This window comes from Pleomorphomonas oryzae DSM 16300 (assembly GCF_000422965.1).
In the GTDB taxonomy this organism is placed as follows: domain Bacteria; phylum Pseudomonadota; class Alphaproteobacteria; order Rhizobiales; family Pleomorphomonadaceae; genus Pleomorphomonas; species Pleomorphomonas oryzae.
Window position 1 is genome coordinate 1 of record NZ_AUHB01000010.1, and the last position, 113,046, is coordinate 113,046.

A 113,046-nucleotide genomic window follows, 5' to 3' on the forward strand; every position below is an offset into this window, starting at 1 on the left:
TGACGTCGGCCGCAAGGTCCGGCTGGCGCGCCAGCTTGAAACGGGTATCCCATTGTCGTCGTCGGGCGGCCAGGCGGTGCGCCCGTTCGCCATCGTAGGGGCCGGACCACTGTTTGGTCGGCTTGGCGTTGCGCCTGAGCTCGCGGCTGATCGTCGATGCTGATCGTTCAAGCCGCGCCGCTATGCTTCGCACCGATAGCCCTTCCCGGTGGAGAAGCTCTACCGTCACCCGCTCTCGCAACGAGAGCTGAGAGTAATGTTGTCCCATCGCAGCAACACCTTAGCAGGTGTTGCACTTCACTCGTGAGTCCAAGCAGGACCTCAGGACGAGAGGGTGAGGAGGGCTGTATCAGGCTCCCCTCCCCTGCTTGGAGCGCGATATCGGCCGCTCGCTTCATTCTGCCGAGGTCCACCTTGAATTCGCTCGCGAATTCAAGCGGCTCTTGTAGGGATGACAGCTTGATCGGAAGCGATGCCGCCAGGCTGCTGACAGGAAAGTGTCACTGCCTCTGCATGATGGGCGACGCACCGATCAACACAGCCGCGTCGCTTCGCTCGCTCGCACCACAAGGGTTTGCTGCCGGCGTCTCATGTCCGCCCCGCCAGGGCGTCGCGTCTTTTTTAAATGATATCAACATCTAGGAGCATTGCCTTGACCCCGATCCTGCTCGTTCCCGGCCTGGTGTGCACGGCCGAGGTTTTTGCTCCGCAAGCCGCCGCCCTGTGGCCTTACGGCCCCGTCACCATCGCATCGACGCTGGAAGGCGGCTCGATCCATGACATCGCTGCTGCCATTCTGGCCGATGCGCCGCCTCGTTTCGCCCTCGCCGGGATTTCGATGGGCGGCTACATCTCCTTTGAAATCCTGCGACAGGCCCCCGAGCGCGTCCTCAAGCTGGCGTTGCTGGATACCTCGGCGCGTCCCGATGCGCCCGAGCAGACCGCGGCGCGACGCGCCGCCGTGGAGCGGGCGCGAAACGGCGAATTCGCTGCGCTTCTCGAAGAGTTCGCAATGTCATTCATGCATCCGTCGCACCGCGCCGATGCCAGACTGCTGGACATCAACCTTCGGATGGGCCTGACGGTCGGCGTCGATGGCTTCATTCGCCAGACCGAAGCGATCATCAGCCGCATCGATTCCCGACCGTCCCTTCCTGCCATCGCCGTGCCGACGCTGGTTCTGGTGGGGGACGCCGACCCGTTCACCCCCGTTGAACTCTCTCGCGAGATCGTCGCCGGCATACCCCAGGCCAGGCTGGCTGTGATCGATGAATGTGGACACGGGTCCACCCTCGAACAGCCGGAGGCGGTCAATCGGCAGCTCGTAGACTGGATCAGCGCTCCCTGACGACCGCCACCGCGCCGTCGAGTGAGCCGGGCAAGGGAGTCGTCTACTTCGTTATGCTAGGACACGCTGTAGCTTTATCCTGCTAATCTCAGATTGCAGCCGCAGGCGAGACTCGGACATTGGGGGCAATGTCGGGCTGGCGCATGCGGCACGACAGTCTCAACAGGGGATGACGTATGCGGTTTCTCAAAAGCTTCATGATGATCGCAGTACTCGGCCTGTTGGCGGTGCCGTCGGTCTCGCACGCCAAGTCGATGGAAAGTCTGGTTCAGGACGGCTTCAAGGTCAGCAAGCTGACGAGAGGAAAGTCAGGATTGGCGGGATGGTATCTCACCAAGGAAGATCAGAAGTACTTCTGCCCGATACGGGTGGCCCTCGTGTATGTCGACAGCAAAAAAATGATTGGCCTATCCACTCAGGGAAGCCAGATCATCCTGGACCGAGCGACATTCGACGCCCACATCGGCGGTCCGGATCCGACTATTCCGTACTGGAAGGATGTTGTGGTCGGAAACGTAAAGCCGCAACACGTGAATCCTTGCCTGCCATCGAAGTAGATGACCATTCCGGCGCATGACGTCGGCTTTGCAGGACTATAGAGCTCGGTATTGGCAGCCTATATCCGTCGCTCGCTTCGTCCTGCCCGAGGTCTCGCCTGTCCGAGGTCTCGCCTGCGCGAGGATGACGGCTTGATATCGGACTCGAATAGCTCAGGGGTTTGCTATGCCACTTTACCATCACGCATACGATTACGCGCCTAGGTACTATTTCAGCTTCGCCCTCCTGGACAGGGAGGGACGCGATGTTTCCAAATCCTTCGCTTTTTGGCTTGACCAGAACATGCGCAAGGGTATGCAGGCCCCTATTCCCGCCGAAGTTCGTCCATTGGTCGCACGCCAGAAAAATGCGACAAAAGTCAAATACGATATTCTATTTGGAACATATGTCCCCCTGGTTTCGCAGGGCTTCAAGGATCTTGTAGAGGAGTTCGCGCCGGGAGAGAATTATTTCTATAATTTAGAGATGTTTGTAAAATCCGGACTAAAGCCGGAAAAGACATATTACATAATGCAGTTGAGAACGATACTTGACACAATCATCGTCGATAAATCGAGTATTACTGTTAACGTAGATAAATTTGGATTAAAAAGCTACACACCCCTCGGTGTTGGAGATTACCGAACGCTCCGAGAGAAGGACGTACGCAGTAGCAAAATATGGGTAGAAAAAATGTTCCCAGAGCATATTTTCATGTCCGATGATTTCTACAAAGAATTTTCAAGGCGTGGACTGTCCGGCTTCAGACATCTGTACAAAGCCGACCTGGAATGATCGCGCGCCGTGGCGGCAGGCACAGGAATAGGCTGGGGAGCCGTCCTGGCGGTTCGCCCTGAGAGATTGGCCTTGCCCCCCTCACACCCCCCTCGTGCTCTCCGTCATGAAATCGACAAACGTCCGCACCTTGGCGGAGAGGTATTTGCGGCTGGGGTAGACGGCGTGCAGCGTCGTCTTGAGGCTGACGGCGTCGGGCAGCACCGGTTCGAGGCGCCCGGTTTGGATGTCGGCGGCCACCATCCAGGTCGGCAGCAGCACCATGCCCATGCCGGCCAGCGCCGAAAGGTGCAGCACGGTTTCGTTGTCACTCAGCATCACCGTGCGGAAGGTCACCTTGTGCGCCCCGTCCGCCCCTTTCAGCAGCACGCTGTCGCCGAGGTTGACGCCGCTGTAGCGCAACAGGGCGTGGCCGCCGAGCGCCGTTACCTCCGTGGGTCGGCCGGTGCGCGCCAAATACTCCGGCGAGGCCACCAGACGGAACTCGATATCCATGATCGGCCGGGCGATCAGGCCGGGGTCGAGGCGGTCGGGCGCGGTGGCGCGCAGCGCCAGGTCGAAGCCCTCGTCGACCAGGTTGACAAGGCGGCCGGAGAGATCGAGGTCGAGGCAGACGTTGGGATAGCGGCGATTGTAGTCGGCCATCCGCTCGACGAAAAACGCGCTGGCGATCCACACCGGGGCGCTGAGCTTCAGGGTGCCGCGCGGCGCCAGCGTGGCGTTGCCGATGGCCGCCTCCACCTCGTCGAGACCTTCCAGCATCTGCCGGGTCTGGTTGAAATAGAGCGTGCCCGCCTCGGTGAGGCTGACGCGGCGGCTGGTGCGGTTGAGCAGCCGGCTGCCGAGGCGACTTTCGAGCTGCGACACATGCTTGCTGGCCATGGCCGGCGACAGGCCGAGCCGGTCGGCGGCGGCGGTGAAGCTCTTGAGTTCGGCGACGGCGCAGAACACCCGGAGGCCGGCAAGCGTATCCATCGATCATCAACCTGATCATCAACACTGGGGAAATGGTTCTTCAATAATCGGCAGATTGATCCTCATCCGGGCAAAGATCAATGTCGACAGACGAGACGGCGACAGGCCGTTCGGCATCCCGAGGACGATTTCCCATGGCAGCGTCCCGACTTCCCACCTATTTCGTCAGCCACGGCGGCGGCCCGTGGCCCTATATGACCGGCGAGTTCCGCAGCAACTTCGACCAGCTGGAAAGCTCGCTCGTCGACATGCGCCGTGAGCTGGCGGAGAAGCCCAAGGCCATCCTCGTGGTCTCCGGCCACTGGGAAGAGCGCGGCTTTGCCATCTCCTCGGGCGTCAAGCCGGGCATGGTCTACGATTACTACGGCTTTCCCGACTATCTCTATCACATCGCCTATAACGCGCCCGGCTCGCCAGAGCTGGCCACCCGCGTGCGGCATTTGCTCGGCGCCGCCGGCATCGGCGCCGCGCTGGATCCGACGCGCGGCTACGACCACGGCACCTTCTCCATCCTGAAGCCGCTCTATCCCGACGAGGACGTGCCGGTGGTGCAGCTGTCGCTCGATGCCAGCTACGACCCGGAGCTGCACCTCTCAGCCGGCCGGGCGCTCGCCCGCTTGCGCGACGAGGGCGTGCTGATCGTCGGCAGCGGCCTCAGCTATCACAACCTCGCGGCCATGCGCGGCACCGGCGGCCACGAGCCGTCGCGCCGCTTCGACGCCTGGCTCCAGGAAACGCTGGTCGATGCCACGGGCGAGGCGCGCAGCCACCGGCTCATCGACTGGGAACGGGCGCCGGCCGCCCGCGCCGCCCATCCGCGCGAAGATCACCTGATCCCGCTGATGGTGGTGGTGGGCGCCGCCGAGAACGAGCCGGGGGCCGTCACCTACCACCAGGACGATTTCTTCGGCGGGCTCACCGCCTCAAGCTTCCGGTTCGGCGAAGTCGCCGCCGTGCCCAAACCGTCGACCGCTGACACCCTGAACGCCTGACCCCCCAAACGCCTGACCCTAGGAGATTGATCATGATCGACACCACCGTCTGGGCCCCGCGTGGGCTTGCCGTATTGCGCATCGTCACCGCGCTGCTGTTCCTCGAGCATGCAACCCAGAAATTCTTCAGCTTTCCAACGGGCATGGGTGGCCCGCTGCCGACGCTGATCATGGTGGCCGGCGCCATCGAGCTGATCTCCTCGCTGCTGATCATCGCCGGCTTCTACACCCGCATCGCCGCCTTCATCGCCTCCGGCGAAATGGCCGTCGCCTATTTCATGGCCCACTTCCCGCAGAGCTTCTGGCCGGCCGTCAACAAGGGCGAGGCCGCCATCCTCTTCTGCTTCATCTTCCTCTACATCGCGCTGGCCGGCGCCGGTGCCTGGGCCGTGGACAACTCCCGCCGCACGGCCGCCTTCGTCTGACGGCAACCACCCCGGCAAACAACAAGGGCGCCGCCACCATGGCCGCGCCCTTTTCTTTTGGGAACAAGCGAGCCCGGATAGAGGCTTCCTCACCGCCCAAACGGCTTGATCATCTCCTCGCTGCGCTCCCACAGCTCTTTTGCCACTGTGCCATTGGCGTCCTTGAAGGCCACCTTCATCGGCTTGCTTTTCGAGTAGACCTCGCCCTGTTTCCAGTCCCTCCCCGGCGTGCCCTCGATGAGGCTCACCAGCCGGCGGGCGCTGGTTTCCGGGCTGATGGTGCCGAGAAAGCGCAGCGGCGAATGATAGAACCAGCGCATGAAGAACGTGGTGTCCTCGGCAAAATTCGACCGCACGAAGCCCGGATGGAACGCCACGGCCGAGATGCCATCGGCGCGATGCCGCCGGTCGAGCTCGCGGGTGAACAGGATGTTTTCGAGCTTGCTGCGGCCATAGGCGGCCGTCGGCGAATAGCCATGCTCGTTGTTGAGGTCTTTGACGTCGAAAGTCCGGCCCCAGACGTTGGCCGCCATGCTCGACGTCTGGATCACCTTGGCGCGGCTCGAAATCAGCTTGTCCATCAATAGCTTGGTCAGCAGGAACCCGGCGAGATGGTTCACCTGGAAGGTCGCCTCGAAACCGTCCTCGGTGATCTGGCGCGGCCCCATGATGACGCCGGCATTGTTGGCCAGCACGTCGATCTGCTCGTAGGCGGAGAGCTCCTCGGCAAGCCGCCGGACGTCACCGAGCTTGGCGTAGTCGGCGAGATAGAACGGCGCCTTCAGCTCCTTGGCCAGCGCTTCCGTCTTGGCCTTGGAGCGGCCGACCAGCACCACGTGGTGCCCCTTTTCTTTCAGCTGCCGGGCGGCGGCGGCGCCGATGCCATCGCTGGCGCCGGTGATGACGATGGTTTGCATGGCTGTCTCCCTCTGCCGACCGCCACTCTACGCCACCGCGCCGCCAATAGGTCCGCACTCTTTGGTGGAGTGCGCGCCGCCGCCTATCGCCGATAAAGGATCATGCCGGCGTGGTGCAGCACGCCGTCGATGAAGTCGCCATCGGCGGTGAAGCCGGTGTCGTCCCAATAGTCGATGTGATCGGCGGTGACCTCGTAGCGGCCCTCGTAGGCCCGTTCGCGAGACCCACGCGCCTCGACATAGCGCCCGCTCGGCAGCAGTTTGTGCCGGATATGGCCGTCCGCCGTCACCCAGAGGCCGACGTAGGGATGGGTGGTGCTCATTTGCCGTCCGCCTTCCGCTGGTAGTAGTGCGCGATTGCCTCCGGCTTGACGACCCAGGCGTAGTTCAGCTCCTGGCGGATCTTCCAGGCGCCATCGCTGCACACCCAACCGAGCTGCGAGCGACCGTCGAAGGCCAGCACCTCGCCGTCGAGGCGGGTGAGCTCGCCGACAAAGCCGATCGTCGTCGAGGCGACCTTGTCACTGACAATCTGGTCGTGCCCCTCGGTCAGCGCGTGCCGAACCGAGCGTGCCTTGTTCTGCAGGTCCTGCCAGTTGGCACCATAGACGGCGGCGTCATCGAATAGCTGCGTCTTGCCCGGTGCGAAGTTGTCGAAGAAAACGCCGCGCGGCGCGGTCAGGTCGTAGTAGCGCTGCATCTTCTGGGCGAAGACGAAGGCCGGATCGCCCTCCTTGCGTTCCCACCCCTCCAGGATCCAGGACTTGTGCAGCGCCAGCGGCGCAGCGTCGCCATCCCTCGCGCAGGTCTGGGCGGCGGCCGGCCCGGCCAAGGCAAGCACGCTCACGGCGAATAGCAGGGTTTTCATCTCGGTCATCCTTTCGTGTCGAGTGACAGGCGAAAGATGGACGGGAACCGTTGTCGCGTGTAGCTATCGATTGCTTGACTGGTTGATTAGCGGAATTTGACAATGTCGTTCGACTACAACCTCCTCCCACTCTTCCTCGCTGTCGCCGAAGAGGCCAATTTCCGCGCCGCCGCCGATCGTCTGGGCGTCACCCGCTCCGCTGTCAGCCAGGGCATGCGCCGGCTGGAGGATGGGTTCGGGGCCACATTGGTCACCCGAACCACCCGTGCCGTGCGCCTGACCGAGGCGGGCGAGCGGCTCCATGCGGCGCTCAATCGGCCGATGTCGGATATCGCCGAGGCGCTCGAAGGCGTCGGCGGCGATCCGTCGCCCCGCGGACGGCTGAGGATCGCCGTCACGTCCATCGCCGAGCCGTTTCTCTCCGGCCCGCTGGTGGCGAGCTTCGCGGCGGCCCATCCGCACGTCACCGTCGACATCACCGTCACCGACGAGGAATTCGACATCGTGGCGGCCGGCTTCGACGCCGGCGTCCGGCTGGGCGAGGTCATCGAGCAGGACATGATCGCCGTGCCGGTCGGCGGCCCGGTGCGCGAGGCCGTCGTCGCCTCCCCGGCCTATGTCGCCGCCCATGGCGCGCCGGAGCACCCCCGCGACCTGACGCGCCACCACTGCATCGGCTGGCGGCGTTCACCCGGCATCGCGCCGCATCGCTGGGAGTTCGAGGAGAACGGCATCCCCTTCAACGTCGCCGTCGAGCCGCAAATCACCACCAACGATCTGCGCTTCATGCTGCGGAGCGCACTCGCCGGCGCCGGCATCACCTTCGCCACCGAGGAAACGTTCCGTCCCCACATCGACAGCGGCGCCCTCGTCTCGCTGCTCGAAGACTACCTGCCGCCCTTCCCCGGTTTCTATCTCTATTTCCCCAACCGGCGAAACATGCCCCCGAAACTCAGGGCACTCATCGACCACGTGAAAGCCAGCCTGGAGCTTTTTCAGTGAAGCGGATTTCACCGGAATTGCGCAAATATGGGGGTTACACTGTCATCATCGACGGTACCGTCCCCATCCGTCGCAGCCTCGTTGTGCGCTGCGCCCCGCTTCGCTATTAAGATGCAGAGGCATCCACGCGAGAATGCCTGACGAGCCGCCAGTCCGGCACCAGCCGATCCTGATATCCGAGCGCTTTCTTGTGGGGATCCATCATGGATGAAAGCCTTCGACCCGCCTTTACAGCCGAGGACGTTCTGGCTCACCCCCGGTTTGCCGAGGCGCGCGCCGCCTACATGCAGGAAATTCTCGGCATGCACGAGAAGAGGACGTCCCTCAATCGCCTGCTGATGGACGAGGGGCGCGCCTACGTCTTCTTCACCGTCATCACCATGAATGCCGGCTACCGGCCGGACGATCGGGCGAGCTGGCCTACGGTCCAGCGTCTCAAGGACGCGATGGAGGAAAACGGCATTGCCAGCGGGCGCCGGGTGCACGACATCGTGCAGCGCCTCGTGGAGACCGGCTACGTGCATCTGTTCTCCGCGCCGACCGACAAGCGGACGACGCTTCTCGAGCCGACGGAGAAGATGCTGGTCCACGACCAGCAGGCGCTCCTCGCCTACTATCGCCCGCTCGACGTGCTCTTCCCCGACCCCGGCTACCCCGAGCCGATGCGGCGCGACCCGGCGTTTCAGCGCGTCGCCCGGCAGATCGGCTTCGGGTTCATCAAATACTCGCAAGCCTTCATCATGGCCAATCCCACCATCGCGCTGTTCCTGCCCCGCGAGGCCGGCTTCATGATCCTGACCAAGCTGATGGCGCTCAGCCTTGAACGGGACGACGATGCGCGCCTCGACATTTCGCTGACCGAGATCGGCGACAGTTTCGGCGTGTCGCGCACCCATGTGCGCAAGCTGCTGAGCGAAGCCGAGCGACAGGGCCTCGCCCGCCTTGAGGACGGGCGCGTCGCCCTGACGGAAGCCGCCCAGGCCGGCTTCGACCGGTTTGTAGCCGATACCAGCGTCGGCAACGACCTGGTCTACCGGATGGCCATGCAGCAGTTGCGGCTAGCCGCCGTGGCCTGAGCCAAGGGCCCACAGCTCCCGCCTGCGTTGAAACGGCTCGCCCCCGTTGCGGCCCTGCGCGCCGCCACCGCACGCGGCGACGTCCACGAAAATTGCATGCAAAAAGTTCCGGGCGGCGCTCAGAAATGCGCTGGCGGCCCCCTGATGGCTATGGCTTATATCCGCTGCATCAGACTTTTTACTGATGGTCATTTGCAGGTTCCAGACATGCTCTTCGGCCCGCCAAACGGCATGGGTGCCGCGCTCCGCTCCCCGGCCCTGCCGGCACAACTCACGCGCTACTTGGCCGCCCTCCTGCTGGCCAGCACGGCGATCCCCGCCGAGGCGCTGGCCGGCGCCATCCTGCCCACCGGCGGCACGGTAGTGACCGGCTCGGCGAGCATCGACACCGGGCCGTCCAGCGTGACGGTCAATCAGAGCTCGGCCACCGGCATCATCAACTGGAACAGCTTCTCCATCGGCGCCGGCAATTCCGTCCAGTTCAACAACGGCTCCGGCTCGACCCTTTCCCGCGTCACCGGCAACGTGACATCTGAGATCGACGGGGCCCTCTCGGCCACCGGCACCCTCTATCTCGTAAACCCGGCGGGCGTGGTCGTCGGGTCCTCAGGATCGGTCCTCACAGGCGGATCCTTCATCGCCTCGGCCCACGATATTTCCAATGACCAGTACCTTAATGCCGGGGCGATCGAATTTTCCGGAACCTCCACCGCGGCGGTGATCAACGCCGGCACCATCGCGTCGGCCAACGGCGACGTCGCGCTGATTGCCAGCAAGGTCGAGAATTCCGGCAGCATTTCCGCGCCCAATGGCACGGCGGCGCTGGTCGCCGGCTACGACGTCTTGATGAGCGACGCCGCCGGCGAAAACGGCAAGTTCTCGGTCAAGGTCGGCGGCGGCGGCACGTCGGTCGTCAACACCGGAACGATCAAGGCGGCCGAGATCGAAATGCGCGCCAACGGCGGCAACGTCTACGCGCTCGCCGGCAATACCGACGCGGTGGTCAAGGCCACCGGCGTGACGACATCGGGCGGCCGCATCTTCCTCACCGCCGGCAGCGGTGGCACGGTGAAGAGCACCGCCCACCTCGTCGCCCGCAAGCACTCGGCAAAGCCCGCCGCGCGCCCGGCCGACCTCGACGGCGGCGCCATCACCGTCACCGGCGGCACCGTGGATCTCGCCGGCACCGTGGACGCCTCGGCGGAAGGCCAGGGCACCAAGGGCGGCATCCTCTCGGCCATTGCCACCGGCCACGGCAGCTATGCCGGCGATCTTCTGGCCACCGGCGGCATCGGCGGCGACATCGAGACCTCCGGCGCGACGGTCTCCATTGCCGACGGCATCCACGTCGACACACTCGCCAGCGGCGGCATTGCCGGCAACTGGCTGATCGACCCCTACAACGTGACGATATCCAACGGCGCCGCCAGCGGCTCCGGCTATACCGCCACCACCGACGACACGGTGATCAACGCCGCCACGCTGGCCAACGCCCTCGCCTCGACCGGCGTCACCATATCGACCGGCGCCGGCGGCGGTCAGGCCGGCAACATCACCGTCGCCGCCGCCCTCAGCTGGGGCGCGGCCACCACGCTGACGCTCACCGCGGCCGGCGACATTGCCATCAACGCCGCCATCACCGCGCCATTGGGCGGCCTGACGCTCAACGCCGGCACCGAGACGGCCATACCCGCCAGCACGATTCCGGCCGATGGCAAGATCACGCTATTCTCGGGCGGCACGATCACCGACAGCGCCGCGCTCGATGTCGGCACCTTCACGCTCAACGTCGGCAACTGGGTGCAGAACGGCGCCAGCCTGCCCGCCTTCCACGCGAGCAATTTCGTCCTGCCGGGCCAGACCGGTACGCTGTCCGGCGGCGTCTTGACCGTCTACGGCGGATCGTTCCTGCGCGCCGCCGGTGGCGATGGATCGACCTCCACCCCCTACGTCATCACCGACATCTACGGGCTTCAGGGCCTCAACAGTCTGCGCCCCTATGCCTATGCGCTGGGCAACGACATCGATGCCTCGGGCACCGCCGGTTGGAACAACGGCGCGGGCTTCCTGCCGATCGGCAGCAGCAACGGCATTTTCAAGTTCAACGGATCGCTGGACGGACGAGGCCACAGCATCACCGCCCTCACCATCAACAGGCCGGGAATGAGCAGCGTCGGCCTGTTCGGCTATGCCTACCCGCTCAGCGCCAGCCCGACCGTCACCATCGAGAACCTGTCCCTTCTCAATGCCTCGATCAAGGGAAACAACGAGGTCGGCGCACTGGTGGGCCATGGGGCCGGGGTGATCACCAACGTTCGCGCGACGGGGACCGTCGAGGGCGGTAGCGATGTCGGCGGCCTGTTCGGCTATCTGGAAGCCACGCCCGTCACCAACGCATCCGCCGACGTCACCGTCCACGGCACCAACAATACCGGCGGCCTACTCGGCGAGGGATATATCAACACCATCACCGCCTCGCATGCGACGGGCAATGTCAGCGGCGACGTCCGGGCCGGCGGCCTCATCGGAACGACCTATCAGGACAATGTCTACAACGTCTACGCCACTGGAAATGTCAGCGGCAGCAGTGATGTCGGCGGGCTGATCGGCTCCAATGCCTACAACAATCTGCACGATGTCTACGCCACCGGCGCGGTATCGGGCGACACCGAGGTCGGCGGTCTGATCGGCACCAATGCGGGCGCCAGCGTCAGCTATGCCTATGCGCTGGGCTCCGTCACGGGCTCGGGCGATGTCGGCGGCCTGGTCGGGCGAAACACCCTCTCGGGCGGCAACATCACCAACAGCTACGCCACCGGCCGAGTCATCGGCACGACCAACGTCGGCGGCCTGGTCGGCAACGACGATTATCAGGTCAGCGTCTCCAACTCCTATTGGGACACGATCACCACCGGCCAAAGCGTCGGCTGCGGCCTGGTTGGCGCGACGAGCAGCTGCTCGGCAACGGGCCTGACCACCGATCAGTTCAACACCGCCTCCAACTTCTCCGGCTGGACCTTCGGCACCACGCCGGGCGGCAGCGGCTGGGTGATCGTCGATGCCGAGGGAACGCTGAACAATGCGGCGGCCCTGGCCTACAGCAGCGTCTATCCCGAAGGCGGCAACGGCCTCACCCGGCCTTTCCTGCTGTCGGAATGGTCCAGCACCATCACCAACATGCATCAGCTGGAGCTGATGGCGCTCGACCTTTCGGCCCACTACACCCTGGCGAGCGACATCGACGCAGCTAGCGAGCTTTCGTCCGGCCCCTCGGGCATGTGGCGCGTCGCCAGCAATGCCACCGCGCAGGGCTACGGCTTCGTGTCGATCGGCGATATCTATTGGCAGACCTTGACCGGCACGCTCGACGGCGCCGGACATACGATCTCCAATCTCTCCATCTACAATAACGATCCCAGTATATACGCGGGATATGTTGGCCTTTTCTCGGTGGTCGGCAGCGGCGGCCTCGTCGAAAACCTCGGTCTCCAAGGCGGCTCGGTCTATTCTCGAGGGGGCCCTGTCGGCGCTCTCGTCGGCGGCAACGCCGGCACGATCCGCAACAGTCACGCGTCGACAAGCGTCGACGGCGGCGCGGAAGTCGGCGGACTGGTCGGAGATAACGGTGGGGCCATCGAGCAATCCTATGCGACGGGCGATGTTCACGTCCGCTCTTCGGCTGGCGGCGGATTGGCGGGCGTATCCACTGGGACGATCACCCAGTCCTATGCCACCGGCGCCGTCTCCGGCGGCAACGGCGTGAGCTCGCTGGGCGGCCTCGTCGGATCGGTCTTCAACGGCGGCAGTGTTGCCCAATCCTATGCCAGCGGCGCGGTCACTGGCGGCAGCGGCTCGTCCGGGATCGGCGGCCTCCTCGGCTATCTGGACGGTTCGATCACCGACACCTACAGCGTCGGCGCGGTGACGGTCGGCTCCGGCAGCCAGGCCTACGGGGGTCTTGTCGGCCTGCTCTATGCCGGCGGCATCACCGACAGCTATTTCGCCCAGGAATCCGGCCTCAACGCGGGACTTCACGGCATTGGCCGGCTCCAGTCGACGTATGCCCCCTCCGACATCGGCGTGACAGGTGAAACCATCTCGGCGCTGAAGGATGCCTCGACCTATGCTCCGAGCTGGGACTTCTCGCTCGGCGGCGTCTGGGGCGTCAATGCCTACACCTCCTCGGGGCTCGTCAACGGCGGATTGCCCTTCTTCCAGTGGGAGCATCCGATCGTTGCGTCGATCACCGCCAACGACCAGACGACCATCTACAACGGCACGGCGACCGGCGACGGCTTCTCTCAAACCGGCTACAGCGTGGCCTATGCCAACGGCTATTCCAGCGCCGACAATCTGCTCACGAATGTGACGCTCACCATATCCGGCGGCAACGTCAACGCCGGCACGACGAACGCCATCGACATCTCGGCAACGCCGACGGGGTCCTATGCCGTCATGCTGGCGGGCGGCACGGAAAGCATCGCCGCGCGCAGCGTCACCGTCACCGCCGACAACCTGACGCGCGCCGTCGGCCAGCCCAATCCGGCGCTGACCTACACGGCGAGCGGCCTCATCAACGGCGACACCCTGACCGGCGGCCTCATCACCGCGGCGCTGCCGTCCTCGTCGCCCGGCCAATACGCCATCACCGAGGGAACGCTGGCCGCGTCCGCCAATTACGCCCTGAGCTTCCTGCCCGGTACGCTGACGGTCGAAGGCTCGTTCTTCACCGATGCGCCTCGTCAGCCCAACTCCTATGCCGCCGCCCAGGGCCGTGCCACGCCGGCTCTCGGACCGCCGCTGAGCTTCGTCTCTGGCACTCCGGCAGATGGCTTTTCCTGGCAGACGCTCGTCAACCGGCCGACGGGATCGGTGACGCCCGACGGCGACAGCGGCGCGTCCTCGGGCACGCCCGAGGGCTTCGCGCTGACCTTCGCCCCCGGCACCTTCGAGGTGACCAGCTTCTCGATGGCCTCCAATTCATCCGGCAGCTCCGAGGACCAGACGACCAGTCCTTCGTGCGTGGTCGGCGTGGCCGGCGGCGGGCTCGGCAACGTGCCCTACCCATGCAATTGACCGGCGGACAATGGACAGTCAGGGATTCTGAAGATGGGGCGTAGGACAGGGCGGGGATGGTCGGTCGCTTGCGGCTTCGGGGTGTTGGCGCTCATGGCGGCCAGCGCTGAGGCGCAGAGCGTGCTGGAGCGCCATCCTGTGGCGGCACCGCCAACGAACGCCGCGCCGATCACCATCGACGCCTCGACCTACGGCTCCAACGACACGACGCCCTACGGCGTCAACCTCGCCGGCGTCTCGCTGATCGGCGAGCATGACGCGGTGGCAACGCGGCCGGCGAACGGCATCTCGGTGTCCCTGGCGCCGGTGACGGCGGGCAAGGACGCCCTCCGGCCGGCGCTGGAGCAGGCGTTGAGGCCCTTCCTCGGCAAGCCGCTTTCGGCCCATGCGATCGCCGCACTGCAGGCGGCGGTGGCCGGCGTCTACCGGTCCTTCGGCCTGCCTTTCGTGTCGGTCACCGCGCCGCCGCAGGAGATCACCTCCGGCGTGGTGCAGCTCAGGGTCGTCGCCTTCCAGCTCGGTCGCTCCACCGTCTCGGGTGCCGGCGCCGACGAGGCCGCCATCATGGCCGGCGTCCGGGCGAAACCCAACGAAACGATCGATGCGCGAGAGCTCAGCGAGGACCTCGACTGGCTGAACCGCACGCCCTACCGCCACGTCGGCGCCGTGTTCTCCCCCGGCGAGGCCACCGCGCTCACCAACCTCTCCCTCGGCGTCACCGAACAGAAGCCATGGTCGCTCACCGCCGGCTGGTCGAACAGCGGCTCGTCGGCAACGGGACTGCAACGCTATTCGCTCGGCGCCGGCCTGTTCCTGCCATCGCTGAACGGCACCACCCTGTCGGTGCTGGTCACCGGCGGCACCAACTTCTGGTCCGATCCCAGCCGTATCGTGCTCGATGGCGGCGACTATCCCGACTATCTCAGCGAGGCGGCGCGCATCGTCATCCCGACCTTCGCCCGGCAGCAGATCGAAATCACCCCGGACGTGGTGGCCACCCGCCAGAGCCTCGACGCCAACCTCTCGGTGGAGAACCTCACCTGGGAGGTGCCGGTCTACTACCGCTCGGCTGTCTCCAACATCCTGCCCGGCCACTACTGGGGCGACATCTACGGCGGCGTCGAGCTGAAAGGCCTGCAGCGCGATGTCTATTACGACGGCGTCAAGGCCGCCGCCGGCACCGCCGGGCTGATGCAGTTCGCCATCGGCTGGTCCAACACCATCGCCGATCCCCTCGGCCAGACCGCGCTCGATCTCAGGCTGGAACTCAACCCCGGATCGACCGTCTCCGACTCCGATAACGCGGCATGGTCGAGCTATTCCAACGGCCGCGTCACCGACACCTCCTATGTCTACGGCGTCGTCAACCTGACGCGGCGCACCGACCTGCCCAAGGGCTTTGCCTGGATCGGCGGCATCACCGGGCTGATCGCCGATACGCCGCTGCCCGATACCGAGCAGCTGGCGCTCGGCGGCTCGGCGGGCTCGCGAGGCTACGGCTTTTCCAATGTCGCCGTCGACCGTGGCCTGATCTTCCGCAACGAGCTGCGACTGCCAACCCAGAACCCGCCGCTCCCGGGGCTCGCCCTCGGCCTGTCGCCCTATCTGTTCGCCGATGCCGCCTGGGGCGAAAACCTGTCGACCAAGGCATCGAACAAGCTGGTCTCGCTCGGTGTCGGGCTCGACGCGGCGGTCGGCGACCACCTCACCGCCAGCGTCACCGCCGGCCGGGCGATGACCGATGCCGGCAGCGTCGAGGCCGGCGACTGGACGGTGCTCGGCACCGTCAACGTCAGGTTCTGATCCCTTCCGGCCACCCGCACACCATGCCAAGGATGACGTCCATGCAAGGTCGAATGTTCCGCCGCCTTCCCGCCGTCCTTCTTGCCTCGGCGAGCCTTGCGGGCATCGCTCCGGTTCATGCGGCCAGCACCGACGCCCCGCAGTCGACCACCGCGCAATACCGCGACTGGCAGCTCCACTGCGTCGCCGTCAAGGACGACAGCAAGACCTGCGAGGTCGCCGGCGTGGCCCCCACGCCCGATGGCAAGAACGTCGCCGCACGGGTGGTCGTCGGCCGCCCCGATCCGGACAAGCCGGCCCAGATCGTCATCCAGCTGCCGCCCGGCGTCTGGCTGCCGGATGGCGCCAGTCTCACCGTTCCCGGCGGCAAGGCGCCTGTCAGGGCCGAATTCAAGCAGTGCCTTCAGGTCTGCTTCGCCCAGGCTGACATCGACGACGCCACCATCGCCGCCATGAAAGCCGCCGACAAGCCGGCGACGCTCTCCGTCGTCGACGCGCAACGACGGCCCGTGACGCTGCCGATCTCCCTCAACGGCTTCAAGGCCGCCGAAGAGGCGATGAGCGGCAAGTGAAAAAGCGGTGCTCGCTAGAGCAATTTCAGCAAAAGTGGGAACCGGTTTTGCGTCCGAAATTGCGGTGAAACAAGGAGATAGAGCCCTTCGCCGCCCCGATCAAATGCCTGTCACGCCACCCGCCCCATTTCGAGGAACCACCCAAGGCGCGTCCCATCTCCCTCGTTGCATCCGGCTTCCATGGGTGCCCCATAGCAGCCTCGCGCTTTATCCTGCCCGAGGTCCCCGCCTGCGCGGGGAAGACAGGAAATTATATATAACAAAGACATAGATGATCGGCGGCGCCTCTATCAAGCTGTCTTCCCCGCGCAGGCGGGGACCTCAGGAAGGTGGGGCGAGCCGCTGATATAGCATTCCGAAGACGTAGGGCTCCTAGGCCTGAACGGAAATTCGCTGGGGCGAGGCAGATGGCGACGGCTTCGAGAACCGGAGCGGAGCGGGCTTCAAGCAACGCCAGCAAAAGTGCCCAGCGGTTTTGCGTCCGGCGTTGCGCCCTAGGAAACCACCCGTGAGCACCGGAAGCGCAGAAAACTAGGCCAAAGCATCGTTCGGAAAAGTGGGAACCGGTTTTCCGAGAAAACGATGCACCAGGAAAGAGGAGAGCAGCGTTCGTGAAAACGAGCGCTGCTCTCCGCCGCCCCAGTAGAGTTTCCGTTTAGGCCGCCCGCACAGTTGCCAGGAACCGGCCCACCTCCTGCCTGAGCCGCGACGATTGCTGGTTGAGCTCGGAGGCCGAGGCTAGCACCTGGGTCGAGGCGGCCGAACTCTCGGACGCCGCCTTGGTGACGCCGACGATGTTCGACGACACTTCGCTGGTGCCGGCCGAGGCCTGCTGGACGTTGCGGGCGATCTCGTTGGTCGAAACGCCCTGCTCTTCCACCGCCGAGGCGATGGCCATGGCGATGTCGTTCATCTGGCGGATGGTGCCGGTGACGGTGCCGATGGCCGCCGCCGATTCCTGGGTCGAGCTCTGGATGTCCTCGATCTGCCGGGCGATTTCGCTCGTCGCCTTGGCGGTCTGATCGGCGAGGTTCTTCACCTCGGCGGCCACCACGGCGAAGCCCTTGCCGGCATCGCCCGCCCGCGCCGCTTCGATGGTGGCATTGAGCGCCAGAAGGTTGGTCTGGCCGGCGATGTTGGTGATCAGGCCGATGATGTCGCCGATCTTCTGCGCCGCTTCCGACAGACGGCCCATCTTGTTGGCCACGGCATCGGCTTCATGGGCCGCCTCGCTGGAAATGCGCGCCGAATGCTGCACGCGCTGGCTGATCTCGCCCACCGACGCCGCCAGCTCCTCGGCGGCCGAGGCGACCGTCTGCACGTTGGAGGAGGCCTGCTCGGCCGCCGCCGCCACCGCCGTCGACTGGTGCGTCGTTTCCTCCGCCGTCGCCGACATGGTCTCGGCCGCGCCCTGCAGCTGATGCGAGGCGCTGGACACCGCGCCCACCACGCCGCCGACCGCCGCCTCGAAATCGTCGGCCATCTTGGCCATGACGGCCCGCCGCTCGGTCTCGGCGATCGCCTTCTGCGCCGCCACATCCTGTTCGAGCTGGCGATTGTGGATGAGCTTGTCCTTGAAGAAGCTCACCGCCTCGGACATGGCGCCGATCTCGTCGCCGCGCCCGGCGCCGGGAATCTCCACCGTGAGGTCGTTGTCGGCAAGGCTCGCCATCGCCTGCGTCATGGCGTTGAGCGGCCGCACCACATGCCTGCGGACGACCAGCAGGCTCAGCACCGACAGGGCGATCGCCAGCACCATCAGCGCCGCGTAACCGAGGAACAGTTCGTTCTCACGGCTCGCCACCGCTTCGGCCCGATCGAGCGCCACGGCAATCACCGCGCTGGCGACATTGGCCACCTTGCTGAGCGCGCCGGTCACCTGGCCCTTGAAGGTGTCGAAGGTCATCGCGCTCTTGTCGCCGGCCGACAGCTCGTCGATCGTCTTGAGATAGGCGTCGTTGAACGATCCGGCGAAATAGGCGTCGTCGGCCGCGCTCACGGCGCTGTCGAAGGCCGGCCCGAGGTTCTGCGTTTTGGCCAGCTCCTTCATGGTGGCCCAGTTGATCTCGGCCTGCGCCCGCCCGGCGATGATGGCGCGCACGCTGTCCGTCGTCAGCTGCTTGCCGGCCGACAGCGCGCCCTGCGTCAGAATGGCCGGCGTGCCGGACACCGAGCGGGCCGTCCAGGCCATCTGCTTGGTGAGCAGCAGCTCGCCGCTCTCGGCATCGAGCCGGCGGATCTCGGCGTCGAGCTGTTTGGAAGCGCTTTCAAAGACCGTCAAAATGCCGGCCGACGTCTTGAGATAGTTCTTGAGGAAGTCGGCGTCCCGCTCCGCCGGCGCCTTGGCGAGGTTGGCGTCCGCCGTGGCGCGCAGAGATTTCAGCAGGTCGTAGCTCGAGGCGATGGCACCGGCCGTCGGCTTCCAGGCCGCGAAATCGTCGAGGCTTTCGGCCGAGATCTTCGCCATGTTGGTATCGACGATGTCGCGATAGCCGGCAACGCCCTTCATCAGCGTGGCGGCCTTGTCGGGGTCGATGTGCATGCTGGTGTCGGTATCGCCGCGCTCATAGCGCAGCGACTGCAGCACGTTGAACACATACTCGTCCATCTTGGTCAGCGCGGTGACGGACTTCGCGGTCTGCAATGATGAATAGCTGCCGAGCATCAGCTTGGCCGTGACGCCAATCACCGCCACGCAGATCAGAACGGTGAAAAAGCCCAGCACAGTCCCCAGCGAGAACCGGCTCAAAATCCTGCCCATTTTCAAGCCCCTTTTATTAATGTGAACTATGGTTAGGATTCAAAATTGAATAGTTTCTTAAATAAAAACCGGAGCCGGTAGGCGATCTATTCAAGCTCACGCATGAATGATCGCACACAATTTTTTGGCGAACCGCAGAAACAACCCTTCATGGTATAGCAAATACCAGCCCGGCAACCGGAAGCGGCGCAGATTACACTATCGGACCGATTAGTTCTTCTTGATGTAGAACGGTCCATGATCCAGCAACATCGATCCTCTCGACGGTAATGCCGGCCATTGTTCAATCAGACGAACAACTCAATTGGCATCGTTGCGAGTGTTGATGATCGCCATAACCCGCCAATCTCGTCACGAAATCCAATCGATGCCATCAGCCACCGCCGCTGGAATGGTCCGATATTGAAAATTTTTCTGGGAAACATTATCGATAAATTTAACTAGTGAACCTCGGTTACGCGCAATCCACTGCGGCCGCCGGTGAACGGTGAGCGGCCCGGGTGCGCAGCCCTCCCCTGCCATCATCGCCTTAACTCATACGAAAGTAGCGATGGAGCGAGACGGCATCGATACCGCTAACGCCGTCCCTTCACTTCGACAGCCCCATGTCGATCAGCTCCAGCAGCCGCGTCGGTGGGCGCGGCGACCAGCAAGCTTCACACCGTAGTCTTCATCAATGACGACACGTCACAAGGCCGGCCTTGCCTCCTCCAGTAACCAGTCGGCGAAAGCCCGCAGCGGCCCGTCGCTCAGTCGTACCGGCTCCGGAAGAACGAGGCAGAACGTCTTGGAAACCGACCTTCCCTCCGGCCATGGCGCGACCAGCCGGCCGCTGGCCAGCTCTGCCTCGACATAAAGGCGCGGCACCAGCGCGACGCCGAGGCCGGCCAGCGCCGCCTCGATCAGCATGGCGTGGAGATCGTAGCGCGGGCCGATCGCCGGGTTGCTCAGCGTGACGCCGCTCTCCTCGGCATAGAGCCGCCAGGCCTCCGGGTTCTGGCGGCGATGGAGACGCGGCAGCGCATCGAGCGCCGTCGCCGCGTCCCGTCCCTCCATCAGCGACGGATGACAGACCGGCACCAGCACTTCGTGCAGCAGGCGGTAGGTGCGCATGCCCGCCCAGGCCGGATGCTCGAAGTGGATGGCCGCATCGAAACCGCTGCCGGCGAGAACGAAAGGCTCCATCTGCTCGGCAAGATGCACGGTGACGTTCGGATGCCGCTCCCTGAACCGGCCCAGACGAGGGATCAGCCAGCGCGTGGCGAAGGTCGGCAGGATGGCGATATCGAGGCTCGCGCCGTCCGCCGGCTGGCCCATCAGGTAGTTGCTGTCGCGCTCCAGCCGGTCGAGCGTCTCGCGAACCTGCACCGCGTATCGCTCGCCATTTGGCAGCAGCCGCACGCGATTGCCCACCCGTTCGAAAAGCGTGACGCCGAGGAAGGCTTCGAGACGGCCGATCTGGCGGCTGATCGCCCCCTCGGTCAGCGCCAGTTCGTCCGCCGCATGGGTGAAGCTGCCATGGCGGGCTGCCGCTTCGAACGCCATCAGCGCGGAATGGCTCGGGATCCTGCGGCGCATCGGCCTCTCCTCGATCAATGACATTCAGTCACTGAAGCATGAGGCAATATCGATGTTCTGGCCAGCAGAGCGCGACTAGCTTGATCAAAGATCAACACAGGCAGGACGGCAGCATGCCCCGGCCGGAGGAGGATCAAGTGATTTACACGGTGGAATGCAGCTTCGCCGATCCCGGCAGCGAAGCGGAGTGGAACGACTTCTACAGCCAGGGAAAGCTGCCGGCGCTGATCTCGGTCGGCGGCTTTCACACCTCGCAACGCTTCAAGGCGCTGAGCTCCGGTTGCCCGGTCTATCTCGCCCTGCACTCGATCGACGGTCTCGACGTGCTGACCGGCGAGGAGTACCGCCAGAAGGGCGGCGGCAACTTTGCCCGCTGGCAGCAGCACATCACCGACTGGCACCGCAACCTCTATGACGGTCTCGACCGGGCGCCGGACGTGGGCCCCGACGAGCTTCTGCTGATCAGCTCTGTCGGAGCCCAGGCGCTGGCCGAGCTGGGCCTCGCCCCATCCCATCTGCTGGCGACCGCGCTGGAGAAATCTCCCGCCCAGCGCTGGCTCGCCAAGGTGGCCCGTACCCAGTTGCCGCCCGCTAAACGCCTGCCGCGCGGCATTGATGTCTATGAAGCGATGACGGCGCAACTGAACCGCGCCGCCGCGCGACCGGCTCGATAGGATCGCCATGCCCAACGTCACGATCTTCATTGCGGCGGAAGAGATGCCACCCGATGCGCGCCTTTCTGAGCTGACCGACCGATGCGCCGACCTGTGCATCGGCGTTCTCCAGGCAACGCCGGAAAATGTGCACGTCATCACCGTTCCCGTCCGCCATGGGCGCGGCCATCCTGTGTTCGCCTCCATCAGCTATCGACTGACGGGGTCGCGCACGCCGGAGGTGATGGACCATTTCATGGTTGGGCTCGACGAGGCCATCCGCAAGGCCTCCGGCTTCACCGCGCGCATCCGCTGCTTCGGCTACGCGGCGTCCCAGCTTTATGCCCGCAATTGATGCGCCGCTTGGAAACAGGCATGTCTGCTTCCCTATTCTCCACCCGACGGGTCGGCGACGTCACAGTGACCGCTATCAGCGATGGCTACATGCCGGACAGCCTCGGCTTCCTCACCAACATCGATCCAGCCGACGCGCTTCGACTGCAACACAACGCCGGCGCGCCGGACCCGACCGCCCTCCACGTCAACGGCTACCTGCTGCGCATGAGAGGGCACACCGTCCTGATCGACACGGGAACCGGCGGGCTCCGGCAATCGGGTGGCAAGCTGAAGGACAATCTGCGTCTCGCAGGCGTCGCCCCCGCCGAGATCGACGCCATCCTGTTGACCCACGCCCACCCCGATCACATCGGCGGACTGCTGAAACCGCTGGACGACGTGGGCTTCTCCAATGCCGAACTCGTCCTGCATGAGAGCGAGCTTGCCTTCTGGCAGGACGACGGCCATCTCGCCCGCGCCAGCGAGCGGGCTCGCGGCGCCTTTCTGATCGCCCGCCAAGCCTTCGACGAGAACCGCGACAGGCTCCGCACCTTCAAGAGTGGCGAAGTGCTTCCCGGCATCACCGCCCTGCCCCTGCCGGGGCACACGGCCGGGCACACCGGCTATCGCCTCGATGCCGGCGGCAACAGCCTGTTGATCTGGGGCGACATCGTGCACTTCCCGGCGATCCAGATTGCTCGCCCGGATGTTTCCATCGCCTTCGATCTGGATGCGGAGCTGGCAGCCACCACACGATCGAAGCTTCTCGACAGCGTCGTCACCGAACGCCTGCCGATCGCCGGCATGCATATCGGAGAGCTCGGTTTCGCGCGGATCGAACGGACCGGCGCGGGCTACGCCCTGACTTACGACGAATGATACCGCTTCCGTCTGGGTTCGACCTTCCGGGCGGAACCTGACGGAAGCGGAAGTGCCCGACCAGGCGCCGGCCGATCAGGCCGAAATCCGTTTGAGCCGATGAGTCCAGATCAAGCGGAACGGGTATGACGCGTCGATCCCGGCTACGGGAAAGACAAACGCGCCAACGCCGGAAACCGTTCAGCCGCATGGTGTCTGACAGCGTCGACAATCACCATCCATCCGGACCAACCACTAGGCACCCCCCGCGCATGGTGAAAACGGTTCCAATAAAACCACCCCTCCGCTTTCAATCCGACACGAAAGCAGGCTAAACCCGGCGACGATCGCTTTTCTCCCAGCGTGGGCAATACCTTGAGCAATACCGTCTCCGCCCTCACCCTCGCCGGCTTCCGCGCCCTCATCCGGCTGCGCCGCTATCGCGAACTGGGCCTTCTCGTCATCGCCACGCTGGTCGGCTGCCTGGCCGGCGTCGTCGTCACCACGATGAGCTGGATCACCAACGTCGCCCATCACCTGCTCTACGGCCTGCCGTCCGGCGAGCGATTGAGCCAGCAGGACAGCCTGTCGCATCCGGCCCTGGCGCTGGTGCCCATCGCCGGCGGCATCGCCCTTGCCCTCATCACCTATCTGACGCGCCGCCGCTTCACCCGCCCGCCGGTCGACCCCATCGAGGCCAACGCCCTGCACGGCGGCCGCATGTCGGTGCCCGAGAGCCTGCTGCTCGCGGTGCAGACCATGGTCTCCTCCGGCTTCGGCGCCTCGGTAGGGCTGGAAGCCGGCTACACCCAGGCGAGTTCCGCCTTCGCCTCGCGCCTTGCCGAGGCCATGCGCCTCAGGCGTCGCGACATCCGCACGCTGGTCGGCTGCGCCGCCGCCGGCGCCATTTCCGCCGCCTTCGACGCGCCGATCACCGGCGCCTTCTACGGCTTCGAGCTGATCATCGGCACCTATTCGGTGGCCCTCGTCGCCCCCGTGCTGGCCGCCTCGCTGGCCGCCAGCCTCACCGCCGGCTGGCTCGGCGCCGTGCAGACCACCATCGAGGTCGGCCCGGTGCCGGTGCTGACCGCCGCCGACCTCACGCCCTTCATCCTGCTCGGCCTGATCGGCGGCCTGCTCGCCGTCGCCGTCATGCAGCTGGTCACCGGTGTCGAGCGCGCCTTCCGCTGGGCGAAGATCCCCGCCTGGGCGCGCCCGGCCATCGGTGGCGCGCTGGTCGGTGCGCTGGCGCTGATGACGCCGCACGTGCTCTCCTCCGGCCACGGCGCGCTGCATGTCGACCTTGCCTCCGACGCCGGCTGGCAGATGCTGATGGTGCTGTTCGTGCTGAAGGTGCTGGCCTCGGCGGTGTCGCTCGGCTCGGGCTTTCGTGGCGGCCTGTTCTTCGCTTCGCTCTACCTCGGCGCGCTGTTCGGCAAGGCCTATGCGCTGCTCTTGGTCGACGCCGGCATCCTGCCACATCTCTCCCCGCTGCTCGCCTCGGTGGTCGGCATGGCGGCCATGGCGGTGGGCGTGGTCGGCGGCCCGATGACCATGGCCTTCCTGGCGCTCGAGACCACCAGCGACCTCAGTATCACCGGCGCCGTGCTCGCCGCGTCCATCGTCTCGGCCGTGGTGGTGCGCGAAACCTTCGGCTACTCCTTCTCCACCTGGCGCCTGCACCTGCGCGGCGAGACCATCCGCAGCGCCCACGACATCGGCCGCATGCGCTCGCTCACCGTCTCCAGAATGATGCGCTCCGACGTCCGTACGGTCTCGGCCACGCTGACGCTCGATGCCTTCCGCTCCATCTTCCCGCTCGGCTCCACCCAGCGCGCCATCGCCGTGGATGGCAATGGCGGCTATGCCGGCATCATGGTGGTGGCCGACGCCTACGCCGCCGGCACCAGCGAAGGCCGAGGCGAAATCGCCCCGCTGCTGCGACACCGCGACGCCATGCTCCAGCCGTCGATGAACGTCTCGGAAGCCGCCGAACTGTTCGACGCCGCCAAAGCCGAAGAACTCGCCGTCGTCGACAGCCGCCAATCCCGCCGCGTCATCGGGCTGCTGACCGAGCAGTATCTGATGCGGCGATATGCCGAGGAGCTCGACAAGGCGCGGCGGGAGCTGATGGGGGAAGGGTGAGGCACCCTTTAGTTCCCCCTCGCCTTCCTCGTCCTGAGGTACACCTTGAGTTCACGTGTAAATTCAAGGTGTACCTCGGTCAGGATGGAGCACCCGGCTGATATAGCGCTCCAGCCTTGATGGCAGCCTTCGTCTCGGGCACCCTGCCTGATGGCGGCCTCAGGATGATCGACGGCCTGTGGCACATTTTATCAGCGCCGGGTGTTCGGCGCCGACAACTGTGGCTACATGAGTAGGCCAACCACGAGGACGCGCCGTATGGCCAACACGATTTCCAACCCAGAGCTTGCCGCCCAGCTTGCCGCGCTCGACCAGTTGACCAACTGGGAGCAGCGGCCGCGCGGCGGCATGCGGGTCGGGCTTGAGCCGATGCTCGACCTTGCCGGCCGCCTCGGCAACCCGGAGCGCGCCTATCGCATCATCCATGTGGCCGGCACCAAGGGCAAAAGCTCCACCTGCGCGCTTCTGGCGGCGGGGCTGATCCGCGCCGGCTACAAGGTCGGCCGCTATAGCTCGCCGCATGTCGTCCATATCGGCGAACGCATCACCCTGAACGGCCAACCGGTCAGCGAGGCGGACCTTGCCGCCGCGCTCGGCCAGACGCTCGATGCCTTGCGGGCGGCGCGCGCCGAGGGCAGCGCCGGGCGCGACGCTACCTGGTTCGACGTGCTGACCGCCACCGCCTTCCTGATCTTTATGCGCGCCGGCGTGCAATGGACGGTCATCGAAACCGGCCTCGGCGGTCGGCTCGATTCGACCAACATCGTCGAGAGCGAGGCGGCGATCATCACCAACATCGAGCTGGAACACACCGAGGTGCTGGGCAAGACGCGCGCCGCCATCGCCTCGGAAAAGGCCGGCATCATCAAGCCGGGCTCCCTCGCCATAACGCCGCTGGCCGAGGCCGACGAGGCCGGCGCCGTCATCGCTTCGCGCGCCCAGCAGCTCGGTGCCACGCTCATCCGTCCGGCCATTCCGGATGACGCCGGCATCGAGGAGCGCAACGCGGCGCTGGCCGGCGCGGTCCTCGATGCCCTCGGCATCGGCGACGGCAAGCTGGCGTTCGGCGCCGCCCTACTCGATCCGGCCACTCGGGAGGCCGCGCGGCTGCCCGGCCGCCTCGAGACCTTCATGACGAAGGTGAGGCGTGAAGCGGGGCTGGCCACCGTCCATGTCGCCCTCGACGGCGCCCATGTTCCGTTCAACCTCGCGGCCGTCATGACCGACCTCGGCAAGCAGGCTGCCTTCGCCGGTCCTTGCATCGCCGTCGTCTCCTTTGCCGAGGACAAGGACGCGCTCGGCCTCCTCTCGGTGCTGGCGCACCATCAGGTGTCGATCATCTTCACCGTGGCCAGCGGCCGGTCGCGCTCGCCGAGCGAACTGAGCGCCATGGCCAGACAGCTTGGCTTGAGCAGCGAAATCGAACCCGATCCGCGACGGGCCTACCACAAGGCGCTTGGGCGAGCCGCGACATCCGGCGCCTGGGTACTGGTCACCGGCTCGCTCTATCTGGTCGGTGCCATCGAGGCGAATGGAAAGGCGTGATACGATCCTTCTGGTTCGCGAGAAAAGCGACGGCCGTTGGACCTTGCCGGGCGGCTTTGCCGACGTCGGGCATTCGGCCTCGGAGAATGTCGTGGCCGAAATGCGGGAAGAAGCCGGCCTCACGGTTTGCGCCACCCAGCTCTATGGCCTGCGGCACTAGGCCAAGGCCTACCCGCGCACCCATCGTGCCGCGGCCTCGGCGGTGTCTTCCGGTCGCGTGTTGAACGCAATCGCCGCTCCGGGGGCGGCCTTGTGCACAAGGTTCACGACGATTTCAAACATCACGAGCCCCTTCGGGGGCAGACGCATTCCGCCGCCGATCACCACGCAATCGTAGTTGGTCGATGCCAGCTGTTTCTCGAGCGTGGCGCGGCCCGCGTCGTCTGGCGAGATCATGCATTCATCCGCCTGCCATCCACGCTCTCTCAATTTGCTCATGCCGATGGCGATGCCGGCGCGGATCTTCTCCGCGTCGAAGCCCGGCGGCAGCGCAGGGTCGGAAAAATCCACGGTCTCCGGGGTCTGTCCGATAAATAAGACACGGGTCATGGGATGGTCTCCTTTTGCAGGGGCCTTGCGGCCCTGTTTGGTCGGCCGTTCTTAGAGCCTGCCTCGAAGTTCGCTGGGGCGCGGCAGCTGGCGATGAGTTCGAGAACCGGAGCGGAGCGGACTTAAAGGTCCGTGAGCACCGGAAGCGCAGCGTTCTAAGCTAGATGCCCGCCCCAGTAGAGTTTCGGGGCAGGCTCTTACCAGGTGATGAGTGGCGCCTGGCGCAACCAGGCCTCGGTCGTGAGTTGCTGGACGACGAATTCGGCGACGTCGGCGCGCGCGATCGAGCCGCCGTGCACGGTCGTGAGATCGGTGAGAGCCCGCACATGACCGTTGGCCGGTTTGTCGTTCAGCACCGTGGGCCGGACGATCGTCCAGTCGAGCGTGCTGGCCCGGATGGCGTCTTCCTGGCGGTTCTTGTCGTCGTAGACCTTGCGGAGCAGCAAGGGCAGGAACACCCGGTCGAAGAAGAACCCACCGTGACCCCGGCTGTCGCCAGCGCCGAGCCCGGTGATGCAGACCAGCCGCCGGACCTTTTGCGCTTCCATCACGCGGACCAGCGCCCGCGTCGCCGTCGACAGCAGCGTCACTTCGCGAAAGGGGCTCATGGCGGTGCCGAGGGAACTGATGACGGCATCTGAGCCGGCGATCGCACGGGTCAGCGCCGCTTCATCGCGGGCATCGCCCTCGACAAGATCGATACCGCTGAGGCCCACCGCTAGGGCTTTTTCCTTGGACCGAACCAAGGCAACGACGCTGTGTCCCGCCGCCAAGGCATCGCGGACAATCAGCAGGCCGGTGGCACCTGTCGCGCCGAGAACGAGAATTTTCATGGTCGGCTCCTGTCGTGTCGCGTGGAGAAAAAGCGCTTATCTCAGGTGCTGGGCGAGAAATGCGGCGATGGCGTCGACGGACTGCTCCGCCGCGACAAGTTGACCGATCGAGGACTGGAAGACATGCGGCATGCCGGTCCAGATCGACAGCGCTACCTCGGTGCCCGCTGCCTGGGCTCGATCCGCGTAGCGGATTGCATCATCAAGCAGGATCTCATCGTCGCCGACGTCGATGCGGATGGGCGGCAAGCCTTCGAGAGGACCAAAAAGCGGCGACGCCTTGGGATCTGCGGCATCGGCACCGTTCAGGTAGGCGCCGGCAAAAGCCTGGAATACGGTCTTGGTGAAAATCGGGTCCGCATCGGCGCGGGTCTCGAAGGTACTCCCTGTCAGCGTGAGGTCAAGCCAGGGCGACATCACGGCCGCGCCGGAGGGCTGAAGCGTTCCCTTCGCTTTCTCGGACGCGACGATCGATAGCAGGGACAAGGCCAGACCGCCGCCGGCCGACTCCCCGGTCACCACGATCCGTTCGGCGCCTTCGCCGACCAGGCCGCGATAGGCAGCCACGACGTCGTCAATCGCCGCGGGGAAGGGATGCTCCGGTGCAAGCCGATAGTCCGGAACAAACGTGTCGGCGCCGACGCGGCTGGCGATCTGGCTGGCCAAGCCTATGGCCGCTTGCGCCGAGCCAAGACTGTAGCCACCGCCGTGCAGGTGGAGAAGACGCGCCGTCGGCAGCGCCTTGTCCGGTCGGAGCCAAAAGCCCGCAACGCCGCCGACAGTCGCCGGCTCGATCCGGACACCAGCCGCAGTCGGTGTCGCGGCCATCATGGCGTCGAACATCGGTCGCGCCTCTGGACCAAGCGGCTCGCCCTTGTGGGCGCTGGTGGCCTGCCGCATGGCAGCAACAAACGCCGCATCTTCAGATGCAAGAGGGTGGATCGTTGTCATGTCGAAAACGCCTCAAGGTGTTGTGTGCCTTGAGGACAACCATAACCGTTTCACTTTTATCGAATAGATGCCAATATTGGAATAGATCGTTACAAAATCGGAACAGTCATGGATTTGCAGGCCTTGTCTGACTTCAATCTGGTCGCTGCCAATGGCGGGTTCGGCCGCGCCGAGCGGGCCTCCGGTCGCTCCAAGGCGACGCTGTCGCGCCGGGTCGCCGAACTCGAACAGAGTCTTGGGGTGAGGCTGATCGATCGCGGATCGCGAAGCTTGCGCCTGACGGACGAAGGGCGAGCGCTGCACGAGCGAACCAATGGATTGCTATCTGAAATCGCCGAAGCGGGAGAGGCCGTGGCACTGGGCGCATCGACGCCTAAAGGAAGCCTGCGCGTCAGCGCGCCCGTTGCCTTCGCCCATGTCGCGCTGGGCCGGCTCGGCGCCCGCTTTGCCATGGCCTATCCGGAGGTACAGCTGACCATCGTCGCCGAGGACCGTCTGGTCGATCCGATTGAAGATGGCTACGACCTCGTTATCAGGATCAACCCTTTGCCGGACCAACGCCTGGTTGGTCGCCATTTCCTCAACGACGAACGCTTGATCGTGGCACCTCCCGGCATGCCACGCCCCGCCTTCACGGCGGATGGCAACGAGATCGCCGTGAAGGCCATTCTGCTTGCTGCGACGGCGCCAGCGGTCATCTGGCGGATGAAGGCGGACGCAGAGGCTGACATCCTGATAAAACCGCAACCAGTTCTGCGCCTGTCGTCTCTGCTGATGGTCCGCGATGCCGTGCTGGCGGGTGCCGGCATCGCCTTGTTGCCAAAGCTTCTTGTCGACGAGGATCTCGCGACAGGAAGGCTCGCCTATTGGGGAACCCAAGCGGGACCGCCGGTGGAAATCTGGGCCCTGCAAAGCTCCCACCGCCTGATCGGCGCCAAGGTCCGCGCCTTCCTGGACCTCGTGGAACAGGAATATCCCGAAAGAGTTTTTGTTCCGCCGATCTGACCACCGCGATCGTCGCCTTCTTGGCGCCCGACAAAAGCGGATGTGCCTCAATCCTTTGGTCTTGGATCTTCGGCTTGGCCGAGTCCGGTCGGGCTTCGCCACCGCAACGGAGCGATGAACACTGACCGATGCCAAGCGAGGCTGGCCCTGGCTCATGGGGATCTGCCGCCTCGCCTTTCCTCCCATCGCCAAAGCTGCTGAGGAGAAAAATCTCACCTCACGGAACTGGATGGCCTTTGCGCGGTTGAACACGGGGGCTGCCAACCCAAGAGGTGACTCATGAACTACCGTACCATGTTTGCCGCCACCGCCATCGCCTGCATCATCGCCAGCCCGGCTCTCGCCAAGAGCGACAAGTCGTTCCTGCGCGACGCCATCAAGGGCGACAATTCCGAAGTCGCTCTCGGCCAGCTCGCCGCCCAGAAAGGCATGAGCGACGGCGTCAAGGGCTTCGGCAAAACGCTTGCCACCGATCACGCCATGGCCAAGGACCAGGTGGCCACGGTTGCCACGTCGATGAAGGTCAAGGTCACCGACGAGACGACGCTCGAGGCGCGCAAGGAAATGCGCAAGCTCGACAAGCTCTCCGGCGCTGCCTTCGACAAGGAATTCGTCTCCTACATGGTCAAGGACCATGAGATGGACATCAAGGAGTTCAAGGCAAAGGCGGCCGGCGGCAAGGGTGACGTTGCCATGCTCGCCAGCAAGCAGTTGCCCACCCTCGAGCAGCACCTCAAGACGGCCCAGTCGCTCGAAAAGATGTAACGGGCCCTACCCTCGGTCAGCGGCGCGCCGGACCACCGGCCGCCGCGACCTTGCGGCGAGCCGGACCACTTCACAGCCATAAGCGCATCGCGTTCCGAGCTCGTTCGCTCCCGCAGGAGGCCAGCTTTTGCGCGCGCTTGATAGATCCCCCACCAACATCTCGTCCTGAGGTCCTTCGCCTTCGCCACTGCTGTCCGGTTTAAATGTCTGGACAGGGTGCATGACATTGATTCTACTTGTTTTCAGACGTTTGGCCGCGTTCTGGACACGAGCAGGGGATCAACGCCATGCAGCATCACAATAGCGTCTTTCATCAAATTCAGCGCCATATTCCGTGGGCGACCTTCGATCGTCTTGTGGAAGACTACAAAGCCGACCACCGCGTCCGTCGTTTGCCGTCCAAGAGCCAGTTTCTGGCGCTTCTATTCGGTCAATTGGCCGGCGCTGTGAGCTTGCGCGAGATCGAGGCGGCGATGAGCAGCCACCAAGGCCGACTCTACCATGTCGGTGCCAAGCTGCCCGCCCGATCGACACTGTCCGACGCCAATGCCAGGCGGCCTTGGCAGCTGTTTGCCGACCTGTTCGCCCATATGGCGCAGGCGGCCAGCAAGCGGACGCGCCGACAGATGAGCGAGGCGGTGCGGATCATCGACGCCACCCACATCCGCCTGTCCTCGCTCAACGCGGCCTGGCTCAGCGAACGCAAGGGCCTATGGGCCGCCAAGATGCACCTGGTCTACGATCCCAACGCCGACGCCCCCATGGAAATCGCGCTGACCGACCAGACGGTACACGACGTCACCCCGGCCAAGGCGTTCAAGCCAATCCCCGGCATGACCTATGTCTTTGATCTCGCTTATTATGACTTCGCCTGGTGGGCCAGGCTCCACGCCGAGGGATGCCGCATCGTCACTCGCTTCAAGTCTCACACCCCGCTTAGGGTGAGCCTGGTCAACCCGGTGCCTGAGACCGGTTCCGTGCTCACCGATCGCATCGGCTTCCTGCCCGAGCGCCTCGCCTGGTCACGGCAGAACCCCATGAGCGATCCGGTGCGGGAAGTCACCGTCCGCATCTCCACCGGCAAGATCCTGCGCATCCTCACCAACGATCTCGACGCCCCGGCCCAAGAGATCGCCGACCTCTACAAGCAGCGCTGGCAGATCGAACTGTTCTTCAAATGGGCCAAGCAGAACCTCAGGATCAAGCACTTCCTCGGCACCTCCGAGAACGCTATCCGCATCCAGATCTTCGTCGCCCTCATCGCCTACATCCTGATCAGGATGGCTCAGGCAACCCAGACCGAAGTCTCCAGATTGCTCACTTTTACTCGCCTCGTCCGTGTCAACATCATGCACAGGAGGTCCATTTGCCACCTCAAAACACCGCCAAAACCGCCTGTCATCGACCCAAGCCAGATGGTTCTCCCAGGGCTCGCAATTTAAACCGGACAGCAGTGGCCTTCGCGAAGGATGACAGGTAAATTATATATTGGATACAATCGGATAGCGCCGCGCTAACCCTCCCATCGTTGTCATCCTTCGCGAAGGCGAAGGACCTCAGGAAGGTAGAGTGATCGGCTGATGTAGGTGACCGTCAGATCCAAAATGCCCTTTCACCCTGACGCGGGTTCCCGCGCCGCCACCCCCAGCTCCACCGCCCGCCGCGCCACCGCGTCGGGCTCGTTGGTGGTGATCTGGTCGGCCTTGAGCTCGATGAGCCGCTTGAGACTGTCGTCCGCGCCGGGGTGGTGGAGATCGAGCGTATAGGCGTCGATGCGCTTGCCGGCCGCGTGGAAGGCGGCGATCAGGTCGAAGCCGCGACGATCGGCAGCCAGCACCGCGCGATAGTCGAGATAGATGAGGCTCGCCTCCGGCAGCGCTTCCAACGCCTCGGCGACGAAGGTGCCGAGATCGGCGCCTGACACGATATCGGACACCGTCCGGTCGTTGCAGGGATCGAAGCCGAGGTTGAGGCCGGCGGTTGCCCGGCCGAGCCGCGCCACCGCTTCGCGGTCGCCGCCCGAGAGGATGAAGTGCGGTGCCACACCGGTCATCACCTCGGCGAAGGCATCGACGGCTGCCTCGCTGATCACATCGTCCCCCACCTTGAGGTCGAGCTGGATCAGCGTTTCCGGATGCACCGATCCGCCGCGCACCAGCGCCGCGAGATCGTCGAGCAGCAGCACCTTCTCGTCGGTGATCTCGCCCGAGGGGCGGCGCAGCTTCAGTCGCCTCAACTCATCCGGCGTCACATCCATCACCGGCCCATGGCCGTCGGTCTCCCGATCGAGCGTCTCGTCATGCAGCACGGCAAAGCCGGCGCCGGCATGCGGGTTGAGATCCACCTCGAAGCTGGCGCCCAGCGCCATCGCCTCACGCGCCCGGGTGGGCGTGAACGGCACGTCGGAGCGGACGCGTCGGCCCATGTGCCACTTCAACCGCGTGCGGTGGCCGTCGCGATAGAGATCGAGACCCGGTTCGTTGAGATCATGCATAACGGGCGCCGCGAAAGGAACGCACCGTGTCGGAGCGATAACGGCGCGGCTCGTCGCCCTCGGTGAACACCGTCCAGCTTTCGACGCGGATGCCGATCTGATCGCCCTGACTGACGCGGATCGCCTTGTCGGTCTGGATGCGCAGATGCGTGCCGTCGGCGAGCTTGCCGTCGATCACCACATGGGCGCCGAAGTCGATCATCCGCCGCACCGTCACCGTGCGCCCTTCCGCCGGCTCGGCCAGCTCGATGTCCTCGGGGCGGATGGCCAGCTTGGCCGGTCCGCTGCCCTCGGCGGGAAGCTTCAAGCCGCTGGCGGTGATTTCACCGTCGGCCAGCGTGCCCTCCAGCATGTTCATGGCGCCGATGAAGCCGGCGACGAAGGCGGTCTTCGGTTCGGCATAGATCTCGCCGGGTCGGCCGACCTGCTGCATGCGGCCGTCGGCCAGCACCACGATGCGGTCGGAAATGGCCAGCGCTTCGTCCTGGCCGTGGGTGACGAACACGGCCGTGATGCCGAGGCGCTGCTGGATGTCGCGTACCTCCTCGCGCAGCCGCTCGCGCAGATGCTGGTCGAGGCTGGCGAAGGGTTCGTCGAGCAGCAGGATCTTCGGCTCGACCACCAGCGAGCGGGCGAGCGCCACGCGCTGCTGCTGGCCGCCGGACAATTGGCTCGGCAGGCGAGCGCCGTAGCCGGTGAGGCCGACGAGGTCGAGCACCTTCTCAACACGCTCGCGGATCTCCGCCTTCGGCAGGTGCCGCAGCTTCAGCCCGAAAGCGATGTTGCCGAACACCGTCATGTGGCTCCACAGGGCGTGGCTCTGGAACACCATGGCCGTCGGCCGTCGCTCCGGCGGCAGGTCGGTGACGTCGACGCCGTCGATGGCGATCGTGCCCTCGCTCGGCATCTCGAAGCCGCCGATGATGCGCAGCAGCGTCGATTTGCCGGAGCCCGACGGCCCCAAGAGACAGACGAGTTCGCCGTCGTCGATGGTGAGGTCCATGGCGTCGAGCGCCGTGACCTTGCCGAATGTCTTGGCGATGCCGCTCAATTGAACCTGAGCCATGGGAAATATCCTAAAAAATGAGGGGGGCCTAACCGCCCAATCCTTTGGCGAAAGCGTCGGCGCCCATCACCCGGCGGGCCGCCAGCATCAGCACGAAGGACGGCACCCAGAGGAAGACGAACAACACCGCGCCATATTGGACTTCGAGGGCGTTGTTGATGAAGGAGATCATCACCATCGGCATGGTGCGCACGTTGGGCAGGCCGATCAGCCAGGCGGCGTCGGTCTCGTAGAAGGTGCTGACGAAGGTGATGAGCAGGGCGGCGGCCAGCGTCGGCAAGGCCTGCGGCAGGGTGATCGACCAGAACACTCGCATCGGCCCGGCGCCGACGTCGCGCGCCGCCTCCTCGAGCCGCCTGTCGACGCCCTGGAAAGCCGACACCGGAATCCAGATCATGTAGAGCAGCGTGCCCACCAGTTGGATCAGCACGACACCCCAGAAGGTGCCGACGAGGTGCAGCGTCAGGAAGATGGTGGCGGTGGCGACGATCAGGCCGAATTTCGGGAAGGCCTGCACGCTGAGGAAGGCGAGGAACAACACGTTGCGGCCGGGGAAATCCAGCCTGGCGAAGGCGTAGGCGGCCGGAAAGCAGATCGCCGCCGAAATCACCGTCACCGTGGTGGTGATGCTGAGCGACAGCCATAGCGCCTGCCAGACGTCGTTGCGCGTCAGCGTCTCCTGCCAATAGCCGAGGCCCATGCGCTGCGGCACGATGGCCGGAAAGCGCCAGACTTCGGCAAAGGCCCAGACGGCGGTGACGATCAGCGGCAGCAGGATGACGATGGCGAGGCCAGTGAGGAAGGCAATGCCGGTCCAGTCGACCGGCTCGCGACGGCGAACCCGTGTTCGGAGATCGGACAAGGCGCCGGCGGGTGGGAGTCTGGCGATATCGGTCATCTCAGACCCTTTCTGCCCTTGGCGATGGCGCGCACGTAGATGAGGCCGAAAGCGGCGCAGAAGGCGAAGGTGATCACCGCCTGCGTGGTGGCGTTGAGCGGATCGGCATTGTCGGAGAAGGTGCGCTGCATGTACGGCCCCATCATCTCCGGCGAGGCGGGGCCCAGGAGGTAGGGCAGCGTGAAGGCGGAGAACAGGCCGAGCACGTTGAAGGCCAGCGCCACGATGATCGAGCTCTGGATACGCGGCAGGATGATGCGGGTGAAGATGGTCACCCCCCCGGCGCCGAGATCCCGCGCCGCTTCCACCGAGGCGGTGGAGACGCGGCCGAGGCCGGAGAGCAGCAGAAGAAGTGTCAGCGGCAGCCCCTCCCAGACGAGGCCGATGATCGGCCCGGCCGGCTGCAGATAGGGGCTCGGCAGCTTGGGCAGATGCACGGCGACGAGCAGCGTGTCGACGATGCCGTTGGGGCCGAGAACACGGATGAAGGCATAGGCGACCAGCACCGACGGCACGAACAATGGGAACAGCGCCAGGCTCTGCACCAGCGCGGCGATGGAGCCGGTGCGAAAGCGCAGATAGAGCGCGATCGGCATGGCAGCAGCGACGCGCAAGATCGAGGTCAGCGCCGTCACCCACAGCGTCAGCCACAGATTTCTGAGGCTATAGGCATCGCTGAAGAAATAGACGTAGGAGGCGGCGCTGAAGCCCTTGCCCGGGAAATACAGCGTGCCAACAAACGCCTGCAGCACCGGCCACAGCACCAGCCAGAGGAGAAGCAGGACCGGAAGGGCGACGAGAAGGAGGCCCGAAAGCCCCCCTCCCCCTACCCGTGAACGGGGCGCGGAAATCATCGCGACGATCAGGTGCGCGAGATGTTCGGCGCGACGTTGCGATACCAGCCGTCCTGCACCGCCGTGGTCCATTTTCCCTGCGGGAAGGTTGGGATCGAGGACGGGATGACGTCGGCATACTTGTCGTGCAGATCCTTCGGCAGGCTCGACCAGTCGACGGCGGGGAAACCACCCAGCTTTTCGATGATGGCGGTCTGCATTTCCTGCGACAGCAGGAAGTCGGCAAGCTTCAAAGCATCGTCGCGATGGGCCGCGTTGGTCGGGATAACGGCCTTCGAGAAGTCGCCGCATAGCGCAAGATCGGTGAGCTGTACGAGGCCGGTGGTCTCCGGCAGCACGCCCTTGGCGATCGCCTGCAGGGCCTGATCGGACCAAGCCGGGATCATGGTCACGGCGCCCTGAGCCAGGAGCTGCAGCGAGGCGGTGTTGCCGGCCGTATAGGCGCCCTTGTCGTAGAGCGACGGCGCCAGATCGTTGAGCACCGCCCAGGCCTTGCCCAGCACATCGTCGGCCGTGGCCTGGTCGAAGTTGTCGACCTTGAACTTCGAAGGATCGCGGCCAGATACTTCGTGCACAACGCGGTTGACGAAGTTATTGCCCGAACCGCCCTTGTCGGGACGGTTATAGATGAACTGGCCGGGGTTGGCCTTGATCCAGGCGACGAGGTCCGCGAAGGTCTTCGGCACCTTGTCCTTGGCCAGCTTGGTGGTGTCGTAGGCGAGCAACACCTGCGAGCCGCGGTAAGGCAGGCCGTAGGGCGTCTGGATCGCCAGCTTGTTGAGCGTGCCGTAATTCTTGAGGCCAGCCTTGCTGAAATCGGTCCAGAGGCCTGCGTCGATGCCACCGGCCGGCAGCAGCGGATCATACTGCTCGATGAAGTCGAGCTGCGGATCGGCCTTGGCCGAAAGGGCAGCCAGCGCCCGCTGCACCACGGCATCGAGCGCCGCCTGCGGGCGAGCGATGACGACGTTGAGCTCGGTGCCGGAATTGGCCGACTCAAAAGCCGGCTTGATGATGTTTGAAAAGAAATCCGAGATATTGGCGTCGGACGACGTGTACATGTCGAGACGCGTGGCGGCGGAGGCAAAGCGGGTCGTGGCGGCGAGAGTGGCGGCCGTGCTGACCATCAAAAATTCACGACGGTTCATGGTTATCTCCCAGGAAGCGGTCTGTGAAACCCCTTTCAAGGGGTAGAGACCGGTTCTCGCACACGGGACGCTAGGCAGGCTAGTTATCAATTAGATGACAAACAGACGCTACTTTGATGACAAAGCAAAACCATCTGGGGACTAAACAAAACCAATATCAATCGCGAATGAGTCCGCCAAAATAGCGCAACCCGTAGGCGCGAATATCGCGCACCCGGATCTCCTCGAAGCCGAAGAAGGCGCGATAGTCGCCGTCGACGATGTCGATATAGTCGTGGCCGTTCTGGCGGAAGCGAAAGCCGCCGAGGAACCGCCGCTCGCCATAGAGGGTGGTCAGCGCCGCCTTGATGGTGGCGCCGGCCTCGGCGCCGGTAATCAGGTCGTCGCGCAGCACCCGGCCGTGGTAGTTCATCGCCCACACCGGACGGTCGCCCCGCCATACCACTTCCTGGCCGGAAAAGTCGGTACCGCCGAAATAGCTGTCGAGATAGCGATAGTCGCCATCGGCGAAGGCAAGATCGTGCGAGCCCGGCCGGCAACTCACCGCCGGCGCGCCGCCGCCAACATAGGTCGCCGCCTTGGCGGTAATGATGAAATCTTCCAGCGCATCCATTGACGGCCTCCGGTTTCCCATCGCGGAACCTAATGCAGGCCACTGCCGTTTCATGGCAGCAGGAAGAGGCAGCTTGTCCTTGCCGGGTCGCTTTTGGCGTGGTGGACAAATCAGCCGGCTTCAGGCACTTTCTCCTTCGGGTTGTGAGGGTTTGAAAGCTTCATGGACGCAGAGACGTTTCGCGCCTGGCGGCAGCGCCAGGGCCTGACGCAGGACGAGGCAGCGCAACACCTCGGCCTCAAGCGGCGAATGATCCAGTATTACGAGCGGGGCGAGCGCGGCGGTCGGCATGTGGCGATCCCCAAACACGTCCGCCTCGCCTGCTGGGCCATCAGCCAGGGCATCCGCGATTTCGACGGCCAGGAAGCGGGCGAGGCCAAGGCCGCCAGCTAAAGTATCGGCGGCTGGGCGAACGCATGCCTCGGTGCAGATCGCGCGGACCAAGGGCACGCGCTCAACGCGCTATTCAAACCGCTCGCTCCATCCTGCCCGAGATCCTCTGCCTCCGCAGAGGAAAACAGTCTATAATATTGGTTTCATTAATATAATTCTGTCTTCCTCTGCGAAGGCAGAGGACCTCGGGCCGAAAGAGGCGCGGGGCACATATCGGCTCCGGGATATCGCGGACGCGATCATTACCGCCCCAGTCATCCGATACGCCGCACCATCATCACGTCATCGATCTCCCGGCCTTCGTGCAGGAAGCCGCCGGGAATCCGGCCCACCTCGATGAAGCCTTCTCGCTGGTAAAAGCGGATGGCCGCCGGGTTTTCGGCGGTGACCGCCAGTTCCAGCAGCCGGATACCGATCTCGCGCGCATGGTCGGCGGTGGCCTTCAGGAGGTCCCTGGCAACCCCGCTGCCGCGCAGCCCCTGGCGCACGTAGACCATGATGATAATCGCGCGATGGGACATTTTGCTCGACCGCTGCCGGAACAAACCCGTTAGCCCAACGGGTTCATCCCCTTCAAAGGCGACGAATACTGGCTCGCTCAACCGCGCCACCCACTCTTCGGTGGAGAGCGTTGCCCAATGATCATAACTGGCCGCAAAGGCCGAGGGCTCGGCGCGCAGCGCTTCCAGGCGAATGCGCTTGAAAGCCTCGACCTCGGTCGCGTCGATGCGCCGGATGGTGATGTCGGTCCCCATTGGACTTCCTCCGCCAAAACCACATAGAGAACAATGCGCAGATGCCGCAACGGCGGGTCAAGCAGCATGTCGCGAACCCCGCCTGCCCCGCCTTGTCGCAAACCTGCCTAACAAAGCCGCCAATTCAAAGCGCAGCGGGGTTTGCGGCCGCGCGCTTTTCATCTATAAGCCCGGCAACGGTCCGAACGACGATCACCCTTCTTGCTGCCCGCCCCGGTCGGTGCCCCGCGCACCGGCCGCGTTTACACGCGAGTGAAGATGCCCAGACGCACCGATATCGACACCATTCTCATCATCGGCGCCGGCCCGATCGTCATCGGTCAGGCCTGCGAGTTCGACTACTCGGGTACCCAGGCCTGCAAGGCCTTGAAGGCGGAAGGCTACCGAATCGTCCTCGTCAACTCCAATCCGGCCACCATCATGACCGATCCGGAGATGGCGGACGCCACCTATATCGAGCCGATCACTCCGGAGATGGTGGCGCGCATCATCGAGCGCGAACGGGCCGAGCGGCCGAATGACCACCTCGCCCTCTTGCCCACCATGGGCGGTCAGACGGCGCTCAACACCGCCCTGTCGCTGAAGAAGATGGGCGTCCTTGAAAAGCACGGCGTCGAGATGATCGGCGCCACCGCCGAGGCGATCGACAAGGCCGAGGACCGTCAGCTGTTCCGCGAGGCGATGACACGCATCGGTTTGGACACACCGAGGGCCGCCTTCGTCAACACCTCCGCCCTCAAGCAGCAGTTCCGCGCCGAATACGAGTCGCGCCGCGCCGCCGCCATTGCGGCCCACCCCGAGGATGACGCCCGCGCCAAGGCGCTCGCCGCCTTCGAAGGCGAATGGGCCGCCGACGAGAAGGCCCGGCGCGAGGAATACAACCTCACCGCCCGCCTCAATGCGCTGAAGGCCTACAAGGTGACCGGCCTGCCGGCCATCATCCGCCCGTCGTTCACCATGGGCGGCACCGGCGGCGGCATCGCCTATACGCTGGAAGAGCTCTACGACCTCGTGATGTCCGGCGTCGAAGCCTCGCCGACCAACGAGGTGCTGGTCGAGGAGTCGGTGCTCGGCTGGAAGGAGTTCGAGATGGAGGTCGTCCGCGATCGTGACGACAACTGCATCATCATCTGCTCCATCGAGAATGTCGACCCGATGGGCGTGCATACCGGCGACTCGATCACGGTGGCCCCGGCGCTGACGCTGACCGACAAGGAATACCAGATCATGCGCAACGCCTCTTGCGCAGTGCTGCGTGAGATCGGCGTCGAGACCGGCGGCTCCAACGTGCAGTTCGCCGTCAACCCGGCCGATGGCCGGATGATCGTCATCGAGATGAACCCGCGCGTGTCGCGCTCCTCGGCGCTGGCCTCCAAGGCCACCGGCTTCCCGATCGCCAAGGTGGCCGCCCGCCTCGCCGTCGGCTACACGCTGGATGAGCTCGCCAACGACATCACCGGCGGCGCCACGCCGGCCGCCTTCGAGCCGACCATCGACTACGTCGTTACCAAGATCCCGCGTTTCGCCTTCGAGAAGTTCCCCGGCGCCGAGCCCAATCTCACCACCGCCATGAAGTCGGTGGGCGAGGTGATGGCCATCGGCCGCACCTTTCAGGAATCGTTGCAGAAGGCGCTGCGCGGCCTGGAGACCGGCCTTTCCGGTCTCAACGAGATCGAGATCCCCGGCACCGGCGTCGACGAACGCGGCGCCATTCGCGCCGCCCTCGGCGTGCCGACACCCGACCGGCTGCGCCACGTCGCCGAAGCCATGCGTCGCGGCTTCACGCTGGACGAGATCTACGACATCTCCCACATCGACATGTGGTTCCTGCGCGAGATCAAGGGCATCGTCGATACCGAAGCCAAGATCCGTCAGAACGGCCTGCCGGAGACGGCTGGCTGGCTGACCCGCCTCAAGGCCATGGGCTTCTCCGACGCCCGCCTCGCCGAACTCGCCCACAAGCCGGTCGAGGACGTGACGGCGCTACGCGCCAAGCTCGGCGTCCACCCGGTCTACAAGCGCATCGACACCTGCGCCGCCGAGTTCGCCTCGCCGACGGCCTACATGTATTCGACCTACGAGACGCCGTTCGCCGGTCAGCTTGCCGACGAGGCGCGCCCGTCCGACAAGAAGAAGGTGGTCATCCTCGGTGGTGGACCCAACCGCATCGGCCAGGGCATCGAGTTCGATTATTGCTGCTGCCATGCCTGCTTCGCGCTCAGCGACGTCGGCTATGAGACCATCATGGTCAACTGCAATCCGGAGACGGTCTCCACCGACTACGACACCTCCGATCGCCTCTACTTCGAGCCACTGACCGGCGAGGACGTGCTGGAGATCCTGCGCGTCGAGCAGCAGAACGGCACGCTGCACGGCGTCATCGTCCAGTTCGGCGGCCAGACGCCGCTGAAGCTCGCCGACACGCTGGAACGCGCCGGCATCCCCATCCTCGGTACCTCGCCCGACGCCATCGACCTTGCCGAGGACCGCGACCGCTTCAAGCGCCTCCTCGACAAATTGGGCCTCAAGCAGCCCAAGAACGGCATCGCCTACTCGATTGAGCAGTCGCGCCTGGTAGCGAACGAGCTGAAGTTCCCGCTGGTGGTGCGTCCCTCCTACGTCTTGGGCGGCCGCGCCATGGAGATCATCCGCGACGAGACGGGCTTTGACGCCTACCTCTCCGGCACGCTGCCGGCGCTGGTGCCGGCCGACGTCAAGGCGCAATACCCCAACGACAAGACCGGCCAGATCAACATGGTGCTCGGCAAGAGCCCGCTGCTGTTCGACCGCTATCTTTCCGACGCCATCGAGGTGGACGTCGACGCGCTCTCCGACGGCAAGGACGTGTTCGTTGCCGGCGTCATGGAGCATATCGAGGAAGCCGGCATCCACTCGGGCGACTCGGCCTGCTCGCTGCCGACCTATTCGCTGCCGGCGGCCACCGTCGAGGAGCTGAAGCGCCAGACCCGCCAGTTGGCGCTGGCGCTCGACGTCGTCGGCCTGATGAATGTCCAGTATGCGGTGAAGGACGGCACCATCTACATCCTCGAAGTGAACCCGCGCGCCTCGCGCACGGTGCCCTTCGTCGCCAAGACCATCGGCAAGCCGGTGGCCAAGATCGCGGCCCGCGTCATGGCCGGCGAGGCGCTGGCGAGCTTCGCGCTCACCGAGCAGAAGCTCGGCCACGTGGCAGTGAAGGAGGCGGTGTTCCCCTTCGCCCGTTTCCCCGGCGTCGACACGGTGCTCGGCCCGGAGATGCGTTCGACCGGCGAGGTCATGGGTCTCGACCGCAATTTCTCGGTGGCCTTCGCCAAGGCGCAGCTCGGCTCCGGCACCAAGGTGCCGACCGCCGGCACGCTGTTCGTCTCGATGCGCGACGCCGACAAGCCGCGCATCCTCGACTCGGTGCGCGGCCTCGTCGAGATAGGCTTCAAGGTGATCGCTACCTCCGGCACCCACGCCTATCTGGTCGAGCATGGCATCCCCGCCGTTCTCACCAAGAAAGTGCGCGAGGGCCGGCCGCATTGCGTCGACGCCATCAACAATGGCGAAGTGCAGCTGGTGTTCAACACGACGGAGGGCGCCCAGGCGCTCGGTGATAGTCGTTCATTGCGCCGAGCTGCCCTCTTGCAGAAAGTCCCGTATTATACCACCTTGGCGGGGTCGATCGCGGCGGCGCGCGGAATCGGGGCATGGTCCTCCGGCGTACGCGAAGTCCGCCCGCTGCAATCCTACTTCGGCTAAGCTCGGGTAGGCAGAATTGGTGTGTCGCTGAGCATCCGCCCGAAAAGTCGCAGACTTTCGGGACAAGCGGATGCCCTGGTGAAAAGGTTTGGGGCAAGGTCCGTTCTGGTTGATCGGCTATGCTCCGGACAGCGGCGTGCCCGTGTCACAGAGCTGCTGGCCGAAGCCCGAAAGGGGCCCGGCACCGGCGGCGCAGGAAACATCGCGGCCCGGTGCCTTTGGCGCCGGGCGCTGTGATTTTTTGAAAGGCCTTGAGACCGATGGAAAAGATCCCGATGACCGCCGGCGGGCATGCCGCTCTGGAGAGCGAGCTGCAGCGGCGCAAATCCGAGGAACGGCCTCGCATCATCGCGGCGATCGCTGAAGCGCGCGCCCATGGCGACCTCTCTGAAAATGCCGAATATCACGCCGCCAAGGAGCAGCAGAGCCACAACGAGGGCCGCATCTCCGAGCTGGAAGACATGCTGTCGCGCTCCGAGATCATCGACGTCGCCAAGCTCACCGGCAAGACGGTGAAATTCGGCGCCACGGTGAAGCTGATCGACGAGGATACCGAGGAAGAGAAGACCTATCAGATCGTCGGCGACGCCGAGGCCGACGTCAAAGGCGGTCGTATCTCCATCTCCTCGCCGATCGCTCGTGCCCTGATCGGCAAGTCGGTGGGTGACCAGATCGAGGTCACGGCCCCCGGTGGCGCGCGTGGCTACGAGATCCTGGACGTGGTCTTCCGGTAAGGCAAATAGACGGGGCGTCGCAGCTCATTGCGGCGTCCCGTTCTCGCGTTTGACGAGACAGTCCGTGAAAATCGCCGTCATCCTGCCCCGCGGTACGCACTTCGGCCCCGACAGGGCCACCGCGATCGACCTTTGCGCCTACGATTTCGTCCGCTTCTCCCGCTATCGCGACGAGACCGTCGTCATCGGAGAGGCTATTGACCGACCATTCGACGGCGTACGCTTCATCGGCCTGTCCCGCGCCGGCAAAAGCCAGTCCGCCTTCGCCGATGCGCTCGCCACCGCGGCCACAAGCGAACGACCCGATCTGGTGGTGGTCCACCAACACATCCCCTCAGCCCGCCGCATTGCTCGCCGCCTTGGCGATCGCCCGGTGCTGCTCCACCGCCACAACAATCCCAAGACGCCGAAAGGCTTTCTCGGCCGCTGGCTGGAGGCGCGGAAATACGCGCCGTTTGCCCGGATCATCGTGATCAGCGCCTTTTGCCGCGATCGCCTTCTAGACCTGTTCCCCAGCCTCCAGGTCAAAACCCACGTGGTGCACAACGGCCTCGACCTCGGCGAATGGCCTGTCACGGGCGCCAAGCGCCCGGAAATCCTGTTCGTCGGCCGGGCCGTGCCGGAAAAGGGCGTGCTGGAAGCCGCGCACGCCGCCGTGTCGGCGCTCCTCGATGCGCCCGCCAAGACGCCAGATTGGCGCATCCGCTTCATCCTGAGCGGCCTCGACGGCAACGCCGCCTATGCGGCCGAAGTCATCGAGGCGCTGCGGCCGCTTGGGTTCCAGGCCGAAGTGCTGCGCGACCTGCCGCACGCCGCCGTGCGTCAGGCATTCCGCGATGCCGCCATCGCCCTGGTTCCCTCGCGCTTCGAGGAGCCATTCGGCCGCACCGCCATCGAGGCCATGGCGGGAGGCGCCGCGCTGATCTCGTCGCTGCGCGGCGGCCTCAAGGAGATCGCCGAGGGTGTGTCGCTCGAAATCGATCCCGACGCCCCCGCCTCCATCGCTGCCGCGATCACTCACCTCATCCACGACGAGGTGCTACGCCACCGCCTTGCCGATGAAGGGCGAAAAAGAGTGGAGAGCGCCTTTGCCATCGAGCGCTCGGCTGCCCAGCTCGACGATATCTATGCTAGCGTCCACAAGGGGATGGGGGCTTGAATAGATGAGTGAAGCAGCGACGCGGATCGGCATCATGGTCTGCACGGCTGAGCGGCCGCGCATGCTGCAAGATTGCGTCGAGTCGCTCCTCGCCCAGCAACTGGCCGGCGATTGGCAGGTCGAGGTCTGCGTCGTCGAAAATGACGCGACGCCCAATTCTCGCGCCGTCGTCGAGGCCATGCCGGCCGACGCGCCGGTCAAGGTTCGCTATTATCAGGAACCGCGCCGCGGCATCCCCTTCGCCCGCAACAAGACGCTCGAAGTCGGCCTTGCCAACAACTACGACTGGATCGTGCTGATCGACGACGACGAGCGCGCCGACCCTACCTGGCTCGCCTGCCTGATGCGGACGGCCATCGCGCATGGCGCCGACGTGGTGTCCGGCCCGGTTCGCCGGACCTACGAGGCGCCGCCGCCCAAGTGGTGGAAGCTTCTGAAGCCGATCGTCGGCCCCGAGGGCATGCCGCTCAAGGAAGCGCCGACCAACAACACGCTGCTCAGCGCCAAGCTGATCCGCGCCGACGGTGGCAACCTGCGCTTTGCCGAGGCGCTGACCTTCGGCTACGAGGACATCGATTTCTTCTCCCGCGCCCATAAGCTCGGCTATCGCATCGTCTGGTCGCCCGACGCCTTCGTCGAGGAAACGATCCCGGCGAGCCGCGTGCAGCCGGAGCGGATGATCGCCCGCGTGCAATCGACGGCCGCCGCCCAGGTGCTCGCCGCCAAGATACGCCGTGGCGCGGTCCGGACCTTCTTGGCCTTTGCGTTCAAGGGCATCCGTCGACTGATCGGCGGCGCGCTGACCTGCGCTCTGTTCTGGCCCGGCAAGCTTCTCGGCTCGGAGAAGGCGACCAACAGCTATTATCGCGGCCGCCTGCGGCTTGCCCGTGGCCTCGGCATCTTCCGCGGCCTCTTCATGATCCTTCCCAACTATTACAGCACTGTGGATGGCAACTGATGATCCCTGAAGGCGAAGCGTTGCGGGTGGTGCATGTCCATCTTGGGATCAAGGGCGGCGCCGAGCGCTTTTTCGTCAGCCTCGTCAACGCACTGGCCGAGCGCGGCGTCGAGCAGAAGGCGCTGATCTTTCCCGACCGCGTCTGGAAGAAGGACATCGAAGCTGTCTGCGGCATCGAGGAGATGCGGTTCAGCCGGTCCCACATCTCGCGCTTCTTCACCAACCGGAAGATCGCCAGGATCAACCGCGCTTTCCGCCCGCATGCCATGATGTCGTGGATGCCGCAGGCGACGCGCTGGATCCCTGATGATCCCAACATCCTGACGGCGGCCCGCCTCGGCGACTATCCCGAGCGGCTCGACTATTTCGTCAACTGCGACTACCTCGTCTGCAACACGCCGGACATCGCCCGCGCCGCCGCCGGCATCGGCTGGGATATCAACCGCACCCGCGTCATCTCCAACTTCACCGACGTGCGCCGTGTGCCGCCGATTGATCGCGCCGCTCTCGACACAGCCAAGGACGCTTACGCCATCCTTGGCATGGGCCGCTTCGTCGACCGCAAGGGCTTCGACACGCTGATTCGCGCTGTGGCGCCTTTGCCGGGCGCCATCCTCTGGCTGGTCGGCGAAGGCCCGGAAGAAGAGGCGTTGCGCCAGCTCGCCGCCGACCTCGGCTGCGCCGACCGGGTGCGCTTCCTCGGCTGGAGTACCGACCCCAGCCCCTATCTCGCCGCCGCCGACGCCCTCGCCATCCCCTCGCGCCATGAACCGCTCGGCAACGTCGTGCTGGAAGCCTGGGCCGCCGGCAAGCCGGTGGTCGCCACGGCGAGCGAAGGCCCGAGCTGGCTGATCCAGGATGATGTCAACGGCCTCCTCGCCCCCATCGATGATCACGCCGCCGTCTCCGCCGCCCTCGCCCGCCTGATCGCCGACCCCACCCTCGGGCCCCGTCTCGTCGAAGCCGCCAGCGCCAAGCTGGAACAGAGCCATTCCCGCAAAGCCATTGCCGACGCCTACATGGCGTTTCTGTCGTCGGGCCGGGAAACGGGGAGAAACAGGGCGGCGTGACAGACAAAGCGCGGGCGGCAAACGACCGCGCCACGCCTAACTGACGATAATTTCGAGCAAAATCATTCCGGACCCTTTCTTTCGGTAGTCAACTGTGGAAGGCTCAACCACGCCGACATCCGGAAATCGGGAGGGGGTCCCGCGTTTCTGAATGTGGCTTTATGTGACGCTTCGGGGGGAGCCGATCCGTGAAGTCATCGAGAAAATGGCTGGCCCATGAGCTGGCCGCATTCGCCGCATCCCTGCCGCCGGACAGCCGCGTTCTGGATGCCGGCGCCGGCGACCAGCGCTACAAGGGCCTGTTCGAGCGCCACACCTACGAAGCGGCCGATTTCGAACAGGTCGACAAGCCCTATGCCAAGAGCACCTACGTCTGCGATCTCACGGCCATCCCGGTTCCGGACGCTACGTATGACGCCATCGTCTTCACCCAGGTGATGGAGCACCTCAGGGAACCGGGCGACGTCCTGAGGGAGTTCCACAGGATCGGCAAGGAGGGCTGCAGGATTTTCTACAGCGCCCCGCTTTGCTCGGACGAGCATGAGGTGCCCTACGACTTCTACCGCTATACACAATTCGGCGTCCGATATCTCCTCGCCAAGGCCGGCTTCGAAGTGCTGGACCTCCATGGCATGGAAGGATTTGCCTGCACCGCGGCCTACCATCTGAAGAGGATGTTGAACAACATTCCTCGGTCGCCCAAGGCCTTGGGGGGCACGCGGCACGCCTGGATCGTCGTTACACTGATTACTGTTCTGAGGCCGCTTCTGAGATTGTTGACCCGGCAGCTGGAAGCCAGCGACAGCGAGTTCAGATATACGAAGGCGGGATTTCCTCTGAACTATATCGCCATAGCCCGCAAAGCCGGGCCGGCTTGAGACCGGCAAATCGCATGCCCGATCGACGGCTGCTTTCGCTCACCGAAGCTTCAGCCGCCGCCGTTCCTCCCAGGTCATGGCGATCCGGAGCGCCCGACCGGCGCTGAGGCTGACGGCGATGACGAAGCCTTCGGCGCCGACCGCGAACAGGCGGCGGAGGAAGTAGTTCTTCACGAAAAACCAGATGGGATCGAGGACCAGCGTGGCGATCCCGGGGTTGCGGCCTTTCGCGACCCAGTCGCGCGCCGACAGTTCGCTGTAGCTGCGGATCTTGTCCCACATGTGGGCGAAGGATTTCATGGAGATGTGCGAGACGTCGCCCTTCAGGACCACCGGCTTGCTGCCGTCGCGGATCTCCACCTTGTCGTGGACGGCGCTCGACTTGAAGCCGGCCCGCCGCCGGTCGTAGAGGCGCGGCGTGACGTTGGTCGGGTTGAAAAGGCCCGGCTGAAGGCTCGACGCCAAGCGGCTCACATGCCGGATGCGCAGCGAATAGGCGGCGGCACGCGCCGCTTCCGGCTCCGCGAAGACCGCGCGGATCGAAGCCTTCACCTCGTCGAGCAGGACTTCGTCGGCATCAAGGTTGAGCACCCAGTCGTGCCGGCAGAGGCCCTCGGCATAGACCTTCTGCTCGCCGAAGCCGGTCCAGTCGCGATGATAAACCCTGTCGGTATAACGGCGGGCGATATCGAGGCTGCCGTCCGTCGAGCCGCTGTCGACGACGACCAGATCGTCGGTCAGTTCGCGGAGAGCTTCCAGCACCAGTTCCAGCCGATCTGCCTCGTCCTTGCAGATCATGAAGACGGAAAGCGGCAGTGGCGACATGGAGGTTCCCTCGGCAAACAGCACCTCCCCTGTCCTACCATGCGCGGGAGGCCGGCGGAACAGGCCGGTTGACGGGGACGAGCGGCGCTTTTTTCCGAAAGCTCAATGGGGTAAGTGAAATGGACATCACAATCGCCCTGCCGAGGAGTCCGCGATGCACTTGATGCTGACGCAATGTTTTCCTCCGAAACTCGGGGGGATCGAGAACATGATGGGCGGGCTGGCCGAGGCGATCGTCGCGTCGGGGGCCGAGCTTGTGGTGCTGGCCGACGGCAAGGCCGATCCCTCGGCGGCAAGGCCCGGCTATCAAGTCCGCCGTTACATCGGCTTCAAGCCGTTCCGGCGCTGGTGGAAAGCCAGGGTCGCCGAGCGCATCACCCGCAGGGGCAAAGTCGACGTGGTATTCGCCGACAGTTGGAAAAGCCTCGAGCGCTTTCAGCCGTCCGGCCAGCCCGTCATCTGCCTCGCCCACGGCATGGAGTTTCCGCCCAAGCCCACCGAGGCCAAGGCTGCGCGCATCCGTGCAGCGCTGGCCAAGGCGACACGGGTGGTCGCCAACTCCCATTACACGGCGTCGCTCGCAGCACCCTATGTCGATGCCCGGCGCCTGTCGGTGGTGACGCCGCCTGTCCAACCGCAGCCGGCTGCCGATCCGGCCGCCGTCGCCGAGCTCGAGGCAAGGTTCGGTACCGGTCCCACCATCGCCTCCCTCTGCCGCCTGGAGCCGCGCAAGGGCATCGACCGGCTGATCGAAGCCATGACGATGCGACCGTCCCTGGCGAGCGCTCGGCTGCTGATCGCCGGCGACGGCCCCGACCGGAAGCGCCTCGAAGATATGGCCCGTTCGTCGCCGGTCGCCCGTAACATCCACTTTCTTGGGCGGGTCGACGAACGGGAAAAGGCGGCGCTTCTGACCTTCTGCGACGTGTTCGCCATGCCGAGCCGGCGCGAGGGGGCGTCGGTCGAAGGCTTCGGCATCGTCTACCTGGAAGCAGGCTGGTACGGCAAACCCGCCCTGGGCGGCACCGATGGCGGCGCGGCCGACGCGATCATCGACGGCGAAACCGGCTTGCTCTGCGATGGCGCCAACGGCGAGATGGTCGCCGAGGCCCTGGAACGGCTGCTGACCGACAGCGACCTCCGGGCGCGCCTCGGCGCGGCGGCCGAAAGCCATGCCCGCTCGCAAGTCTGGGCTCGGAAGGTCGGAGAATACCTGCCTGCATCGGTGCCGAATGCCATGGATTTGCCTGTAACGACCGGCCTATAAGACAGCATGCTCAGCCCGGTTCACGTCTCCCCCCGCATCCTGCAGCTTCTTCCCGCGCTCGGCGACGGCGGGGTGGAGCGCTCTACCGTGGAGATGGTCGGCTATCTCCACGAGCAGGGCATCATCAACTTCGTGGCCAGCGGCGGCGGCGATCTGGTGGCAGCCGTCGAGGCCGGCGGCGCCCGGCATGTGACCATTCCCGTCGGTCGCAAGTCGCCCATCGCCATGATCAGAAACGCCTTCGCGGTGGCCCGAGTGATCGACCGCGAGGCGATCGACATCCTGCATGCCCGCAGCCGGGCGCCCGCCTGGGCCGGCTGGCTGGCCATCCGCCTCGCCCACCGCCCCTGCCGCTTCCTCACCACCTTTCACGGCGTCTATGGCCATGGCAACGCACTGAAGCGGCTCTACAACCGAGTCATGCTGGCCGGCCCGCTGGTGGTCGCCAATTCGGAATTCATTCGCGATCACATCGAAACCGTCTACGGCTTTCCCAAGGACCGCATCATTGTGGCGGCGCGCGGTATCGAGCCGGAGCTGTTCGATCCGGCCCACATCTCCGGCGAACAGCGGGCCGCCGTCCGTCGCGAATTCGGCATCGGTGCCGACGAACCGATGCTGATCATGGTCGGCCGCGTCACCAGTTGGAAAGGCCACGCCGTGCTGGTCGATGCGTTGGCGCGCCTTGCCGACCGCCCCTGGCGCCTGGTGCTGGTGGGCAGCGGCAGCGACGGCGTGATCGCCGACCTCAAGACGCGCATCGACGGTCACGGCCTGTCCGAGCGGGTCGTTCTCGCCGGCAGCCGGCGCGACGTACCGGTGCTGCTTGCCGCCGCCGATCTGGCCTTTTCCGCCTCGACGCGGCCGGAGGCCTTCGGCCGCGCCGCCATCGAAGCGGAAGCGATGGAAACGCCTGTCATCGCCACCGACCACGGCGGCAGCCGCGAAACCGTGCTGCCGGGCCGCACCGGCTGGCTGGTGACGCCCGGCGATGCCGAGGCCATGGCGGCCGCCATTCGGGAGGCGCTATCCTCTCCCGATCGGCTCAAGGAGATCGGGAAAGCCGGCCGCGCCTTCGTGCTGGAGAATTACACCACGGCGCGCATGCTGGAACAGGAGTTCTCCGCCTATCGCCGCCTGATGGACGAGACGCCATGACGGAACCGTCGGTCTGGATCCTCACCGACGGCAAGGCCGGCGACGAGCAGCCGCTCGCCGGCATCGCCGAGGCAATGGGCGTCACGCCGGACTTCCGCCGTGTCCATCCACGCAAGCCCTTTGCTTGGCTGATGCCTTGGGGTCCCATCGACTGGCGCGACAGGCCGAGCCAATCCGGCTCGTCGCTCGCCCCGCCCTACCCTGACATCTGCCTTGCCACCGGGCGCCGCGCCGTCGCCTATCTGAGACATCTGAAGCGCGTCTCGCCCGCCACCTGCACCGTGCTTTTCAAGGACCCGCGCACCAGCCGTCATGGCGCCGACCTGGTGGTGGTGCAGGCGCACGACAAGCTGCGCGGCCCCGGGGTGAAGGTGGTGACGACGGCACCCAATCGCCTCTCGCCCTTCCGGCTCGATGCCATCCGCGCCGCCCCGCCAGCCGACCTCGCCGCCCTGCCGCAGCCGCGCCTCGCCGTACTGGTGGGCGGCAACAGCCGCCATCACCAATTCACGCCCGAGGACATCACCCGGTTCATCGGAGGGCTTGAGCAGCGCATTGCCGATGGCGCCGCGCTGATGATCACCGCCTCCAGGCGTACACCGCCGGCGCTTGCCACGGCGCTCCGCTCGCTCGCCGATCAGAACGATCGCGTCGTCTTCTGGGACGGCCAGGGCGCCAACCCGCTTGCCGCCTACATGGCGCTGGCCGACGAACTGATCGTCACCGCCGATTCCACCAACATGATCGGCGAAGCGGCCTCCACCGGCCGGCCGATCCAGATCTTCCACCCCTCGGGCGGCCATCCGAAGATCACCACCTTCATCGGTCTTCTCAGCCAGGAGGCGCGCGTCGGCAGCTTTTCCGACGCGCCGGCGGCCGGCACCTACCCGCCGATCAACTCGACGGCCGCGGTTGCGGATGCCGTGCTCACGTTTTGGAGAAAGCTCAGCCGCGGCGGCTGATCAGCTCGCCGCCGCCTCGGTGACGTGAGCGGGCTTCTCGTCCTTGAACTGCAAGGCGCGGAGATGGGCATAAAGCCCGCCTTCGGCCATCAGTTCGTGGTGCGTGCCGGACTGCACCACCTCGCCCTTGTCCATCACGTAGATGATGTCGGCGTCGCGCACGGTGGCGAGGCGGTGGGCGATGACGAAGGTCGTCCGCCCCTTCATCAGCCGTCCCAGCGCTTCCTGGATGTCGCGCTCGGCCTGGGCGTCGAGCGCCGAGGTCGCTTCGTCGAGCAGCAGGATAGGCGCCTTGCGGAGGATGGCGCGCGCAATGGCGAGGCGCTGGCGCTGGCCGCCAGAGAGATTGCCGCCCCCCTCGCCCACCCGTGCCTCGAAACCGCCGGGCATTGCCATGATGAAGTCATAGGCGTTGGCGTCGCGTGCCGCTTCCTCGATTTCGGCGCGCGTGGCCTCCGGCCGGCCGTCGGCGATATTGGCGGCCACTGTGCCATCGAACAGGAAGGTGTCTTGAGTGACGAGCGCCACGTGGCGGCGCAGCGACTCGACCGTGAAGCGGCGGATGTCGGTGCCGTTGATCAGAATGGAGCCGGCCTTCGGGTCGTAGAAACGCTCGACCAGCGCGAACACCGTCGATTTGCCGGCGCCCGACGGGCCGACCAGCGCCACCACCGAGTTCTTCGGCGCGGTCAGGTTGAGTTTCCGGAGCACCGGCGCCTCGCCATAGGCGAAATCGATATTGTCGAAGGTGACGGTGGCGCTCTCGAAATTGGCCTCCACGGCGTCCGGGGCCGACTGCAACTCCGGCACCAGGTCCAGCACCTCATACATCATGCGCACGCCGACCAGCGATCTCTCGAGGTCGAGGTTGAAGCGAGCCAGCCGTTTCGCCGGCTCGTAGGCCATGATCAGCGCGGCGATGAAGGAGAAGAAGGAGCCGGGATCGGCGTTGTAGTGGACGATCTGATAGCCGCCGAACAGCACCACGAAAGCAATGGCAAAACCGCCCAGGGTTTCCATCAGCGGGCTGGAACGGGCGCCCAGCGTGGCCATGCGATTGGCAAGCCGCTCCGAGTTGGTCGTAGCCGTGTTAAAACTCCGGCGCAACCGATCCTCGAGGCCGAAGGACTTGACGACGCGGATGCCCTGGACGCTCTCCTGCACGATGGTGACGATCTGGGCCGAGGTCATCACCTCCTTGCGCGCCGCGGCGCGCACCTTCCTGAGGAGGTGGGTGATGCCAATGACGGCCGGGGGAGCGATCACCAGCGACAGCAGCGACATCACCGGGTTTTGCCACACCATGACGCTGACCAGCGACACCAGGGTGAACAGGTCGCGGCCAAGGCTCATCACGATCAGGTCGATCGCCGATCGGGCCGCCCCGGCGTTCTGTGAAATGCGCACCATGATGTCGCCGAGGGCATGCTGCTGAAAGAAGGCGATATCCTGCTTCAACACCGCCCCATAGAGCTGCCGTTGCAGTTGGGCGACCATGCTGTTGCCGATCTTGGTCAGCGTAACCGAGGAGAAATAGGTGGCAAAGCCCTTGACGAGATAGATGCCGATGATCAGGCCGGCGATGGTGAACACCAGCCCCTGGCTCTTCTCGATGAAGATCTTGTTGACGATGTCCTTGAGGATATAGACGCTGCCGGCCGTGGCTGCCGAGGCGATGAGCATCATCGCGATCGCATAGGCGTAGCGCCAGGCGTAGGGGCGGAAATTGGCGCGGAACAGCCGTACCAGCGGCCCGAGCTTCTCTTCCGTTCCGATGAAACCGTCGAGCCGGCCCTTCAGGAAGTTCAAATGCATACTCCACGTCCGACCGGTCCGCCGGCCCAAGCGACAGATAAGCAGCGGTCCGAAAATTTGCGCGACTTTTCGCACAAAAGGCCGCCTAAAAACAGACCGCAGGGAAATGCTACGCCCGGCGGCGTCTGTCAACAGCGCGACGAACGCTTACTTCAGGGCGCAAAAGGCTGCGATCCTGGCGCCAAAGGCCGATATTCAGACGATCACCGGCTCGTTCTTGACTTGCCGGAGCGTCAGACTGGTGCGCACCTGGCCGACGTTGGGCGTCGCTGTCAGCTGCTCGATCACGAAATTCTGACAGGTCTTGAGGTCGGGGGCGACGCATTTCAGGATGAAGTCGATCTCGCCCGACTGCATCCAGCTTTCTCGCACCAGCGGCCAGTTCTTCACCCGCGCCTCGAAGGCGAGAATTTCCGCTTCCGACTGCGAGGCGAGCGAGATGAAGGCGAACAGCGTCACATCGAAGCCGAGCGTCTTCTCGTCGATCAGCGCCCGATAGCCCTGGATGACGCCGGCTTCCTCCAGCGCCCGCACCCGCCTGAGGCAGGGCGGCGCCGAAATGCCGACGCGGCTGGCCAGCTCCACATTGGTCATCCGCCCATCAGCCTGCAATTCGCGCAGGATTTTCCAGTCGATGGCGTCAAGACGGGCCTTCATGTTGCATCCTCCGGAGAGCCGCCCAAAGCGGACGCTTGTCGACGGGTGACTCACCTCGGTCGAACCTCTCGATACGGCCGGGAACATACCGTTCCGGTCGCCGTGGCGAAAGCATATTTCCGTAGCACGAACACTTATTATACCAAGAGGCATTGAAAATGATCTTGGTATTCCTTTTGCCGATTCTCATGCCTCTGACGCAGATGAGAAATCGGCAATGGTCTCAATGAGCGGATGCGCCAGCATCTTCGCGAATTGGTATTATCAAGGCGAGCCGCTGGTCTTCCCACTTCGCCATGGCCAGCCAGGCGTCGGGTTGACGGCGGGCGATCAGGAACCATGTTCTGAAGACGCGCGTTCAAGGTCCGAGGCCGACACGCAAGGAGGCACGCCATGAGCCTTTCCCATGAATTGGTCGACGGCATTCCGCTGGTCTGGTCGGCGCCTGCCTCGCCAGCCGGACTGCTGATCCATATTCCAGCCTTCGGCCAGACCAAGGAGGCGGCTGCGCCGATGGTGGATCGAGCGACCTCTCTCGGCCTTGTCGGCATCGTCCTCGACGCCTACCAGCACGGCGAGCGCGGCAACGAGGATCGAGAGGCCCTGACCCGGCGGGTGTTTGCCAATTTTCGGCGCGAAATGTGGACGATCCTCGGCGAAACCACGTTGGACGTCCCGCGTGTGGTGGCCTGGGCAAGGCAGAGATTCGGGTCCGATCTCGGCTTGCATCTCACCGGCCTTTCCATGGGCGGCGACGTCGCGGTGGCGGCGGCTCCTCTCGTCGATAAAGTCGTGAGCGTCAACGCGGTGGTTGCCACGCCGGACTGGCAACGTCCTGGAATGCAAGATATCAAGACAGGTGAATTGGTCGACCAGGGCGAGCCGGATCCCAAGGCAAAACTGTTTTTTGACGCCCTGGAGCCGTTGCACCACGCCGACCGCTACAAGGCGCTGCCCATCCATTTCATCAACGGGGCGGCCGACCAGCACGTTCCGCCCGATGGCGCCCGGCGGTTCAAGGCCATGGTCGGCGAGACGAACAGCATTGTCATCACCGAGAAGCCCGGCCTGGGGCATCTCGATTTTATTGATCCCAAGGCTTGGATCGGCGAACTCAGGCTGAACAGGTAAGGCGCCGCCGGCCCGTCGATCGGTGAGTTTCGGTCGCCACGGCGAAAGCATCTTTCGGTGGCACGATCACATATTATAAGCCTGTCGGCCGACACAAAGGCCACTCGGCAGGGGAAGACGACGCGCGCCGGAGCCCACCGAGGCCGCGCCGCCTTGAAACCGCACTGCCGGACACCTACCATCCAATCGATTCCAGGCGCCGCCGGCGGCGCCCAGCCGAGACCATCGCGGCCGGCGAACGCAACGAGACGAGCATGACGCATACCCATACCAAGGCCCTGATCATCGGTTCCGGCCCGGCCGGCTACACCGCCGCCATTTACGCCGCCCGTGCCATGCTGGAGCCGATCCTGATCGCCGGCCTGCAGCAGGGCGGCCAGCTGACCATCACCACCGATGTCGAGAACTACCCCGGCTATGCCGACGCCATCCAGGGTCCCTGGCTGATGGAGCAGATGCGCAGTCAGGCCGAGCATATGGGCACACGCCTCGTCTCCGACATCGTCACCTCGGTCGACCTCAGCAAACGACCGTTCCAGCTCACCTGCGATTCCGGCGACACCTATTCCACCGACGCGCTGATCATCGCCACCGGCGCCCAGGCGCGCTGGCTCGGCCTGCCGTCGGAGCATAAGTTCCAGGGCTTCGGCGTGTCGGCCTGCGCCACCTGCGACGGCTTCTTCTATCGCGGCAAGCATGTGGTGGTGGTCGGCGGCGGCAACACCGCCGTCGAGGAAGCGCTCTACCTCACCCATCACGCCGACAAGGTTGTCGTCGTTCACCGCCGTGAAGCTTTCCGCGCCGAGCGGGTGATGCAGAACCGCCTGTTCAACCACCCGAAGATCGAAGTGATCTGGAACAGCGTTGTTGACGAAGTGCTGGGCAAGGAGGGCTTTCCGCCGTCCGTCACCGGCGTCCGCCTCAGGAACGTCGTCACGGGCGAGCTGCGGGATGTCGCCACCGACGGCGTGTTCGTCGCCATCGGCCACGCGCCGGCCACCTCGCTGTTCACCGGTCAGGTTCGGATGAAGTCGTCGGGCTATATCTGGACGGCGCCCGATTCGACGGCCACCTCGGTGCCCGGCGTCTTTGCCGCCGGCGACGTCACCGACGAGCATTTCCGCCAGGCGGTAACGGCGGCCGGCATGGGCTGCATGGCGGCGCTGGAGGCCGAGCGCTACATCGGCGCGTTGGAAACTGATACCAAGGTTGCGTAAGCAACTGGCGGAGCGACGCAATTCAAGGCTTGCGCCGGAGCGAGGAAGCGTCGAACGTAGAGCCGTCCTCCGAACAATTTTCACATTGTTCGGATAACTGGACGTCCTAGGAAGAAATGACGAGCCTGTCCGAAAAGTTGCCCAATTTTTCGGACAAGCGAATGAGACAGAACAAAGAAGCGGCGAAGCCGGTCCCGTAGAAGACTGGCTCTCGCCTCGACGAGAGAGCGATGGCCGACTGCGGCCTGAGCAATATGGGGGCGGCAAAGGGGGACGCGATGGATTGGGACAAGCTCAGAATATTCCACGCCGCCGCCCACGCCGGGAGCTTCACCCATGCCGGCGACAGCCTGAACATGAGCCAGTCCGCCGTCAGCCGTCAGGTCAGCGCGCTTGAGCAGGATCTCGGCGTGCCGCTGTTCCACCGCCACGCCCGCGGCCTCATCCTCACCGAACAGGGCGAGCTGCTCTACCGCGCCGCCCATGACGTGCTCCTGAAGCTGGAAGACGTGCAGGGCCGGCTGACCGACAGCCGCGAACGCCCCTCCGGCTCGCTGCGGGTCACCACCACCGTCGGCATCGGCTCGACATGGCTGACCTCGCGCGTCGACGAGTTCGTCGATCTCTACCCCGACGTCCAGCTGCAGCTGATCCTCAACGACGACGAGCTCGACCTTGCCATGCGGCAGGCCGACGTCGCCATTCGCCTGCGCCAGCCGACGCAGCCCGACCTCATTCAGCGCAAGCTATTCACGGTGCACTTCCACCTGTTCGCCTCGCCGGCCTACATCAAGCGCTTCGGCAGCCCCAAGACCATCGAGGAACTGGACCAGCACCGGATCATCACCTTCGGCGTTGCCGCGCCCAACTACCTGCGCGACATGAACTGGCTGGAGAGCGTCGGTCGGCCCTATGACAATCCGCGCCTGCCGGCCTTGAGGGTCAACAACCTCGTCGCCATCAAGCATTCGGTGCAGCGCGGCGTCGGCATCGCCCTTCTCCCCGACTATATCGTCGAGGAGGATTCCGGGCTGCAGCAGCTGATCCCCGAGGTCGACCTGCTGTCCTACGACACCTATTTCGTCTACCCCGACGAACTCCGGAACTCGGCGCGCGTCCACGCCTTCCGCGACTTCCTGGTCTCGAAGGCTCAGCGCTGGTCCTATTAGGCCGCTGTCCGTTCCGACCGATGCAATGGGGTTTTCCGAGACTGGATTCCACTTTCCGGTCCGGAGCTCTAATACCTCGGTATTAGCCGTCAACACATCCAACGTATCGTTGTGCGCTCCGCGCAAGACTCGCGTTTTCCCTTAACGGAAAACACCGATGAACGGTAAACACTTCACGATGATGTTACGGTTTGGGCAAAATAACCGGGATATTGCATAGCAGATTTGCAGATTGCCTGCTTGTTTTGCACCGGTGAGGGGTGCATATAGACCTCAGCTGATGTGTTGGTTCCCTCGTCATCCTCCCGACGAAAGCGAATCTTCAGCTGTTCCCCTCTGGAAGGTGCGGGTCGTCCCTGCGAACCGCATTCCAAAACTTAATAGCCGGGCTCACGCCCGGCTTTTTTTTGCCCAATCGAGACCTGTCTCAGTTGATGGCGCCTCCCGTTCCCTCAAGTGCCCTTTCCAGAATGCTGCGGGTTGCCGCGTCGGCCGGAAAGAACGCTTCGATGGCCATTTCCGAAAGCAGAATATCGCGTGGCGTGCCGAACACGGTGGTCGTCGAGATGAGCGACAGCTCGCCGCGCGGTGTTTTCAAGCGCAAGGGTACCAGGACGGCGGCCTGCTCGGACGGCATGTCCTGATGCGGCGTGGCCGTGGGGTAGTCCATCAGTTCCGCCAGCAGCCTGATCAGCAACGCGTCCTGCGTGGTGGCGATCTGCCGCCGCAGCCGGTCGAGGAGATGGCCCCGCCATTCTCCGAGGTTGACGATCTGCGGCGCCAACCCGCCTGGGTGAAGGCTGAGCCGCAGCACGTTGATGGGGGCGGCGAGCAACTGCTGGTCTTCGACATCAGTGAGCAGCGGCGCCACGGCGGCGTTGGCTGCGACGAGATTCCAGTGTCGGTCGATGGCCAGCGCCGGAAAGGGCTCGTGCCCCCTCAGCAGCCTGTCGATCGCCTCGCGGGCACCGCCCATCGCCGGATCCTCCAGGCGGCGTTCCGGATAGACCGGGGCAAATCCCGCCGCGAGAAGCGCGGCGTTGCGCTCGCGCAACGGGATGTCCAGGCATTCGGCGAGATGAAGGAGCATGTCCCGGCTGGGGGCCGCGCGGCCGCTTTCCATGAAGCTCAGGTGCCGTTGCGAGATATTGGCCTCCAGCGCACAATCGAGCTGACTGAGCCGCCGCCGCTGCCGCCAGCTGCGCAGAAAGTCGCTCGCCTTGGGGACAGCTCCCTCCATCGCCCTCTCCTTAAACCGGAACCTTGTCCAGGAACCCCACCACCGCCTTGATCCGCTGGCCCTCGAGAAGGACGAAGTCCGTCCCGATGATCATGTCAGGGTCGCTCTCCGGTCCAAGTGACCAGGAGAAGCGCACCCGGTCGCCATAGCCGTCGGCGCCGCCGGACAAGGCAAAGCGGAAGCCGGGAAACCGCTCGTGCACCGCACCGATCAAGGCGCCGATCTCGCCAGCCCCTTTGCCGCCCATCATGGGATCGACGTATTCGGCATCCTCGGTCCAGCTTTCGGCCAGCAGCGCCTTTCGCCGCGACGGGTCCCTCTCGTTCCAGACGGCAATATAACGGGCCGCCACTTCAGCTGCATGGGTCATTATGGCCTCCAACAATGTCGGTTACTGGGTTTGCGGGCAACGCCCGACGCAAACCGCGAGGGCTTTTGCCGGAGTTGCTCTGCTGCGTCGTTCGCAAGGCCAAGACTGGCGGCTCCCGGACATCGTCTCAATTACGTCGGAGGTAATTGAGCGCGCCGCCCATCCGGCCGAGGCTAGTCCGACGTCGCAGCAACCCCACGCGACGCCTTGATCGGCAACGGATGGAGAGAGCTCATGACCGCCTTCGCAGTGGCACGGCTGACCGACGTGAAGATGGGCCCGGAGATCGTGGCCTACCTCACACGCATCGACGCGACACTCGCCCCCTTCGAGGGCAGGTTCATCATTCACGGCGGTCCGAAGATCGAGCTGGAAGGCAGATGGCCTGATGACCTGATCGTCATCGCCTTTCCGAGCCTTTCGGCAGCGCGGGCCTGGTACGACTCGCCCGCCTATCGCGAGATCCTGCCGCTCAGGACGGGCCATTCGTCAGGCGTCGCCATCCTGATCGAAGGCGTCGATGCCGACCACAAGGCGACGGATATCCTGTCCTATCCCGTTGTCCTGACCTAGCGCTCCTGACCTAGCCCCCTGGCGCCGGCCCGTCGCTCTCGCCCGGTACCAGCGACAAGGGCACCCGGCACTGCACGACGCCTGACGACACATCCGACGCCGTCATGGGGATCTGCGCCAGCATGGCGCGGGCCGCGGCCATGCCGAGGTCCTGCAGCGACAGGTGGAAGCAGGTGACCTGCGGCGTCAGGAAACGAACCGAGTCCTCGCCGCGCAACCCGATGATCGACAGATCCCGGCCGGGCTTGAGGCCACGCTCCGCGAGACGCCGGTAGATGCCGATGGCCGTCACCTCGTAGAACAGGATGATCGCCGTGGCCGGGTCGGGCCGATCGAGAAGGCCGTCGACCACGCTGTCGCCGTCGTCCTCGCGGCGGCGGGTCGGGAACACCAGCGTTTCATCGACCGTGAGGCCGTGCCGGACGAGATTGTCCCGGTAGGCCTCGGCGAAAATTGCCCCGTAATTGGCGTCGTTGTTGGGCACCGTCAGCGCAATGCGCCGGTGGCCCTGCCGCACCAGGCGATCGACGGCGGTGGCCATCACCGCTTCGAAGTCGAGGTCGATCCATGAATAGCCGCTGCCGCTGTCGCTGCGGCCCAGCGTGACGAAGGGAATGCCCGACGCTTGCAGGAAGTCGATGCGCCGGTCGATGCGCCGGGTTTCGGCGAGGATCATGCCGTCCACGGCGCCGCGCGACACGAAGCGCTGGAGATAGGTGAAATTGTCCTGGCTCTTGGCGCAGGGCAGCACCAGGAGGTCGAGGCCGTGGGCGGCGAGGACGCCCTGCATGCCCTCCACCACTCCCATGAAGAAATAATCGGTGCTGGAGGTGCTTTCCTGGTCGAGCTCGATCATCAGGCCGACGGAATGGGTCACCCCCTGGGCAAGCGAGCGCGCCGCCTGGTTCGCCGCATATCCAAGGCGTTGCGCTGTTTCCAATACCTTCTGCCGCGTCTCGGCATTGACGTTGGGATTGCCGTTGAGCGCGCGGGACACGGTCGCCGTGGACACCCCGAGCTCTCGGGCCAGACGGGCGATTCCCCTCATGGATCCTCCAACCGTTCATCACCCCATTGACAGATCGGGCGCTGCGAACTTAGCATTGTAAGCGCTTACATTAACATGGCCACGATCTCAAGTCTGTCCGGCGAGGATGAAACGGACGGCAGGCGAGAGATCAGCACAGTGATTGTAAGCGCTTACAATCGCAGAAAACCGCCGATCATGGGAGATGTCGGCGGTGGGCCTGCCCGAAATGCGATGGGTGAGATTTGCGGGCCGGAACCGCCGCGTGAGGGCGGCGCCTGAGGGACGGACAACAAGGGAGGATTCGATGACAGCGACGTGCAACACGACATCGACCGCAAGGGGCGCGATGCATAGGCTGGCCCTGGCCGGCGTCTCGTGCCTGGTGTTCGCCCTGACCGGCAGCGCCAGCTTCGCGGCGGACAAGGTGACGCTCACCTACATGGCGAGCCAGGACTGGGTGAAGGACGCCGAGCAGACGCTCGCCAAGAAGTTCGAGGAAAAGACCGGGATCGCCATCGATTTCCAGATCCTGCCGTCGGGCCAGTATTTCAACGTTCTTCAGACCAAGCTGAACTCGGGCGAAGGCCCCGACCTGTTCGGCGGCCAGAGCGGCGTCACCGATCTCAAGCTGCAGTACAACGTCGAGAAGAACGCCGTCGATCTGACGAACGAGCCTTGGGCGACCAAGGAAGACAAGCTGGTCGCTGCCCAGTCCACCCTGGGAGGCAAGCTCTACGGCCTCACCTATTGGGACGTGCTCGGCAACACCTGGGTGATCAGCTACAACAAGAAGCTGTTCGCCCAATACGGCCTCAGCGAACCCAAGACCTATGCCGAGTTCAAGGCCGCCTGTCAGAAGCTGCTCGATAACGGCGTCCAGCCGATCTACGAGCCGGTCGCCGACGGCTGGCACCACGTGCTGTGGTTCCCGGAGCTGGGGCCGCGCTTTGAACAGGTGACGCCGGGCCTTGCCGATGCGCTCAACGCCAACAAGGCGACCTTCGCCGGCAATCCCACCATGCTCTCGGCCGTCACCGAGCTCAAAGAGATGTTCGACCTCGGCTACATGGGCAAGAACGCCCTCGCCGACGTCTACACCGGCGCCTCCAAGGCGATGGCCAGCGGCAAGGTGGGCATGGTGCTCGCCAACACCGGCTTCGGCTCGCTGGTCGAGCACGACTATCCCGATATGAAGGCCTCCGATATCGGCGTGTTCCTGATGCCGCTCGCCGACAACCAGCAGGTCAACATCAACCCGGCCGGCCCCACCCACTTCATCTATTCGGGTTCGGCCCATGTCGACGCAGCCAAGCAATATCTGGCCTTCCTCGCCGAGCCGGAAAACGTCGACTATTTCATCGACAACACGCCGACCGCCATGACGCTGCCCTTCGACGGTGCCAAGAGCAAGTTCAGCCCCGACGTGCAGGCGCTGTTCGACAGCCACAAGGACGCGCGCGGCACCGTCTATCAGACCGCCGTCGCCTATGTGAACCCGCAGTGGATGGACCTCGGCGCCGACCTGACCGCCATGTTCACTGGCTCGATGGGGCCGGACAAGGTGCTCGCCAACATCGACAAGCGTCGTGCCGATCTCGCCAAGGCCGCCAGGGATCCCGCCTGGAAGAAGTAGCTCCTCCCTGCTTCGCCTCGGCCGGCGCAATTCCAGCAGAAGTGGCTGCGACTTTACGGCAGGAATTGCGCCCTCGGAGATCAGCGTCCACCCCCGGCCTCGGAGCATCGACTCCCTGGCCGGGGGCGACTGCGAGCGACGGAAATCGCAATGAAATCGCACAGGTCCTACCCGTTTTATTTCGTCCTCGCGGCGCTCGTCCTTTACGTGACGTTCTTCATCATTCCGAGCCTCAGCGGTATCGCCTATTCCTTCACCGACTGGAGCGGCTATTCCGACGAGGTCGAGTTCGTCGGCCTCGACAATTTCCGCACCATCCTGTCGCCGGATGAGAACTACCTGTCCTTCATCGGCAACACGCTGCTCTTCACCTTCTGGACGATCATCATCAAGACGGTGTTCGGCCTGGCGCTGGCGCTTCTGCTCAACCAGGGCGTCCGCTGGTTCGTCAACGGCTATCGCGTGCTGATCTATCTGCCGGTGATCCTGCCGACGCTGGTCGTCGCCCTGATCTTCCGCTCGATCCTCGATCCGGCCTCGGGCCTTCTGAACAGCGCGCTGCGCGGCATCGGCCTCGATGCGCTGGCGCTCCCCTGGCTGACCGACCCGCGCATCGCGCTTTATTCGGTGATCGGCGTCGATAGCTGGAAGGGCATCGGTTACATCATGGTCATCCTGCTGGCCGGCCTGCAGACCATCCCCAAGGATCTCTATGAGGCCGCCTCCATCGACGGCGCCAGCGCCTGGGCCAAGTTCCGCTTCATCACCCTGCCCATGCTGATGCCGGCGCTGATGATCGTCACCGTGCTCAACGTCCTCTACGGTCTCAGAGTGTTCGACATCGTCTACGCACTGACCAACGGCGGACCTGGTTACGCCACCGAGGTGCTGTCGACCGAGATCTTCAAGGCCTTCTCCAAAGGCCAGTTCGGGCTCGGCACCGCCATTTCCAGCATTCTGTTCCTGATCCTGGTGGTCACCGGCTACCTGGTGATCCGGGTGATGGAACGCCAGTCGGATCGCGAGTGAGGAGCCAAGCGATGCCCAAGAACTTGCGCGCCACCGCCGCCCATCTCGCCGCCTTTGTCGCCAGCCTGATCATGCTGCTGCCGGTTTATCTCATCACCATCAACGCGCTCAAATCCACGCCCGAGGCGAGCACGATGAGCGTCGATCTGCCGACCGAGCTGCATTTCGAGAACTTTCTGATCGCCATCGAGAAGGGCAAGCTGCTCCAGAGCTTCTTCAACAGCCTGCTTTATGCCACCTCGGCCACCGTCCTCGCCACGCTGGTATCGGCCATGGCGGCCTTCGTCATGTCGCGCCACCGGACGCGGTTCAACCGCTTCCTGTATCTCTTCCTGATCATGGGCATAGCCCTGCCGATCAACTTCTTCACACTGACGACGATGATGCAGGTCACCCACCTCATCAACACCAAGATCGGCATCATCATCCTCTACGCCGCCTTGCAGGTGCCCTTCTCGATCTTCCTGATCTACGGCTTCGTCGACACCATCCCGCGCGAGCTCGACGAAGCGGCGATCATCGACGGCTGCCGGCCGCGACAGCTGTTCTTCCTGGTGATCCTGCCGCTCCTGAAACCGGTGCTCGTCACCGCCGGCATTCTGAATTTCCTCAATATCTGGAACGACTTCATGATGCCGCTCTACTACCTCAACAGCAGCTCCAACTGGCCGATGACGCTCGCCGTCTACAATTTCTTCGGCCAGTACCAGAGCAGCTGGAACCTGGTCTCCGCCGACATCCTGCTCACCATCGTCCCGGTCATCATCATCTATCTCATGGGCCAGCGCTTCATCATCGCCGGCATGACCAGCGGCTCGGTCAAGGGCTGACCGCCATGACCATCGAGCATCTTCAACCACCCATCAAGATTTCGGGCATCATGACCACACGCACTCTTTCCAAGCCGGACTTCACCAAGGCCTATGCCGGCGGCGTGCTGTCCGTCGCAGCGCTGAGCGACCGGGCCTTCCGGGTCCGCTTCGCACCCAGTGGGCATGACGGGACGATGCCCGAAAGCCGGATCCTGGTGGACGATCTGCCGGCTGTCGCCGCGTCCGTCAGCGCGGGCAGTGGAACCACCCACCTCACGCTGCCGCATCTCACCTGCGAAGTGACGGAGGCCACCGGTCGCCTGCGCTTCTTTGGATCGGACGGCACGCTGCTGCTCAGCGAGATCGAAGCAGGACGGCGGCTGGCGCCGGACAAGCTCGGCGGCGAAACGGTCCACGTCGCCAAGCAGGCCTTCGCCTGCCCGCCCGACGAGCACCTCTACGGCACCGGCTGCTTTCAGGATGGCGCGCTCGATCTGCGCGGCCTGCCGCGCCGGCTCACCCAGGTCAACACCCAGATCAGCCTGCCCTTCCTGTTGTCCAGCAAAGGCTACGGGCTGATCTGGCACCATCGTGGCCAGAGCGAACTCAATCCGCCGCCACATCGCATCGCCCTTATGAAGCGCGCCGTCGGCAAGGCGCAGACCGCAACGGTCACCACCTCCTCGGGCGGCGCCGACGTCGAGCGACGCATGGCCGTCTTCGAGGGTGAGATCCAGATCACCACCGGCGGCCGGCAGGCCATGCTGCTCGACATCGGCAAAAAGATGGGCACCCGCTACCGGGTCGAGATCGACGGCCAGACCCTTGCCGATCACGACAACTTCTGGCTCCCGCCGACCACCAGCTTCTTTGCCGACCTCACGCCCGGCCGCCATCTGGTGCGCGTCGAAGCCAACGAAACCGACGAACCGGTCCTGCACTACGGCCCGGTCACCGATCGCACGGTCTGGCGGTCGCCGGTCACCGACGCCATCGACTATGTGGTGATCGCCGGCCCCAGCGCCGCCGAGGTGATGGGCGGCTACCGCGAGCTCCTCGGCGCGACGCCGATGCTGCCGGTCTGGGCCTTCGGCTATGTTCATTGCCGCGAACGCTTCCATTCCTCCACCGAGATCATCGACACGCTCGACGAGTTCCGCCGCCGCGAGCTGCCGCTCGATGTCATCGTGCAGGACTGGCAATACTGGGGCTCGCACGGCTGGAATGCCATGCGCTTCGACGAGGCGCACTACCCCGATCCCAAGCGGCTGGTCGACGAGGTGCACCGGCGCGATGCCCGCTTCATGCTGTCAGTGTGGGCGCGCATCGATCCGTCCTCGGAGCTCGGCCAGGAGTTTAGCCGTCGCAGCTATTTCATCGAGGGCACCGACTGGGTCGACTTCTTCAACCCCGACGCTGCCGCCTTCTATGCCGCCGAGCAGGAAACCCGTCTCCGGCGCTTCGGCATCGACGCCTGGTGGCAGGACGCCACGGAGCCGGAGAACGACGATCTCGCCGGCCGCATGACCGCCGCCGGACGCGGCGAGCATGTCCAACTCGCCTATCCTCTCCAGGTCACCCGCGCCGTATCCGATTCCTGGCAGGCCGCCCTGCCCGACACCCGCGCCTTGATCCTGACCCGCAGCGCCTTCCTGGGCCAGCAGCGCTATCCCGCCTTCACCTGGTCCGGCGATGTCGGCAACGACTGGGCGACGCTCGGCAACCAGATCGCCGCCGGCCTCAACATGGCGGCATCAGGCTATGCCTACTGGACGGTAGACGCCGGCGGCTTCTTCCGCCCCGGCCCCGGCCAATATGACGACGAAGCCTATCGCGAGCGGTTCCTCAGGTGGTTCCAGTTTGCCACCTTCCTGCCGATGCAGCGCGTCCACGGCTTCGAGACCGACACCGAGTTCTGGCGCTACGGCGACAAGGTGGAGGCCGTCTCAAGAGCCTATCTCGAACTGCGTTATCGCCTGCTGCCCTATATTTACGCGACGGCCGCCGAGGTGGCGGAGGCCGGCCTTCCCATGATGCGGCCGCTGGTATTCGACTTTGCCAGCGATCCCTGCGCGCTCGACGAGGTCCACAGCTACATGTTCGGCGGGGCGCTGCATGTCGCCCCGGTGCTGGCGGCCGGCGTGGACAGCTGGCCGGTCTATCTGCCCGAAACCGAAGGCGGCTGGTTCGATATCTGGACCGGCGAACACCGGACCGGCGGCCGCATTCACAACGTCCCGAGCCCGCTCGACCGCATCCCGCTGCATGCGCGGGCCGGCAGCATCCTGCCGCTCGGCACTGTCAGGCAATCGACCGCCGGCATGGTGCAGGACAGGCTGGAGATCTACGTCTTCCCCGGCCGAGACGGCAGCTTCGAGCTCTACGAGGACGACGGCCTCAGCCTTGGCTACCAGCGCGGCGAATGCGCCCGCATCTCCTTCGCCTGGGACGACGCCAAGAGTACGCTCACGATCGGCAAGTGTCGGGGCGCCTACCCCGGCATGCCCGGCAAGCGCCATCTGACGATCCATCGCGTCGGCCCCGGCCTATCGCCGATGACGCCGGCGACCAGGCTCTCCGTCACCTATAACGGCAGCGTCCTCTCGGTCATCTGCCGATGAACCTGCCTCAACGCCCTTCCGGATGAACGCCCAGCCTTTCGGAAATCTCCTGGCACGCCCGCGTCAAAGCATCGATGTAGGCGGCGCGGTTGCGCAAACCGTCCTCCTTGGGGGCCACGAGACACAAGGTGGCAATGCAGGCGCCGTCGGCCTGATGGATGGGGGCGGCAAAGCAGTGGGTGTAGGTGTCCACCATGCTGTTGAAGGTGAAGTGGCCATCGAGAGCGGCCTGCCTGACCTCGGCGATGAACACGGCCGGATCGAGCGGCCGGCCGTTGGGCAGGATAAAGTCCTCCGGCGGGATCAGGTCGAGAATTTGCTGATCGCTGAGATGCGATACCAAGAGGCGGCCCGATGCGGTCCAGGGAATGGGCACCAGTTCGCCGATGCTCGAGGATATGCGGAACGGGCGGGCGCTCTCGCGCATCATCGCCACGGTGTATTTGTTGCCCTCGAGCAGGCACATCTGCGCCGTCTCGCGCGTCTCCTCAGCGAGGTGCACCAGCGCTCGATCGCATTCGCGCATGAAGTCGAACTGTTCGGCATAGGCGGCGCCGAGAAAATACAGTTTGCGCCCGAGAAACACCCGCCCGTCACCGCCCTGGTAATCCAGCATGCCGTGCCGAACCAAGAGATTGACCAGTTCGTAGACCGATGAGCGCGGCGCATCGATCTCCGAAGCGATCTCGTTGGGCCGCATCGGCTGGCGTTTGACGCGCAGGAATTCGAGAATATCGAAGGCGCGATCGAGTCCGCGCGCGCGTTTCATTGTCATGGCCTCGGCGGTATCGGCCATCTCGTCCCTCAAATCGAAGCTGCCCACCTCCGGTGCGGGAGGTGGCGCAGTATCCCAGGTTATTTACGGTCGGCGCGATAGGCGACGCACTCAACCTCGACTTTGCAATCGACCATCATCGGCGATTGGACGCAAGCGCGGGCCGGCGGGTTGGCGCCGAAATACTCGGCGTAGACGCCGTTGAAGCTCCAGAAGTCGCGCGGGTCGTCCAGCCACACGCCGACACGCACAACGTCTTCAACGCCATAGCCGGCCTCCTTCAGGATGGCGATCAGATTTTCGATGGCCTTGCGGCTTTCGGAGACGATGCCACCCTTGACGATTTCACCGTTCTCCATTGCCACCTGTCCGGAGACGTAGAGCCAGCCATCGGCTTCGACAGCCCGGGCGAAAGGAAGGGGCTGTCCGCCCGCACCGGTGCTGCCGGTGCCGTAACGCTTGATGGTCATGATCACTCTCTTTCAATTGAAACTGGAGGTCTTGAGGAATTCCGCCAACCGCTCCGTTTTGGGCGCGACGAACATTTCCCTGGGGTTGCCCTCTTCGCCGATGACGCCCTTGTTCATGAAGATGACCCGGGACGCCACCTCATAGGCGAAACGCATTTCATGGGTGACCAGCAACATGGTCATGCCTTCGGCGGCCAGATCCTTGATGACCTGCAGCACCTCGCCGACCAGTTCCGGGTCGAGCGCCGACGTCACCTCGTCGAACAGCATCAGGCGCGGATTCATGGCGATGGCCCTGGCGATCGCCACCCGCTGCTGCTGGCCGCCGGAAAGCTGACCGGGATAGTGGTTGGCCCGGTCGCCCAGGCCGACCCGGTCGAGCCATTTCAGGGCGATGGCATGCGCCTCGCCCTTCGGCAGCCGCTTCACCTTGACGAGGCCGAGCATGACGTTCTGGGCGGCGGTCATGTGCGGAAACAGGTTGAACTGCTGGAAGGCCATGCCGGTCAGCGCCCGCTGGCGGGCAATGTCCTTCTCGCTCTTGCGTCGGCGCGTCGAACCTTCGACGTGATAGCCGATCTCCTCACCATCAAGGCGGATCGTGCCGTCCTGAAAGTCTTCCAGCATGTTGATACAGCGCAGCAGGGTGGTCTTGCCCGAGCCGGACGAACCGATGATGGCGATCACCTCGCCCTCATGCACCGCGCAGTCGATGCCCTTCAGCACCTCCACCGCGCCGTAGGTCTTCCGCAATCCCGCGATTTCGAGGAGTGTCTTGGCCATGGATCGAAATCCTCAGGATGGAATGGCGGTCTTGCGCTCGACGTATTTGCCGAGGCGCTCGATGCCGTAGTTGACGAGGAAGTAGAGGGCTCCAGCGAAGAAATAGAACTGGAGGCTCATGAAGTTGCGCGAGATGATCTCCTGGCTGCGCAGCAGCAGTTCGGCGACGCCGATCACCGACAGCAGCGTCGAGGCCTTGACCATTTCGGCGGCGGTGTTGACCCAGGCTGGCAGAAACTGCCTCAGCGCCTGCGGCCACAGCACGTAGGCGAAGGTCTGGCCGAAGGTGAGACCGATCGCCTTGGCCGCCTCGGTCTGCCCTTTGGGAATGGCCTGCAACCCGCCGCGCACGATTTCGCCGACATGCGAGGAGCAGAAGACGGCGAGCGCCAGAACGCCGGCCGAGAAGGGATCGAGGTTCACGCCCACCGCCGAGGAGACGTAATAGCTGGCCAGCACCAGGACCAGCACCGGCGTGCCGCGGATGATGTCGGTATAGGCGCGGACGACCCAGCGAAGCCAGCGGTTGCCATAGACCAGCGACAGGCCGACGACCACGCCGAGCACGGAGCCGGCAAAGATGGCCAGAAGCGAAATCGCCACGGTGATGCCGAGACCGTTCAGAATGACGTGGCGGGCGAGCCAGAGCTGGTCGAGGAAGGATGGAGCGATCATCGCCTCACCTCGGCACGGCAAGGCGCCGCTCGATCTGCCGCATCAGCGCGGCGATCAGGGCACAGGTGATGACATAGAGCGCGGAGGCGACGATCCACGTTTCGATCACGCGGAAGCTCTCCACGTTGATCTTGCGCGCAGCGAAGGTCAACTCCGGCACGGCGATGGTGGCGGCCAGCGAGGTGTCCTTGAACAGCGAGATGATGGTCGACGACATCGACGGCAGCACGTTGCGCAGCATCAGCGGGACGATGATGGTCGAGCGGATCTGCATCGGCGTCAGGCCGATCGCCAGCCCCGCCTCGGTGAGCCCCTTGGGAATGGACAGGAGGCCCGCCCGGAAGACTTCGGCCAGATAGGCCCCCGAATAGAGCGCCAGCACAGCCACGAAGCTCTGCACCTTGTCGAGCCGGATGCCCAGCTGCGGCAGGGCGAAATAGGCGAACAGCACCAGCACCAGGATCGGCAGGTTGCGGATCAGCGTCACATAGGCCGTGGCAGGCCAGGCGGTCGCGCGATAGCGGGACGTCAGGGCGAAGGCGACGGCAAGGCCGATCACCGCGCCGATCAGGATCGAGATGACGGCAAGGCCGAGGCTCAGCGCCAGGCCCGCCAGCAGTTGGTCGAAGTTGCGCCAGACCACGGCAAAATTCAGCGTATAGCCCATGGTGCCTCGCCGGTTGCAAGGGAAAGGAGCGGAAACGCGCGTCTCCGCTCCTTACAAAAGCTACTTGAATTCCACCGGGAAGCCGATCTGCGGCGGCGGCAGGTCCTTGCCGAACCAGGTCTTGAACGACTTGGCGTAGAAATCGAATTCGACGCCGGTCATCGCCTCGTGCAGGGCGGTGTTGACGAAATTCAGCCAGTCCTGATCGCCCCGTTTGACGGCGCAGGCATAGGTCTGCGGGTTCCAGCCGTAGCCGGCATCCACATAGCGGCCCGGATTCTGGGCCATGTACCAGGCGAGCGACGACTGGTCGGTGGCCACCGCGTCGGCGCGGCCCGATTCCAGCGCCTGATAGATGAGGTCGACGGAGTCATACTGATCGACCTTGGCCTCCGGCAGGGCGGCGTGCACCATCGACTCGGCGTAGACATTCTGCAGCACCGAGATGGTCACCGACGCGCCGGCCGCCTTCAGCGTCGCATAGTCGGTGTACTTGCCGCCGGCCTTCAGCATGAGACCCACGCCCTCGCGATAGTAGGGAATGGTGAAGGCCACCTGCTGGGCGCGCTCGCCGGTCACCGTCATGAACTGGCAGGTGATGTCCACCTTGTCGGTGGTGATGTTGGGAATGCGCGCATCCGAGGACTGGTTGACGAACTCGATCTTGTCGGGATCGCCGAACAGCGCCTTGGCGATGATGTGGCCCATGTCGACGTCGAAGCCCTGCAGCTTGTCGTCGGCGCTCTTGAAATGCCACGGCGCATTGGTGCTGCCGGTGCCGAGCACGAGGTGGCCGCGCGCCAGAACGTCGTCGAGCTTGCTGGCTTCGGAATAGGCGGACGTTGACAACAGAAGGAAGACGGAAGCGGCGAGGACGCCACCGGTGTGGATGGACCTGTGCATGTTGTTCCCCATTTTTGTTCCACCACCCGGCATGTCCGGTATAGTGGACATTAGTCCGCTTTAACGGACACGCCTATTGACGTACAGGGTGCGCATCTTGTCAAGAGCCCGCTAAGTTGAATCTGGAGACCGTAGGCACGCCCTTTCCGAGCACCTGGTCGCGGTCGACTGGCGTTCCCAGGATGGCTCCAGGTATCTGGCAGAAACAAAAAACATACCTGCGGGAGTCACGATAGCCACGCGCAACCTTTGGATGCTTTAGTCCTCGCCAAATATTCGAGGAGCGGCCAAATGCTGTCGACCTACCTGAGCTACACGCTTCTGACCCGCGACTTGAACAAGTCGCTCGACCGGGTCGCCCAGCAGACCACGGTCAAGCGCGAGGCGGACTATTACGAGGCCAACATCGGCAAGGTGAAATCGGTCGACGATTTCCTGAAGAACGACCGGCTCTATCGCTATGCCATGAAGGCCTACGGCCTTGAGGACATGACTTATGCCAAGGCCTTCATGCGCAAGGTCCTGGATAGCGATCTCATGGATTCCACGAGCTTCGCCAACAAGCTGACCGATGCCCGCTACCGGCAGTTCGCTGCCGCCTTCTCGTTCAAGAACGGTGAGAGCGTCATCGCCCAGTCGCCCGACCAGACCGACGATCTCGTCGAACTTTACACCGCCGGGGTCAACAAGCAGGCGGCCTCCGTCGCCGAGGAAACCCGCTATTACAATGCCGCCATCGGCTACGTTCGCAACGTCAACGATCTCCTGAACAACGACCGGCTGCGCAGCTATGTGTTCACCGCCTTCGGCATCGACAGCAGCCGCTATTCGCGGCAGGACATGGCGGCCGTCCTCGCCAGCGATCCGGCCGATCCCGCGAGCTACGTCAACACCGTCTGGGGGCCGCGCCGCGACGAGGCGACCACCTTGCGAAACACCGCGCGCGACGCCGTCAACGATACCAGCGCCAAGATCGACGACTATACGGCGCAACTGAAACTACCCGGCGCCGATACGGCGGATCTGAACGCCAAGATCACCGAGCAGCGGCGCCTGCAAGCGGTGGCCTGGGCGGACATGAACACCCAGGATTCGGCACTCGCCACCATCAACCGTTACTTCGATCTCGCCGCCGCCTTCCAGTTCTCGGCCGATGGCACGCTCCCCGACGGGGTGAATGCCCAGACCGACGAAAGCCGCGATGTGACCAACCGCCGCTATGTCGTCAACCAGCCGAGAACCTCGCCCACCGGCGCGCTGATGGAAAGAAGCTTCTTCGAGGCCAAGGTGGCCAGCGCCCGAACCGTCGACGATCTCCTCAATGACGGCTCGGGCGGCGAGCGCATGGCCAAATTCCTGGGAACCGCCTTCGGTCTCGGAAGCATGCCACCGGCGACCATCAAGGGCATCCTGACCTCGGACCGCGACCCCGCCAATCCGACCAGCTTCGTCAATTCGTCCGGCCGGTGGAAGGAGCCCTTCACCCAACTGATGAACACCTTCAACTTCAAGCAGGACGGCACGCTCGACCCCGCCGACAACGCACAAACAGCGGCGCAAACCCTGTCGACGACCAACCGTTACATGGCCGCCTACAACGACGCCGACGAGGAAGCCGATCGTCTGGCCATCAAGAACTTCCGCCAGAGCGTCTACTCGATCACCTCGCTCGACCAGTTCCTGAGGACACCGAAGGTCTATAACTTCGCCCTGCAATCGGTCGGTCTCGACCCGGCCAAGGTGCCGACGGATACCATCAAGAAGGTGCTGAAAAGCGACCTCAACGACCCCAAGAGCTACGTCTACCAGCTGAAGGACGATCGTTATCTCAAGCTGGCCCGCAGCTTCAATTTCGACAGCAAGGGCAACCTCACCACGCCGCTGGTGGCGCAGGACCGCAGCGAAATCGTCGAGATCGCCAAGGCCTACATCATCGCCAAGACCAAGTTCGCCAAGGGCGCCGAGCTGGTTTCGCTGCGCAAGAAGGCGGACGCCGACGCCAAATATTACCAGACCGCCGTCTCGGGCGTCGACAGCGTCGCCGATCTCCTGGCCGACCGGAAAGCCGTCGATATCCTGCTCACCGCCAAGGGCCTCGACCCCAAGAAGGTGACCAACGACTATCTCAAGAAGGTCCTGACGTCGGACCTCAAGGACCCCAAGAGCTTTGCCAACAAGGCGAGCGACAAGCGCTTTGCCGAGATCGCCAGCGCCTTCAACTTCGACAAGGCCGGTAACGTGGTGCGCGTGGTGACGACCGGACCGCAGAAGCCGATTCAGGTGCGCGAGACCGTCGGCGACTACAATCAGCAAACGCTTGAAACCCAGCAAGGCGACAGCAACCCCGGCGTTCGGCTCGCCCTCTATTTCCGCCGCAAGGCGGGCGATATCCGCACTGCCTACGACATTCTGGCCGACCCGGCGCTGGCCCAGGTGTTCCGCACGACCTACAGCATGCCCGACGCCATGGCCAACATGGACATCGACCAGCAGGCGCACGTCGTCGAAAAGTACCTCGACCTCAAGGAATTGTCCGATCCGACCAAGCTGGAGAAGTTCCTCAAGCGGTTCACGGCCATGTACGACCTCAAGAATGGCCAGTCGGGAGGGTCATCGCTTGCCACCCTGATGCAGGGCGGACGCGGCAGCATCAACCAGAATACGCTGATGGCCATCGCCAAGCTCGGTCGTACTCATGGGTGATGAAGGACAAGCAAGTCGAAGTCGAGCATCGCCGAGGTGATCGTTAGCCGGCGTCAGGTAATGGGGTCGGCTTTCGATTAACGCCAAATTAGACATGTCCGCCCATCATTTGGCCAACATTGACCTGTGGCCGAGTGAAGGCAACCATCCCATGAAAAACCTCTCGATTGCTCGGAAGATCCTTGCCGTTGTCCTTTTGGTTGGTCTTGTTGCCGTATCGATCGCCGTTGTCGGCTGGGTCGAGCTCAAATCGACCACCGAGACCTACACCGAGGTCGGCCGCTCCGAAGAGGCGGCCCGCGAGGCGATGGACCTGCGCATCGACATCATCGCCATCAGCCGCATGACCTACCAGCTGGCGCAGGCACCGGAAAAGGCGGCCGATTTCAAGACGGAGGCTGCCAAGCGGTCGTCCGAAATGCTGGCCCGCCTGCCCAAGCTCGAAGCGGTGGCCGACGCCAGCGAGAAGACGCAGCTTGCCGACGTGCGCGGCTCGCTCGAAGCCTATTTCAAGGCGATCGACGCCATGGTCGACGCCGCCGCCACCGGCGACAAGGCGGCCGTCGCAACCGCCCTTGATAAGGCGTTGGATGGCCAGAAGGACGTCACCGCCAAGGTGAAGGTCTACAGCACCTATTCCTCCGACAAGATGGCGGCCGCCCGCGCCGACGCCGGTGCCCAGGCCGACCGCTCGGCCCTCGTCCTGCTGCTGTCGGCCACCGTGGCGACCATTCTCGGCATCGGCATCAGCCTGCTGCTCGCCAACCGTGGCATCGCCCGGCCGATCGTCGCCCTCACCTCGGCGATGCATCGCATGGCCGGCGGCGACCTTGCCGTCGACCTGCCCGACGCCATGAGGCGCGACGAGATCGGCGCGATGATCGGCGCCGTCGCCAGCTTCCGCAACGACCTCTCCGAGCGCCAGCGCCTGCAGAAGGAGGCAGAACTGCGCGACAGCCAGTTGGCGGTCGAGCGCCGCCGCATGATGGAAGAGATTGCCGCCAACTTCGAACGCCAGGTCGGCGAGCTGGTTTCCTCGCTGTCGGTTGCCGCCACCGATATGCAGACCACGGCCATCGCCATGTCCGGCAGTGCCGGCGAAACCAGCCATGCCGCCGGCGAACTGTCGCAAGCGGCCGGTCAGACCACCGACAACGTCCAGACCGTGGCCGGCGCCACCGAGGAACTGGCGACCAGCGCCCGCGAGATCGGCGAGCGCATCCTGACGGCCTCGCGCCTTGCCGCCGAGGCGGTGGGCCAGGTGGAGCGCACCGACCACGATGTGCAGACACTGGCCAGCGGCTCCCAGACCATCGGCGACATCGTCCAATTAATCCGCGGCATTGCCGAGCAGACCAACCTTCTCGCCCTCAACGCCACCATTGAGGCCGCCCGCGCCGGCGAATCCGGCAAGGGCTTCGCTGTCGTGGCGCAGGAAGTGAAGACGCTGGCCAGCCAGACGGCCAAGGCCACCGAGGAAATCTCCGCCCAGATCGATCAGTTGCAGGCGGCCACCCACAACGCCGTCGGCAACATCAAGGGCATCGGCGAAGCCATCAAGCGCATGCACACCGCCTCCAACGACGTGGCGGCGGCCGCTGAGGAACAGCAGGCGGCAACGCAGGAAATCGCCCGCTCGATCACCGAGGTGGCCAACGGCACCAATGGCGTCGTCCGGCGCGTCGAGACCGTCTACCGCAATGCGGCCGAAACCGGCACCGGCGCCGACCGGATGCAGGCGACCGCCCGCATGCTGGCCGACAACGCCACCCGCCTCAAGGAGCAGTTCAAGGCCCTGCTCGACGGCATCCGCGCCGCCTGACGCCTGATAGCCACCCGATACGGACCTGGATCTCGGCCGCCTGCTACCCCGCAGGCGGCCGCAGTTCTATTCCGGGAACCGAAACGGCTTGCTTTTCGCACGGTTTGACCTTGCGCGAGCCGGCTCGCCGCAATAGAGCAGGAGGGTCGTATTTAAACCGATACGATTGACTCCCTCAGCGTTCGGAGACGTCCTTCAATGTCTTTCCTTGCCCAGTCGCTCGCCCGTGTGAAGCCCTCTGCCACCATCGCCGTCACCAATAAGGCGCGTGAGCTCAAGGCGGCCGGTCGCGACGTCATCGGCCTTGGTGCTGGCGAGCCGGATTTCGATACTCCGGACAACATCAAGGAAGCCGCCATCAAGGCGATCCGGGACGGCAAGACGAAATACACGGCGGTCGACGGCATTCCCGAGCTGAAGACGGCCATCGTCGACAAGTTCAAGCGCGAGAACGGCCTGACCTACAAGGCGGCCGAAATCACCGTCGGCACCGGCGGCAAGCAGGTGCTGTACAACGCGCTGATGGCGACGCTGAATCCCGGCGACGAGGTGCTGATCCCCGCCCCCTACTGGGTGAGCTACCCGGACATGGTGCTCTTGGCCGGTGGCACCCCAACCTTCGTCGAGGCGTCGATGGAGACCAACTTCAAGGTCACTGCCGAGGCGCTCGACAAGGCGATTACCCCGAGAACGAAGTGGTTCATCTTCAACTCGCCGTCCAACCCGTCGGGTGCCGCCTATACCCGCGCCGAGCTGAAGGCGCTGACCGACGTGCTGGTTCGCCATCCGCATGTCTGGATCATGACCGACGACATGTATGAGCACCTCGTCTACGACGAGTTCGTGTTCACGACGCCCGCCCAGATCGAGCCGGCGCTGATGTCGCGCACGCTCACCGTCAACGGCGTGTCCAAGGCCTATTGCATGACCGGCTGGCGCATCGGCTATGCCGGTGGCCCGGTCGAGCTGATCAAGGCGATCGCCACGATCCAGTCGCAGTCGACCTCCAACCCCTCGTCGATCTCGCAATATGCCGCGCTCGAGGCCCTCACCGGCCCGCAGCACTTCATCGCCGAGAACAACAAGGTGTTCAAGGAGCGCCGTGACCTCGTGGTGTCCATGCTGAACCAGGCGCGCGGCATCCAGTGCCCGACGCCGGAAGGCGCCTTCTACGTCTACCCGTCCTGCGCCGGCCTGATCGGCAAGAAGACGGCGGCCGGCAAGGTGATCGCTTCCGACGACGACTTCGTCACCGAGCTCCTGGAACAGGAAGGCGTTGCCGTGGTGCAGGGCTCGGCCTTCGGCCTCGGCCCCAACTTCCGCATTTCCTACGCCACGGCCACCAAGGACCTGGAGCAGGCCTGCATCCGCATCCAGCGCTTCGCCGCCTCGCTGTCGTAAGCGCTAGGGGCCAGAATCGAACAGGGGATCGGAGCTTCGGCTCCGGTCCCTTTTTATTTCCGGCGCCGGATAAAAGACTGCTCCAGTAGTTCCTTGCCCCAATGCGTGCCGACATGCTGCTCGGCCAGCACGAAGCCGCGCGACTCGTAGAGGTGGCGGGCGGCATTGAGGCCGGCGAAGGTCGACAGATGCGTTTCGCGGACGCCGCGTTGATCGGCGAAAGCGAGCGCCGTATCCAGGAGCTGCTTGCCGGCACCGCCGCCGCGCACGCCGTCGCTGACGATGAACCAGCGCAGATGGGCGATATCAGCGCCCATGTCCTCGCCGTCGATCGCCAGCGAGCCGACGATGTTACCGCCTTGCTGCAAGGTCCAGATGCCATTGCACGGGCTGTCGAGGCGACCGCAGAACTCCGCCAGTCCGCCTGATACCAGCGACTCGAAGCGCGCGCCCAGCCCATGTTCCCGCGCATAGTAGAGCGCATGCATTTCGGTGATGCGGGCAATCAAGCCCGGCCGATAACCGGCGACGATCTCGATCGGAGCAGAACCGCTGTCGCTCCGCCCTTGAAGCGCCGCGCTGTAGAGACGCAAGCCCTCCAGCACGGCGCGGTCCTCGCCCTCCCCCAGGCGGCCGAGCGCGCCGGTCACCTGACGGCGGGCAAAGGCATGGATCGCCGCCACGCGCGCCCGTCCCTCAGCCGTCAGCGACAGCATCTTGACGCGACCGTCGGTCTCTCCGGTCGTCTCCGCCACGTCGCCGAGGGCTACCAGCTTGCGCAGCAGGCGGCTGACGCTGGATTTTTCCAGCCGGAGCAGACCGCCGAGGTCGCGCGCCGTCACACCGCCCTTCTCAATCTCGATCAGCGCATGAACGGAGGATGGCGACAGATCGGTGCCGGCGAAGGCACCACCCATGAAGCCCCAGGCGCGCACCATCTGGCGCGACAGGGAACGGATTTCTTCGACGACAGCGGGATTGGCGTTCACTTGGAATGGCCCCATAATTTAGTTGTATCGTACAACCAATATCCCGGAATGCAACGAAGTCCACCCGTTTCTCCGCCGTCCGAGGCGTGCCCCATTGTCGCGTCAGCTTCTGAAAAAGCGACCTTTTGCCTTTACGTGGCGTTAACCAAGCTGCGCAGCGGTCGCACCTCAACCCACTGAAAGAAATAACGAATCATAAACCACTCGTCTTCTCCACCAACCCTCCACCGGTCAAGTGTTAACCCCGCCACAAAATCGCCACGATATCTCCCGTCACCCACCTCAATCCCGGCATGGGTGCGACCCATTCGCACGTCATACCTCAGCCCATCGAAAGTCACCGACCGAAGGCCCGGTTGGTCCCGAGATAAGCTGAAGCGGCAAGGACGAGAACGATGACGGACAGGATCGACGACACCCCATTCAATAGCACCACCGGACACCACGAACTCTCAGTCGGCGCCGGCGCTTCGATCGTCATCGCGGTTGCCACGTCGCTCATCCTGGCGGTGACGCTGCTGTTTGCCAGCTTGTCGCCGGTGAGAGCGGCCGAAATCGTGCCGGCCGTCGCCACGCTCGACACCGAGACCGGCGCCATCCACCCGGCAGGCAATCCCGTTCCCTATGTCAAGGAGCTGCCGCGCGACATGAGCTACTCGATCGCCCCCGCCGGCACGCCGGCCGGTGGCCGTTCCGACAGCCTGGCGCTGATCGTCGTCATGGCCGTTCTGGCCGGCTGGCTGACGGTATCGGCCGACCTCTGGCGCGCCCTGTTCAATCGGGTTAAAAGCTGGGATCGCTCGCGCTCGTGACCCCGGTATCCAATGTCCCCTCTGCGTTTCCTCGGTTTGGTGCTCGCGGCCCTCTTAGGGGCATTCATGCTCCTCGTGCTGGCCTTCTACACCTACGGACGGGAAGCAAGCTGGGACGCGGCGTTCGGCTCGCCGGATCTCGGTCCCTATGATTTCTCGGTGCCCTCGCGCACCGGCAAGCTCAACGACAGCCTGGCCTGCCCGGCCGACGAATGCAAAAAGGGCATCCCCGACATCGAGACGCGCCGTTACGACCTGCCGCCGGCCTCCCTGTTCGCCATCGTCGAGAAAGTGGTGAGGCACCTGCCGGGCAAGGTGCGCGTCGTCGGCGCGAACCCGGTCAATACGCGCCTCAGGGCGATCGTCTTCTCGCCGGCCCTGCGCATGCCCACGACACTGTCGGTGATGGTTACACCCGCCCGTGGCGGCGGGGCTTTCCTTTACATCTACTCGCGCAGCCAGATCGGCTACTATGACCTCGGCCGCAACACCGCCAACGTCGTGGCCTTGATCGCCGCCATCGACGCTGAACTGGCGGCGGCGACGCCCGTCGCGACGCCCCAGACCGGGCCAGCCAAGCCGCCCCCCTCTGCCAAGCCAGCCCCTGCCCCAGCCACACCCAAGAAATGAAAGAACCGCCCGCGGCAAATGCCAGGGCGGTTCTCTCGTTAAGCCTTGATCCGAAAAGTCTGCGCCTTTTCGGGCAGATGTGGTGATTTCTTTTCCGCATCCGCTTTATCCGAAAAGTCTGCAACTTTTCGGGCAGATGCTTATTCGTCTGCCGGCACCAGATCCATGATCTTCTTGTCGGGTTCGTTGGCGCACTCGCCAGCGATCTGCTTCACGTTGGCCACCAGCTGATCCATGTCGATCACCGTGTTGCCGCTCTGATGGCTGAGATAGCCGTCGATCCAGACCACCGTCGGCAGAATGCCCTCTTCGTCGGCCAGGAACTGCTTGCAGGTGAGCTCGGCCATATCGACCTTCTCGCCGGCCGCGGCCAGCGTCGGCAGAACGGCGAACAATGCGCCGACACCGGCGGCGACCCAAACTGATTTCATGATATGCCCCTTCCCCAGTAAACCAGCCGCAGACGTTCGCGCCTGCCATCACCGGCTAATCCTTCATAACATGAAACACTTGAGGCTTGGTGAAGGCGGTATCGGCCGCCGTACCATTTGAAGCCGGCGCCGTAGGCCTCAGAAAACGACAAAGCGCCCGAACCGGTCAGGTATCGAGCGCTACACGTCGTGGTCAGGCTTGTCGGCTTGCTGCCGTCAGATCCTCAGAGGCCGAGGGTCCGGTTGAGGTTGCGGCGGCTCAAGTTACGCTCGCGGGCTTCGAGGTCGTAACGGTCGCCGGCTTCGTTGAGGTAGGCCAGGTCGCGCTCGGCCTGGGTGGGAAGGCTGAAGAGCTTGGCGGTACGCTTGAGGGTGGCGAACATTTGGTTTTTCCTTCTTCCAGACCGGAGGTTTCCGGCCTCTTTCTCTCATTTCTTTTTGCACCCTCAATATAAGTCCGGTTGCCCTTGCGAGCTAATCGCAAGTTCTGAAAGTCACCTTCAGATTCTCTGTGGGGGATGCTCGCTCAAACCACCCTGACGCCGTGCTTCACGCTTGAGGCCAGGAACTCGCAACCGTGGACACCAGCGTTTGCACCGGCGAGGAAATCAAGGGACGATAGGCGATGGCCAGCATCAGAGGCGCCGGTCCGTCGACGAGCGGTCGCATGGTCAAGGTCGCCGGCATCAGGCGCTCGGCGTAATCGGGCATCAGCGAGAAACCGTCCGTCGCCATGATCAGCGAAAAGGTGGAGGCAATGTCCCCGGCGACGTGGGTCGGCGACAGGGCAAGACCGCGCTGCTGCCCCCAGGTATCGATCTCGCCGCGCAGAAAGGGCGCCACACGTTGGTTGACGGCAACGTAGGTATGGCCGACGAGGTCGGCAAAGGTCAGCTCGGGTCGGAGCGCCAGGGGATGGCCGGTCTGCAGGAATACGCTGATACGATGGCGGTCGATCGGCTCGAAATGCAGGTCGAGATCGGTCACCGAGGGACGAGCAAAGGCGAGGTCCAGATTGCCGTCCTTGAGATACTGAATCAGCGCGGTGGACGGAGCGCTGGTCACCTCGATATCGACCTCGCCGGCGATCTCGCGTGCCAGCCGCCGGAACTCGGGCAGCACGAAGGTTTCCAGCCCCGGAATAATACCGACGCGGATCATCATCGGCGCGTTGCGCACTACGTCGATGGCGTCGTCGAGCTGCTTCAGCACCTGCCGAACATGGCCGAGAAACAGCCGGCCGGAACGAGTGAGAGCCACGCCCCGCACCTGCCGGTCGAACAGCTCGACGCCCAATTCCCGTTCCAGATCCTTGAGTTGGCGGCTGAGCGACGGCTGCGCCGTGTGCAGACGCGTCCTGGCCGCGCCGCTGACGCTGCCCTCGTCGGCCACGGCCACGAAATAGCGAAGGTGCCTCAGCTCCATTGCGTACATATCTCCCGAGTATGGCAATCACGCCTATCAAGTCTTTGTAGAGATGGCAACGCTAGTTCTAGGCTGACGCCAACCTGCCCGGCTGGGCAGCAGGCAGTCGCCAGTAACCAGAGGCGCGGGGCTTGAACCGCGAACACCGTGATGAAGCAGAACCACGAAATCCTGTTCGAGCCGATGAAGATCGGCAGTCTCGAAATCAAGAACCGCTACGTCATGGAGCCGATGGGACCGGGCGGGCTCTGCGATGCCGACGGCACCTACAACTATCGGGGTGTCGAATATTACGTCGAGCGCGCCAAGGGCGGCGCCGGCCTCTTGATGACCGGCGTCACCATGGTGGAGAACGAGATCGAGAAGTGCGCCCTGCCCTCGATGCCCTGCCCGACGCTGAACCCGCTCAACTTCGTCAAGACCGGCAAGATCTTGACCGAGCGGGTGCACGCCTATGATGCACGCATCTTCCTGCAGCTCTCCGCCGGCTTCGGCCGCGTATCGATGCCGTCGATCGTCGGCCGGACGGCCGTCGCGCCGTCGCCGATCCCGCACCGCTGGATCGACGGCGTCACCTGCCGGGCGCTGACCATCGAGGAAATCAAGACCTACGTCCGCAAGTTCGCCGACAGCGCCGAGATCGCCCAGCGCGCCGGCTTCGACGGCATCGAGATCCACGCGGTCCACGAGGGCTACCTGCTCGACCAGTTCGCCATTTCGATGTTCAACCAGCGCACTGACGAATACGGCGGCAGCCTGGAGAACCGCCTGCGCTTTGCCGTCGAGATCGTTGAGGCGATCAAGGAGCGTTGTGGCGCCAGCTATCCGGTGTCGCTGCGCTACTCCATCAAGAGCTTCATCAAGGATTGGAAGAGCGGCGGCCTGCCGGGCGAGGAATTCGTCGAGATGGGCCGCGACATTCCCGAAGGCATCGAGGCAGCCAAGCTCCTGGAAGCCGCCGGCTACGACGCCTTCAACGGCGACGTCGGCTCCTATGACAGCTGGTACTGGAGCCACCCGCCGATGTACCAGGCCAAGGGCCTCTATCTGCCCTACAACAGGATCCTGAAAGAGGTGCTGAAGGTGCCGGTGATCACCGCCGGCCGCATGGACAACCCCGATCTCGCCGCCGAGTCCATCGTCTCCGGCCAGACCGATTTCGTCGGCCTCGCCCGCCCGCTGCTCGCCGATCCGCAACTGCCCAACAAGGTGCGCGCCGAGAAGATCGACCGCATCCGCCCCTGCCTCTCCTGCCAGGAAGGCTGCATGGGGCGTCTCGCCAGATATTCGCAGATCTCCTGCGCCGTGAACCCGGCCTGCGGCCGCGAGGCGGAGTATGGCCTGACGGCTGCCCTTGAGAAGAAGTCGGTGATGATCGTCGGCGGCGGCATCGCTGGCATGGAAGCGGCCCGCGTCGCCACCCTGCGCGGCCATGTCGTCACCCTCTACGAGAAGTCCGATCGTCTCGGCGGCGTCGTCATCCCCGGCGGCGTGCCCGACTTCAAGGAAGACGACCACGCCCTGATCCGCTGGTATGAGTGCGAGCTCCGGGAGCTGAAGGTGCCGATGATCTTCAACAAGGAGGTCACCGAAGAGACGGTGCGGCTTGCCAAGCCCGACGTGCTGATCGTCGCCACCGGCTCTCAGCCGAAGATGCTGGGGATCGGCGACGCCGAGAACGTCTACACGGCCGAGGACGTGCTCAACGGCGTCAAGCCGGCCGGCGACAGCACCATCGTCATCGGCGCCGGCCTCGTCGGCTGCGAAACGGCGTTGTGGCTGCACGACCAAGGCAAGAAGGTGACCATCGTCGAGCTGGCGCCCAAGATCCTGGCGCTGGCCGGCCCGCTCTGCCACGCCAACCACGACATGCTGCACGATCTCCTGATCTTCAAGAAGATCGACATCCTCACGTCGAGCTACGTGGCCGAGCCGGTCAGCGGCGGCTTCAAGGTGAAGACTGGCGACAAGGAAACCATCGTGCCGGCCGACAGCGCCATCGTCGCCATCGGCTACCGGTCCGATCGCGGCCTCTATGACAAGGTGCGCAACCTGGTGCCGGAGGTCTACAGCTTCGGCGACGCCCGCCAGGTCTCCAACATCATGTACGCGATCTGGGACGCCTACGAGGTGGCACGCTCGATCTGATCCGCGCTGAGCATTCGCCACATGCCGCGTCGTCCCCGGGATGGCGCGGCATCTCCATTTCACCAGCGCCAGAAACGACAAAGCGCCCGAACCGGTCAGGTTTCGAGCGCTCACGTCTTGGTCAGGCTTGTCGGCTTGCTGCCGTCGGATCCTCAGAGATCGAAGCCACGGTTGCCGCGGCGGCTGAGGTTGCGCTCGCGGGCTTCGAGGTCGTAACGGTCGCCGGCTTCGTTGAGGTAGGCCAGATCGCGCTCGGCCTGGGTGGGAACGCGGAGGAGCTTGGCGGTACGCTTGAGGGTGGCGAACATCTCGGTTTTCCTTCTTCCAGACCGGAGGTTTCCGGCCTCTTTCTCTCATTTCTTTTTGCACCCTCAATATAAGTCCGGTTGCCCTTGCGACCTAATCGCAAGTTCTGAAAGTTGCCTTCAGATTTCCTTTTGAGCAGGGTCCCTTTGCAACTCGAGGCACGCTGCCCTCCTGATGCTCATGCCTGTCATTGTCGTCTTGCCGGCCAGCCGCTATGCTCCGCCCGCCGCCGGCCATCTCTCAGGGTATCGCCGCGAGCCGGGTTGCCAGGCGACGCCATTGCTGAACGAGGACAAGATGCAAGTCAGGACGATATCCATTGCCTTTCTCTGCCTGTTTGCCTCGGCGGCGGCAGCGCAGACGGTTGATCAATCCAGCCCTCCGTCGCGCGCGGAAATGCGCCGCGCCTGCTCGGCCGACTACCGTCGCTTCTGCAGTGACTTCTCGCCGGGAAGCGACGGGCTGCGCCAATGCTTCGCCGACAACAAAAGCAAGCTGTCGTCAGCCTGCGTGGACGTGTTGAAGCGACAGGCAACCGCCAAAGGCTGACTTCAAGGCGTCTGCCCGGGGTGGGCGAGCCGGTAGATGGAGACGTGCGAGCCGGACTCGACAGTGAATGGCGTGCCAGTCCAATCGACCGGCCGCCGATGAAACAATCGGCGCAGGCTCCCATAAGTATACAATTAGATCACTTGTTCAATTATTCGCGCATCAGGACACGTAGACTTTTCGTGAAAGAATTTCATCACGTTATAAGCCTCGCCTCGATACAACCAAAAAAAGACAAACTGCCTCCTCTTGCCATGGAGGGGGTCGTAATATATACGGACGAAATCAGATTGATGCGTATGATTGTGAAGCCTCGGCAAGGAGCAGGTTATATCCTGCCATATCGAGATCGGCCTATTTGCAGGCCGTTTGGATGATGACGACAAAGTTTTTTAAATGACACACCGACTAGGACCTGTAGATAATATCTGACGGACATAGGTTATCGTCTCTAGACATTGGAATTATTGAGTTCAACACCATACCCAGTCCGCATTGAAACGTTATTGAGCTTTTAGGGTTGTGCCTGTCATGTGGCTTGGCGCGAAGAAAGATCTTCGCATCCATAAGTCATATGAAACTATTTCTCAAAGCCAGCCAAGCCTTCGCTCGACCAAAGCGAAGTCGAACCTCTTTCTTACTTTCTAGACAGAAATACTGCGGTGATAGAATGCATCCCAAAATTCTTAAACGGCGGGGCGCTGTATTGACGGCGCAACTGGCCGAGATCGATCGGGACATCAAGGCCGTCTGCGCCTCTCTGGCGCATCGCGTACGGCTTGCCGGTTCGATGTGCATTGGTGACGAGGAGGCCAGACACCTCGAGCGGCAGTTTCAAAGCAGCGTGGATTACGTCATCCGGATACCGCCTACCTCCGAAGAAGGAAGAATTGCCCGTCGCGCGCTCATACAAAAATTGGTAGAGTTGGAAAAATATCTCGACTCTTTATTTCACGCCACATGGGCTAAAGCAGAATTGGACTCCAGGTCGCGGCGGGAATTATATGAATGCCGAGAAAATTTGGACCGGATCAAGGCTCTTGAATACCGATAACGAAAGGCGCGAAAGCTCTTTAAATTCATTATTACATAGGGTGTGAAATGGCGCATTGCCCATACTGCCTGAGCAAGATATCCGAGCGCGAGTTTGTCTGCCCCGCCTGCGGCGCGGAGAAAGGCTATGTCTACTTTAACCGGAAATCCCGAGGGCTTGCCTTCATGCTCATGGTCGGTTTTTTGCTGCCCCTGGCCATTTTATTGGCCGTTCCTCTCTATTTGCAGGGCACCGGTACACTCTTCTGGATGTCTGCATCGATCGCTCTGGGGATCGGCGCCTTCACGGTCTATCGGCTGATCGTCGGACCGATCTGGTATCGCTAGCGTTCTGCGCCCACGAAGATAAACCGTATTTGCCTGGCGGCGAAAACGACAAAGCGCTCGAACCGGTCAGGTGTCGAGCGCTCAACGTCGTATCCAGGCCGGCTGACTTGCCGGCCGCTCCGCCTCAGAGGCCAAGACCCCGGTTGAGGTTGCGGCGGCTGAGGTTGCGCTCGCGAGCTTCCAGATCGAGGCGGTCGCCGGCTTCGTTGAGGTAGGCCATGTCGCGCTCAGCCTGGGTGGGAACGCGGAGGGCCTTGGCAGCACGCTTGAGGGTGGCGAACATCTTAGGTTTTCCTTCTTCCAGACCGGAGGTTTCCGGCCTCTTTCTCTCATCTCTTCGACACCCTCAATATAGACGCAGAGGCCCCTGCGACCTAATCGCAAGTTCTGAAAGCCTCCTTCAGATTTCGTATCGTTAAGAGGCCGTTAGCAAGCCGGCGTCCCGGAAATCCAGGAGGGATCACGACAGCTCGGCCGGCTGCCTTTCCCGGACAGTGTTGGCGCCCGCCGCGCTGAACGAGGCGATCACCGCTTCGGTACCCAGCCCTCATGAAGCCCGATCTACAACCCCACCCATATACATGCATGCACAAGCAAACATATTGACAACCCGTGCGCAGTCATTTATTTGCATGCGCATACATCTTATTGTAACCCCATCCCATGAAAGGAAGCAGGCATGAATTGGCTTTATCTTGCAGTCGCCGTGATCTTCGAGATCACGGTTGCCATCAGCGCCGGCAAGGCAAACGGATTCACCGACCTTCCCTGGACGATCTCCACGCTGATCAGTGGCGCCATCGGCACCTATTTCCTCAGCCTTGCGCTTCTCACCTTCGATGTCGGCGTCGGCTACGCCATCTGGACGTCCATTGCCGGCGTCGGGATCGTCATCTTCGGCGCGTTGTTCTTCGGCCAGTGCCTGAATTGGAAAAAGGTCGTGGGCATCGCCGTGATCATCGGCGGCGTCGTTGGCCTGCGCCTGAGTGGCGCGGTCTAATCCATTTCATCCAAAAGGATTTTCCATGTCGACACCACACGAAACGACGACAAGCCGCGGGCACGCCTGGATGATGCTGATGCTCGCCGGCGCCTTTGAAATCGGCTACGCGCTCAGCGTCGGCGGCAGCCACGCCTTCACCGTGCCGAGCTGGTCGGCCGCCGCCCTGATCTTCTTCCTGCTGACACTCTACTTCCTGAGCGCCGCCCTCAGAACCATCGACATCGGCATCGGCTATGCCGTCTGGGCGGGGACCGGTTCGGTCGGCGCGGCGATCCTGGGCAGCATCCTGCTCGATCAGCCGCTGACGCCGATCCAGGCCGTCTGGCTGGCGGTCATCATCGCCGGTGTCGTCTGGCTGAAGCTCGCCGACAGTGTGAGGCTTCAGCGGCAAGGCAGGTGAACGCCGCACCTTCGGCCCGCCGGCACGGAGCGTCTTCTCCGTCGCTCACCCCGCCGGAGCACCCGCCGATCAGGTTGTCTCAACCCGACAGAAAAGTGGCTGCTCCAGGCGGCATGTCTCTTGAGCACTCCCTTGCATGGCCATACATGTAGGCGTTCCCGATCGCTCGAGAGGAGATCGCACCGGTCATGACACAGAGAGGCGATGCATGGCTGGCGCTGACCCGCGTGGTGGCCGCCATCGAAGCCGAGCTGGGCAAGGTCCTGCAGGAGCGGCACGGGCTGGGCCTCTCGGACTATCGTGCGCTCGATATCCTGTCGCGATCGCCGAATTCCGAACTCCGGATGCAGGATCTGGCCGCGCACCTCGGGCTCAACCAAAGCTCGGTGTCGCGCATGGTCGAGCGTCTCGAACGGAGCGGACTGACCATTCGCGACCTTTGCCCCGACGACAAACGCGGCGTCTACACCGTGCTGACCGACGAGGGACGCGCCCGCCTCGACAGCGCCCGGCCCGCCTACGACACGGCCCTCGCCGCAGCCCTCAAGACGCATGACGGCGAGGCGCTGCTATCCGCAAGGTTGAACGGCAAGAGCTGAGCCGCTCCGACGACGCGACCGCCGTCCTCGTGGAAATCGATGGCTCGGCTCGCTCCCGCAGGCCCAAAGCGCGCTCACAGGCGCGCGATGACCATCTCCTCCGAACTCGAGGGGTGCAGCCCATCCTGCCGATCCCTGAAATAGCGCTCTGCCAGATCGGCCGCCGAGACGTGCGTGACATCGCCGAACCCCGCCTCGCGACAGGCCCGCAGGAACTCCTCCGGCCTGTAGAAACTGACAAAGGGGGTGCCCCTTGATCTTGCGCCTTGCTCGGTCCGTTGGCGCATGGTCCGCTCCGACGTCTCGACGAGGTCCAGCGGCACCATGAAGCTTGCGCAAAGCACGGTCCCGGCGCAAAGAGACCCGATCCGCCTGAGGATGGCGGCGTTCGTTTCCGCGCGAAGGTAGAGCGTTACGCCCAGCAGGGAGAACACGGCCGGCAGGTTCGGATCGAAGCCTGCGGCCCTCAAGGCTTCGAACCAGTCGGCGCCCTGTTCAAAATCCACCGGCACAAACGTCAAGCGCGGCGTAATGCCGTAGCCGCACGCATGGAGCCGCTGCGCCTTCCATGCTTGCGGTCCGGGCTGGTCGATCTCGAATACCCGCATCGTCAACCCGTGGCGCCCCATGCGCTGGGCGAAGGTATCGAGCCCGGCGCCCAGGAGCACATACTGGGTGGTGCCGCCGGCAGCCTCCTTCACGACCAGATCCTCCGTCATCCTCGATCGGGCGACAATTGAGGCACGGGCGCGCGCCGAGCTGCGAAGGTGCATGTCTCCCCGCGAGCGCCACCCTTCAGGTGGGGCGGCAAGCTCCAATCCGAGCTGGTCATCCAGGACATGCGGCTGCGGATCGGCGAGGACGTGGAGAGCCCTCCACAAGGCGACCCGCTCGGCTGTCGGCTCCGGGCCATTGCTTTGCTCGATGACCATTGTTCGCCTCCCATCATTCCGCTGTTACCGCAGGGGGCAGGCCCTTGCGTGTCCTGCCGGGATCGCTGCTGGCGACCGCAATCACCATCATGATGAGGACGGCGCCGAGCGAAGCGAGGTTGACGTATTGGAACCCCTTTGCGACGGCAGCCGCCCCGGCGATTGTTGCCGTGCCAGCGCCAGGCAGGTTGAACAAGGGCACGAGCAGGGCCAGGCCAAGCGCACTGCCCACCTGCTGGAAAGTGGATGCCAGGCCGGAAGCGATGCCCTGGTCGCGAGCGCACACCCCGTTGGTGGCGGCGGCAAACATCATCGGGAAGGTCAGGCCCATGCCGATGCTGTAGAGCGCTAGCCCCGGGATGAGCGCGGCATAGCTCGACGCGCCGGTTGCCACCAACGCCAGGCCGACCATGCCGGCGCCGCCGACCGCGATGCCCAGGAGCAGGACGCGCCTCATCCCGAAGCGGTTGCCGAGCGGGCCGGAGGACGAGGAGGCGACGAAAATGAGCCCGTAGGGCAGGAGGTACCCGAGGCCGGTCTCGAAATCGCCGAACCCCAGTACGTCCTGGAAATAGAGGGCAAGGAAATAGAGGATCGCGCCGAAGCTGCTCGTGAAGAGCAGAGTGATGGCGAGGCCGGTTGCGAGCGTGGCACTGCGGAGGATGTCCGGCGGCATCAGCGGGTCACGCACGCGCCGCTCGATCGCCAGGAAGGTGGCAAACAGCAGCGCCGCGCCCATGGCCGCGCCCACGATGGTCGCGGATCGCCAGCCGAGTTCCGGCCCCTCGACAAGCGCCAGGACCAGCAGGATGACGCTTGAGGTTCCGGTCAGCGCGCCCGGAAGGTCGAAGCGGCCGCCCCCTGCGCGCCGTTGGTCGCGCGGCAGGATGATCAGCGCGATCAGACCGGCGGCGGCGCAGAGCGGCACGTTGACGAAAAAGATGGCAGGCCACCCGAAAGTCTGCGTCAGCGCGCCACCCAGCAGCGCGCCGAGCGCCATGCCGCTGCCGCCGACACCCGCCCAAACCGACAGGGCGCGGTTGCGCTGGGCGCCCTCCTCGAACATGGTCGCGATCAGCGAGAGGGTTGCCGGAAACAGCGCTGCGCCACCCAGCCCCTGCACGCCCCGGGCCGCGATCAGCACCGCGGGATCCGACGCGAGCCCGCCGACGGCCGACGCCAGGGCAAACAGCGCCAGCCCGAAGAGGAACATCCGCCTCCGGCCGAGCAGGTCGCAGCAGCGGCCGCCGAGAAGCAGCAAGCCGCCATAGGGCACGACGTAGCCACTGACAATCCACTGCATCGTCTGGCTGGAGAAATGCAGTTCGCGGGCGATCTCTGGAAGCGCGACGAAGACGATCGTGTAGTCGAGTGAGATGATCAGATGCGCAAATGCGAGAAGCCCGAGCGCAAGGCGCTCCCTGGGCAGGTTCCGTGTCGGCACAGATGGCCTCCTTCATGTCCGATGTGGGATTGGCAGCTCTGTTCCGCCTTGTTAAGCCAACTTGCGCGGACCGGAAGGCATACATATTCGTATGCAGGTCATTCACTCACGAAGGTGCGAGATGGACTGGGACGATCTGCGATATATTCATGCGATCGCGCGGCACGGTTCGCTGGGGCGTGCCGCCAAGGCGCTGGGCACAACACAGCCAACCGTCGGCAGGCGGCTGGCAGCCGCCGAGGCCCGCCTAGGGGTCAAGCTCTTCGAGCGCACGCTGAACGGACTGCAGCCAACGGAGCTCGGTGCGGCGCTTGCCGAGAACCTGGACCAGATGGAGGCGTGCGCGCTCGGGGTGGAACGGCGGATCGCGGCGCGCGACACCGGGCTGCAAGGCTCGATCCTGGTCACCACCCTGGACTGGCTTGGCGACAGGATCGTCGCGCCCACCGCGGCGGCCTTCGGTCGGTTGCATCCGCTGGTTTCGGTCGAGGTCGTCAATGATCCCCGCCTGGTCAACCTCTCCCGCCGGGAAGCCGACATAGCCATCCGCTTTCTGCCCTTCGACAAGGAAGATCTCTACGAGCGTCGCATAGCCGATGTGGCCTACGGGCTCTACGCCTCCCATGCCTTCCTGGAGAAACTCGGCCCGCCCGATTTCGAGGCTGGCTGCGAGTGCCACCCAATCATCACGCTGCACGAGGGAGCGGCAAGAGTGTGCCAGGCCGACTGGCTGCTGCGCCTCGCCCCCAGGGCGCCGATCGCGCTCAGAGCATCGGGCATGCACGGGCAGATGTGGGCAGCCGAGGAGGGACACGGGATGGCGGCGCTGCCTAGGGTGCTGGGGGACGGCCGTCCGGGGCTCGCGCGGATTCCAACCCCGCTTCCCGAGCCAAGCCAGGGCGTGCGCCTGGGGGTTCACGCCGACATGCGCGACGTGCCCAGGATCCGCACCTTCATCGACTTCATGGCGCAAAGGCTCAGGGCCCAACCGACCTGAACGAGCTCACGAGACCTGCCGGCCACATCGCCCCGGCCAAACGCGGGCGTATGGGGACTATCCGTAACTGCCGGCCTGCCGCTTCGCCATGCGCCGAGACAAGCCCCACCATCATCCTCCCCCTCACCCCCGCTCCAGTTCCCTCTCTCTCACCCTCTCGCCCGCCGCGCTGAACGAGGCGATCACCGCTTCGGCGATGGCGACGAAATGCGCTGACGGCCCATTGGGCCCAACCGAGCGGCGGTTGACGCGCGCGCCCTCCAGGAGCAGCCCCAGCGCGTCGGCGAGGCCCTCGGCCTCGGTGATACCGGCGCTGCGGCAGAGCGCCACCAGCTTGCCGCGCTGCTCGCGCTTGAACGCTTCCACCACCAGGCGTGCCGGGTGGTCAGGCTCGGGCAGTTCGAAGGCGGCGGTGAGCAGGTCGCAGCCGCCCCCTTCCATGCTGGCGTAGGAGGCGACGGCGCGCACCCATTGGTGCAGCTTGGCGAGGGAATCTTCGGGGGTATCTTCGGGATATGTCGCGTCAAGATCGCGCCAGAACACCTCGGCCTGACCGGCGGTATCGCGCAGACACTCGGCGATCAGCTCATCCTTGGAGCCGAAATGCCGGTAGAGCGTCATCTTGTTGGTGCCCGCCTCCTCGGCGATCGTGTCGACCCCGACGCCGCGAATGCCATGCTTGCGGAACAGGAGCTGGGCCATTTCGATGATCCGCTCGCGGGGCCGCTTCATCACGCAGCCGCTCACCAATTTGTCATTCTCCATCATGCTGAGGCGCCTTGACGCCTGTGTTACCGATCTGTAACTTTACGACTGTTACTGACAGGTAACACCCCTCCCACAAGACGTCAAGGCTAGCGCCCCTCTGGCGCGGCAATGACCTTGTACGCCCTTGGTCTAGGGCGTCGGACCGATGAGTGGTCCGAAGAGCGGGAAGCGGTTTTCGGGTCACCCGATGCCGCGCGGAAGACAAGGCATCGGACCGAAAAGTGGGCACCGGTTTTCGGACCATCCGATGCCAAGCAAAAGACAAAGCAGCCGAATTCGTCGGCGGCTCGATGCGAAGGAGACTTGTCATGAAGAAAGAACTCACTCTCGACGAACTCCTCCGCGACCCGATCGTGCTGACCGTCATGCGCGCCGATCGGGTGCATCCCGACCATCTGCGCCGCAAATTGCGGCAAGTCGGCGACCGATTCATCAACAACGTGGACGGCAAGGCGGTTCCCGCCCGGTTCACTGGCAAACCGCAAGGCGGGGCCTGCACATGGTAAGCTTTTTCACCGGACGTCCGATCTTTGCGTCGGCCATCGCCATCATCATGGTGCTGGCCGGCGCCATTTGCTATGTGCTGCTGCCGGTCGCACAGTTCCCCGAGATATCGCCGCCGCAGGTGGTGGTCTCCGCCCATTACCCCGGCGCCGGCGCCCAGGTTGTCGCCGACACGGTGACCACGCCGCTGGAGCAGCAGATCAACGGCGTCGAAGGCATGACCTACATGTCCTCGACCAGCTCCAACGACGGCTCGTCGACCATCACCGTCACCTTCAACGTCGGCTATGACATCAACACCGCCGCCGTCGATGTGCAGAACCGCGTGTCGCAGGCCTCGTCGTCGTTGCCGGCCATCGTCAACCAGTCGGGCGTTTCGGTCAAAAAGCAGAACCCCAACTTCGTGCTGATCGTCAACCTGACGTCGCCCGACCACTCGGTCGACTCGGTGGCGCTCAGCAACTACGCCGCCCTGCAGATCCTTGACCCGCTGAAGCGCGTGCCGGGCGTCGGCGACGTGCAGGTGTTCGGCGAGCGCCGCTATTCCATGCGCATCTGGCTAAACCCCGACAAGCTCGCCAACCTCGGGCTCACCGCCGTCGACGTGCAGCAGGCGATTTCCGAGCAGAACGTCCAGGTGGCCGCCGGCAAGATCGGCCAGGCGCCCGCCCCCACCGGCACCGCCTTCGAAATGCAGGTCAACGCCATCGGCCGCCTCAGCACGCCCGAGGAATTCGGCGAGATCGTCGTGCGGGCCGATGGGCCAAGCGGCGCCGTGGTGCGCCTCAAGGACGTCGCCCGCATCGAGCTAGGCGCGCTGCAGTATTCGTCCTCCGCCTTCTTCGGCAAGGACCCCACCGTGGTGCTGGGCGTATTCCAGATGCCGGGCTCCAACGCGCTCGCCCTGCAGGCCGGCGTCAAGGCCAAGATGGAGGAGCTGTCCAAGCGCTTCCCGGCCGGCATCTCCTACGCCATGCATTACGACACCACCCGCTTCGTGCAGGCGGCGATGGACGACGTGCTGAAGACGCTCGGCGAGGCGCTGGTGCTGGTCATCGCCGTGGTCTTCATCTTCCTGCAGAGCTGGCGCACCACCGTCATCCCGGCCATCGCCATTCCGGTGTCGCTGATCGGCACGCTGGTGGTGATGGAGCTGATGGGCTTCTCGCTCAACATGCTCAGTCTATTGGGCATGGTGCTGGCCATCGGCCTTGTGGTCGACGACGCCATCGTCGTGGTGGAGAACGTCGAACGCCAGATCGAGGCCGGCCTCAAGCCGCTCGCCGCCACACGCAAGGCAATGAGCGAGGTGACCGGGCCGATCATCGCCACCACGGCGGTGCTGATGGCGGTGTTCATCCCCGTCGCCTTCATCCCCGGCGTCACCGGCCAGCTCTACAACCAGTTCGCGCTCACCGTGGCGATCTCCGTCGGCATCTCCGCCTTCAACTCGCTGACGCTGAGCCCGGCCCTGTCGGCCGCCTTCCTGCGCCATCAGGGAGCGACGCGCTTCCCGCCGTTCCGCTGGTTCAACGCTGCCTTCCATTGGATGTCGCACGCCTATGCCTCAAGCGTCGGCTTCCTGGTGAAGCTGCGCTATGTGGTGCTGGCGCTGTTCGTCGTGGCGATCGGCACCACCTACTGGCTCTGGAACCGCATTCCCTCCACCTTCCTGCCGGTGGAAGACCAGGGCTATTTCTTCGTGGTCGTCCAGCTGCCCGACGGCGCCTCGCTGGAACGCACCAACAGGGTGGCCGAGCAGGTGCGCGACATCCTGGAAAAGACGCCGGGTGTCGACATCGTCGGCGCCATCTCCGGCCTCAACTTCCTGACCTCGGCGGCCCAGTCCAACTCGGCCGTGGAGTTCGCCATCCTTAAGCCTTGGGAAGAGCGCGGGCCGGAGCAGAACGCATCGAAAATCGTCGAGGAAGTTCGTCCCAAGCTCCTCGGCATCCCCGACGCCTTCGCCCTCTCCTTCGATCCGCCGTCCATCCCCGGTCTCGGCGCCACCGGCGGCTTCGAATTCCAGGTGAAGGACCTGACCGGCCAGGGCAGCCAGGCGCTGAACGACGCGACGCAGGCCCTGCTTGCCGCCGCCCGCCAGCAGCCCGAACTGAACGCCCGGCAGATGTTCTCGAGCTTCGGCACCTCGACGCCGCAGTTCATCTACGACCTCGACCGCAACAAGGCCAAGCTGCTCGGCCTCAACCTGCCGGACATCTTCAACACGCTGCAGATCTATCTCGGATCGCTCTACGTCAACGACTTCAACCTGTTCGGCCGCACCTTCCGCGTCACCTTGCAGGCTGATCAGGACGCCCGTTCGGCGGCCACCGATCTGACGCGCCTCTACGTCCGCAACAACACCGGCGGCATGGTGCCGCTGTCCACCCTCGGCGAACTGAAGCCCACCGTGGGCCCGGAAACGGTGCCGCACTACAACTCCAACGCCTCGGCGCTGATCAACGGCGGCCCTGCCCCCGGCTTCTCCTCGGGCCAGGCGATCGCCGCCATGGAGCGGGTGGCCGGGCAAGTGCTGCCGCGTGACTTCGGCTACGAGTGGACGGGCATCACCTTCCAGGAGCTGAAGGCCGGCTCGGCGGCAACGATCGTGTTCGGCCTTGCCCTCGTGTTCGTCTTCCTGATCCTGGCGGCGCAATACGAGAGCTGGACCATGCCCTTCGTGGTGCTGCTCACCGTGCCCTTGGCGCTGCTCGGCGCCATGGGGGCCATCAACCTGCGCGGCATGCAGATCGACGTCTACTCGCAAATCGGCTTCGTCATGCTGATCGGCCTCGCCGCCAAGAACGCCATCCTGATCGTCGAGTTCGCCAGACGGCGGCGCGAGGAAGGGGTTGGCATCATCGAGGCGGCGAAAGAGGCGGCGCGCCTGCGTCTCCGCCCGATCCTGATGACGGCGTTCGCCTTCATCCTCGGCGCGGTGCCGCTGATGTTCGCCACCGGCGCCGGCGCCGCCAGCCGGCAGTCGCTGGGCACCGCCGTGGTCGGCGGCATGCTGGCGGCCACCGTGCTGACGCTGATCTTCACCCCCGTGTTCTACGTGGTGATCGAGCGCCTCAGGGAGTGGATGAACCCCGCTGCCAGCCACGACGCCCACGCTCACCACGCCCCCCATCCCGTGGCCGCCAACGAGGAAGATGACATCGACCTCGCCAAGGCGGCCGAGTGACCGGAGTTCCGCCATGTCTTTTCTAACAAGACGCCCCATCGCCTCTCTCTTCACCCTTGTGGTGATCGCCGGCGGTGCCAGCCTGTTCCACCCGGCCGTGCGCAACTACGCCCTGAATACCCTGCACGTTCAGGACTTCTTCGCCACCCCGGCGGCGGCCACCGCCGCGCCGCCGGCGCCCCAGGCCATGCCGGTGCCGGTGGCGAAGGTGGAGAAGCGCACGCTGCCGGTCTATCTCGACTATCCCGCCCGCACCGAGGCCATCCAGTCGGTGTCGCTGCAGGCCAAGGTCACCGGCTTCCTCAAGGAGCAGGTCGCCGCCGACGGCGCCGACGTGAAGGCCGGCGACGTGCTCTATCGCATCGACGACCGCGACGCCCAGACCGCGCTCGACACGGCCAAGGCGCAGTTGCAGCGCGACACCGCCCAGGTGGAATACACGCGCTCCAACCTCGACCGCGGCCAGGAGCTGTCGCAGAAGGGCTTCCTCGCCAAGGATACCTACGACCAGCGCTCCAGCGCGCTGCTGCAGGCCCAGGCGTCGATCGGCATCTCCCAGGCCGCCGTGCGGGCGGCCGAACTCGACATCGATCGCTCGACCATCCGCGCGCCCTTCGCCGGCCGCCTCGGCCGCAGCGCCGCCTCGGTCGGCACGCTGGTCTCTTCGGGCAACACCGTGCTCAACACGCTGGTGCAGCTCGACCCGATCTACGTAACCTTCAACCCCTCCGAGAAGGAACTCGCCGCCATCAAGACGGCGTTGGCCAAGGGTGAGGTCTCCGCCGACATCAGCCTCGCCGGTGCCGAGGGCACCGACGCCGGCAAGCACTATCCCGGCAAGCTGACCTTCATCGACAACCGGCTCGACCAGTCGACCGGTACGGTGGCCGCCCGCGCCACCATCGCCAACGCCGCCTTCGACCTGTTGCCCGGCCAGTATGTCCACCTCCGCCTCAGCGTCGGCAGTGAGCCAGACGTGCTGATGGCGCCGCAGGTGGCCCTCGGCTCCAGCCAGCTCGGCAAGTTCGTCTTCGTGGTCGGCAAGGACAGCAAGGTCGAACAGCGCATGGTCCAGATCGGCCGCACCGACGGCGACCAAATCGCCATCCTCTCCGGCCTCACGGAGAACGACCTGATCATCTCGGGCAACCTCCAGAAGATCTGGCCGGGCGTGCCGGTTGCGCCGCTGCCGCCTGAGAAGGTGGCGATGAAGTGAGGGGCTGAGGCCTGAGTGCTTCGCTGGAGATTATGAACGACCGACCGCCGCCGCCTCAAGATAGGTCGGCGGCGGTGGTGTTTTTGAAGGAGGAGCTTGTTGCCAAATACGGGGGGCCTGCATTCTGGCGCTAAGCAGAGGGCATAGCCGCTCCCTGAAGAACAAAAGTTGGCGCCGGAGGCGGAACCTGTTTAACAAACGCATTCCCAAAGTAATTTTCTATAATCTTGAATGCAGCGGAATTTGTAAGCGTGTGCATAAAGCAATGATGAAGCGTCAGAACTAGATCTTGGAATTTCTGGTCTTTTTCCATTATCTCGACATTAAGCCCCATTTCGAGACACTCCTCGACATGAAAGTGCTTATCATGGGCTTTATTTTCGTGGAAATCCAACAATCTTGCAGTTATTGCGTTGGCCTTGGCTTCCGCATCAGGCGCTCCACTAAACATATTCTTTGCTAAGCATTCGCGGACGAAATTTTCTGTCCACGCAATCGCGTAGTCGCACTGCTGCAAAAAAGTCGGGTGTAGCTGTTGAAGTATTGGGGCCCACGCCGGAGCAGCGCGGGGGTTTTCAAGTATCTCTTTGTAGGCTTTCTCAAATTCAGCTTTCGTTGCGAAGGCTGGAATGCCATTCATCTGAGGATCGGTCGGCCCAATATTGGACTGTCGTCCCATAACAATAGACTTGCAAGAACAAGCTATTATTGTACCGGCGGACATAGAAATTTGAGGGATGATTGCGCGAATGTCAGAGCCAAAAATTGAATGGAGATAGTGTATTATGGACGCGGTAGGCGCAATACCGCCTCCCGGCGTATGCAAAACTAAATCCAGTCCTCGGTCCTTGGGCAGACCGTGGACACAAAGCATGAACCCGTTCTTATCTTCATCGTTTATTTCAGTTCCGACGACCCTTTTGGTCAGCCAGCCTGAGTAGTAGGCTATGGTTGGCCTTCCCGTATACTCATGAAGCGCTCGCAAATACTTACGCCGCACGGTATCGAAAGCTGACATATCGCCAGCTTGAAGCCCATCATTAATTTCCTGAAGGACTTGTGCCCAATTTGGCATTTTTCAACACACCCTCGTTCGATTGGTCGTGCGAGGGATATGGCGTGGTGGTGCAAGCGCTGAGGCAGCCAACGTCATCAAAACCAAACGTCTGCATCGCGCGCAGCTCAAGTGGCTTTCCGAGAACACCCATAGTCTGAAGGTTCTCATACATTTCGACGAGCTTCATAGCGAATCCCCCTACGCCAAGGTGTATCAATGAACTCTTGAGTTGTTAAGAACTTGTAACCCTGCTCTGTATCGCACTACGACCAAAGGTCAAGTGTATTGACATAGCCTCACCATCGAAGGCCATCGAATTGATAACCACCGTCGGGTTTCCAGGTTCCCGGAGCTACCTGAAGCTGCCTACGCCCAACGGTATCCCTACCGCCCCTCCCTCAGGAACGCCACAAACCGCCCGCTAAACGCCCCCACCGCCTCATCCCCACACCTCAACTCCGCCTCGATCTCGATCCGAGCCCGCTTCCGTCTCTCCAGCATCTTCAGAAACGCCGGCCACTCCGAAGCGGCACCTATCGCCCCCGTCGCCACGAACTCGCCGCGCACCGGCCTCTCATATTCCATCGTATTGGATTGAATGACGATCTCGGACGGCAACCCGGCGTCGAGTAGGCGGACATGCAGGGTGGACCAGGCAGCGAGGATGGAGAGGGCCGAGGCGCTGCCGCCAAACACGGTGCTCTTGTGATTGATGTTGGGCGCGAGAGGGGCACTGAGAGTGACGGACGCCTCGGTGATCGAGCACACCGACACGCCCATCGCCGCTGACAACGGAATCTGCTCGCGCAGATAGGTTTCCAGGTCTTCTCGTTCCATCGAAGCTGACGACTCCAAACCATCGAGCCCTATCGGGCAAGGCGTGGGGCAAGCTAGCCCAACACCTTGCCGGAGCCAAATGCGGCAGCCGCCACAAGCCCCCACTCCACCTCCCCCATTGACGCGACGGCCTTTCCCCCCGATACGGTCAGGCAAAGACCACGGCGGGCACCGCCACGAGTGACAGGAGCGTATTGTGAGCCAACCGACCGTAGCAGACGCCATCGAGCGGGTTTACCAGTCTCTGCAGGCGGACAATGCCGATATCGACCTGCACATCGCCACGCTCAAGGCAGCGCTGGCGCAGGAAGGTACGAAGGAAGCGGTCTTCGACCCGGCTCGGCTCCCGCATGGCAACCGCTCCGGCCGGAAGCTGATGCAGGCCTACTTCCGGCAGCGCGGGGTGACGGTGAAGTTTTCGGGCGCTTGAGGTGTCCGACCGATCGCTCCGTCGCCGCTACGGCGCGGCCGTTCCGCGCCACTCGCCTTGGTAGCGTTGCACCCGGCAGGCGTGTTATGCCTTGCCGGCGGATGGGGTGGCTCAGCGTGCGGCGATGAACCAAGGCGATGGATTTTGGACGAAGCGCAGGCTGGTCGCGATTGCGATTAGCCTTTTCGTCCTCCTGACGTTCGGATGCCTCGCGCTGACATATGTCCTCGCGGCATTTCACATTCAGTATCTTCCAACTCCCGCCTATATCGAAAGCGTGAAATATTACGCGATGGCGAGCGCGGCGCTCTGCGCCATGATCGGCTTCAGCCTGGTTGTCAATCTGCCGTTCGACGAAAAGAAAGAATCCGGGTTAGGGCATCTCCTAGGCATTCTACTGTTGCTAGTTCTCTTCGCTATCATCGGTCATCAGCTTGTAACAACGACCATCCCGCTTTGCGCGGCGCTCTTATCTGGAGAAAAGGTTCACGTTGCCTACACCGTGACGTTTCCCGAATACATCGGCGGTAAGTTCTGCAAGACCGCGATAGGTCTTGCCGGAATGCCGACACTCGACGAGACGCTGTGCAACTTCCCCCCAGATTTCCAGCAGCAACTGAAAAGCGGCTCCGAGATCATCGTCACCGGGCGTGGAACGCACATGGGCCTGTTCGTTGAGAGTGCCCGCCTGGCGGAGCCGGCGGTAAGGCCGTGAATGCAGCGCCTCACGCGCACTCCGCTAGCCGCTCGCCAAACACGCCGCGCCCGATGGCCTCTGTCCTGTCCAGCAGCGCCAGTGGAGCGCCCGTATCCGGCAGATGCAGCAGCTCCGAGGTCAGCACCGGGGCGCCGCAATAGTTGAAGATGCCGTGGTCGATCTGCACCTTCATTGCGTCGGTATAGCCGTGCCTGTCGTAGGTGCCCCTGTCGGCAGCGCCGATGGCAATCAGGTGGATCGGCAGGCGGCCCAGTTTCTTCACCAAGCCCTTCTTCGGACTGTAGTCATAAGCCCAGCCGTTGACGAACACCCGGTCGATCCAGCCCTTGAGAAGGGCGGGCATCGACCACCAGTAGACCGGATAGACCAGCACCAGCGCGTCTGACCGGTCGAGCCTTGCCTGCTCGGCCAGCACATCCTGCGACGGCGCGGCCTCCTCCGCGAGAACGGCGATATCCCGCGCCGTGAAACGCGGATCGAATCCCTCCACCATGAGATCGACGATCTCCGCGCTATGTCCGGCATCGGCGGCGACGATCCCCTCGGAAACCCTCCGGGCCATCTCCTGCGTCAGCGACTGGTGGATGGGGTGGGCGACGACGATGGTGGCGTGCATCACATCTCTCCCGCCAGGCGATTGCGCGGCGCACGGTTGTTCTATATACTTTTAGTAAGTTACCTTTGGTATATAGGCATGTCAATAGCCCCGTCTCCATCTCAGCCGCCCGCCGGCAAACGCATTCGCCTCAGCCGCGCCGATCGGCTGCGTCAGCTCATCGACATCTCCTGGCGGATCGTTCGCGAAGAAGGCACCGACGCGCTGACCCTGCCTCGGCTCGCCCAAGCAGCGGGCGTCGCCAAGCCGGTGGTCTACGACCACTTCGGCACGCGCAACGGACTGCTGGCGGTGCTCTATCGCGATTATGACCTGCGCCAGACCGCCGTGCTCGACACGGCACTCGCCAAGAGTGGCCCGACGCTCACCGACAAGGCGGCGGTCATCGCCTCCGCCTATGTCGCGTGCGTGCTGACCCAGGGCAACGAAATACCCGGCGTCCTCGCCGCCCTTGCCGGCTCGCCGGAGATGGATCGGGTCAAGCGGGACTATCAACTGGCCTTCATCGAGAAATGCCGGGCTACCCTCGCCCCCTTCGCCGGCGAGCGCGGCATCGGCAACGCCGGCCTCTGGGCCATGCTTGGCGCCGCCGATTCTCTCTCCGAGGCCGCCGCCTCGGCCGACGTCACGCCGGAAGAGGCAGAGGTCGAGCTTTCTGACATCATCGTTGGCATGGTGGACCGCCAGCGCTGAGATGGCGCGAGAACAGCCCCCGAAGGCTCACCCTGCCCGCGCTTCCCTCAGGATGCCCGGCACGATGGCATCCGCCGTCCGGGCGCCGGAGATGAAGGCGGCTTCGGCGCCGGGGCCCATGTTGCCCGAACCGGCGACGTAGAGGCCCGGCAGCGGCGTCTGCGATCCCGTGAGGCGATCTCCGCGCGCTAGGCCGTAGATGGCGCCGCCGCTTGCCCGGTCGTAGCGGGCGAAGGTGACCGGCGAGGCATCTTCCCTCAGGACGATATGGTCGGCGAGGCCGGGGACCAGCCGGCTGGCGGCAGCGATCATCCGGTCGCCGACGGCCGCCTTGCGGTCGATATAGGAGTTGCTGGCCCGTAGCGCCTCGAAGTCGGGATCGTCGTCGTCACTGCCGGCAAACCAGGTCGCCGCCTCGCTCTGGGGAACCAGGGTGAGCAGTGTCAGCGTGCCGTAGCCTTCCGGAGCGCCGGTCGGGTCGGCCACCGTCGCCGAGATCACGCCGACGGCAAGGCCATCCTCGCCGACGACCCTGCCCATCACCGAGACATCGGGCTGCATGTCCAGGCCGAGATGGACCATGAAGGCCGAGGCGGCGGGCTCGGCCTCAAGCATGCGGCGCCGGAAATCGTCGGGCAGCGCCCCTTCGGGCAACAGCTTCAGGCAGGTCGCCTTGAGATCGGCGTTGGAAATCACCGCCCGCGCCTTGATGCGACGGCCGTCCTCGAGTTCGATGCCGGCGGCGCGACCGGCCTCGACCAGGATGGAGCGGACCGGCGCGCGCAGCAGCACCTCGCCGCCCCGCTGGCGGATGGCGTCGGCCAGAGCCTCGGACACGGTGCCCGAACCGCCTTTCGGATAGAAGCCGCCGTAGAAATAGTAGCCGAAGATCGGCGCCATGTTGCCCACCGTCAGTTCGCCCGCCTTGTCGGTGAGATAGCCGGTGAGGCTGCTGAGCGCCCGGCGGGCGGCTTCGTCCGGAACAAAGGCCTCGAGCATGTCGCGAAACGGCTTGTTCATCCAGGCCATGGCGGTGGGGTTGTCGCGCTGGAAGGCCAGCGCCGCCGAGGCGGTTTCAGGCGGCATGGGCACCCCGCAATTGCCCTTGCCGAGCGAGCGCATCTCCTCGCCCACCTTGCGGATAGTGTCGAACAGGGCGGCGATGCCTTCGGCGCTGCCGGGGAACTCTTCGCCGAGGCTCCGCACATACTCCCGCCAGTCCTGAGGCACCTTGACGGAGGCGCCATCACGCCAGGAGGAATGGCCGACGCGCACCCAGTCGAGCCGGATGCCCAGCCGGGCGAGCAGCTCGGTGATGGTCCCACCATCGCGCACGCCGGAGAAATCGTGCAGGCCGCCGTCGAAACGGAAGGCGCGCATGGCGCCGGCGTGGCGCACCTTGCGGACCCAATGCTGGCAGAAGCCGCCGGGAATGACGTGCTGCTCGGCGACGATCACCTTCAGTCCGGCATCGGCAAGGAGCGCGGCCGAGACCAGCCCGCCGAGGCCGCCGCCAACCACCGCGATGTCATATTCACCGGGTTCCTTGCCCTCGAAACTCGGGCGCGGCCAGCCGGAGGGCTGGCGGTCGGCGATCATCCGTCCGACCACCAGCCGGATCATCGCTTTCGGCCCCCAGATGCTGAGGACGATGCCGGCCAGCACCACCGCCGTCGTCCACCAGCCGCCGATGTGCGCCCAGGAAGCCGCTGCCAGGGCGAAGAACAGCACGATCCAGACATAGGAGAGGATGGCGTTGACGGTGTGAAACGCCGGGTTTTCAACGGCGCTCGGATATTCGGCGGACGAATAGTCGGTCGTCCAGTGTCGCCCGCGCGCCGCCGCGTAGAGGCCGCCGATCCCCTGCCCCAGGAGCTGCAGGGCAACCGCCTGATCGGTGAGGTCGTAACCGAGGTGGGTGATGGCCGCCGATCCGAACAGGGTCAACAGCAGCATCGTCTCCAGCGGGCGGCTCAAGCCGCGCGACACGTTCCAGGCGACGAGGATGGTGGAGATCACCGCTGCGAGATCGAGCGCCGCCAGGCGATAGCCGAGCGCCGTCAGGATGCCGAACACGATGGCCGGCAGGAAGGCCAGCTTGATCAGGAGAACCGTTTTCATGAAATGATCGCTCGAAATTGTTGGTACTGCGTGGTACCAAATGGCTATAGCACGTCTTGGTACCGGTTGGTACCAAAAAATCGGGAGCGACGAGACCGCCGTGACAAGCGACGACGAACGACGAACAGCCATCCTGGAAGCCGCGGCGCATGTGTTTGCGACGAAGGGCTTTTCCGGAGCGACCACGGCGGAAATCGCCAAGCTCGCCCGCGTCTCCAAGCGCGATCTTTACGATCACTTCGAGAGCAAGGAGGGACTGTTGGCGGCCATGGTGCGTGCCTATTCCACCACGCTGCCCTTCGCCGATGACCTCGGCAGTCCCGATACGCTGGATGCTTTCCTAGACCTGCTCGGCAAATTCGGCCGCAGATTCGCCGCCGATCTCTATCAGCCGCATAGAACCGCGCTTTTCCGCCTGGCCGCGTCGGAAGCGGGGCGAGTCAACGAGCTGGGCAAGGCCATCCATGAGGCAGGGGCCGGGCCGGTAGCGGCATCGGTGCGGGTGTTTGTCGGCAAGGCCATCGCAGCGGGCGTGCTGACGCCGCAGAACGCGGACTTGGCCATGCGCACCTTCTTCGGGATTCTGCTGGGCGACAGGCATGTCTGGCAGATCGTCGGCGCAGCTGACACACCGACTCCCGAGGAGATCGCGGCCAGCGCCGACATGGCCGTCAAAGCCGTCCGAAGGATCATCGCCTCCTGACGGAGCACAGCTGAAAGCCGTAGGGATGCTGGACGATGACTTCGCGAAAGAAAGCCCGGCTTCCCCTGGAATCAAGTGAAGCGTCGCCGCCGTCGGCTCCACACTCGTCGGTAGCGCGGTGCCCGGCGAACGTGCTAGTCGTCGCCAGGATACCTGCCATCCCATGGTGAGGAACTCTGCAGCTTCCCTCCAGGAAGCCAACAGCGATGTCGCTCGAACTCCACCGCATGCGGCGGCCCAGTCCAAGGCGGGTTGTCGACTAAAAGCGTCTCTCCTGAGGTCATGATGGCTCTTGGCAATAAAGCTGAATATTACGCAAGGTATGCTTGGGTCAATGCCAAGAAAAGATTAGGGCTCTCGGTTAAGTCGGATAAGAAATTTTTCTGCGAAGTGATTGTTCGTGGAATGATGTCGGGCGACATCAACAAGAACGTGGTCTTCGTAAATGAGGAGATGCCAGACGAAGGCATAGGATCTCAGATCCTCTCCAGGCTATCCGTGGCGTCCACCGCAAAATATCTCGGTTACGGATTTGCCTATACTCCCCTTTATAAGCTGGGGCATCCCGAAGGGGAGAAATCCACCTGGACGAAGCGGATTGACGAAACCTTCGGTCTTGGCCGGGATGAGCTTCCCGCCGATGCCTGCAAGCTTCGGCGCGTCAATTTTACCCAGTTCTGCAACGACAAGGATCTGTGGCGCGAAGACCTCATGGTCAGTGTCAGAGATTTCTACGCCTACACGGACCATAACCCGGACGTTCTGGTCAATTACGCGAAGGAGAAAATCCGCCTCGACGGGAAAGAAAGATCGGAACATCTAGACATAGCGATGCACGTCAGAAGAGGCGACGTATCAAAGAAGCAAAACAAAAACAGATACATCCCCAACGCGCGCATCAAGCGCACGATTGAAACGACAACGAAACTGATGAGCGCCCTCGATATCCCCTTCAGGATATCGATCTATACGAACGGCTCCACCGAGGAGATGTCCGATCTTCTCGGAGACAATGTCTCCATTGTAAATACCTTGGGCGCAATGGACACCCTCAGGGGATTGGCGAATTCCGACATGCTGGTGGCGACCAACAGCACGTTCAGTTATTTGTCTGCCATACTCAACAAGGGCGTCGTCATTTTTGATCGCTATACGCATCCACAACTGAGCGAGTGGATTCACCTTCGCAAAGACGGGTCATTTGACGAAGATCGCGCCAAGCAGTTGATTGAGCAGAAGCATCTTGAACGGTGATCGGCGTCTGCCTGACTGGCAGATGTGTTCGGCGGGCGGATCCCGTCAGACAAACACCCGCTGCGCGTTGGCACAGCGGGTGATCATCCCATTCCATCAAAGAGCTTGAGCCGTTCGAGATCTGCCGCCAGGGCAGCCGTCACGCCGGTCTCAGATCACTCGGCAGCGGCCTTCTTGGGCTGCACTTCGGCGAGATAGGCGTGCATCAAGAGCTCGCTGATCGCCGCCGGCTTGAAGCGATGCTCGCCGATTTCCGAGATCGGCGTGACCTCGGCGGCGGTGCCGACCAGGAAGGCTTCCGTGAAGGTCGACAGTTCCTCCGGCAGGATGTGCCGGCGGTTGACCTTGATGCCGTGGCGGGCGGCGATCGCTTCCACCGACTGGCGGGTGATGCTGTCAAGGAAGCAGTCCGGATCCGGCGTATGCAGTTCGCCGTCGCGGACGAAGACGATGTTGGCGCCGGTCGATTCCGCCACATAGCCACGATAGTCGAGCATCAGGGCGTCGGTATAGCCCTGCGCTTCCGCCGCATGCTTGGAGATGGTGCAGATCATGTAGAGACCGGCCGCCTTCGACTTGCAGGGGATGGTCATCGGGTCGGGGCGGCGATAGGGCGCCCAGGTCAGGCGGATGCCCTTCAGCTTCTCGGCCGGGCTGAAATAGCTCGGCCATTCCCAGACGGCGATCGCCATGTGGATGGTGTTGTTGGGGGCCGAGACGCCCATGTTCTCCGAGCCGCGCCAGGCGATCGGCCGGACGTAGGCATCGACGAGGCCGGACCGGGCGAGCGCCTCGTTGGTCGCCGCCTCGATCTGCTCAAGGCTGTAGGGCAGCTTGAAGCCGAGGATCTCGGCCGATTCGATCAGGCGCTGGCTGTGCTCCCGGAGCTTGTAGACCTCGCCGCCATAAGCGCGCTCGCCTTCGAAGACGGCGCTGCCATAGTGAAGCGCGTGGGTCAGAACGTGCACCTTGGCGTCCTTCCAGTCGACGAACTTGCCGTCGTACCAGATCACACCGTCGCGGCTGTCAAAGGGGACACTGGCCATCTTGAACTCCCAGACCTTCTTTTTTCTGTTGCCCGGCACCTCCGGGACACGTTTTGCCTCGGCGTTGACAAGCGGTTATGCTCGCTGATTGAAAATCCTCAGGGGCACCGGATGTCCGTGGCGACCGCGATTTGCGAACGATCGTTTCGTCGTGACGGCTATTCAAGTAACAAATGAATCGAAGTATGTCAACATGGCTGCCATAAATTTCTCCTCTGACGCCACATCTCCGCCCGACGTGTCCCAGGCGAGTCGCGTAAGTGGCAGCGGCGGCGAGGGGCTGGACCTCGAATTGATCGAGCTTTTGTTCTTTGCCTACCGGGACTTCGTCGGCGAGGCCGACCACATATTGGAAGCCATCGGCTATGGCCGTGCCCACCACCGCGTCGTCTATTTCGTGATGCGAAACCCCGGCCTCCGGGTATCCGATCTCCTGGACATTTTGCAGATCACCAAGCAGAGCCTCGGCCGCGTGCTGAAGCAGGTGATCGACGACGGCTATATCGAGCAGCGCCCCGGCCCGGTGGATCGGCGCGAGCGCCTGCTCTACGCCACGGAGAAGGGCGAGCGGCTCGCCTCCGATCTCTCCGCCCGCCAGCATGCGCGCCTGACGCGGGCGCTCGCCCCGCTGCCGCCGGACGCGCGCGCCACCGTTCGCGACTTTCTCGGCAACATGATCGACGCCCGCGCCCCCGGCGCGCTGGTGGGTGAGGAAGACTGATGGCCGCCATTGCCCCCGCCGACGCCGCCAGCCACGTGCTCGTCGTCGATGACGACAGCCGCATCCGCCAACTGCTCGCCAAATATCTCGGCGGCCACGGCTACCGCGTCACCGCCGCCGCCGATGCCGCCGAGGCGCGGCGCAAGATCTCGGCCATCGAGTTCGATATTCTGGTGGTCGACGTGATGATGCCCGGCGAGGACGGCCTCAGCCTCACCCAGTCCTTGCGGGCCGAGCAGGACGTGCCCATCTTGCTCCTGACCGCCAAGTCGGATGGTGCCGACCGCATCCGCGGCCTCGAAGCCGGCGCCGACGATTACCTGACCAAGCCCTTCGAGCCGCGCGAGCTCCTGTTGCGCCTCAACAATATCCTGAAGCGGCGGCCGCTACCGGAAGCGCCGCTGACCCGCGAGGAAATCCGCTTCGGCCGCTTCGTGTTCAACGCCAAGCGCGAGGAACTCGTCGATGGCGAGATGCCGGTGCGCCTCACCGACCGCGAGCGGCAGCTGCTCGGCCAGTTCGCCGCCAGCCCTGACGGAACCCTGTCGCGCGAGGCGCTGAGTGGCGAGCCGGGCGACGTCGGCGAGCGGACCATCGACGTGCAGATCAACCGCCTCCGCCGCAAGATCGAGGTCGATCCCGGCAATCCCATGTTCCTGCAGACGGTGCGCGGCGTCGGTTACCGCCTGCGATTTGAGTGATACCGAGAGACATTGAAAACGCCCCTCGGTATTCGGTTTGCCGATGTCTCATGCCCTTCATGCACATGAGACATCGGCAGTGACTTCAATGAGCGGATGCGTCAGCATCTTCGCGAATTGGTAAGAGGAAAAATGACGGGAACACCCGTGCCCGAGCCCAGTGAGCGTCGCGGCCGCATCTCCGCCGGCCTCGACCGGCTGGACGACTTCACCCGGCACGTCCGCGTTTTCGTCAGCCGCTATAGCCCGAGGGTGCTGCGCCGCGCCTGGGTCGGCACCGGCCATGCCATCAACCGGTGGCTGCCCAAGGGCCTGCTCGGCCGGTCGCTCCTGATCGTCGTCGTGCCGATGCTGATCCTGCTCAGCGTTCTCACCGGCGTATTCATGGATCGCCACTGGATCCTGGTCACCCAGCGCCTGTCGGATGCCGTCGCCGGCCAGATTGTCGGCCTTGCCACCATTGCCGACACCAACGATCTCACCGACCTGCAGCGGGCTGCGATCGTTGCGTCCACTGGCGGGGCCATGGGTCTCAATGTGGAGATCATGCCGACCAGCGAGATCGGCCGGTTACGCCGCTCCTCGACCGACATCGTCCACTCGATGCTGGCCGACGGCATCCTGAAGCGCACGCATATGCCGTTCTCCATCCGCGACCTCAAAGACGACAATCGCATCGAGGTGCGGATGGTGGTCCATGGCGGCGTGCTGCGGGTGGAATTCGCCCGCAACCTCGCCTACGCCGCCAATTGGCACTTCTTCCTCGTGTGGATGGTCTGTACCGCCCTGTTCCTGGTGCTGGTATCGCTGATCTTCCTGCGCAACCAGATCAAGCCGATCGAGCGGCTGGCCGCCGCCGCCGACGCCTTCGGTCGGGGACGGCCGGTGGAAGGCTTTGCGCCGTCCGGCGCTCGCGAGGTCCGGCAGGCCGCCCACGCCTTCATCGGCATGCGCCGCCGCCTCGAACGGCAGATCGAGCAGCGCACCACCATGCTGGCCGGCGTCGGCCACGATCTCAAGACCATCCTCACCCGCTTCCGCCTCGGCCTCGCCCTGCTGCCGGAAGGAGAGGAAACCGCCGACCTCCGCTCCGATGTGGCGGAGATGGAGGCCATGCTGGAGGCCTATGTCGATTTCGCCCGGGGCGACGCCGATGAGGCGCCACAGCCGATGGATGTCGAGGCGACGATCGCCGACTGCCTGCGCCAGATGGCGGAGCCTGTCGGGCGAACGGTGCATTCCACCTTCACCGGCGACGGCGCGCTGACGCTGCGCCCCACCGCCTTCCGCCGGCTGATCGCCAACCTCGTCGGCAATGCTGCCCGTTATGGTCGCTCGGCAATCTGGGTCACCGGCGAGCGGCGAGAGGGCTGGCTATCGATCGTCGTCGAGGACGACGGGCCCGGCATTCCCGACAGCGAGCTGGAGGCGGTGTTCCGCCCCTTCTACCGGCTGGACGCGGCGCGCAATCAGGATGTGCCCGGCACCGGCCTCGGTCTTGCCATCGCCCGCGACGTCGCCCGCAGCCACGGCGGCGACATCGAGCTCGGCCCCAGCCCGCACGGCGGCCTCAAAGCGACGATCCGCCTGCCGGCGTGAAGCCGCTGCCGCCTACGTCGCCACAACATCAGCCCGAGCCCCTGGGTGACGACTCCCTAGACAGATTTCGTATTTCAATAAATTTCCGCCGATGTTAAGGAGGGCTGCAAACTATTTCACGGAGGTCGATCTGTCAGAGTCCATCGGACAGGAGTCGGGTTCATCGCGGGCCCTGCTGCACACAGTCGCCAAGCTGTACTACCTGTCGAACATCCCCCAGAACGAGATCGCCCGACAGCTCGACCTCTCAACAGCCACGATTTCGAGGTTGCTCAAGCGGGCGCGCGAGGAAGGCATCGTCCGCATCGAAGTTCGCGATCTGGTGGGACCGGATGATCTGGCGCGGGACCTCGAACGCGCGCTGGGGCTGAAGCGGGCCGTGGTTGCCGAGGTGCCCGAGGTCAACGCGGTAACTTCGCTGGCTGGCGCCGTTTCGGGTTGCCTGGCCGACGCAGGCCTCCACCCCGGTTCGGTGGTTGCCATCGGCTGGGGGCGCGCCGTCCGGGATATCATCCAAGGTGGTCTTCAAAAGTTTCCCGGCGTCATCACCGTCCCGGCCAACGGCGGCATGCAGGAAACAGCCGACCATTTTCAGATCAACGAATTCGTTCGCCTGGCGGCCGAGCAGATGGGCGGCACGCCGCGCTTTCTGCACGCTCCCTACCTGCCGTCGAGCGCCCTGCGTGAAGCTTTCCTGAGCGATCCCAGCATCCGCGAGACCATTGCCCTTTGGGAGCGCACGGATGCGGCCCTGGTCGGCATCGGTCTGCCGCATCTGTCGCCGACGCCCGGCCAGCTCGGCGTGACGGCTGATGAGCGCCAGCTCACCAACGCGGCGGGCGACGTCATCCGCCACTATTTCGATACCAACGGACAGCTGGTCTCCTGGAGCGGCGCCGACCGGCTGATCGCCCTGTCGGTGGAACAGCTGAGAAAAATTCCGTTCGTCATCGGCGTCGCCGTCTCGACCGCCAAGGCCGCCGCCATCGTCGGCGCAGCCCGGTCGCGCCTGATCAATACCCTGGTCACCGACGTGCGAACCGCCCAGGCCGTTCTCGATCTCTGCAGCTAAAGCCATCGCTGCCAGAGTCGGGAACGAGACAGACAGTCGATAACCACCGGACATACAATCACATAGCCAACCTGAACCGGCGCGAGGCTCTCCGAGCTCACGCCGGGAAGACCCATGCGGCGCCACCGGATGTTCCGCCAGCGCGGCATCGGTGCGCGTCGTCACGTCGCGCGCCAGCAGGGTTTGATACCGGTCTCCGCAAGTTATTTCACGGCATCTGGACGATTCCAGAAATTTTCATCAGTCCCTATTGAAATTTGTTTCGGAAAGATGTTACGTCTCTCTCACCGATCTCGTGTGGCCAAGCAGGGCCGCTCAGGCGGAAGGCGCGTTTGAGGAAACGCCGCCGGATTTGGGAGGAAACTCATGAAAAAGATTGCAGCTGCGCTCGCCGCCGTTCTCGTATCGACGACCGCCGTCACGGCGGCTTCGCTGAAGCCCGCCGACATCACCATCGCCCTCGTCTACGGCATCAAGGGCGACCCCTTCTACGTCACCATGGAAAAGGGCGCGCGCGCCAAGGCCAAGGAGCTCGGCATCACGCTGGTTGCCGATGGCCCCTCCCAGTGGAATCCGCAGCTTCAGACGCCGCTGATCGACGCCATGATCGCCAAGAAGGTCAACGGCATGGTAGCCGTGCCCAACGATCCGACCGCCATGATCGCCGTTCTCGAACGCGCGTCTCAGGCCGGCATCGTCCTCGCCACGGCCGACACCTTCATTGGCGATGGCGACTACAAGAAGGGCACCGTGACCTTCCCGGTGGCCGGCGTGTCGTCCGACAACTTTGCCGGCGGTGAGACGGCCTGTAAGGCCCTGATCGACGGCATGGGCGGCAAGGGCTCGCTCTACGTGCTCGTCTCGACGCCGAACGTTCCCTCCGACACGCTGCGCCGCGACGGGTGCAAGGCCGCCGTCGAAGCGACCAAGGGCGCGGTCAAGCTGGCCGGTGTCGATTACACCCAGAGCAACGCCACGACGGCCACCAACCTGACGCAGGCCGCGCTGCAGCGCGACAAGACCATCGGCGCCGTCTTCGGCGGCAATCTGTTCAGCGCCCAGGGCGCCGCCGCCGCCGTTCGCACCGCCAACCTGCAGGGCACCGTCAAGATCGCCAGCTTCGATGCGCCTGAGGAAGCCATCGCCAGCCTGAAGGACGGCCTGATCGATATCGTCATCGCCCAGCAACCCGGCCAGATCGGCGCAGTCGCCGTCCAGTCGGTCTACGACTCCCTGATGGGCAAGACCGACATTGCCGCCAAGGTGGCCGTCCCCTTCGTGACGATCACCCGCGACAACGTCGACAGCCCGGAAGCCCAGTCGGCAATCTACAAGGCCAAATAAGACGGCAAGACCCGTCTGGGAGACTCCACTCTCCCAGACGCCTGCCAAGCGCGGCGCCGGGTCGATCTTCCCTCCACGCGACCCGGAGCCGCCTCGGCGGCCTCACCGCCCATCGACAGGTCGATGGCGTTCGGCGCGGTGCGCGCCCCCTTCCCCTTCCAGCTCAAGGACGCGCTCCATGAGTGCCAAATCAACCAGCCTTTCGTCCCCGGCCCAAGATGCCTCCGCGGGGCAAGACGAAGTCCTGGCGCCTTCCAATCTCGTCGCCTTTGCCGGACGCATGTGGGCCGTTCTGTTTCTGATCGCCCTGATCGTCTTCTTCTCGATCACCGCGCCGGGTTTCTTCGATCTGTTCAACTTCCAGGCGGTCGGCGCCAACATGGCCGTGCTGCTGGTGCTGGGCCTCGGGCAGACCTTCGTCATCATTTCCGCCGGCATCGACCTGTCGACCGGCTTCGTGATGGGGCTGTCCAGCGTCGCCAGCGCCATCGTCATGCAGGCGCTGACCGGCTACCCGCTGCCGGTAATCATCCTGCTCGGCCTGATGACGACGCTGTTCATCGGTCTGGCCGCCGGCGCGGTCAACGGCGTGCTCGTTGCCTATATGCGCGTGCCGCCGTTCATCGCCACGCTCGGCACCTTGTCGGTCGCCGAAGGCGTTGCCTACGTGCTGTCGGGAGGTCCGCCGGTTTCCATCAGCACGCGTGGTCTCGGCTTCTTCGGCAACGGCTTCCTGGCCTATTTCCATCCCGAAGCCGGCCTCAGCTTCCTGGCCATGCCGAGCGGCGTGACGGGAACGGCCGTGCGCGATGTTCTCGGCTTCTTCCCGCTGCAGGTCGTCTACATCGTCATTCTCGCCTCGTTCTGCGGCTGGCTGCTCGGCAGCACCCGCTTCGGTCGGCACGTCTATGCCGTCGGCGGCAATCCCAAGGCCGCGTCGCGGGCCGGCATTCCGCTCGCCTGGACGCTGTTCAAGATCTACGTGCTCTGCGCCGTCTCGGCGTCGCTCGCCGGCTTTCTCTATGTGCTGCGCTTCAATGGCGGCGTCGCCAATGCCGGCGACGCGCTGATGCTGTCCTCGGTCGCGGCCATCGCCATCGGCGGCGCGTCGATGCTGGGCGGCCAGGGCCGCATCCTCGGCACGGTTGTCGGCGCCCTGGTGATCGCCGTCATCCAGAACGGCCTCGTCATCCTCGGCATCGACCCCTTCTGGCAATACGTCGCCGTCGGCGCCGTCATCATCATGGCCGTCCTGGTGGATCAGGCCAAGGGGAGGTTCTTCCCATGACCATGCTCGCCCCTCACTCCGTCTCAGGTGCCGCGTCGATCCCCCAGGCCCCGCATCCCGAAGGCCTAACCCCGGTCCTGCGCTGCCGCAAGATCACCAAGCGCTTCGGCGGTCTCGTCGCCGTCGATCAGGTCGACTTCGACGTCTATCCAGGCGAAACCGTCGCGCTGCTCGGCGACAATGGCGCCGGCAAGTCGACGCTGATCCAGACGGTCGCCGGCGTTCATCGGCCGGACGGCGGCACCATCGAACTCGATGGCAAGGAAGTCGACATCCCCTCGCCCTT

At 64.2% G+C, this 113,046-nt stretch carries 109 protein-coding genes (1 of these 109 only partly in view); 65 read left to right on the forward strand and 44 right to left on the reverse strand.

Translation table 11 applies throughout. The features are described 5' to 3' along the window. A partial coding sequence (locus tag G522_RS30700) for a helix-turn-helix domain-containing protein (RefSeq protein WP_156886959.1) occupies positions 1-268 on the reverse strand: 268 nt, incomplete at its 3' end. A 384-nt stretch (positions 269-652) separates the two neighbouring features. Here G522_RS30700 and G522_RS0116225 point away from each other — a divergent pair. From G522_RS0116225 to G522_RS0116235, 3 genes are all read left to right on the forward strand, one after another. Next, on the forward strand, positions 653-1,348 hold the full coding sequence (locus tag G522_RS0116225; protein WP_026791950.1) for an alpha/beta fold hydrolase: 696 nt from the start codon (positions 653-655) through the stop codon (positions 1,346-1,348). Between the two features lie 176 nt (positions 1,349-1,524). Then, positions 1,525-1,905 (forward strand): hypothetical protein, encoded by a 381-nt coding sequence (locus tag G522_RS0116230; protein ID WP_026791951.1) that lies wholly within the window; start codon positions 1,525-1,527, stop codon positions 1,903-1,905. A 166-nt stretch (positions 1,906-2,071) separates the two neighbouring features. After that, on the forward strand, positions 2,072-2,680 hold the full coding sequence (locus G522_RS0116235; protein WP_026791952.1) for an imm11 family protein: 609 nt from the start codon (positions 2,072-2,074) through the stop codon (positions 2,678-2,680). A gap of 81 nt (positions 2,681-2,761) precedes the next feature. On the opposite strand, the gene G522_RS0116240 is transcribed toward G522_RS0116235, so the two are convergent. Beyond that, positions 2,762-3,655 (reverse strand): LysR family transcriptional regulator, encoded by an 894-nt coding sequence (locus tag G522_RS0116240; RefSeq protein ID WP_026791953.1) that lies wholly within the window; start codon positions 3,653-3,655, stop codon positions 2,762-2,764. 134 nt (positions 3,656-3,789) lie between these two features. On the opposite strand from G522_RS0116240, the gene G522_RS0116245 reads away from it, so the two are divergent. Together G522_RS0116245 and G522_RS0116250 are read left to right on the forward strand one after the other, a co-directional pair. Beyond that, positions 3,790-4,647: a DODA-type extradiol aromatic ring-opening family dioxygenase gene (locus tag G522_RS0116245; protein ID WP_026791954.1), complete on the forward strand. Its 858-nt coding sequence runs from the start codon at positions 3,790-3,792 to the stop codon at positions 4,645-4,647. 32 nt (positions 4,648-4,679) lie between these two features. Continuing rightward, a complete protein-coding gene (locus G522_RS0116250; RefSeq protein WP_026791955.1) occupies positions 4,680-5,072 on the forward strand; it encodes a DoxX family protein in 393 nt (130 codons plus the stop codon). 89 nt (positions 5,073-5,161) lie between these two features. Here G522_RS0116250 and G522_RS0116255 read toward each other — a convergent pair whose 3' ends face one another. From G522_RS0116255 to G522_RS0116265, 3 genes are all read right to left on the reverse strand, one after another. Then, positions 5,162-5,989 (reverse strand): SDR family NAD(P)-dependent oxidoreductase, encoded by an 828-nt coding sequence (locus G522_RS0116255; RefSeq protein ID WP_026791956.1) that lies wholly within the window; start codon positions 5,987-5,989, stop codon positions 5,162-5,164. An 83-nt stretch (positions 5,990-6,072) separates the two neighbouring features. Then, positions 6,073-6,369, reverse strand: a complete 297-nt coding sequence (locus tag G522_RS0116260) for an Atu4866 domain-containing protein (protein WP_036839767.1) — start codon at positions 6,367-6,369, stop codon at positions 6,073-6,075. Further along, the gene (locus tag G522_RS0116265; protein ID WP_245586677.1) at positions 6,309-6,857 is read right to left on the reverse strand and encodes a hypothetical protein; all 549 of its coding nucleotides are present in this window, start codon (positions 6,855-6,857) and stop codon (positions 6,309-6,311) included. Before G522_RS0116265 ends, G522_RS0116260 begins: the two co-directional genes overlap by 61 nt. 102 nt (positions 6,858-6,959) lie before the next feature. On the opposite strand from G522_RS0116265, the gene G522_RS0116270 reads away from it, so the two are divergent. The 5 genes from G522_RS0116270 (at position 6,960) to G522_RS30295 (ending at position 16,386) form a co-directional block, all read left to right on the forward strand. Further along, complete coding sequence (locus G522_RS0116270; protein WP_026791959.1) at positions 6,960-7,859, forward strand: LysR family transcriptional regulator; 900 nt, start codon at positions 6,960-6,962, stop codon at positions 7,857-7,859. A gap of 203 nt (positions 7,860-8,062) precedes the next feature. After that, complete coding sequence (locus G522_RS0116275) at positions 8,063-8,935, forward strand: cyclic nucleotide-binding domain-containing protein (protein WP_036839702.1); 873 nt, start codon at positions 8,063-8,065, stop codon at positions 8,933-8,935. A 207-nt stretch (positions 8,936-9,142) separates the two neighbouring features. Next, complete coding sequence (locus G522_RS27200; RefSeq protein WP_169453537.1) at positions 9,143-14,011, forward strand: beta strand repeat-containing protein; 4,869 nt, start codon at positions 9,143-9,145, stop codon at positions 14,009-14,011. Between the two features lie 33 nt (positions 14,012-14,044). Continuing rightward, positions 14,045-15,814 (forward strand): ShlB/FhaC/HecB family hemolysin secretion/activation protein, encoded by a 1,770-nt coding sequence (locus G522_RS27205; RefSeq protein WP_084633223.1) that lies wholly within the window; start codon positions 14,045-14,047, stop codon positions 15,812-15,814. Positions 15,815-15,855: 41 nt separating this feature from the next. Continuing rightward, a complete protein-coding gene (locus G522_RS30295; protein ID WP_026791963.1) occupies positions 15,856-16,386 on the forward strand; it encodes an invasion associated locus B family protein in 531 nt (176 codons plus the stop codon). Between the two features lie 655 nt (positions 16,387-17,041). Here G522_RS30295 and G522_RS0116300 read toward each other — a convergent pair. Together G522_RS0116300 and G522_RS0116305 are read right to left on the reverse strand one after the other, a co-directional pair. Next, a complete protein-coding gene (locus tag G522_RS0116300) occupies positions 17,042-19,147 on the reverse strand; it encodes a methyl-accepting chemotaxis protein (RefSeq protein ID WP_084633224.1) in 2,106 nt (701 codons plus the stop codon). 687 nt (positions 19,148-19,834) lie between these two features. Beyond that, on the reverse strand, positions 19,835-20,725 hold the full coding sequence (locus G522_RS0116305; RefSeq protein WP_026791965.1) for a LysR substrate-binding domain-containing protein: 891 nt from the start codon (positions 20,723-20,725) through the stop codon (positions 19,835-19,837). Between the two features lie 113 nt (positions 20,726-20,838). Here G522_RS0116305 and G522_RS0116310 point away from each other — a divergent pair, with 113 nt between their 5' ends. From G522_RS0116310 to G522_RS29650, 6 genes are all read left to right on the forward strand, one after another. Next, positions 20,839-21,399: a sugar ABC transporter gene (locus G522_RS0116310; protein ID WP_245586678.1), complete on the forward strand. Its 561-nt coding sequence runs from the start codon at positions 20,839-20,841 to the stop codon at positions 21,397-21,399. Between the two features lie 7 nt (positions 21,400-21,406). Beyond that, entirely contained in the window at positions 21,407-21,733 is a 327-nt protein-coding gene (locus G522_RS0116315) for a hypothetical protein (protein ID WP_026791967.1), read from the forward strand. Positions 21,734-21,753: 20 nt separating this feature from the next. Next, positions 21,754-22,593 carry an MBL fold metallo-hydrolase gene (locus G522_RS0116320; RefSeq protein ID WP_026791968.1) on the forward strand — a complete coding sequence of 280 codons (840 nt, stop codon included), beginning with the start codon at positions 21,754-21,756 and terminating at the stop codon, positions 22,591-22,593. 354 nt (positions 22,594-22,947) lie between these two features. Beyond that, positions 22,948-24,717 carry a chloride channel protein gene (locus tag G522_RS0116325; RefSeq protein WP_026791969.1) on the forward strand — a complete coding sequence of 590 codons (1,770 nt, stop codon included), beginning with the start codon at positions 22,948-22,950 and terminating at the stop codon, positions 24,715-24,717. Positions 24,718-24,975: 258 nt separating this feature from the next. Then, on the forward strand, positions 24,976-26,262 hold the full coding sequence (locus tag G522_RS0116330; protein ID WP_026791970.1) for a bifunctional folylpolyglutamate synthase/dihydrofolate synthase: 1,287 nt from the start codon (positions 24,976-24,978) through the stop codon (positions 26,260-26,262). Next, positions 26,249-26,422 (forward strand): NUDIX domain-containing protein, encoded by a 174-nt coding sequence (locus G522_RS29650; protein WP_156886960.1) that lies wholly within the window; start codon positions 26,249-26,251, stop codon positions 26,420-26,422. Before G522_RS0116330 ends, G522_RS29650 begins: the two co-directional genes overlap by 14 nt. A gap of 8 nt (positions 26,423-26,430) precedes the next feature. Here the strand turns inward: G522_RS29650 and G522_RS0116340 are convergent, their stop codons facing one another. The 3 genes from G522_RS0116340 to G522_RS30075 all read right to left on the reverse strand — a co-directional run bounded on the left by G522_RS0116340 (position 26,431) and on the right by G522_RS30075 (position 28,595). Continuing rightward, the gene (locus G522_RS0116340) at positions 26,431-26,811 is read right to left on the reverse strand and encodes a hypothetical protein (protein ID WP_026791971.1); all 381 of its coding nucleotides are present in this window, start codon (positions 26,809-26,811) and stop codon (positions 26,431-26,433) included. Between the two features lie 197 nt (positions 26,812-27,008). Then, a complete protein-coding gene (locus tag G522_RS30070; protein ID WP_026791972.1) occupies positions 27,009-27,644 on the reverse strand; it encodes an NAD(P)-dependent oxidoreductase in 636 nt (211 codons plus the stop codon). A gap of 36 nt (positions 27,645-27,680) precedes the next feature. Continuing rightward, positions 27,681-28,595, reverse strand: a complete 915-nt coding sequence (locus G522_RS30075; RefSeq protein ID WP_026791973.1) for an alpha/beta hydrolase — start codon at positions 28,593-28,595, stop codon at positions 27,681-27,683. 108 nt (positions 28,596-28,703) lie between these two features. Here G522_RS30075 and G522_RS0116355 point away from each other — a divergent pair, with 108 nt between their 5' ends. The 3 genes from G522_RS0116355 (at position 28,704) to G522_RS27210 (ending at position 31,807) form a co-directional block, all read left to right on the forward strand. After that, positions 28,704-29,600, forward strand: coding sequence for a LysR family transcriptional regulator (locus G522_RS0116355; protein WP_026791974.1), 897 nt, complete (start codon positions 28,704-28,706; stop codon positions 29,598-29,600). Positions 29,601-29,879: 279 nt separating this feature from the next. After that, on the forward strand, positions 29,880-30,365 hold the full coding sequence (locus G522_RS0116360) for a DUF4142 domain-containing protein (RefSeq protein WP_026791975.1): 486 nt from the start codon (positions 29,880-29,882) through the stop codon (positions 30,363-30,365). Between the two features lie 287 nt (positions 30,366-30,652). Next, complete coding sequence (locus tag G522_RS27210) at positions 30,653-31,807, forward strand: IS4 family transposase (RefSeq protein WP_036839706.1); 1,155 nt, start codon at positions 30,653-30,655, stop codon at positions 31,805-31,807. 170 nt (positions 31,808-31,977) lie between these two features. On the opposite strand, the gene G522_RS27215 is transcribed toward G522_RS27210, so the two are convergent. From G522_RS27215 to G522_RS0116395, 6 genes are all read right to left on the reverse strand, one after another. After that, complete coding sequence (locus tag G522_RS27215; RefSeq protein ID WP_036839708.1) at positions 31,978-32,859, reverse strand: glycerophosphodiester phosphodiesterase; 882 nt, start codon at positions 32,857-32,859, stop codon at positions 31,978-31,980. After that, entirely contained in the window at positions 32,852-33,925 is a 1,074-nt protein-coding gene (locus G522_RS27220; protein WP_051228706.1) for an ABC transporter ATP-binding protein, read from the reverse strand. Before G522_RS27220 ends, G522_RS27215 begins: the two co-directional genes overlap by 8 nt. Before the next feature lie 28 nt (positions 33,926-33,953). After that, positions 33,954-34,823 (reverse strand): ABC transporter permease, encoded by an 870-nt coding sequence (locus G522_RS0116380; protein ID WP_084633225.1) that lies wholly within the window; start codon positions 34,821-34,823, stop codon positions 33,954-33,956. Then, entirely contained in the window at positions 34,820-35,677 is an 858-nt protein-coding gene (locus tag G522_RS0116385) for an ABC transporter permease (protein ID WP_036839777.1), read from the reverse strand. Before G522_RS0116385 ends, G522_RS0116380 begins: the two co-directional genes overlap by 4 nt. Before the next feature lie 8 nt (positions 35,678-35,685). After that, the gene (locus G522_RS0116390) at positions 35,686-36,825 is read right to left on the reverse strand and encodes an extracellular solute-binding protein (RefSeq protein ID WP_026791978.1); all 1,140 of its coding nucleotides are present in this window, start codon (positions 36,823-36,825) and stop codon (positions 35,686-35,688) included. Between the two features lie 157 nt (positions 36,826-36,982). Beyond that, the gene (locus G522_RS0116395; RefSeq protein WP_026791979.1) at positions 36,983-37,438 is read right to left on the reverse strand and encodes a DUF5680 domain-containing protein; all 456 of its coding nucleotides are present in this window, start codon (positions 37,436-37,438) and stop codon (positions 36,983-36,985) included. 162 nt (positions 37,439-37,600) lie between these two features. Here G522_RS0116395 and G522_RS27225 point away from each other — a divergent pair, with 162 nt between their 5' ends. Then, a complete protein-coding gene (locus G522_RS27225; protein ID WP_036839711.1) occupies positions 37,601-37,831 on the forward strand; it encodes a helix-turn-helix domain-containing protein in 231 nt (76 codons plus the stop codon). Positions 37,832-38,085: 254 nt separating this feature from the next. Here G522_RS27225 and G522_RS0116405 read toward each other — a convergent pair whose 3' ends face one another. Next, positions 38,086-38,586, reverse strand: coding sequence for a GNAT family N-acetyltransferase (locus G522_RS0116405; protein ID WP_026791980.1), 501 nt, complete (start codon positions 38,584-38,586; stop codon positions 38,086-38,088). 258 nt (positions 38,587-38,844) lie between these two features. Between G522_RS0116405 and carB the strand changes: the two genes are divergently transcribed. The 6 genes from carB to G522_RS27235 all read left to right on the forward strand — a co-directional run bounded on the left by carB (position 38,845) and on the right by G522_RS27235 (position 47,129). After that, positions 38,845-42,330: a carbamoyl-phosphate synthase large subunit gene (gene carB / locus G522_RS0116410; RefSeq protein ID WP_026791981.1), complete on the forward strand. Its 3,486-nt coding sequence runs from the start codon at positions 38,845-38,847 to the stop codon at positions 42,328-42,330. 260 nt (positions 42,331-42,590) lie between these two features. Further along, positions 42,591-43,064, forward strand: coding sequence for a transcription elongation factor GreA (gene greA / locus G522_RS0116415; protein WP_026791982.1), 474 nt, complete (start codon positions 42,591-42,593; stop codon positions 43,062-43,064). A 64-nt stretch (positions 43,065-43,128) separates the two neighbouring features. Beyond that, positions 43,129-44,223 carry a glycosyltransferase family 4 protein gene (locus tag G522_RS27230; protein WP_051228707.1) on the forward strand — a complete coding sequence of 365 codons (1,095 nt, stop codon included), beginning with the start codon at positions 43,129-43,131 and terminating at the stop codon, positions 44,221-44,223. A 4-nt stretch (positions 44,224-44,227) separates the two neighbouring features. Continuing rightward, positions 44,228-45,181, forward strand: coding sequence for a glycosyltransferase family 2 protein (locus tag G522_RS0116425; RefSeq protein WP_026791983.1), 954 nt, complete (start codon positions 44,228-44,230; stop codon positions 45,179-45,181). A 20-nt stretch (positions 45,182-45,201) separates the two neighbouring features. Continuing rightward, positions 45,202-46,251 carry a glycosyltransferase gene (locus G522_RS0116430; protein ID WP_026791984.1) on the forward strand — a complete coding sequence of 350 codons (1,050 nt, stop codon included), beginning with the start codon at positions 45,202-45,204 and terminating at the stop codon, positions 46,249-46,251. Between the two features lie 188 nt (positions 46,252-46,439). After that, complete coding sequence (locus G522_RS27235; protein WP_051228708.1) at positions 46,440-47,129, forward strand: class I SAM-dependent methyltransferase; 690 nt, start codon at positions 46,440-46,442, stop codon at positions 47,127-47,129. Between the two features lie 39 nt (positions 47,130-47,168). Here the strand turns inward: G522_RS27235 and G522_RS0116440 are convergent, their stop codons facing one another. Beyond that, entirely contained in the window at positions 47,169-47,954 is a 786-nt protein-coding gene (locus G522_RS0116440; protein WP_026791985.1) for a glycosyltransferase family 2 protein, read from the reverse strand. Positions 47,955-48,117: 163 nt separating this feature from the next. Here G522_RS0116440 and G522_RS29085 point away from each other — a divergent pair, with 163 nt between their 5' ends. Genes G522_RS29085 through G522_RS27250 form a run of 3 tightly spaced genes read left to right on the forward strand, consistent with a single transcriptional unit; the run spans position 48,118 to position 51,341 of the window. Continuing rightward, a complete protein-coding gene (locus G522_RS29085; RefSeq protein WP_281168495.1) occupies positions 48,118-49,221 on the forward strand; it encodes a glycosyltransferase family 4 protein in 1,104 nt (367 codons plus the stop codon). 6 nt (positions 49,222-49,227) lie between these two features. Then, the gene (locus G522_RS27245; protein ID WP_036839714.1) at positions 49,228-50,379 is read left to right on the forward strand and encodes a glycosyltransferase family 4 protein; all 1,152 of its coding nucleotides are present in this window, start codon (positions 49,228-49,230) and stop codon (positions 50,377-50,379) included. After that, positions 50,376-51,341: a mitochondrial fission ELM1 family protein gene (locus tag G522_RS27250; RefSeq protein ID WP_036839717.1), complete on the forward strand. Its 966-nt coding sequence runs from the start codon at positions 50,376-50,378 to the stop codon at positions 51,339-51,341. Before G522_RS27245 ends, G522_RS27250 begins: the two co-directional genes overlap by 4 nt. Here G522_RS27250 and G522_RS27255 read toward each other — a convergent pair whose 3' ends face one another. Beyond that, positions 51,342-53,156 (reverse strand): ABC transporter ATP-binding protein, encoded by a 1,815-nt coding sequence (locus G522_RS27255; RefSeq protein WP_084633229.1) that lies wholly within the window; start codon positions 53,154-53,156, stop codon positions 51,342-51,344. A gap of 195 nt (positions 53,157-53,351) precedes the next feature. After that, a complete protein-coding gene (locus G522_RS0116465) occupies positions 53,352-53,813 on the reverse strand; it encodes an Lrp/AsnC family transcriptional regulator (RefSeq protein WP_026791986.1) in 462 nt (153 codons plus the stop codon). A 393-nt stretch (positions 53,814-54,206) separates the two neighbouring features. Here G522_RS0116465 and G522_RS0116470 point away from each other — a divergent pair, with 393 nt between their 5' ends. The 3 genes from G522_RS0116470 to G522_RS0116480 all read left to right on the forward strand — a co-directional run bounded on the left by G522_RS0116470 (position 54,207) and on the right by G522_RS0116480 (position 57,330). Further along, positions 54,207-54,944, forward strand: coding sequence for an alpha/beta hydrolase (locus G522_RS0116470; RefSeq protein ID WP_026791987.1), 738 nt, complete (start codon positions 54,207-54,209; stop codon positions 54,942-54,944). Positions 54,945-55,198: 254 nt separating this feature from the next. Continuing rightward, positions 55,199-56,161 (forward strand): thioredoxin-disulfide reductase, encoded by a 963-nt coding sequence (trxB, locus tag G522_RS0116475; RefSeq protein WP_026791988.1) that lies wholly within the window; start codon positions 55,199-55,201, stop codon positions 56,159-56,161. 278 nt (positions 56,162-56,439) lie between these two features. Next, a complete protein-coding gene (locus G522_RS0116480; protein WP_026791989.1) occupies positions 56,440-57,330 on the forward strand; it encodes a LysR family transcriptional regulator in 891 nt (296 codons plus the stop codon). Between the two features lie 427 nt (positions 57,331-57,757). On the opposite strand, the gene G522_RS0116485 is transcribed toward G522_RS0116480, so the two are convergent. Continuing rightward, complete coding sequence (locus G522_RS0116485; protein ID WP_026791990.1) at positions 57,758-58,570, reverse strand: helix-turn-helix domain-containing protein; 813 nt, start codon at positions 58,568-58,570, stop codon at positions 57,758-57,760. 10 nt (positions 58,571-58,580) lie between these two features. Beyond that, positions 58,581-58,940, reverse strand: a complete 360-nt coding sequence (locus tag G522_RS0116490; protein ID WP_026791991.1) for a nuclear transport factor 2 family protein — start codon at positions 58,938-58,940, stop codon at positions 58,581-58,583. 234 nt (positions 58,941-59,174) lie between these two features. Between G522_RS0116490 and G522_RS0116495 the strand changes: the two genes are divergently transcribed. Further along, complete coding sequence (locus G522_RS0116495; RefSeq protein WP_026791992.1) at positions 59,175-59,513, forward strand: DUF1330 domain-containing protein; 339 nt, start codon at positions 59,175-59,177, stop codon at positions 59,511-59,513. Between the two features lie 10 nt (positions 59,514-59,523). On the opposite strand, the gene G522_RS0116500 is transcribed toward G522_RS0116495, so the two are convergent. Beyond that, on the reverse strand, positions 59,524-60,561 hold the full coding sequence (locus tag G522_RS0116500) for a LacI family DNA-binding transcriptional regulator (protein WP_026791993.1): 1,038 nt from the start codon (positions 60,559-60,561) through the stop codon (positions 59,524-59,526). Positions 60,562-60,889: 328 nt separating this feature from the next. On the opposite strand from G522_RS0116500, the gene G522_RS0116505 reads away from it, so the two are divergent. The 4 genes from G522_RS0116505 (at position 60,890) to G522_RS27260 (ending at position 66,638) form a co-directional block, all read left to right on the forward strand. Beyond that, positions 60,890-62,176 (forward strand): ABC transporter substrate-binding protein, encoded by a 1,287-nt coding sequence (locus tag G522_RS0116505; RefSeq protein WP_051228710.1) that lies wholly within the window; start codon positions 60,890-60,892, stop codon positions 62,174-62,176. 150 nt (positions 62,177-62,326) lie between these two features. Continuing rightward, on the forward strand, positions 62,327-63,205 hold the full coding sequence (locus G522_RS0116510) for a carbohydrate ABC transporter permease (protein WP_026791995.1): 879 nt from the start codon (positions 62,327-62,329) through the stop codon (positions 63,203-63,205). 11 nt (positions 63,206-63,216) lie between these two features. Next, on the forward strand, positions 63,217-64,035 hold the full coding sequence (locus tag G522_RS0116515) for a carbohydrate ABC transporter permease (RefSeq protein WP_026791996.1): 819 nt from the start codon (positions 63,217-63,219) through the stop codon (positions 64,033-64,035). Positions 64,036-64,085: 50 nt separating this feature from the next. After that, positions 64,086-66,638: a glycoside hydrolase family 31 protein gene (locus tag G522_RS27260; RefSeq protein ID WP_156886961.1), complete on the forward strand. Its 2,553-nt coding sequence runs from the start codon at positions 64,086-64,088 to the stop codon at positions 66,636-66,638. A 7-nt stretch (positions 66,639-66,645) separates the two neighbouring features. On the opposite strand, the gene G522_RS0116525 is transcribed toward G522_RS27260, so the two are convergent. The 6 genes from G522_RS0116525 to G522_RS0116550 are packed head-to-tail and all read right to left on the reverse strand — an operon-like array spanning position 66,646 to position 70,911. Further along, positions 66,646-67,434, reverse strand: a complete 789-nt coding sequence (locus G522_RS0116525; RefSeq protein ID WP_026791997.1) for an IclR family transcriptional regulator — start codon at positions 67,432-67,434, stop codon at positions 66,646-66,648. Between the two features lie 59 nt (positions 67,435-67,493). Further along, positions 67,494-67,883, reverse strand: coding sequence for a RidA family protein (locus G522_RS0116530; protein WP_026791998.1), 390 nt, complete (start codon positions 67,881-67,883; stop codon positions 67,494-67,496). A gap of 12 nt (positions 67,884-67,895) precedes the next feature. Beyond that, positions 67,896-68,666 carry an amino acid ABC transporter ATP-binding protein gene (locus tag G522_RS0116535; protein WP_026791999.1) on the reverse strand — a complete coding sequence of 257 codons (771 nt, stop codon included), beginning with the start codon at positions 68,664-68,666 and terminating at the stop codon, positions 67,896-67,898. 12 nt (positions 68,667-68,678) lie between these two features. Further along, on the reverse strand, positions 68,679-69,341 hold the full coding sequence (locus G522_RS0116540) for an amino acid ABC transporter permease (protein ID WP_425414072.1): 663 nt from the start codon (positions 69,339-69,341) through the stop codon (positions 68,679-68,681). Positions 69,342-69,345: 4 nt separating this feature from the next. Beyond that, a complete protein-coding gene (locus G522_RS0116545; protein WP_026792001.1) occupies positions 69,346-70,008 on the reverse strand; it encodes an amino acid ABC transporter permease in 663 nt (220 codons plus the stop codon). Positions 70,009-70,068: 60 nt separating this feature from the next. Next, positions 70,069-70,911 (reverse strand): transporter substrate-binding protein, encoded by an 843-nt coding sequence (locus tag G522_RS0116550; RefSeq protein WP_026792002.1) that lies wholly within the window; start codon positions 70,909-70,911, stop codon positions 70,069-70,071. Positions 70,912-71,202: 291 nt separating this feature from the next. On the opposite strand from G522_RS0116550, the gene G522_RS0116555 reads away from it, so the two are divergent. The 3 genes from G522_RS0116555 (at position 71,203) to G522_RS0116565 (ending at position 76,837) form a co-directional block, all read left to right on the forward strand. After that, the gene (locus G522_RS0116555) at positions 71,203-73,614 is read left to right on the forward strand and encodes a DUF1217 domain-containing protein (protein ID WP_026792003.1); all 2,412 of its coding nucleotides are present in this window, start codon (positions 71,203-71,205) and stop codon (positions 73,612-73,614) included. A gap of 151 nt (positions 73,615-73,765) precedes the next feature. After that, complete coding sequence (locus G522_RS0116560) at positions 73,766-75,436, forward strand: methyl-accepting chemotaxis protein (protein ID WP_036839786.1); 1,671 nt, start codon at positions 73,766-73,768, stop codon at positions 75,434-75,436. A 198-nt stretch (positions 75,437-75,634) separates the two neighbouring features. Then, positions 75,635-76,837, forward strand: a complete 1,203-nt coding sequence (locus tag G522_RS0116565; protein ID WP_026792005.1) for a pyridoxal phosphate-dependent aminotransferase — start codon at positions 75,635-75,637, stop codon at positions 76,835-76,837. A 53-nt stretch (positions 76,838-76,890) separates the two neighbouring features. On the opposite strand, the gene G522_RS0116570 is transcribed toward G522_RS0116565, so the two are convergent. Beyond that, positions 76,891-77,826: a bifunctional helix-turn-helix transcriptional regulator/GNAT family N-acetyltransferase gene (locus G522_RS0116570; RefSeq protein ID WP_026792006.1), complete on the reverse strand. Its 936-nt coding sequence runs from the start codon at positions 77,824-77,826 to the stop codon at positions 76,891-76,893. A gap of 395 nt (positions 77,827-78,221) precedes the next feature. Between G522_RS0116570 and G522_RS0116575 the strand changes: the two genes are divergently transcribed. After that, a complete protein-coding gene (locus G522_RS0116575; protein WP_026792007.1) occupies positions 78,222-78,638 on the forward strand; it encodes a hypothetical protein in 417 nt (138 codons plus the stop codon). Between the two features lie 66 nt (positions 78,639-78,704). Beyond that, on the forward strand, positions 78,705-79,268 hold the full coding sequence (locus tag G522_RS0116580) for a DUF1499 domain-containing protein (RefSeq protein WP_026792008.1): 564 nt from the start codon (positions 78,705-78,707) through the stop codon (positions 79,266-79,268). A 140-nt stretch (positions 79,269-79,408) separates the two neighbouring features. On the opposite strand, the gene G522_RS0116585 is transcribed toward G522_RS0116580, so the two are convergent. The 3 genes from G522_RS0116585 to G522_RS0116595 all read right to left on the reverse strand — a co-directional run bounded on the left by G522_RS0116585 (position 79,409) and on the right by G522_RS0116595 (position 81,124). Next, the gene (locus G522_RS0116585) at positions 79,409-79,699 is read right to left on the reverse strand and encodes an HdeA/HdeB family chaperone (RefSeq protein ID WP_026792009.1); all 291 of its coding nucleotides are present in this window, start codon (positions 79,697-79,699) and stop codon (positions 79,409-79,411) included. A gap of 224 nt (positions 79,700-79,923) precedes the next feature. Continuing rightward, on the reverse strand, positions 79,924-80,082 hold the full coding sequence (locus G522_RS30080) for a DUF3563 family protein (RefSeq protein WP_156886964.1): 159 nt from the start codon (positions 80,080-80,082) through the stop codon (positions 79,924-79,926). A gap of 166 nt (positions 80,083-80,248) precedes the next feature. Further along, complete coding sequence (locus tag G522_RS0116595; RefSeq protein WP_051228713.1) at positions 80,249-81,124, reverse strand: LysR family transcriptional regulator; 876 nt, start codon at positions 81,122-81,124, stop codon at positions 80,249-80,251. A 150-nt stretch (positions 81,125-81,274) separates the two neighbouring features. Between G522_RS0116595 and G522_RS0116600 the strand changes: the two genes are divergently transcribed. Further along, complete coding sequence (locus G522_RS0116600; RefSeq protein ID WP_026792011.1) at positions 81,275-83,272, forward strand: oxidoreductase; 1,998 nt, start codon at positions 81,275-81,277, stop codon at positions 83,270-83,272. Positions 83,273-83,424: 152 nt separating this feature from the next. Here G522_RS0116600 and G522_RS30085 read toward each other — a convergent pair whose 3' ends face one another. Continuing rightward, positions 83,425-83,580, reverse strand: a complete 156-nt coding sequence (locus tag G522_RS30085; RefSeq protein WP_156886965.1) for a DUF3563 domain-containing protein — start codon at positions 83,578-83,580, stop codon at positions 83,425-83,427. A 178-nt stretch (positions 83,581-83,758) separates the two neighbouring features. Between G522_RS30085 and G522_RS27265 the strand changes: the two genes are divergently transcribed. The 3 genes from G522_RS27265 (at position 83,759) to G522_RS30090 (ending at position 85,507) form a co-directional block, all read left to right on the forward strand. After that, the gene (locus G522_RS27265) at positions 83,759-84,127 is read left to right on the forward strand and encodes a hypothetical protein (RefSeq protein WP_169453542.1); all 369 of its coding nucleotides are present in this window, start codon (positions 83,759-83,761) and stop codon (positions 84,125-84,127) included. A gap of 670 nt (positions 84,128-84,797) precedes the next feature. Beyond that, a complete protein-coding gene (locus tag G522_RS0116615) occupies positions 84,798-85,181 on the forward strand; it encodes a hypothetical protein (RefSeq protein WP_026792012.1) in 384 nt (127 codons plus the stop codon). Positions 85,182-85,228: 47 nt separating this feature from the next. Beyond that, positions 85,229-85,507, forward strand: a complete 279-nt coding sequence (locus G522_RS30090; protein WP_156886967.1) for a hypothetical protein — start codon at positions 85,229-85,231, stop codon at positions 85,505-85,507. A gap of 124 nt (positions 85,508-85,631) precedes the next feature. Here the strand turns inward: G522_RS30090 and G522_RS29660 are convergent, their stop codons facing one another. Next, positions 85,632-85,790 carry a DUF3563 domain-containing protein gene (locus G522_RS29660; RefSeq protein ID WP_084633233.1) on the reverse strand — a complete coding sequence of 53 codons (159 nt, stop codon included), beginning with the start codon at positions 85,788-85,790 and terminating at the stop codon, positions 85,632-85,634. A 396-nt stretch (positions 85,791-86,186) separates the two neighbouring features. Between G522_RS29660 and G522_RS0116630 the strand changes: the two genes are divergently transcribed. From G522_RS0116630 to G522_RS0116640, 3 genes are all read left to right on the forward strand, one after another. Next, on the forward strand, positions 86,187-86,507 hold the full coding sequence (locus G522_RS0116630; RefSeq protein ID WP_026792013.1) for a DMT family transporter: 321 nt from the start codon (positions 86,187-86,189) through the stop codon (positions 86,505-86,507). Positions 86,508-86,532: 25 nt separating this feature from the next. Further along, positions 86,533-86,910: a DMT family transporter gene (locus G522_RS0116635; RefSeq protein ID WP_026792014.1), complete on the forward strand. Its 378-nt coding sequence runs from the start codon at positions 86,533-86,535 to the stop codon at positions 86,908-86,910. Positions 86,911-87,098: 188 nt separating this feature from the next. Continuing rightward, the gene (locus G522_RS0116640) at positions 87,099-87,509 is read left to right on the forward strand and encodes a MarR family winged helix-turn-helix transcriptional regulator (RefSeq protein WP_026792015.1); all 411 of its coding nucleotides are present in this window, start codon (positions 87,099-87,101) and stop codon (positions 87,507-87,509) included. Positions 87,510-87,583: 74 nt separating this feature from the next. Here G522_RS0116640 and G522_RS0116645 read toward each other — a convergent pair whose 3' ends face one another. Both G522_RS0116645 and G522_RS27270 read right to left on the reverse strand, forming a co-directional pair. Beyond that, positions 87,584-88,441, reverse strand: a complete 858-nt coding sequence (locus tag G522_RS0116645; protein ID WP_026792016.1) for a class I SAM-dependent methyltransferase — start codon at positions 88,439-88,441, stop codon at positions 87,584-87,586. 13 nt (positions 88,442-88,454) lie between these two features. Continuing rightward, positions 88,455-89,885: an MFS transporter gene (locus tag G522_RS27270; protein ID WP_084633234.1), complete on the reverse strand. Its 1,431-nt coding sequence runs from the start codon at positions 89,883-89,885 to the stop codon at positions 88,455-88,457. Between the two features lie 121 nt (positions 89,886-90,006). On the opposite strand from G522_RS27270, the gene G522_RS0116655 reads away from it, so the two are divergent. Next, positions 90,007-90,882, forward strand: a complete 876-nt coding sequence (locus G522_RS0116655) for a LysR family transcriptional regulator (protein ID WP_026792017.1) — start codon at positions 90,007-90,009, stop codon at positions 90,880-90,882. A gap of 123 nt (positions 90,883-91,005) precedes the next feature. Here G522_RS0116655 and G522_RS27275 read toward each other — a convergent pair whose 3' ends face one another. Then, positions 91,006-91,650 (reverse strand): TetR/AcrR family transcriptional regulator, encoded by a 645-nt coding sequence (locus G522_RS27275; RefSeq protein ID WP_245586680.1) that lies wholly within the window; start codon positions 91,648-91,650, stop codon positions 91,006-91,008. A 308-nt stretch (positions 91,651-91,958) separates the two neighbouring features. Here G522_RS27275 and G522_RS27280 point away from each other — a divergent pair, with 308 nt between their 5' ends. From G522_RS27280 to G522_RS0116675, 3 genes are read left to right on the forward strand one after another with little or no spacing between them, the layout of a single operon-like run. After that, the gene (locus G522_RS27280) at positions 91,959-92,156 is read left to right on the forward strand and encodes a hypothetical protein (RefSeq protein ID WP_036839724.1); all 198 of its coding nucleotides are present in this window, start codon (positions 91,959-91,961) and stop codon (positions 92,154-92,156) included. After that, entirely contained in the window at positions 92,150-95,344 is a 3,195-nt protein-coding gene (locus G522_RS27285) for an efflux RND transporter permease subunit (protein WP_051228714.1), read from the forward strand. Before G522_RS27280 ends, G522_RS27285 begins: the two co-directional genes overlap by 7 nt. Before the next feature lie 13 nt (positions 95,345-95,357). Then, positions 95,358-96,560 (forward strand): efflux RND transporter periplasmic adaptor subunit, encoded by a 1,203-nt coding sequence (locus tag G522_RS0116675; RefSeq protein WP_051228715.1) that lies wholly within the window; start codon positions 95,358-95,360, stop codon positions 96,558-96,560. Between the two features lie 130 nt (positions 96,561-96,690). Here G522_RS0116675 and G522_RS27290 read toward each other — a convergent pair whose 3' ends face one another. The 3 genes from G522_RS27290 to G522_RS0116685 form a co-directional block, all read right to left on the reverse strand. After that, positions 96,691-97,635 (reverse strand): SDH family Clp fold serine proteinase, encoded by a 945-nt coding sequence (locus G522_RS27290; RefSeq protein WP_084633236.1) that lies wholly within the window; start codon positions 97,633-97,635, stop codon positions 96,691-96,693. Then, a complete protein-coding gene (locus tag G522_RS30300) occupies positions 97,601-97,804 on the reverse strand; it encodes a hypothetical protein (protein WP_169453544.1) in 204 nt (67 codons plus the stop codon). Before G522_RS30300 ends, G522_RS27290 begins: the two co-directional genes overlap by 35 nt. Positions 97,805-98,001: 197 nt before the next feature. Next, positions 98,002-98,454 carry a thioesterase domain-containing protein gene (locus tag G522_RS0116685; protein ID WP_026792019.1) on the reverse strand — a complete coding sequence of 151 codons (453 nt, stop codon included), beginning with the start codon at positions 98,452-98,454 and terminating at the stop codon, positions 98,002-98,004. 193 nt (positions 98,455-98,647) lie between these two features. Here G522_RS0116685 and G522_RS0116690 point away from each other — a divergent pair, with 193 nt between their 5' ends. Next, on the forward strand, positions 98,648-98,884 hold the full coding sequence (locus tag G522_RS0116690; RefSeq protein WP_026792020.1) for a hypothetical protein: 237 nt from the start codon (positions 98,648-98,650) through the stop codon (positions 98,882-98,884). Between the two features lie 106 nt (positions 98,885-98,990). After that, positions 98,991-99,599, forward strand: a complete 609-nt coding sequence (locus G522_RS0116695; protein WP_156886968.1) for a hypothetical protein — start codon at positions 98,991-98,993, stop codon at positions 99,597-99,599. Positions 99,600-99,609: 10 nt separating this feature from the next. Here the strand turns inward: G522_RS0116695 and G522_RS0116700 are convergent, their stop codons facing one another. Then, positions 99,610-100,218 (reverse strand): NAD(P)H-dependent oxidoreductase, encoded by a 609-nt coding sequence (locus G522_RS0116700; protein WP_026792022.1) that lies wholly within the window; start codon positions 100,216-100,218, stop codon positions 99,610-99,612. A gap of 78 nt (positions 100,219-100,296) precedes the next feature. Here G522_RS0116700 and G522_RS0116705 point away from each other — a divergent pair, with 78 nt between their 5' ends. Beyond that, positions 100,297-100,911 (forward strand): TetR/AcrR family transcriptional regulator, encoded by a 615-nt coding sequence (locus tag G522_RS0116705; RefSeq protein ID WP_026792023.1) that lies wholly within the window; start codon positions 100,297-100,299, stop codon positions 100,909-100,911. 27 nt (positions 100,912-100,938) lie between these two features. Here G522_RS0116705 and G522_RS27295 read toward each other — a convergent pair whose 3' ends face one another. Then, complete coding sequence (locus G522_RS27295) at positions 100,939-103,032, reverse strand: phytoene desaturase family protein (protein ID WP_036839728.1); 2,094 nt, start codon at positions 103,030-103,032, stop codon at positions 100,939-100,941. A 100-nt stretch (positions 103,033-103,132) separates the two neighbouring features. Between G522_RS27295 and G522_RS0116715 the strand changes: the two genes are divergently transcribed. Together G522_RS0116715 and G522_RS0116720 are read left to right on the forward strand one after the other, a co-directional pair. Further along, positions 103,133-103,735, forward strand: coding sequence for a TetR/AcrR family transcriptional regulator (locus tag G522_RS0116715; RefSeq protein WP_026792024.1), 603 nt, complete (start codon positions 103,133-103,135; stop codon positions 103,733-103,735). Between the two features lie 282 nt (positions 103,736-104,017). Then, positions 104,018-104,989 (forward strand): hypothetical protein, encoded by a 972-nt coding sequence (locus G522_RS0116720; RefSeq protein ID WP_026792025.1) that lies wholly within the window; start codon positions 104,018-104,020, stop codon positions 104,987-104,989. A 155-nt stretch (positions 104,990-105,144) separates the two neighbouring features. Here the strand turns inward: G522_RS0116720 and G522_RS0116725 are convergent, their stop codons facing one another. Further along, positions 105,145-106,035 carry a branched-chain amino acid aminotransferase gene (locus G522_RS0116725; RefSeq protein WP_026792026.1) on the reverse strand — a complete coding sequence of 297 codons (891 nt, stop codon included), beginning with the start codon at positions 106,033-106,035 and terminating at the stop codon, positions 105,145-105,147. Between the two features lie 193 nt (positions 106,036-106,228). On the opposite strand from G522_RS0116725, the gene G522_RS27300 reads away from it, so the two are divergent. The 7 genes from G522_RS27300 to G522_RS0116760 form a co-directional block, all read left to right on the forward strand. Beyond that, the gene (locus G522_RS27300) at positions 106,229-106,756 is read left to right on the forward strand and encodes a MarR family winged helix-turn-helix transcriptional regulator (RefSeq protein WP_051228717.1); all 528 of its coding nucleotides are present in this window, start codon (positions 106,229-106,231) and stop codon (positions 106,754-106,756) included. Continuing rightward, complete coding sequence (locus G522_RS0116735) at positions 106,756-107,457, forward strand: response regulator (RefSeq protein ID WP_036839740.1); 702 nt, start codon at positions 106,756-106,758, stop codon at positions 107,455-107,457. Before G522_RS27300 ends, G522_RS0116735 begins: the two co-directional genes overlap by 1 nt. Positions 107,458-107,589: 132 nt before the next feature. Continuing rightward, a complete protein-coding gene (locus G522_RS27305) occupies positions 107,590-109,056 on the forward strand; it encodes an ATP-binding protein (protein WP_084633238.1) in 1,467 nt (488 codons plus the stop codon). Between the two features lie 172 nt (positions 109,057-109,228). Then, positions 109,229-110,128 (forward strand): sugar-binding transcriptional regulator, encoded by a 900-nt coding sequence (locus G522_RS0116745; RefSeq protein WP_026792028.1) that lies wholly within the window; start codon positions 109,229-109,231, stop codon positions 110,126-110,128. Positions 110,129-110,494: 366 nt separating this feature from the next. Next, complete coding sequence (locus G522_RS27310; RefSeq protein ID WP_051228718.1) at positions 110,495-111,472, forward strand: ABC transporter substrate-binding protein; 978 nt, start codon at positions 110,495-110,497, stop codon at positions 111,470-111,472. A 178-nt stretch (positions 111,473-111,650) separates the two neighbouring features. After that, complete coding sequence (locus tag G522_RS0116755) at positions 111,651-112,760, forward strand: ABC transporter permease (RefSeq protein WP_026792029.1); 1,110 nt, start codon at positions 111,651-111,653, stop codon at positions 112,758-112,760. Between the two features lie 2 nt (positions 112,761-112,762). Beyond that, positions 112,763-113,046, forward strand: partial view of an ATP-binding cassette domain-containing protein gene (locus G522_RS0116760; protein WP_084633251.1) — the 5' end (the start) only. Its footprint extends 514 nt past the window's final position; the window shows 284 of its 798 coding nt (coding positions 1-284); its start codon is at positions 112,763-112,765; the stop codon falls past the right edge of the window.

Bases quoted from the DNA above. Each gene is read 5' to 3' on its own strand.
- trxB (WP_026791988.1), top strand. From the start codon at position 55,199: ATGACGCATACCCATACCAAGGCCCTGATCATCGGTTCCGGCCCGGCC.
- G522_RS27250 (WP_036839717.1), top strand. From the start codon at position 50,376: ATGACGGAACCGTCGGTCTGGATCCTCACCGACGGCAAGGCCGGCGAC.
- G522_RS27255 (WP_084633229.1), bottom strand. From the start codon at position 53,156: ATGCATTTGAACTTCCTGAAGGGCCGGCTCGACGGTTTCATCGGAACG.
- G522_RS27245 (WP_036839714.1), top strand. From the start codon at position 49,228: ATGCTCAGCCCGGTTCACGTCTCCCCCCGCATCCTGCAGCTTCTTCCC.
- G522_RS0116480 (WP_026791989.1), top strand. From the start codon at position 56,440: ATGGATTGGGACAAGCTCAGAATATTCCACGCCGCCGCCCACGCCGGG.
- G522_RS0116720 (WP_026792025.1), top strand. From the start codon at position 104,018: ATGATGGCTCTTGGCAATAAAGCTGAATATTACGCAAGGTATGCTTGG.
- G522_RS27305 (WP_084633238.1), top strand. From the start codon at position 107,590: ATGACGGGAACACCCGTGCCCGAGCCCAGTGAGCGTCGCGGCCGCATC.
- G522_RS0116700 (WP_026792022.1), bottom strand. From the start codon at position 100,218: ATGCACGCCACCATCGTCGTCGCCCACCCCATCCACCAGTCGCTGACG.
- G522_RS0116580 (WP_026792008.1), top strand. From the start codon at position 78,705: ATGCTCCTCGTGCTGGCCTTCTACACCTACGGACGGGAAGCAAGCTGG.
- G522_RS0116505 (WP_051228710.1), top strand. From the start codon at position 60,890: ATGCATAGGCTGGCCCTGGCCGGCGTCTCGTGCCTGGTGTTCGCCCTG.
- G522_RS0116655 (WP_026792017.1), top strand. From the start codon at position 90,007: ATGGACTGGGACGATCTGCGATATATTCATGCGATCGCGCGGCACGGT.
- G522_RS0116250 (WP_026791955.1), top strand. From the start codon at position 4,680: ATGATCGACACCACCGTCTGGGCCCCGCGTGGGCTTGCCGTATTGCGC.
- G522_RS0116235 (WP_026791952.1), top strand. From the start codon at position 2,072: ATGCCACTTTACCATCACGCATACGATTACGCGCCTAGGTACTATTTC.
- G522_RS0116255 (WP_026791956.1), bottom strand. From the start codon at position 5,989: ATGCAAACCATCGTCATCACCGGCGCCAGCGATGGCATCGGCGCCGCC.
- G522_RS0116320 (WP_026791968.1), top strand. From the start codon at position 21,754: ATGTCTGCTTCCCTATTCTCCACCCGACGGGTCGGCGACGTCACAGTG.
- G522_RS0116560 (WP_036839786.1), top strand. From the start codon at position 73,766: ATGAAAAACCTCTCGATTGCTCGGAAGATCCTTGCCGTTGTCCTTTTG.
- G522_RS0116245 (WP_026791954.1), top strand. From the start codon at position 3,790: ATGGCAGCGTCCCGACTTCCCACCTATTTCGTCAGCCACGGCGGCGGC.
- G522_RS0116495 (WP_026791992.1), top strand. From the start codon at position 59,175: ATGACCGCCTTCGCAGTGGCACGGCTGACCGACGTGAAGATGGGCCCG.
- G522_RS0116755 (WP_026792029.1), top strand. From the start codon at position 111,651: ATGAGTGCCAAATCAACCAGCCTTTCGTCCCCGGCCCAAGATGCCTCC.
- G522_RS27265 (WP_169453542.1), top strand. From the start codon at position 83,759: ATGCCTGTCATTGTCGTCTTGCCGGCCAGCCGCTATGCTCCGCCCGCC.
- G522_RS0116440 (WP_026791985.1), bottom strand. From the start codon at position 47,954: ATGTCGCCACTGCCGCTTTCCGTCTTCATGATCTGCAAGGACGAGGCA.
- G522_RS30090 (WP_156886967.1), top strand. From the start codon at position 85,229: ATGGCGCATTGCCCATACTGCCTGAGCAAGATATCCGAGCGCGAGTTT.
- G522_RS0116355 (WP_026791974.1), top strand. From the start codon at position 28,704: ATGGATTTGCAGGCCTTGTCTGACTTCAATCTGGTCGCTGCCAATGGC.
- G522_RS0116490 (WP_026791991.1), bottom strand. From the start codon at position 58,940: ATGACCCATGCAGCTGAAGTGGCGGCCCGTTATATTGCCGTCTGGAAC.
- G522_RS0116305 (WP_026791965.1), bottom strand. From the start codon at position 20,725: ATGCGCCGCAGGATCCCGAGCCATTCCGCGCTGATGGCGTTCGAAGCG.
- G522_RS0116390 (WP_026791978.1), bottom strand. From the start codon at position 36,825: ATGAACCGTCGTGAATTTTTGATGGTCAGCACGGCCGCCACTCTCGCC.
- G522_RS0116240 (WP_026791953.1), bottom strand. From the start codon at position 3,655: ATGGATACGCTTGCCGGCCTCCGGGTGTTCTGCGCCGTCGCCGAACTC.
- G522_RS0116540 (WP_425414072.1), bottom strand. From the start codon at position 69,341: ATGATCGCTCCATCCTTCCTCGACCAGCTCTGGCTCGCCCGCCACGTC.
- G522_RS27205 (WP_084633223.1), top strand. From the start codon at position 14,045: ATGGGGCGTAGGACAGGGCGGGGATGGTCGGTCGCTTGCGGCTTCGGG.
- G522_RS30295 (WP_026791963.1), top strand. From the start codon at position 15,856: ATGCAAGGTCGAATGTTCCGCCGCCTTCCCGCCGTCCTTCTTGCCTCG.
- G522_RS29660 (WP_084633233.1), bottom strand. From the start codon at position 85,790: ATGTTCGCCACCCTCAAGCGTGCTGCCAAGGCCCTCCGCGTTCCCACC.
- G522_RS0116310 (WP_245586678.1), top strand. From the start codon at position 20,839: ATGCCCCGGCCGGAGGAGGATCAAGTGATTTACACGGTGGAATGCAGC.
- G522_RS0116600 (WP_026792011.1), top strand. From the start codon at position 81,275: ATGAAGCAGAACCACGAAATCCTGTTCGAGCCGATGAAGATCGGCAGT.
- G522_RS27310 (WP_051228718.1), top strand. From the start codon at position 110,495: ATGAAAAAGATTGCAGCTGCGCTCGCCGCCGTTCTCGTATCGACGACC.
- G522_RS0116550 (WP_026792002.1), bottom strand. From the start codon at position 70,911: ATGCACAGGTCCATCCACACCGGTGGCGTCCTCGCCGCTTCCGTCTTC.
- G522_RS0116530 (WP_026791998.1), bottom strand. From the start codon at position 67,883: ATGACCATCAAGCGTTACGGCACCGGCAGCACCGGTGCGGGCGGACAG.
- G522_RS0116645 (WP_026792016.1), bottom strand. From the start codon at position 88,441: ATGGTCATCGAGCAAAGCAATGGCCCGGAGCCGACAGCCGAGCGGGTC.
- G522_RS29650 (WP_156886960.1), top strand. From the start codon at position 26,249: ATGGAAAGGCGTGATACGATCCTTCTGGTTCGCGAGAAAAGCGACGGC.
- G522_RS0116360 (WP_026791975.1), top strand. From the start codon at position 29,880: ATGAACTACCGTACCATGTTTGCCGCCACCGCCATCGCCTGCATCATC.
- G522_RS0116510 (WP_026791995.1), top strand. From the start codon at position 62,327: ATGAAATCGCACAGGTCCTACCCGTTTTATTTCGTCCTCGCGGCGCTC.
- G522_RS0116395 (WP_026791979.1), bottom strand. From the start codon at position 37,438: ATGGATGCGCTGGAAGATTTCATCATTACCGCCAAGGCGGCGACCTAT.
- G522_RS0116380 (WP_084633225.1), bottom strand. From the start codon at position 34,823: ATGACCGATATCGCCAGACTCCCACCCGCCGGCGCCTTGTCCGATCTC.
- G522_RS30085 (WP_156886965.1), bottom strand. From the start codon at position 83,580: ATGTTCGCCACCCTCAAGCGTACCGCCAAGCTCCTCCGCGTTCCCACC.
- G522_RS27275 (WP_245586680.1), bottom strand. From the start codon at position 91,650: ATGATGGAGAATGACAAATTGGTGAGCGGCTGCGTGATGAAGCGGCCC.
- G522_RS0116270 (WP_026791959.1), top strand. From the start codon at position 6,960: ATGTCGTTCGACTACAACCTCCTCCCACTCTTCCTCGCTGTCGCCGAA.
- G522_RS0116525 (WP_026791997.1), bottom strand. From the start codon at position 67,434: ATGGCCGATACCGCCGAGGCCATGACAATGAAACGCGCGCGCGGACTC.
- G522_RS0116470 (WP_026791987.1), top strand. From the start codon at position 54,207: ATGAGCCTTTCCCATGAATTGGTCGACGGCATTCCGCTGGTCTGGTCG.
- G522_RS0116565 (WP_026792005.1), top strand. From the start codon at position 75,635: ATGTCTTTCCTTGCCCAGTCGCTCGCCCGTGTGAAGCCCTCTGCCACC.
- G522_RS27210 (WP_036839706.1), top strand. From the start codon at position 30,653: ATGCAGCATCACAATAGCGTCTTTCATCAAATTCAGCGCCATATTCCG.
- G522_RS0116735 (WP_036839740.1), top strand. From the start codon at position 106,756: ATGGCCGCCATTGCCCCCGCCGACGCCGCCAGCCACGTGCTCGTCGTC.
- G522_RS30075 (WP_026791973.1), bottom strand. From the start codon at position 28,595: ATGACAACGATCCACCCTCTTGCATCTGAAGATGCGGCGTTTGTTGCT.
- G522_RS27220 (WP_051228706.1), bottom strand. From the start codon at position 33,925: ATGGCTCAGGTTCAATTGAGCGGCATCGCCAAGACATTCGGCAAGGTC.
- G522_RS27295 (WP_036839728.1), bottom strand. From the start codon at position 103,032: ATGAAAACGGTTCTCCTGATCAAGCTGGCCTTCCTGCCGGCCATCGTG.
- G522_RS0116640 (WP_026792015.1), top strand. From the start codon at position 87,099: ATGACACAGAGAGGCGATGCATGGCTGGCGCTGACCCGCGTGGTGGCC.
- G522_RS0116500 (WP_026791993.1), bottom strand. From the start codon at position 60,561: ATGAGGGGAATCGCCCGTCTGGCCCGAGAGCTCGGGGTGTCCACGGCG.
- G522_RS0116330 (WP_026791970.1), top strand. From the start codon at position 24,976: ATGGCCAACACGATTTCCAACCCAGAGCTTGCCGCCCAGCTTGCCGCG.
- G522_RS0116485 (WP_026791990.1), bottom strand. From the start codon at position 58,570: ATGGAGGGAGCTGTCCCCAAGGCGAGCGACTTTCTGCGCAGCTGGCGG.
- G522_RS27215 (WP_036839708.1), bottom strand. From the start codon at position 32,859: ATGCATGATCTCAACGAACCGGGTCTCGATCTCTATCGCGACGGCCAC.
- G522_RS27280 (WP_036839724.1), top strand. From the start codon at position 91,959: ATGAAGAAAGAACTCACTCTCGACGAACTCCTCCGCGACCCGATCGTG.
- G522_RS29085 (WP_281168495.1), top strand. From the start codon at position 48,118: ATGCTGACGCAATGTTTTCCTCCGAAACTCGGGGGGATCGAGAACATG.
- G522_RS0116675 (WP_051228715.1), top strand. From the start codon at position 95,358: ATGTCTTTTCTAACAAGACGCCCCATCGCCTCTCTCTTCACCCTTGTG.
- G522_RS0116340 (WP_026791971.1), bottom strand. From the start codon at position 26,811: ATGACCCGTGTCTTATTTATCGGACAGACCCCGGAGACCGTGGATTTT.
- G522_RS30070 (WP_026791972.1), bottom strand. From the start codon at position 27,644: ATGAAAATTCTCGTTCTCGGCGCGACAGGTGCCACCGGCCTGCTGATT.
- G522_RS0116585 (WP_026792009.1), bottom strand. From the start codon at position 79,699: ATGAAATCAGTTTGGGTCGCCGCCGGTGTCGGCGCATTGTTCGCCGTT.
- G522_RS0116705 (WP_026792023.1), top strand. From the start codon at position 100,297: ATGTCAATAGCCCCGTCTCCATCTCAGCCGCCCGCCGGCAAACGCATT.
- G522_RS27200 (WP_169453537.1), top strand. From the start codon at position 9,143: ATGCTCTTCGGCCCGCCAAACGGCATGGGTGCCGCGCTCCGCTCCCCG.
- G522_RS0116385 (WP_036839777.1), bottom strand. From the start codon at position 35,677: ATGATTTCCGCGCCCCGTTCACGGGTAGGGGGAGGGGGGCTTTCGGGC.
- G522_RS0116465 (WP_026791986.1), bottom strand. From the start codon at position 53,813: ATGAAGGCCCGTCTTGACGCCATCGACTGGAAAATCCTGCGCGAATTG.
- G522_RS0116545 (WP_026792001.1), bottom strand. From the start codon at position 70,008: ATGGGCTATACGCTGAATTTTGCCGTGGTCTGGCGCAACTTCGACCAA.
- carB (WP_026791981.1), top strand. From the start codon at position 38,845: ATGCCCAGACGCACCGATATCGACACCATTCTCATCATCGGCGCCGGC.
- G522_RS0116265 (WP_245586677.1), bottom strand. From the start codon at position 6,857: ATGAAAACCCTGCTATTCGCCGTGAGCGTGCTTGCCTTGGCCGGGCCG.
- G522_RS0116515 (WP_026791996.1), top strand. From the start codon at position 63,217: ATGCCCAAGAACTTGCGCGCCACCGCCGCCCATCTCGCCGCCTTTGTC.
- G522_RS27290 (WP_084633236.1), bottom strand. From the start codon at position 97,635: ATGCCAAATTGGGCACAAGTCCTTCAGGAAATTAATGATGGGCTTCAA.
- G522_RS0116405 (WP_026791980.1), bottom strand. From the start codon at position 38,586: ATGGGGACCGACATCACCATCCGGCGCATCGACGCGACCGAGGTCGAG.
- G522_RS0116685 (WP_026792019.1), bottom strand. From the start codon at position 98,454: ATGGAACGAGAAGACCTGGAAACCTATCTGCGCGAGCAGATTCCGTTG.
- G522_RS30080 (WP_156886964.1), bottom strand. From the start codon at position 80,082: ATGTTCGCCACCCTCAAGCGTACCGCCAAGCTCTTCAGCCTTCCCACC.
- G522_RS0116300 (WP_084633224.1), bottom strand. From the start codon at position 19,147: ATGGGCAGGATTTTGAGCCGGTTCTCGCTGGGGACTGTGCTGGGCTTT.
- G522_RS27225 (WP_036839711.1), top strand. From the start codon at position 37,601: ATGGACGCAGAGACGTTTCGCGCCTGGCGGCAGCGCCAGGGCCTGACG.
- G522_RS27260 (WP_156886961.1), top strand. From the start codon at position 64,086: ATGACCACACGCACTCTTTCCAAGCCGGACTTCACCAAGGCCTATGCC.
- G522_RS0116315 (WP_026791967.1), top strand. From the start codon at position 21,407: ATGCCCAACGTCACGATCTTCATTGCGGCGGAAGAGATGCCACCCGAT.
- G522_RS0116425 (WP_026791983.1), top strand. From the start codon at position 44,228: ATGAGTGAAGCAGCGACGCGGATCGGCATCATGGTCTGCACGGCTGAG.
- G522_RS30300 (WP_169453544.1), bottom strand. From the start codon at position 97,804: ATGAAGCTCGTCGAAATGTATGAGAACCTTCAGACTATGGGTGTTCTC.
- G522_RS0116230 (WP_026791951.1), top strand. From the start codon at position 1,525: ATGCGGTTTCTCAAAAGCTTCATGATGATCGCAGTACTCGGCCTGTTG.
- G522_RS0116535 (WP_026791999.1), bottom strand. From the start codon at position 68,666: ATGGCCAAGACACTCCTCGAAATCGCGGGATTGCGGAAGACCTACGGC.
- G522_RS0116635 (WP_026792014.1), top strand. From the start codon at position 86,533: ATGTCGACACCACACGAAACGACGACAAGCCGCGGGCACGCCTGGATG.
- G522_RS0116630 (WP_026792013.1), top strand. From the start codon at position 86,187: ATGAATTGGCTTTATCTTGCAGTCGCCGTGATCTTCGAGATCACGGTT.
- G522_RS0116615 (WP_026792012.1), top strand. From the start codon at position 84,798: ATGCATCCCAAAATTCTTAAACGGCGGGGCGCTGTATTGACGGCGCAA.
- greA (WP_026791982.1), top strand. From the start codon at position 42,591: ATGGAAAAGATCCCGATGACCGCCGGCGGGCATGCCGCTCTGGAGAGC.
- G522_RS0116725 (WP_026792026.1), bottom strand. From the start codon at position 106,035: ATGGCCAGTGTCCCCTTTGACAGCCGCGACGGTGTGATCTGGTACGAC.
- G522_RS27300 (WP_051228717.1), top strand. From the start codon at position 106,229: ATGGCTGCCATAAATTTCTCCTCTGACGCCACATCTCCGCCCGACGTG.
- G522_RS0116575 (WP_026792007.1), top strand. From the start codon at position 78,222: ATGACGGACAGGATCGACGACACCCCATTCAATAGCACCACCGGACAC.
- G522_RS0116555 (WP_026792003.1), top strand. From the start codon at position 71,203: ATGCTGTCGACCTACCTGAGCTACACGCTTCTGACCCGCGACTTGAAC.
- G522_RS27285 (WP_051228714.1), top strand. From the start codon at position 92,150: ATGGTAAGCTTTTTCACCGGACGTCCGATCTTTGCGTCGGCCATCGCC.
- G522_RS0116275 (WP_036839702.1), top strand. From the start codon at position 8,063: ATGGATGAAAGCCTTCGACCCGCCTTTACAGCCGAGGACGTTCTGGCT.
- G522_RS0116595 (WP_051228713.1), bottom strand. From the start codon at position 81,124: ATGGAGCTGAGGCACCTTCGCTATTTCGTGGCCGTGGCCGACGAGGGC.